This is a genomic window from Modestobacter sp. VKM Ac-2984 (assembly GCF_026967985.1).
Taxonomy (GTDB): domain Bacteria; phylum Actinomycetota; class Actinomycetes; order Mycobacteriales; family Geodermatophilaceae; genus Modestobacter.
This window is the reverse complement of record NZ_JAPVBJ010000003.1, coordinates 1-115,343: the sequence shown is the minus strand read 5'-3', so window position 1 is coordinate 115,343 and position 115,343 is coordinate 1. Positions and strand designations below refer to the sequence as shown.

The 115,343-nt window shown below is 74.3% G+C and carries 94 protein-coding genes and 1 riboswitch (1 of these 95 running past the window's edge); of the genes, 49 read left to right on the top strand and 45 right to left on the bottom strand.

Annotated features, from left to right (window positions below; translation table 11 throughout):
- Positions 1-998: the 3' portion of a zinc-dependent alcohol dehydrogenase gene (locus O2W16_RS07630; protein WP_269158214.1), read on the top strand. Its footprint begins 211 nt before the window's first position; only the last 998 of its 1,209 coding nucleotides appear in the window; its start codon lies beyond the left edge, outside the window; it ends in the stop codon at positions 996-998.
- An 87-nt stretch (positions 999-1,085) separates the two neighbouring features.
- Here O2W16_RS07630 and O2W16_RS07625 read toward each other — a convergent pair whose 3' ends face one another.
- The 5 genes from O2W16_RS07625 to O2W16_RS07605 all read right to left on the bottom strand — a co-directional run bounded on the left by O2W16_RS07625 (position 1,086) and on the right by O2W16_RS07605 (position 7,634).
- A complete protein-coding gene (locus O2W16_RS07625) occupies positions 1,086-2,222 on the bottom strand; it encodes a LysM peptidoglycan-binding domain-containing protein (protein ID WP_269158213.1) in 1,137 nt (378 codons plus the stop codon).
- 170 nt (positions 2,223-2,392) lie between these two features.
- The gene (locus tag O2W16_RS07620) at positions 2,393-3,940 is read right to left on the bottom strand and encodes an MFS transporter (protein WP_269158212.1); all 1,548 of its coding nucleotides are present in this window, start codon (positions 3,938-3,940) and stop codon (positions 2,393-2,395) included.
- A gap of 84 nt (positions 3,941-4,024) precedes the next feature.
- Positions 4,025-6,112: a xanthine dehydrogenase family protein molybdopterin-binding subunit gene (locus tag O2W16_RS07615; RefSeq protein ID WP_269158211.1), complete on the bottom strand. Its 2,088-nt coding sequence runs from the start codon at positions 6,110-6,112 to the stop codon at positions 4,025-4,027.
- Entirely contained in the window at positions 6,109-7,128 is a 1,020-nt protein-coding gene (locus tag O2W16_RS07610; RefSeq protein ID WP_269158210.1) for an FAD binding domain-containing protein, read from the bottom strand. The genes O2W16_RS07615 and O2W16_RS07610 overlap by 4 nt, the downstream gene beginning before the upstream one ends.
- Positions 7,125-7,634 carry a 2Fe-2S iron-sulfur cluster-binding protein gene (locus O2W16_RS07605; RefSeq protein WP_269158209.1) on the bottom strand — a complete coding sequence of 170 codons (510 nt, stop codon included), beginning with the start codon at positions 7,632-7,634 and terminating at the stop codon, positions 7,125-7,127. Before O2W16_RS07605 ends, O2W16_RS07610 begins: the two co-directional genes overlap by 4 nt.
- A gap of 255 nt (positions 7,635-7,889) precedes the next feature.
- Between O2W16_RS07605 and O2W16_RS07600 the strand changes: the two genes are divergently transcribed.
- The 10 genes from O2W16_RS07600 (at position 7,890) to O2W16_RS07555 (ending at position 23,565) form a co-directional block, all read left to right on the top strand.
- Positions 7,890-9,161, top strand: coding sequence for a cytochrome P450 (locus O2W16_RS07600; RefSeq protein ID WP_269158208.1), 1,272 nt, complete (start codon positions 7,890-7,892; stop codon positions 9,159-9,161).
- A 138-nt stretch (positions 9,162-9,299) separates the two neighbouring features.
- Positions 9,300-10,325 (top strand): 3-oxoacyl-ACP synthase III, encoded by a 1,026-nt coding sequence (locus O2W16_RS07595; RefSeq protein ID WP_269158207.1) that lies wholly within the window; start codon positions 9,300-9,302, stop codon positions 10,323-10,325.
- Positions 10,322-12,883, top strand: a complete 2,562-nt coding sequence (locus O2W16_RS07590; RefSeq protein WP_269158206.1) for an alpha/beta fold hydrolase — start codon at positions 10,322-10,324, stop codon at positions 12,881-12,883. The genes O2W16_RS07595 and O2W16_RS07590 overlap by 4 nt, the downstream gene beginning before the upstream one ends.
- On the top strand, positions 12,880-13,848 hold the full coding sequence (locus O2W16_RS07585) for an NAD-dependent epimerase/dehydratase family protein (protein ID WP_269158205.1): 969 nt from the start codon (positions 12,880-12,882) through the stop codon (positions 13,846-13,848). Before O2W16_RS07590 ends, O2W16_RS07585 begins: the two co-directional genes overlap by 4 nt.
- Before the next feature lie 7 nt (positions 13,849-13,855).
- Positions 13,856-15,733, top strand: coding sequence for a sigma factor-like helix-turn-helix DNA-binding protein (locus O2W16_RS07580; protein WP_269158204.1), 1,878 nt, complete (start codon positions 13,856-13,858; stop codon positions 15,731-15,733).
- 150 nt (positions 15,734-15,883) lie between these two features.
- Positions 15,884-18,517: a nitrite reductase large subunit NirB gene (gene nirB / locus O2W16_RS07575; protein ID WP_269158203.1), complete on the top strand. Its 2,634-nt coding sequence runs from the start codon at positions 15,884-15,886 to the stop codon at positions 18,515-18,517.
- The gene (gene nirD, locus O2W16_RS07570) at positions 18,514-18,894 is read left to right on the top strand and encodes a nitrite reductase small subunit NirD (protein WP_269158202.1); all 381 of its coding nucleotides are present in this window, start codon (positions 18,514-18,516) and stop codon (positions 18,892-18,894) included. Before nirB ends, nirD begins: the two co-directional genes overlap by 4 nt.
- 9 nt (positions 18,895-18,903) lie before the next feature.
- Complete coding sequence (locus O2W16_RS07565) at positions 18,904-19,707, top strand: IclR family transcriptional regulator (RefSeq protein WP_269158201.1); 804 nt, start codon at positions 18,904-18,906, stop codon at positions 19,705-19,707.
- A 73-nt stretch (positions 19,708-19,780) separates the two neighbouring features.
- Complete coding sequence (hutH, locus tag O2W16_RS07560; protein ID WP_269158200.1) at positions 19,781-21,331, top strand: histidine ammonia-lyase; 1,551 nt, start codon at positions 19,781-19,783, stop codon at positions 21,329-21,331.
- Between the two features lie 656 nt (positions 21,332-21,987).
- The gene (locus O2W16_RS07555) at positions 21,988-23,565 is read left to right on the top strand and encodes a glycosyltransferase (protein ID WP_269158199.1); all 1,578 of its coding nucleotides are present in this window, start codon (positions 21,988-21,990) and stop codon (positions 23,563-23,565) included.
- A 188-nt stretch (positions 23,566-23,753) separates the two neighbouring features.
- Here the strand turns inward: O2W16_RS07555 and O2W16_RS07550 are convergent, their stop codons facing one another.
- The 8 genes from O2W16_RS07550 to O2W16_RS07500 all read right to left on the bottom strand — a co-directional run bounded on the left by O2W16_RS07550 (position 23,754) and on the right by O2W16_RS07500 (position 32,317).
- A complete protein-coding gene (locus tag O2W16_RS07550) occupies positions 23,754-24,251 on the bottom strand; it encodes a hypothetical protein (RefSeq protein WP_269158198.1) in 498 nt (165 codons plus the stop codon).
- A 747-nt stretch (positions 24,252-24,998) separates the two neighbouring features.
- Positions 24,999-25,148, bottom strand: coding sequence for a hypothetical protein (locus O2W16_RS07545; protein ID WP_269158197.1), 150 nt, complete (start codon positions 25,146-25,148; stop codon positions 24,999-25,001).
- 445 nt (positions 25,149-25,593) lie between these two features.
- The gene (locus O2W16_RS07540; protein WP_269158196.1) at positions 25,594-27,288 is read right to left on the bottom strand and encodes a long-chain-fatty-acid--CoA ligase; all 1,695 of its coding nucleotides are present in this window, start codon (positions 27,286-27,288) and stop codon (positions 25,594-25,596) included.
- Positions 27,289-27,380: 92 nt separating this feature from the next.
- Positions 27,381-28,487: a cold-shock protein gene (locus O2W16_RS21660; RefSeq protein WP_442928902.1), complete on the bottom strand. Its 1,107-nt coding sequence runs from the start codon at positions 28,485-28,487 to the stop codon at positions 27,381-27,383.
- A 120-nt stretch (positions 28,488-28,607) separates the two neighbouring features.
- On the bottom strand, positions 28,608-29,411 hold the full coding sequence (locus O2W16_RS07515) for an alpha/beta hydrolase (protein ID WP_269158195.1): 804 nt from the start codon (positions 29,409-29,411) through the stop codon (positions 28,608-28,610).
- Positions 29,412-29,450: 39 nt separating this feature from the next.
- On the bottom strand, positions 29,451-30,206 hold the full coding sequence (locus O2W16_RS07510) for a nitrilase-related carbon-nitrogen hydrolase (protein WP_269158194.1): 756 nt from the start codon (positions 30,204-30,206) through the stop codon (positions 29,451-29,453).
- Complete coding sequence (locus O2W16_RS07505) at positions 30,203-31,432, bottom strand: pyridoxal phosphate-dependent aminotransferase (protein ID WP_269158193.1); 1,230 nt, start codon at positions 31,430-31,432, stop codon at positions 30,203-30,205. The genes O2W16_RS07510 and O2W16_RS07505 overlap by 4 nt, the downstream gene beginning before the upstream one ends.
- 18 nt (positions 31,433-31,450) lie before the next feature.
- Positions 31,451-32,317 carry an SDR family oxidoreductase gene (locus O2W16_RS07500; RefSeq protein WP_269158192.1) on the bottom strand — a complete coding sequence of 289 codons (867 nt, stop codon included), beginning with the start codon at positions 32,315-32,317 and terminating at the stop codon, positions 31,451-31,453.
- 128 nt (positions 32,318-32,445) lie between these two features.
- Between O2W16_RS07500 and O2W16_RS07495 the strand changes: the two genes are divergently transcribed.
- The 3 genes from O2W16_RS07495 to O2W16_RS07485 are packed head-to-tail and all read left to right on the top strand — an operon-like array spanning position 32,446 to position 35,728.
- Positions 32,446-33,045 (top strand): TetR family transcriptional regulator, encoded by a 600-nt coding sequence (locus tag O2W16_RS07495; RefSeq protein ID WP_269158191.1) that lies wholly within the window; start codon positions 32,446-32,448, stop codon positions 33,043-33,045.
- 40 nt (positions 33,046-33,085) lie between these two features.
- Positions 33,086-34,777, top strand: a complete 1,692-nt coding sequence (locus O2W16_RS07490; protein ID WP_269158190.1) for an MDR family MFS transporter — start codon at positions 33,086-33,088, stop codon at positions 34,775-34,777.
- Between the two features lie 3 nt (positions 34,778-34,780).
- Positions 34,781-35,728 (top strand): nucleoside hydrolase, encoded by a 948-nt coding sequence (locus O2W16_RS07485; RefSeq protein WP_269158189.1) that lies wholly within the window; start codon positions 34,781-34,783, stop codon positions 35,726-35,728.
- A gap of 4 nt (positions 35,729-35,732) precedes the next feature.
- On the opposite strand, the gene O2W16_RS07480 is transcribed toward O2W16_RS07485, so the two are convergent.
- The 5 genes from O2W16_RS07480 to O2W16_RS07460 all read right to left on the bottom strand — a co-directional run bounded on the left by O2W16_RS07480 (position 35,733) and on the right by O2W16_RS07460 (position 42,977).
- A complete protein-coding gene (locus O2W16_RS07480; RefSeq protein ID WP_269158188.1) occupies positions 35,733-36,749 on the bottom strand; it encodes a zinc-dependent alcohol dehydrogenase family protein in 1,017 nt (338 codons plus the stop codon).
- Between the two features lie 74 nt (positions 36,750-36,823).
- Positions 36,824-37,615 (bottom strand): SGNH/GDSL hydrolase family protein, encoded by a 792-nt coding sequence (locus O2W16_RS07475; RefSeq protein WP_269158187.1) that lies wholly within the window; start codon positions 37,613-37,615, stop codon positions 36,824-36,826.
- A complete protein-coding gene (locus O2W16_RS07470; protein WP_269158186.1) occupies positions 37,612-39,843 on the bottom strand; it encodes a glycoside hydrolase family 3 C-terminal domain-containing protein in 2,232 nt (743 codons plus the stop codon). The genes O2W16_RS07475 and O2W16_RS07470 overlap by 4 nt, the downstream gene beginning before the upstream one ends.
- Positions 39,844-39,905: 62 nt before the next feature.
- Positions 39,906-40,493 carry a DUF1349 domain-containing protein gene (locus O2W16_RS07465; RefSeq protein WP_269158185.1) on the bottom strand — a complete coding sequence of 196 codons (588 nt, stop codon included), beginning with the start codon at positions 40,491-40,493 and terminating at the stop codon, positions 39,906-39,908.
- A 75-nt stretch (positions 40,494-40,568) separates the two neighbouring features.
- Positions 40,569-42,977 (bottom strand): glycoside hydrolase family 2 TIM barrel-domain containing protein, encoded by a 2,409-nt coding sequence (locus O2W16_RS07460; RefSeq protein ID WP_269158184.1) that lies wholly within the window; start codon positions 42,975-42,977, stop codon positions 40,569-40,571.
- A gap of 231 nt (positions 42,978-43,208) precedes the next feature.
- Between O2W16_RS07460 and O2W16_RS07455 the strand changes: the two genes are divergently transcribed.
- On the top strand, positions 43,209-43,961 hold the full coding sequence (locus O2W16_RS07455) for an SDR family NAD(P)-dependent oxidoreductase (protein ID WP_269158183.1): 753 nt from the start codon (positions 43,209-43,211) through the stop codon (positions 43,959-43,961).
- Between the two features lie 7 nt (positions 43,962-43,968).
- Here the strand turns inward: O2W16_RS07455 and O2W16_RS07450 are convergent, their stop codons facing one another.
- The 8 genes from O2W16_RS07450 to O2W16_RS07415 form a co-directional block, all read right to left on the bottom strand.
- The gene (locus O2W16_RS07450; protein ID WP_269158182.1) at positions 43,969-44,814 is read right to left on the bottom strand and encodes a nucleoside hydrolase; all 846 of its coding nucleotides are present in this window, start codon (positions 44,812-44,814) and stop codon (positions 43,969-43,971) included.
- Between the two features lie 16 nt (positions 44,815-44,830).
- Positions 44,831-46,327 carry a glycoside hydrolase family 43 protein gene (locus O2W16_RS07445; protein WP_269158181.1) on the bottom strand — a complete coding sequence of 499 codons (1,497 nt, stop codon included), beginning with the start codon at positions 46,325-46,327 and terminating at the stop codon, positions 44,831-44,833.
- 11 nt (positions 46,328-46,338) lie between these two features.
- Positions 46,339-48,975, bottom strand: coding sequence for a glycoside hydrolase family 78 protein (locus O2W16_RS07440; protein WP_269158180.1), 2,637 nt, complete (start codon positions 48,973-48,975; stop codon positions 46,339-46,341).
- Complete coding sequence (locus O2W16_RS07435; protein ID WP_269158179.1) at positions 48,972-51,629, bottom strand: family 78 glycoside hydrolase catalytic domain; 2,658 nt, start codon at positions 51,627-51,629, stop codon at positions 48,972-48,974. The genes O2W16_RS07440 and O2W16_RS07435 overlap by 4 nt, the downstream gene beginning before the upstream one ends.
- Entirely contained in the window at positions 51,626-52,648 is a 1,023-nt protein-coding gene (locus tag O2W16_RS07430; RefSeq protein WP_269158178.1) for an oligopeptide/dipeptide ABC transporter ATP-binding protein, read from the bottom strand. The genes O2W16_RS07435 and O2W16_RS07430 overlap by 4 nt, the downstream gene beginning before the upstream one ends.
- Positions 52,645-54,651, bottom strand: coding sequence for a dipeptide/oligopeptide/nickel ABC transporter permease/ATP-binding protein (locus O2W16_RS07425; RefSeq protein ID WP_269158177.1), 2,007 nt, complete (start codon positions 54,649-54,651; stop codon positions 52,645-52,647). Before O2W16_RS07425 ends, O2W16_RS07430 begins: the two co-directional genes overlap by 4 nt.
- Positions 54,648-55,589 (bottom strand): ABC transporter permease, encoded by a 942-nt coding sequence (locus O2W16_RS07420; RefSeq protein ID WP_269158176.1) that lies wholly within the window; start codon positions 55,587-55,589, stop codon positions 54,648-54,650. The genes O2W16_RS07425 and O2W16_RS07420 overlap by 4 nt, the downstream gene beginning before the upstream one ends.
- A 100-nt stretch (positions 55,590-55,689) precedes the next feature.
- Positions 55,690-57,282, bottom strand: coding sequence for an ABC transporter substrate-binding protein (locus tag O2W16_RS07415; RefSeq protein WP_269158175.1), 1,593 nt, complete (start codon positions 57,280-57,282; stop codon positions 55,690-55,692).
- Between the two features lie 180 nt (positions 57,283-57,462).
- Here O2W16_RS07415 and O2W16_RS07410 point away from each other — a divergent pair, with 180 nt between their 5' ends.
- From O2W16_RS07410 to O2W16_RS07375, 8 genes are all read left to right on the top strand, one after another.
- Positions 57,463-58,269: an IclR family transcriptional regulator gene (locus O2W16_RS07410; protein WP_269158174.1), complete on the top strand. Its 807-nt coding sequence runs from the start codon at positions 57,463-57,465 to the stop codon at positions 58,267-58,269.
- A 140-nt stretch (positions 58,270-58,409) separates the two neighbouring features.
- On the top strand, positions 58,410-59,582 hold the full coding sequence (locus O2W16_RS07405; protein WP_269158173.1) for a glycoside hydrolase family 1 protein: 1,173 nt from the start codon (positions 58,410-58,412) through the stop codon (positions 59,580-59,582).
- A gap of 95 nt (positions 59,583-59,677) precedes the next feature.
- Positions 59,678-60,238: a quercetin 2,3-dioxygenase gene (locus O2W16_RS07400; RefSeq protein ID WP_269158172.1), complete on the top strand. Its 561-nt coding sequence runs from the start codon at positions 59,678-59,680 to the stop codon at positions 60,236-60,238.
- A gap of 78 nt (positions 60,239-60,316) precedes the next feature.
- The gene (locus tag O2W16_RS07395) at positions 60,317-61,240 is read left to right on the top strand and encodes an alpha/beta hydrolase (protein WP_269158171.1); all 924 of its coding nucleotides are present in this window, start codon (positions 60,317-60,319) and stop codon (positions 61,238-61,240) included.
- Positions 61,237-62,088 carry a fumarylacetoacetate hydrolase family protein gene (locus O2W16_RS07390; RefSeq protein ID WP_269158170.1) on the top strand — a complete coding sequence of 284 codons (852 nt, stop codon included), beginning with the start codon at positions 61,237-61,239 and terminating at the stop codon, positions 62,086-62,088. Before O2W16_RS07395 ends, O2W16_RS07390 begins: the two co-directional genes overlap by 4 nt.
- Positions 62,078-63,325 (top strand): DUF3500 domain-containing protein, encoded by a 1,248-nt coding sequence (locus tag O2W16_RS07385; RefSeq protein WP_269158169.1) that lies wholly within the window; start codon positions 62,078-62,080, stop codon positions 63,323-63,325. Before O2W16_RS07390 ends, O2W16_RS07385 begins: the two co-directional genes overlap by 11 nt.
- A gap of 154 nt (positions 63,326-63,479) precedes the next feature.
- Positions 63,480-65,108, top strand: coding sequence for an FAD-dependent monooxygenase (locus tag O2W16_RS07380; protein ID WP_269158168.1), 1,629 nt, complete (start codon positions 63,480-63,482; stop codon positions 65,106-65,108).
- 9 nt (positions 65,109-65,117) lie between these two features.
- A complete protein-coding gene (locus O2W16_RS07375; protein ID WP_269158167.1) occupies positions 65,118-66,200 on the top strand; it encodes a Gfo/Idh/MocA family protein in 1,083 nt (360 codons plus the stop codon).
- Here O2W16_RS07375 and O2W16_RS07370 read toward each other — a convergent pair.
- The gene (locus tag O2W16_RS07370) at positions 66,182-67,840 is read right to left on the bottom strand and encodes a putative bifunctional diguanylate cyclase/phosphodiesterase (protein ID WP_269158166.1); all 1,659 of its coding nucleotides are present in this window, start codon (positions 67,838-67,840) and stop codon (positions 66,182-66,184) included. The genes O2W16_RS07375 and O2W16_RS07370 overlap by 19 nt on opposite strands.
- Positions 67,841-67,981: 141 nt before the next feature.
- Here O2W16_RS07370 and O2W16_RS07365 point away from each other — a divergent pair, with 141 nt between their 5' ends.
- Positions 67,982-68,938 carry a carbohydrate kinase family protein gene (locus O2W16_RS07365; RefSeq protein ID WP_269158165.1) on the top strand — a complete coding sequence of 319 codons (957 nt, stop codon included), beginning with the start codon at positions 67,982-67,984 and terminating at the stop codon, positions 68,936-68,938.
- An 81-nt stretch (positions 68,939-69,019) separates the two neighbouring features.
- Here the strand turns inward: O2W16_RS07365 and O2W16_RS07360 are convergent, their stop codons facing one another.
- A complete protein-coding gene (locus O2W16_RS07360) occupies positions 69,020-71,767 on the bottom strand; it encodes an endo-1,4-beta-xylanase (RefSeq protein WP_269158164.1) in 2,748 nt (915 codons plus the stop codon).
- Between the two features lie 181 nt (positions 71,768-71,948).
- Here O2W16_RS07360 and O2W16_RS07355 point away from each other — a divergent pair, with 181 nt between their 5' ends.
- The 6 genes from O2W16_RS07355 (at position 71,949) to mgrA (ending at position 76,232) form a co-directional block, all read left to right on the top strand.
- Positions 71,949-72,278 carry a putative quinol monooxygenase gene (locus O2W16_RS07355; protein ID WP_269158163.1) on the top strand — a complete coding sequence of 110 codons (330 nt, stop codon included), beginning with the start codon at positions 71,949-71,951 and terminating at the stop codon, positions 72,276-72,278.
- A gap of 33 nt (positions 72,279-72,311) precedes the next feature.
- Positions 72,312-73,163, top strand: a complete 852-nt coding sequence (gene pdxY, locus O2W16_RS07350) for a pyridoxal kinase PdxY (protein WP_269158162.1) — start codon at positions 72,312-72,314, stop codon at positions 73,161-73,163.
- 2 nt (positions 73,164-73,165) lie between these two features.
- Entirely contained in the window at positions 73,166-73,642 is a 477-nt protein-coding gene (locus tag O2W16_RS07345; protein ID WP_269158161.1) for a heme-degrading domain-containing protein, read from the top strand.
- Positions 73,643-74,046: 404 nt separating this feature from the next.
- Positions 74,047-74,235, top strand: coding sequence for an RGCVC family protein (locus tag O2W16_RS07340; protein ID WP_269158160.1), 189 nt, complete (start codon positions 74,047-74,049; stop codon positions 74,233-74,235).
- Between the two features lie 34 nt (positions 74,236-74,269).
- Positions 74,270-75,166: a pentapeptide repeat-containing protein gene (locus O2W16_RS07335; RefSeq protein WP_269158159.1), complete on the top strand. Its 897-nt coding sequence runs from the start codon at positions 74,270-74,272 to the stop codon at positions 75,164-75,166.
- Between the two features lie 28 nt (positions 75,167-75,194).
- Positions 75,195-76,232: an L-glyceraldehyde 3-phosphate reductase gene (gene mgrA / locus O2W16_RS07330; RefSeq protein WP_269158158.1), complete on the top strand. Its 1,038-nt coding sequence runs from the start codon at positions 75,195-75,197 to the stop codon at positions 76,230-76,232.
- A 50-nt stretch (positions 76,233-76,282) separates the two neighbouring features.
- Here the strand turns inward: mgrA and O2W16_RS07325 are convergent, their stop codons facing one another.
- Positions 76,283-76,687, bottom strand: a complete 405-nt coding sequence (locus O2W16_RS07325; RefSeq protein ID WP_269158157.1) for a Fur family transcriptional regulator — start codon at positions 76,685-76,687, stop codon at positions 76,283-76,285.
- A 204-nt stretch (positions 76,688-76,891) separates the two neighbouring features.
- On the bottom strand, positions 76,892-77,239 hold the full coding sequence (locus tag O2W16_RS07320; RefSeq protein ID WP_269158156.1) for an ArsR/SmtB family transcription factor: 348 nt from the start codon (positions 77,237-77,239) through the stop codon (positions 76,892-76,894).
- A 63-nt stretch (positions 77,240-77,302) separates the two neighbouring features.
- Here O2W16_RS07320 and O2W16_RS07315 point away from each other — a divergent pair, with 63 nt between their 5' ends.
- A complete protein-coding gene (locus O2W16_RS07315) occupies positions 77,303-79,255 on the top strand; it encodes a heavy metal translocating P-type ATPase (protein WP_269158155.1) in 1,953 nt (650 codons plus the stop codon).
- A gap of 23 nt (positions 79,256-79,278) precedes the next feature.
- Here the strand turns inward: O2W16_RS07315 and O2W16_RS07310 are convergent, their stop codons facing one another.
- Positions 79,279-80,589, bottom strand: coding sequence for an MFS transporter (locus O2W16_RS07310; RefSeq protein ID WP_269158154.1), 1,311 nt, complete (start codon positions 80,587-80,589; stop codon positions 79,279-79,281).
- Positions 80,590-80,793: 204 nt separating this feature from the next.
- On the opposite strand from O2W16_RS07310, the gene O2W16_RS07305 reads away from it, so the two are divergent.
- From O2W16_RS07305 to O2W16_RS07275, 7 genes are all read left to right on the top strand, one after another.
- On the top strand, positions 80,794-81,606 hold the full coding sequence (locus tag O2W16_RS07305; protein WP_269158153.1) for an ATP-binding cassette domain-containing protein: 813 nt from the start codon (positions 80,794-80,796) through the stop codon (positions 81,604-81,606).
- Entirely contained in the window at positions 81,603-82,403 is an 801-nt protein-coding gene (locus O2W16_RS07300; RefSeq protein WP_269158152.1) for an ABC transporter ATP-binding protein, read from the top strand. Before O2W16_RS07305 ends, O2W16_RS07300 begins: the two co-directional genes overlap by 4 nt.
- Positions 82,404-82,432: 29 nt before the next feature.
- On the top strand, positions 82,433-83,941 hold the full coding sequence (locus O2W16_RS07295) for an ABC transporter substrate-binding protein (protein ID WP_269158151.1): 1,509 nt from the start codon (positions 82,433-82,435) through the stop codon (positions 83,939-83,941).
- Positions 83,942-83,944: 3 nt separating this feature from the next.
- A complete protein-coding gene (locus O2W16_RS07290; protein WP_269158150.1) occupies positions 83,945-85,726 on the top strand; it encodes an ABC transporter permease subunit in 1,782 nt (593 codons plus the stop codon).
- Between the two features lie 68 nt (positions 85,727-85,794).
- Positions 85,795-86,769: a metal ABC transporter substrate-binding protein gene (locus O2W16_RS07285; protein WP_269158149.1), complete on the top strand. Its 975-nt coding sequence runs from the start codon at positions 85,795-85,797 to the stop codon at positions 86,767-86,769.
- Positions 86,760-87,470 (top strand): metal ABC transporter ATP-binding protein, encoded by a 711-nt coding sequence (locus tag O2W16_RS07280; RefSeq protein WP_269158148.1) that lies wholly within the window; start codon positions 86,760-86,762, stop codon positions 87,468-87,470. The genes O2W16_RS07285 and O2W16_RS07280 overlap by 10 nt, the downstream gene beginning before the upstream one ends.
- Entirely contained in the window at positions 87,464-88,342 is an 879-nt protein-coding gene (locus O2W16_RS07275) for a metal ABC transporter permease (protein WP_269158147.1), read from the top strand. The genes O2W16_RS07280 and O2W16_RS07275 overlap by 7 nt, the downstream gene beginning before the upstream one ends.
- A gap of 42 nt (positions 88,343-88,384) precedes the next feature.
- Here the strand turns inward: O2W16_RS07275 and O2W16_RS07270 are convergent, their stop codons facing one another.
- Positions 88,385-89,809 (bottom strand): NADP-dependent succinic semialdehyde dehydrogenase, encoded by a 1,425-nt coding sequence (locus O2W16_RS07270; protein ID WP_269158146.1) that lies wholly within the window; start codon positions 89,807-89,809, stop codon positions 88,385-88,387.
- Positions 89,810-90,007: 198 nt separating this feature from the next.
- Between O2W16_RS07270 and O2W16_RS07265 the strand changes: the two genes are divergently transcribed.
- The gene (locus O2W16_RS07265; RefSeq protein ID WP_269158145.1) at positions 90,008-91,804 is read left to right on the top strand and encodes an alkaline phosphatase D family protein; all 1,797 of its coding nucleotides are present in this window, start codon (positions 90,008-90,010) and stop codon (positions 91,802-91,804) included.
- Between the two features lie 136 nt (positions 91,805-91,940).
- Positions 91,941-93,458, top strand: a complete 1,518-nt coding sequence (locus O2W16_RS07260; protein WP_269158144.1) for an acetyl-CoA hydrolase/transferase family protein — start codon at positions 91,941-91,943, stop codon at positions 93,456-93,458.
- 18 nt (positions 93,459-93,476) lie between these two features.
- Here the strand turns inward: O2W16_RS07260 and O2W16_RS07255 are convergent, their stop codons facing one another.
- The 4 genes from O2W16_RS07255 to O2W16_RS07240 all read right to left on the bottom strand — a co-directional run bounded on the left by O2W16_RS07255 (position 93,477) and on the right by O2W16_RS07240 (position 95,359).
- On the bottom strand, positions 93,477-93,827 hold the full coding sequence (locus tag O2W16_RS07255; protein ID WP_269158143.1) for a hypothetical protein: 351 nt from the start codon (positions 93,825-93,827) through the stop codon (positions 93,477-93,479).
- Positions 93,828-93,851: 24 nt separating this feature from the next.
- Positions 93,852-94,556, bottom strand: a complete 705-nt coding sequence (locus O2W16_RS07250) for a hypothetical protein (RefSeq protein ID WP_269158142.1) — start codon at positions 94,554-94,556, stop codon at positions 93,852-93,854.
- Positions 94,557-94,691: 135 nt separating this feature from the next.
- Positions 94,692-95,072, bottom strand: a complete 381-nt coding sequence (locus tag O2W16_RS07245; protein WP_269158141.1) for a TFIIB-type zinc ribbon-containing protein — start codon at positions 95,070-95,072, stop codon at positions 94,692-94,694.
- Between the two features lie 62 nt (positions 95,073-95,134).
- Positions 95,135-95,359 carry a hypothetical protein gene (locus tag O2W16_RS07240; RefSeq protein WP_269158140.1) on the bottom strand — a complete coding sequence of 75 codons (225 nt, stop codon included), beginning with the start codon at positions 95,357-95,359 and terminating at the stop codon, positions 95,135-95,137.
- Between the two features lie 105 nt (positions 95,360-95,464).
- Here O2W16_RS07240 and O2W16_RS07235 point away from each other — a divergent pair, with 105 nt between their 5' ends.
- Positions 95,465-96,556 carry a DUF3616 domain-containing protein gene (locus O2W16_RS07235; protein ID WP_269158139.1) on the top strand — a complete coding sequence of 364 codons (1,092 nt, stop codon included), beginning with the start codon at positions 95,465-95,467 and terminating at the stop codon, positions 96,554-96,556.
- 1 nt (position 96,557) lies between these two features.
- Here the strand turns inward: O2W16_RS07235 and O2W16_RS07230 are convergent, their stop codons facing one another.
- Entirely contained in the window at positions 96,558-97,409 is an 852-nt protein-coding gene (locus tag O2W16_RS07230) for a hypothetical protein (protein ID WP_269158138.1), read from the bottom strand.
- 138 nt (positions 97,410-97,547) lie between these two features.
- Between O2W16_RS07230 and O2W16_RS07225 the strand changes: the two genes are divergently transcribed.
- Complete coding sequence (locus tag O2W16_RS07225; protein WP_269158137.1) at positions 97,548-99,266, top strand: amidase; 1,719 nt, start codon at positions 97,548-97,550, stop codon at positions 99,264-99,266.
- Positions 99,267-99,374: 108 nt separating this feature from the next.
- Here O2W16_RS07225 and O2W16_RS07220 read toward each other — a convergent pair whose 3' ends face one another.
- Both O2W16_RS07220 and O2W16_RS07215 read right to left on the bottom strand, forming a co-directional pair.
- Positions 99,375-100,205, bottom strand: coding sequence for an HDOD domain-containing protein (locus O2W16_RS07220; protein WP_269158136.1), 831 nt, complete (start codon positions 100,203-100,205; stop codon positions 99,375-99,377).
- A complete protein-coding gene (locus O2W16_RS07215; protein WP_269158135.1) occupies positions 100,202-102,310 on the bottom strand; it encodes a putative bifunctional diguanylate cyclase/phosphodiesterase in 2,109 nt (702 codons plus the stop codon). The genes O2W16_RS07220 and O2W16_RS07215 overlap by 4 nt, the downstream gene beginning before the upstream one ends.
- A gap of 264 nt (positions 102,311-102,574) precedes the next feature.
- Between O2W16_RS07215 and O2W16_RS07210 the strand changes: the two genes are divergently transcribed.
- From O2W16_RS07210 to O2W16_RS07190, 5 genes are all read left to right on the top strand, one after another.
- Entirely contained in the window at positions 102,575-103,750 is a 1,176-nt protein-coding gene (locus O2W16_RS07210; RefSeq protein WP_269158134.1) for an acyl-CoA dehydrogenase family protein, read from the top strand.
- 7 nt (positions 103,751-103,757) lie between these two features.
- Positions 103,758-104,894: an acyl-CoA dehydrogenase family protein gene (locus O2W16_RS07205; RefSeq protein ID WP_269158133.1), complete on the top strand. Its 1,137-nt coding sequence runs from the start codon at positions 103,758-103,760 to the stop codon at positions 104,892-104,894.
- 147 nt (positions 104,895-105,041) lie between these two features.
- On the top strand, positions 105,042-106,187 hold the full coding sequence (locus tag O2W16_RS07200) for an LLM class flavin-dependent oxidoreductase (RefSeq protein ID WP_269158132.1): 1,146 nt from the start codon (positions 105,042-105,044) through the stop codon (positions 106,185-106,187).
- Positions 106,184-106,804, top strand: coding sequence for an FMN reductase (locus tag O2W16_RS07195; protein WP_269158131.1), 621 nt, complete (start codon positions 106,184-106,186; stop codon positions 106,802-106,804). The genes O2W16_RS07200 and O2W16_RS07195 overlap by 4 nt, the downstream gene beginning before the upstream one ends.
- Positions 106,805-106,906: 102 nt before the next feature.
- Complete coding sequence (locus O2W16_RS07190) at positions 106,907-107,758, top strand: alpha/beta fold hydrolase (protein WP_269158130.1); 852 nt, start codon at positions 106,907-106,909, stop codon at positions 107,756-107,758.
- 29 nt (positions 107,759-107,787) lie between these two features.
- Here the strand turns inward: O2W16_RS07190 and O2W16_RS07185 are convergent, their stop codons facing one another.
- The 6 genes from O2W16_RS07185 to O2W16_RS07160 form a co-directional block, all read right to left on the bottom strand.
- Positions 107,788-108,927 (bottom strand): serine hydrolase domain-containing protein, encoded by a 1,140-nt coding sequence (locus O2W16_RS07185; RefSeq protein WP_269158129.1) that lies wholly within the window; start codon positions 108,925-108,927, stop codon positions 107,788-107,790.
- Between the two features lie 109 nt (positions 108,928-109,036).
- Entirely contained in the window at positions 109,037-110,266 is a 1,230-nt protein-coding gene (gene mftD / locus O2W16_RS07180; protein WP_269158128.1) for a pre-mycofactocin synthase MftD, read from the bottom strand.
- 150 nt (positions 110,267-110,416) lie between these two features.
- The gene (locus tag O2W16_RS07175) at positions 110,417-111,016 is read right to left on the bottom strand and encodes a YceI family protein (protein ID WP_269158127.1); all 600 of its coding nucleotides are present in this window, start codon (positions 111,014-111,016) and stop codon (positions 110,417-110,419) included.
- Positions 111,017-111,174: 158 nt separating this feature from the next.
- The gene (locus tag O2W16_RS07170) at positions 111,175-112,083 is read right to left on the bottom strand and encodes a transglycosylase SLT domain-containing protein (protein WP_269158126.1); all 909 of its coding nucleotides are present in this window, start codon (positions 112,081-112,083) and stop codon (positions 111,175-111,177) included.
- Between the two features lie 16 nt (positions 112,084-112,099).
- Positions 112,100-112,248, bottom strand: a riboswitch (cyclic di-AMP (ydaO/yuaA leader).
- 175 nt (positions 112,249-112,423) lie between these two features.
- On the bottom strand, positions 112,424-113,071 hold the full coding sequence (locus tag O2W16_RS07165; protein ID WP_269158125.1) for a class I SAM-dependent methyltransferase: 648 nt from the start codon (positions 113,069-113,071) through the stop codon (positions 112,424-112,426).
- A 5-nt stretch (positions 113,072-113,076) separates the two neighbouring features.
- Complete coding sequence (locus O2W16_RS07160) at positions 113,077-113,631, bottom strand: universal stress protein (protein ID WP_269158124.1); 555 nt, start codon at positions 113,629-113,631, stop codon at positions 113,077-113,079.
- A gap of 276 nt (positions 113,632-113,907) precedes the next feature.
- Here O2W16_RS07160 and O2W16_RS07155 point away from each other — a divergent pair, with 276 nt between their 5' ends.
- Both O2W16_RS07155 and O2W16_RS07150 read left to right on the top strand, forming a co-directional pair.
- Positions 113,908-114,300, top strand: a complete 393-nt coding sequence (locus O2W16_RS07155; RefSeq protein WP_036335220.1) for a cupin domain-containing protein — start codon at positions 113,908-113,910, stop codon at positions 114,298-114,300.
- Positions 114,301-114,334: 34 nt separating this feature from the next.
- The gene (locus O2W16_RS07150) at positions 114,335-115,246 is read left to right on the top strand and encodes a Dyp-type peroxidase (RefSeq protein WP_269158123.1); all 912 of its coding nucleotides are present in this window, start codon (positions 114,335-114,337) and stop codon (positions 115,244-115,246) included.
- The last annotated feature ends 97 nt before the right edge of the window (positions 115,247-115,343 follow it).

Below are 115,343 nucleotides of genomic sequence, written 5' to 3'. Positions count from 1 at the left end.
CGGGTGTGCGGAACCTGCGCCCCGGTGACCGGGTGGTCATCCCCTCGACCGTCGGCTGCGGTCACTGCTCCTACTGCCGGGCCGGCTACTACGCCCAGTGCGACAACGCCAACCCCAACGGCGCCGCGGCCGGCACGTGCTTCTTCGGCGGTCCGCAGACCACCGGACCGGTCGACGGCCTGCAGGCCCAGTACGCCCGGATCCCCTACGCCAACGTCGGCCCGGTGTGGCTGCCCGAGGAGGTCAGCGACGACGCGGCGATCATGCTGTCGGACATCTACCCGACCGCCTGGTTCGGCGCCCGGCTCGCCGACGTGTCCCAGGGCGACACCGTGCTGGTGCTGGGCGCCGGGCCGGTGGGTCAGTTCGCCGTGACCAGCGCCTTCCAGCAGGGCGCCGGCCGGGTGCTCGTCGTCGACGGCGTCGCCAGCCGGCTCGACCAGGCCCGTGGCCGGGGCGCGGAGGCGATCGACTTCAACACCGAGGACCCGGTCGAGGTGGTCAAGGAGCTCACCGGCGGGATCGGGGTGGACCGGGTGATCGACGCCGTGGGCGTGGACGCCCAGCGGCCGAAGTCCGGCCCGGCCGCGGAGTCGGCCGACCAGCAGGCGCAGCAGTTCGACGCCGAGCGCAGCCAGGTCGCCCCGGACCAGAACCCGCACGGGCAGACCTACGTCGCCGGCGACGCGCCCAGCCAGTCGCTGCAGTGGGCCGTGGAGGCGGTGGCCAAGGCCGGCAGCATCGGCATCATCGGCGTCTACCCGCCGCAGCTGAACGCCTTCCCCATCGGCGCCGCGATGAACAAGAACCTGAGCGTCAAGATGGGCAACTGCAACCACCGGCGCTACATCCCGCACCTGCTGGACCTGGTGCGCACCGGCGCCATCGACCCGTCCACCGTGCTCACCCAGGTCCAGGACATGCCCACCGTCCTGCAGGCCTACGAGACCTTCGACCACCGCGAGAGCGGCTGGACCAAGGCGGTCATCGCCCCCTGAGCCGCCGGCGCCGTCGCCTGCCCTGCGAGGCAGGCGACGGCGCTCACCCAGGACGGCGCTGCCCTCCTCAGGACGGCGCTGCCCTCCTCAGGACGGCGAGGGCACGACGAGCACCTGACCGACCAGGATGAGGGTGCTGGTCAGCCCGTTCGCGGTCATCAGCTCGGCGACCGTCGTCCCCTGGTCCAGCGCGATCTGCCCGAGCGTGTCCCCCGGGACGACGGTGTGGGTCGCCGGCGCCACCACGGGTGCCGGCGCGGGCGCCACCACGGGTGCCACCACGGGTGCCGGCACCGGGACGGCGGTCGGCGGACCGGGCACGGCCAGCACCTGACCGACACCGATCACGGTGCTGGTCAGCCCGTTGGCGGCCATCAGCTCGGCCACCGTCGTCCCCTGGTCCAGCGCGATCTGCCCGAGCGTGTCCCCGGGCACCACCGTGTGGCTGCCGGTCACCGCCGGCGCCGGTGGCGGTGCCACCTGCTCGGAGACCGGGGTCGGCGTGCAGACGGTGGCGAGCGCCCCCGGTTCGGCCAGGCCCTCGACGACCTCCGCGCAGCTGCGGTGGTCGACCCGGGAGGCCACCCCCGTCCACCACGACGTCTGGCCCAGCGCACCGCTCCAGGACTGCGACAGGTGCACATGCCCGGTGTGCGGATCGGCCCCGGTGTAGAGCAGCCAGCCGGCGGCGGCGTTGTCGGCCGACCAGATCCGGCGGTCCCACACGACGTACATGACCCCGAGCCGCCGGGCCTGGTAGGCCGACTCCCCGCTCGGGCCGTCGGCGGTCAACCAGCCGAGGAAGCGGTCGGCGGCGTCGCGCTCCTCGGGGACGTCGGCCCGCAGCATCCAGTCCCAGGCACGCCCCTCCTTGTGCTCGCTGGTGCCGCCGATCGCGCAGTCGCGGCTGATGCCACCGTTGGTCCCGGCGGCGTAGGCGGCGAGGACCAGTGCGGCGAGGTCGGCGGTGCCGGGCTTGGCCGCCGGGTCGCAGACCGTCTGGCCGACGTAGGGCGCCGGCTGCTCGACGACCGGCGGTGCGGGAACGGGCGCGGCGGGCTCGCCGCCGTCCGCCTGCGCTGCCGGGACGAACACCCCGCAGACGCCGACCACGGCGAGCACGGTGGCGCGGCCGACCACGACGGGACGACGGGTGGCCGGACGGCGGCCGGCCGGGTGCCGACGCACCCACCGGGACGAGGAGGGCGCGACGACTCCGGGCAACGGGACTCCAAGGCAGGGGGACGGCGTCGGGCTCATCCCAGGGGGCGCCGCACATCACCGTCCATGCCACCGCCCGGCGGCGGACCCGGATCCGGCGCGGCGAGCACCGTGCGCGACCGCGGCCGCAGATCGGACGCCGCCCGATGTGACGTGGCACACCGAACAGCTGCTCAGCCCGTCCGGGCCGCGTGGTCGTGGCTGTGCCGGGGATCGAGGTCGGGCTCGGAACCCTCGTCGTCACGATCCCGGCCCTCGTCCTCGGCCTGACCCTCGGCCTCGGCCTCGGCGCGGTCGGCCCGGCGGTCGTGCCGCCAGTCGAACGCCCCGATGACCAGGGCCGCGAGCGACGTGACCACGGCCACGGACAGCGCGGCCGCGGCGGCCAGCGGGTACTGCTGGTCGGTGGCGCCGAGCACGAGGTAGAACAGCGCCGGCAGGGCCGCGGTGCCGATCGCACCGCCGAACCGCTGGAAGGTCTGCAGCGCACCACCGGCCGAGCCGGCCATCGCCACCGGCACGTTCCGCAGCGCGAGCGTGATGTTCGGCGAGATGACGAACCCGCCGCCGACGCCGGCCAGCAGCAGGGTCGGGACGATCGCCCAGCCGGTGAGCCCCGTCGGCACGGTGGCGATCACGATCGCCGTGGCGGCCAGGCCGAGCACCACGCCGCTGAGGCCGGCCACGGTCAGCGCCCGGCCGTACCGCTGGACCAGCCGGCCGGCGACCACCGCCGCGGTCGCCGAGCCGACCGCGAACGGCGTCACGGCCAGCCCGGACTGCAGCGGCGACCAGCCCAGCCCGGTCTGGAAGTACAGCGCGAAGGTCAGCCAGATGCCGCTGAAGCCGAGGAAGTACACCGTCCCCAGCGCCACCCCGGGCCCGTAGCCGCGGGTGGCGGTGACCAGCCGCGGGTCGAAGACCGGGTCCTTGCCGGCCCGGACGATGCGCTGCTCCCAGCCGACGAACGCGACGAGCAGCGCGATCCCGACCGGGAAGCACCACCACAGCCGCGACAGGCCGCCGGCCTCCGCCTGCACCAGCGGCAGCAGCAGCGCGAACGCCCCACCGCCGAGCAGCAGCATCCCCGGGACGTCGATCCGCCCGTGCTCCTCCCCCCGCGGGCGGCCCGGGATCAGCCGGACGGCCAGCACGAACGCCAGCACGCCGATCGGCACGTTGACGTAGAAGATCCACCGCCAGCCGCCCGGGCCGGACGCGAGCGCCAGGATCACCCCGCCCAGCACCGGCCCGACGGCGGTGGAGATCCCGACCGTCGCGCCGAAGAACCCGAACGCCCGCCCCCGCTCGGCGCCCCGGAAGAGCTGCTGGATCAGCGCGGAGTTCTGCGGGGCCAGGCAGCCGGCGGCGAAGCCCTGGGCGAGCCGGGCCGCGACGAGCAGTTCGATCGACGGCGCCGCACCCGCGGCCGCGCTGCACAGCACGAAGGCGACCAGGCCGATGAGGAACATCCGGCGGCGGCCGTAGGCGTCACCGAGCCGCCCGGCTGGCACCAGCGCCAGACCGAAGGCCAGCGCGTAGCCCGAGACCACCCACTGCACGGTCGCCGGCGTGGCACCCAGGTCCGACCGCAGGGACGGGAGGGCGACCGACACGATGCTGACGTCCAGCAGCGTCATGAAGCCGACGACGAGCGTCACCCAGAGGGCGTGCCACCGCCGCGGATCGGCGCCTTCGGGGGCATCGGGGTCGGTGGGCACGGGCTGAGCAGGCAGGACGTCCTCCCGGGACGGTGGGGTCGGCGGCCGCTGTCCTGCCGCAGCGTCGCCGACCCGCGGGATCGGTCACGGCAGGGCGGTCAGCAGCTTGTCCAGGGTGACCGGCAGGTGCCGGACGCGCACGCCGGTGGCGGCGTGGACGGCGTTGACCACCGCCGCCGCCGTGCCGACGATGCCGATCTCGCCGATCCCCTTGCTGCCCATGGCGTTGACGTAGGGGTCGTGCTCGTCGATCCAGTGCGCCTCGATCGCACCGACGTCGGCGTTGACCGTGATGTGGTACTCGGCCAGGTCGTGGTTGGCCACCTGCCCCACCGCCGGGTCCCAGGCGCTGTTCTCGTGCAGCGCCATCGACAGCCCCATGGTCATCCCGCCAATCAGCTGCGACCGCGCCGTCCGGGGGTTGATCACCCGGCCGACGCCGAAGACGCCGAGCAGCCGCGGCACCCGGATCTCCCCGGTGTCGGCGTTGACCCGGGCCTCGACGAACTGGGCGCCGAACGCGTACGGGGAGTGGGTGTCGTCCTGCCCGGCCTGGTCGACGTCCCCGCTGGCCTCGTCGCCGTCCCGCGGATCGGCGCCGAACTTCGTGCGGAACTCGCGGGCCGCGACGACGAGCGCGGACCCCCAGGTGTTGGTGCCCGAGGAGCCGCCGGCCACCGAGGCGACCGGGTAGCGGGTGTCGCCGATCCGGACGTCGACGTCGGCGACGTCGACGCCCAGGGCGTCGGCGGTGATCTGCGGCAGGATCGTCCAGGCCCCGGTGCCGAGGTCCGCGGCGCCGATCTCGGCGACGTACCGGCCGCCCTCGTAGCGCACGTTCGCGGTCGAGGTGGCCTGCCGCATGGTCGGGTAGACCGAGGAGGCGACGCCGGTGCCCACCAGCCAGTCGCCGTCCCGGTGCGCCCGAGGCCCGGACCAGCCGAACCGCTCGGCGCCCTCGCGCAGGCACCGCACCAGGTTGCGGCTGGACCACGGCTTCCCGGTCTCCGGGTCGACGTCGGGCTCGTTGCGGACGCGCAGCTCGATCGGGTCGATGCCGAGCTCCTCGGCGAGCTCGTCCATCGCGACCTCGGGGCCGAACATGCCGGGGCACTCCCCCGGCGCGCGCATCCACGAGGGGATCGGCACGTCGAGGGCGGCCAGCCGGTGGGTGGACCGCCGGCTCGGCGAGGCGTACATCATCCGGGTGGGCACGCCGGTCTGCTCGGCGAACTCCTTGACCTTCGAGGTCTGCTCGACCACGTCGATGGCGATCGCGGACAGCCGGCCCCGGTGGTCGGCGGCCAGCTGCATCCGCTGGATCGTCGGGGTGCGGTAGCCGGCCAGGGAGAACATCTGCTGGCGGGTGAGCGCGAGCTTCACCGGCCGGCCGGGCAGTGCCCGGGCGGCCAGCGCGGCCAGCATCACGTTCGCGTGCGGCAGCCCCTTGGAGCCGAACCCGCCACCGACGTAGGGGCAGACGACCCGCACCTGCTCCTGGTCGAGCCCGAACACCTGGCACACCGCGGCCCGGTCGGGGTGCACGCCCTGGGTGGAGTCCCACAGCGTCAGGAACCCGTCGCCGGCCGGCTCCCACAGCGCCGTCGTGGCGTGCGGCTCGAGCGGGTTGTTGTGGTACATCGCCGTGGAGTAGGTGCGCTCCAGCGTGACCTCGGCGGCGGCCATGGCCGCCGCGACGTCGCCCTCGGCGGTGTCGGTCTCGTGCCCGGCGTTCACCTGATCCGGCGCGTACAGGTCCGGCCGGTCGGCGGACAGCTCCGCGTCGTGCGGCTGCTGGTCGTAGCTCACCACGACGGCGTCGGCCGCCTGCCGAGCCAGCTCGGAGGTCTCCGCGACCACCACCCCGATCAGCTGGCCGCGGAAGCCGACGTCCGGCCCCTGCAGGACGGCGTACTCAGCGTCTTCCGTGGAGGCGAGCCGCTCGGCGTCGAACGGGGTGAGCACGGCCAGCACCCCGTCCAGCGCCTCGGCCGCGGCGGTGTCCATCGCGGTGACCCGGCCCCGGGCGATCGTGGCCTGCACCGGGTGGGCATAGGCAGGGTGCTCGACCGGCGTCTCGTAGGCGTAGGTGGCGGTGCCTCGGACCTTGAGCTCGCCGTCCCGGCGCACCAGGTCCTGGCCCATGGCGCGCGGCTCCAGCAGGTCGGTCATGACTGCTCCTCCGGGGGGAGGCCGCGCACGGTGGCGAGCACGGTGCGGGCGACGAGTGGGATCTTGAAGCCGTTGCCGCTGTCGATCCCCGGCTGCGGTTGGGCGGCCGCCAGTTCGGCGGCGATCGCGGCCCGGACGGCGTCCTCGGTCAGCTGCTGCCCGCGGAGCACCTCCTCGGCCCGGGTGGCCCGCCACGGCTTGTGCGCGACGCCGCCGAGGGCCAGCCGCAGGTCACCGTCCGGGGTGACGGCGGCGGCCACCGAGATCAGCGCGAAGGCGTAGGAGGCCCGGTCGCGGACCTTGCGGTAGGCCGAGCGGGTGCCGGCCGGCAGCGCGGGCAGGTCGATGGCGGTGATCAGGTCGCCGTGTTCCAGCACGGTGTCCCGGGACGGGTCGTCGCCGGGCAGCCGGTGCAGCTCGGTGAACGGGACCGTGCGTTCCCCCGCCGGGCCGAGCACCTGCACCTGCGCGTCGAGCGCGGCCAGCGCCACCGCCATGTCCGAGGGGTGGGTGGCGATGCAGGTCTCGGGCGCGGTCGGGTCCGGCAGCGCGGCCGGCGTCCCGAGGACGGCGTGGTAGCGGGTGTAGCCCCCGACCGCGCTGCACCCGCTGCCCGGCTCCCGCTTGTTGCACGGGGTGGTCACGTCCTGGAAGTACACGCAGCGGGTGCGCTGCAGTGGGTTGCCGCCGGTCGTCGCCATGTTGCGCAGCTGACCGGTCGCCCCGGCCAGCAGCGCCTGGGCCAGCACCGGCCACCGCTCCCGGACGCGCGGGTCGGCGGCGACCTGGCTGTTGGTCGAGGCCGCGCCCAGCCGCAGCCCTCCGTCCGGGAGGTCGGTCACCTCGCGGGAGGTCAGCGTGCGGACGTCGACCACCAGGTCGGGCCGGGCCACGCCGAGGCGCAGGTGGTCGACCAGGTTGGTGCCCCCGGCCAGGAAGACCGCGTTCGGCTCGGCGACGACGTCCCGCACGGCCTCGGCGACGTCGCCGGGCCGGGCGTAGGCGAACGGCTTCACCGGGCACCGCCGGCCTGCTGCACCGCGGGCGTGATGTTCACGTAGGCGGCACAGCGGCAGAGGTTGCCGCTCATCCGCTCGGCCACCTCGTCGTGGGTCATCTCCGGCCGGCCGGTGAGGTCCTCGGTGACGTGGCTGGGCCAGCCGCGCTCGAACTCCGCCAGCACCCCGACCGCCGAGCAGACCTGCCCGGGGGTGCAGTAGCCGCACTGGAACGCGTCGGAGTCCAGGAACGCCTGCTGCACGGGGTGCAGCTCCCCGGCCGGGGCCAGGCCGTCGGCCGTGGTGATCTCCGCCCCGTCGTGGGCCACCGCCAGGGCCAGGCAGGTCAGCGTGCGATCGCCGTCCAGCAGCACGGTGCAGGCCCCGCACTGGCCGTGGTCGCAGCCCTTCTTCGGGCTGGTGTTCCCCAGCCGCTCGCGCAACGCGTCCAGCAGGGAGGTGCGGGTGTCGACGGTGAGGCGGTGGGCCTCGCCGTCGACCCGCAGGGTGATCTCGGCGTCCATGGAGCCGCTGGTGCCCGGCCGTCCCGGCCCGGCAAACCCACCGGCCCGGCGCGCCGGGTGCAGTGGTCGCCCAGGTGAACGCTGCACCGACGGCGCGTGGCGGGCTTGATCACCAACTGCGTCCTGGAGTACGAAGACGACATCGACCACAAGCCAGCGGGAGGGGTCACCGGCCCCGCGCCCCGCACCTCAGCCCTGTCCAGGTACCCCGTCCCCGCCCCACGGCAGCCCGTCGGCGCGCGGGGTGGTGCCGGGGTGCGCGCCCGGGCCCGGGCCTGGACCGGCAAGCTGCTGGCGCGCCGCATCCAGAAGCGTGGCATCGACCTCTCCAGCCTGACCTTCATCCCCGAGCGGACCAAGGTGCCGCTCCAGCGGCACGGCATCGACCCCGTCCCCCGGCTGGCCCAGCTGCGGGAGGACGACCCGGTGCACCGGCTGAAGCTGCCGTTCGCCTTCTCCGTGTACCTGGTCACCGGCGCCGAGCACGTCCGGGCCGTGCTGGCCGACCGGGACAGCTGGAGCAACGACATCCGGCACCTGCTGCCGGGCGCCGGCTCGAGCAGCGCCGACGAGGTCGGCGGCCTCGGCTTCACCGACCCGCCGCTGCACACCCGGCTGCGCAAGATCATCACGCCGGAGTTCACGATGCGCCGGCTGGCCCGGCTCGAGCCGATGATCTCCACGATCGTGGCGCAGCGGCTCGACGCGCTGGCCGCTGCCGGGTCCCCGGCCGACCTGGCGAAGCTGGTCTCCTTCCCGGTGCCGTTCCAGACCATCTGCGCGCTGCTCGGCCTGGAGCTGGAGGACCGGGACGCCTTCGCCCGGCTCGGCGTCCAGCGCTTCGACGCCACCGCCGGCGCCGCCGCGGCCTTCGGCGCCGTCTCGGCACAGCGCGAGTTCCTCTTCGACGCCGTGGCCCGGCAGCGCGCGGAGCCCGGCCCCGGGCTGATCGGCCAGATCATCCGCGACGAGGGCGACCGGATCTCCGACGTCGACCTCGCCGGGCTGGCCGACGGCGTCTTCACCGGCGGCTACGAGACCACCGCCGGGATGATCTCGCTGAGCACGATGGTGCTGCTGCGGGACCCGGCGCACGCCGCGCTGGTGCGCGACGGCTCCCGCGCCGACGTCGACCGGGTGGTCGAGGAGCTGCTGCGCCACCTGTCGGTGGTGCAGATGGCGTTCCCCCGGTTCGCCAAGCACGACCTGGACCTGTTCGGCGTGCCGCTGAAGGCCGGGGACGTCGTGCTGGCCTCGCTCAGCGGCGCCAACCGCGACCCCCGGTCGGCCGGGGCCCAGCCGGAGGTCTTCGACCCCCGGCGGCAGCCGACCTCCGGCCACCTGGCCTTCGGCCACGGCATCCACCGGTGCATCGGCGCCGAGCTAGCCCGGATGGAGCTGCGGGTCGTGCTGCCGGCGTTGCTCCGCCGCTTCCCCGACCTGGCGCTGGCCGTGCCGCAGCAGGAGCTGTCGTTCCGAGAGCTGTCCTTCGTCTACGGTTTGGACGAGCTGCCCGTCCGGTTCTGAGCGCTCCCCGGGACGGGTGTGAGCTGTGCCGCGAGTGAACAGCGGACGGCATACCGATGTCCTCGTCGGGTAGTGCCCAACGGAACGCCGGCGACACACATGGAAGAGTCGGCCCTTCTCGAGGACTGGACCCCGCCCATGAGTGGAAACGCCACGCACCGTTTCAGCAACACCAGCATCCTGACCGTGCAGACGGCCGATGCGTCCCAGGTCGTCACCTCCGACGACATCGACGAGCGGCTCGCCGACACCTACAAGCGGGTCGGGCTGCGCCCCGGCCTGCTCGAACGGCTGGCCGGCATCCGCGAGCGCCGGTGGTGGGAGGACGGCGTCAGCTTCACCGACGGCGCCGCCATGGCCGGCGCCAAGGCGATCAGCGAGAGCGGCGTCGACCCGGCCGGCATCGGCCTGATGATCAACACCTCGGTCAGCCGCCGGCACCTGGAGCCCTCGACGGCCGTCGCCGTCCACCACGCGCTCGGGCTCCCCCGCTCGGCGCAGAACTTCGACGTCACCAACGCCTGCCTCGGCTTCGTCAACGGCATGGAGCTGGCCGCGGCGATGATCGACTCCGGCATGATCGAGCACGCCGTGATCGTCAACGGCGAGGACGCGCAGACCGTGCAGGACCGCACCATCGACCGGCTCAACCAGCCCGACACCACCGCCCGGGACGTGATCGCCCAGTTCGCGACGCTGACCTTGGGCTCGGGAGCCGTCGCCATGGTCCTCGGCCGGTCCGACCAGCACCCGGAGGGCCACCGGCTGGTCGGTTCGGTCAGCCGGGCCGGCACCGAGCACCACGACCTGTGCGTCGGTGACAACGACATGATGCGCACCGACCTCAAGGGCCTGCTGGAAGCCGGCCTGGACCTGTCGATGGACATGTGGCAGGAGGCCGCCGCCGACTTCGACTGGCAGCGCGGCATGGACCGCTACGTGATTCACCAGGTGTCCAAGGTGCACACCGCCGCCATGTGCGAGCGCTTCGGCATCGACGAGTCACGCGTGCCGAAGACCTTCCCGACCCGCGGCAACCTCGGGCCCGCCTCGGTGCCCTACACCCTGGCCAGCGCACAGCACGAACTGGTCGACGGCGACCGGGTGCTGCTGATGGGCATCGGCTCGGGGCTCAACGCCTCCTGCCTCGAGATCGCCTGGTGAGCGTGCCGACCGATCTCCCCGCCGGCCTCCCCGGTCTCGACCCGGCCTGGTCCCGCCGGCTCACCGTGGCCGACGGCACCGGCACCGAGCACGACTGGCACCTGCTGGACAACGGCGTGACCGACCCGGTGGGCACGTTGCTCTGCGTGCACGGCAACCCGACCTGGTCCTACCTCTGGCGCCGCCTGGTCGCCGCCGCGCCGCCCGGGTGGCGGGTGATGGCCCCCGACCACCTGGGCATGGGCTTCTCGGAGCGGCTCCCCGGGCCCCGGCCGCTGGCGCAGCGGGTCGCCGACCTCGGCGACCTGACCGCCGCGCTGGGGGTCACCGGCCCGGTGATCACCGTCGGGCACGACTGGGGCGGGGTCCTCTCGCTGGGCTGGGCGCTGGCGCACCAGGAGCAGCTGCGGGGCGTCGTCCTGGGCAACACCGCCGTCGCGATGCCCGAGGGCGACCTCGGCCCAGCGCTGATCCGGCTGGCGCACGCCCCCGGGGTCCGGTCGGTGGCCACGGTCGGCACGCCGCTGTTCGTCCGGGCGACGACGGCGCTGTCCTCCCCGCGGCTGCCGGCCGACGTCCGGGACGCCTTCGCCGCGCCCTACCGGACGGCCGCCCGCCGACGGTCGGTCGGGGACTTCGTCGCCGACATCCCGTTCTCCACCGGTCACTCCTCCCGGGCCGCGCAGGAGGCGATCGCCGAGGGCATCCGTTCCCTCGACGTCCCGGCGTTGCTGCTCTGGGGCCCCCGCGACCCGGTCTTCGGCGAGCGTTACCTGGCCGACCTGCGCGAGCGCCTTCCCCACGCCCAGCTGCACCGCTACGAGGGCGCCTCGCACCTGGTGCCCGAGGACGCCCCGCAGTACGCCGACGCGATCGCCCAGTGGGTCACCGACCTGTCCACCGGGCGGCCCCCCACCGACCGGCCGCGCGAGCCCGGTGCCCAGCAGCGCGGCCTCGGCTCGGCGCTGGCCGACCGGGCCGACGACCACTCCCCCGCGGTGGTCGAGGTCGGCGGTGCGACGGTCAGCTGGGCACAGCTGCACCGTCGGGTCGAGCACCTGGCCGCCGGGCTGTCTGCCGCCGGCATCCGCCCCGGCCAGCGGGTCGCGCTGCTGGTCGAGCCCTCGGTGGACCTCACCGCCGCGGTCTACGCCATATGGCGGGCCGGCGCGGTCATCGTCGTGGCCGACAAGGGCCTGGGCCTGCGTGGCATGCGCCGGGCGCTGCACAGTGCCCGGGTCGACGCGGTCGTCGGCGGCACCCCCGGGCTGGCGGCCGCCCGCGCGATGCGCCTGACCGCCACCCGCATCGCGGCCACCGCGCTGCCCGCGGCCGCGGCCCGCGCCCTGGCGGTCGCGCACACCCTGCCGGAGCTGGAGCGTGTGGGCAGCACTGCGCCCGCGCCGCCGGAGACCGACCTGGACACCGACTGCGCCGTCCTGTTCACCTCCGGTGCCACGGGGCCGGCCAAGGGCGTCGTCTACACCCGGCGCCAGGCGATGGCCCAGCTGGACCTGGTCGGTGCCACCTACGGGCTGTCCCCCGACGACCGGCTGGTCGCCGGGTTCGCCCCGTTCGCCCTCTTCGGCCCGGCCCTCGGCATCGGCTCCGCGGTGCCCGACGTCGACGTGACCGCACCCGGGTCACTGACCGCCGCCGCGCTCGCCGACGCCGCGGCCGCGATCGACGGGACGGTGGTGTTCGCCTCACCGGCCGCGCTGCGCCGGGTCGCCGCCACCGCCGACGAACTGACCGGGGCGCAGCGGACGGCGCTGGGCCGGGTGCGCCTGCTCATGTCGGCCGGGGCGCCGGTGCCGCTGCCGCTGCTCCGGGAGCTGCGGCAGGTGCTGCCCGCGGCCGCCGCGCACACCCCGTACGGGATGACCGAGGCGCTGCCGATCACCGACGTCTGCGCGACCGAGATCGAGGCCGCCGGGCCCGGGAACGGCGTCTGCGTCGGCCGGCCGCTGCCCGGAGTCGAGGTGCGGCTCAGTCCGCTCACCGCCACCGGGGCGGCCGACGGCGAGCTCACCGACACCGTCGGCACGACCGGCGAGATCGCCGTCCGCGCCGCCCACGTCAAGGACCGCTACGACGCGCTGTGGGCCACCGAGCGCGCCGCGTCCCGCGACCCGGGCTGGCACCGGACCGGCGACGTCGGGCACCTGGACGCCGAGGGCCGGCTGTGGATCGAGGGCCGGCTGCCGCACGCGGTCACCACCGCCGCCGGGGTGGTGACGCCGGTCGGCGTCGAGCAGCGGGTGGAGCTGCTGGAGACGGTGACCTCCGCTGCCGTGGTCGGCGTCGGGCCGGCCGGCGCCCAGGTGGCGGTGGTCGTCGTCGTCCCGGCTGACGGCGTGCGTCGCCGGGCCGGGTTCGAGCTCGCCGACCCCGCCCTGGCCGATGCGGTCCGCGCGGCGGCCGGCACCGAGGTCGCCGCCGTCCTGGTCACCGGCCGGCTGCCGGTCGACATCCGGCACCAGTCGAAGATCGACCGGCGGGAGGTGGCCCGGCAGGCGACCCGCACGCTCGCCGGTGCGCAGGCGCACACCCGATGAGGGTGCTCGTCACCGGCGCCAGCGGCATGCTCGGCCGGGCCACGGTGCAGGGCCTGCTGGACCGGGGCGAGGAGGTGACCGTGCTGCAGCGCCGGCCCGCCGGGCTGCCCTGCCGGGAGGTGCGCGGGGACGTCGCCGACCCGGCCGTGGTGGGCCGCGCGGTGGCCGGGCAGGACGCCGTGCTGCACCTGGCCGCCAAGGTCGACGTCACCGGCCGGTGGGCGGAGTACGCGCGGGCGAACGTCGAGGGCACCCGCACCGTGGTCGACGCCTGCCGGCGGGCGGGAGTGGGCCGGCTGGTGCACGTCTCCTCGCCGTCGGTGGCGCACGGCGGCTCGGCGCTGGTCGGGGTGGGCGCGCAACCGGCCGACCCGGCGCGGGCCCGCGGCAACTACTCCCGCTCCAAGGCCGTCGCCGAACAGATCGCACTGGCCGCGGACGACGCCGCCCTCGCCGTCCTGGTGGTGCGGCCGCACCTGGTCTGGGGCCCCGGGGACACCCAGCTGGTCGAGCGGATCGTCGAGCGGGCCCGGGCCGGTCGGCTGCCGGTGATCGGCTCGGGTGCCGCGCTGATCGACACCACCTACGTGGACAACGCCGCCGACGCGCTGCTCGCCGCGGTGGACGCCTGCGGGCCGGTGCACGGGGAGGCGCTGGTGGTCTCCAACGGCGAGCCCCGTCCGGTCGCCGAGGTCCTCGACCGGTTGTGCCGCGCCGCCGGGGTGCCCGGGCCGGCCCGCCGGGTGCCCTTCCGCGCGGCCTGGGCCGCCGGGGGTCTCGTCGAGGCGTTCTGGGCCGCGACGCAGCGCCGGGACACTCCCCCGCTGACCCGGTTCCTCGCCGAGCAGCTGGCGACCGCGCACTGGTTCGACCAGCGCCGCACCCGCGAGGCCCTGCGCTGGACGCCCCGGGTCTCGCTGGACGACGGCTTCGCCCGGCTGACCCGGGCCTACGCGGCGACCTGAGCCCGGGATGCGCGCGGTGCAGGGCGACGGAACAGGCGAGGACGCGGCCTTCGCGCAGTTCGTGGCCGAGCGTCGTCCGGGCCTGCTGCGCACCGCGCTGCTGCTGACCGGGGACCGGACCAGCGCCGAGGAGCTGGTGCAGCGGGCGCTGACCCGGACCCGGCGCGGCTGGCCCACGGGCGATCCGCTGACCACCGCCCGCCGCGCCCTGGTCACCGGCGCCACCGGCCGGGGCCTGCGCGGGGAACAGGTCATCGAGCAGCTGCCCGACCCGCTCGCCCCGGCGGTGGACGACGAGCTGGCCCGGGCGCTCCGCGACCTCCCCCCGCGCACCCGGGCCGCGACGGTGCTCCGCGTCGCCGAGGGCCTGGACGCAGCTGCGGTCGCCGCGCTGCTCGGCCGCCCGGTGGCGGAGGTCGAGGCGGCGGCCGCCGCAGGCGCCGCGCAGCTGCGGCCGGTCGCGCGTCCGGACCCCTTCCGGCGCGAGCAGCCGGCGACGGACGACCAGCGGCTGCGCGACGGGCTGGGCCGGCTGGCCGGAGCCCCGGGCCGGTGGCGGCTGGACGCCGCGCAGGCCGTCGCCGACGTCGGGCACCGCCGCACCGGGCTGCGGCGTCGGGTGCTCGCCGCGGCGGCGGTCGCTGCCCTGGTCCTCACCGGTGCGGTCGTCACGCAGACCCGGCCGGCTCCGGAGCCCCTCGCGACGGCGCCCCCGGCCGCCCCCACGGTCGACGCAGGGCCGTCGGTCCGTGCCGCCCCCGTGCTCACCGGACCGGCCCGCGGCTCCCTCGCCGACGACCCCGCGTTCCTCGCCGCCGTGCAGCAGGCCGACTGGGGTGGGCTGGTGGCGCCGCCGGCTGCTGACCGGACCGTCGTCTTCGCCGGGGACACCCCCTCCGGGCGCGCGGCGCTGGTCGTCGGAACGGTCGACGAGGACTTCCGCGGCACCTGGCTGATCGGGCCGGCCGGGGCCCCGGCGGAGGCGCTTGTGCCGCACCTGCCACCGGGGCTGGCCCGCAGCCGGCCGGTCACCCTGCTGCTGGGCGGGCCGGGCCCGGCGTCGCTGGTGGTGGTCGCCGGACGGGGCGACACGATCGAGGTCTCCGACCGGCTGATGGTCGGCCCCCGCGGCACCGTCGCCCGCAGCTACACGGCGGTGGACGCACCCGACGGCGTGGCCGTCGTCCCGGCCACCACGACCGAGGACGGCCCGGCGCTGAGCGTCCGGGTCACCCGGGAGGGGCGGCTGGTGCACCGGTCGGCCGTCGACTGGCCCGGGGACCGGCCGGGCCGCACCACCCCGCTCCCCGTGCTCGACGCGGTGCGCCCGGTCCTCCACGAGCCCGACGAGCGGGTGGTCGCCGCCGCGCTGGTCGGGCTGGCGGTGCCGCTGGGCGTCGAGCCGGCCGGGCTGCAGCCGGAGCTGCTGTGGTCGGGCACCCTGCCGCTGAGCCGGGGCCCGGGCACCGTCGCCGTCGTCGTCGGCCGCAGCCCCGGCGGTGCGCTGGTGGTCACCACCTGGGCCGGGGGCGGCGGCTGGGCCATCGCCTGCGGCACCGTCACCCCGGCCGGCACCACCCCGGTGGCGTCCCTGACGGTGGCCCGGACGTGCACGGTCGACCTGCCGGGGCTCGGGCAGTCCGGGGACGGCGACTGGCTGGTCGTCACCGCACCACCGGCCGCGACCGCCGTCGAGGTGCTCGGCGCCACCGGCCGGACGCTGGCCCGGCTGCCGCTGGCCGGGGGCGGCACGGTCGTCCCGCTCCCCAAGGGCGCCCGGGACGTGCGGACCCTGGACGCCGCAGGCCAGCCGTTGAGGCAGGTCCCGGTGGCGCCGATGGCCGGTGAGCCGTTCGGCGACTTCGGGTCCGGACCGCCGGGCTGAGCGGCTCACGCCGGCACCGGCGGCGGTGTGCGCTCGACCTTCCCGCTCCGTAACGCGTCGCGACGGCGACGGAAACACCGCGTACATAACTTCGCTCGGCAGTGGGCCGCCGTCCCGCCGCACCGCCGCCGTCGAAGGAGCACCCTGCGCATGAGCACCCCCGCACCTCGTCAGCTCGTCGTCGTCGGCGGCGGGATGGTCGCCCACCGGCTGGTCGAGGCGCTCGTCGACCGGGGCGGGGTGGCCGACGGGGGCTGGCAGGTGACCGTGCTGGCCGAGGAACCGCGCGCCCCCTACGACCGGGTCGCCCTGACCTCGTACTTCTCCGGCCGGGACCCGCAGGACCTGGCGCTCGGTGACCCGGCCCTCTGGGACACCCCGGGGGTGCAGCTGCGCCGCGGCGTGCAGGTGACCGAGGTCGACCGCGCGGCCCGGGTGGTGCGGACGGCGGGCGGCCGGGAGCACGGCTACGACGCGCTGGTGCTGGCCACCGGGTCCGCGCCGTTCGTCCCACCGGTCGAGGGCAAGGACCTCCCCGGCTGCTTCGTCTACCGCACGATCGACGACGTCGCCGCGCTCCGCCAGTACGTCACCGAGGTCGACACCCGGCGCAAGGACAGCACCCACCCTCGCCCGGTCACCGGCGCCGTCGTCGGCGGTGGGCTGCTCGGGCTGGAGGCCGCCGGCGCGCTGACCGCCCTGGGCGTGCAGACCCACGTCGTCGAGTTCGCCCCCCGGCTGATGCCGCTGCAGGTCGACGAGGGCGGTGGCGAGGCGCTGCAGCGGCTGGTCGGGGCGCTCGGCGTGCAGGTGCACGCCGGCACCGCGACGGCCAAGCTCACCGCCGGCCGCGACGGCCGGGTGGCCCGCATGCACGCCGCCGAGGGCTCCGCGGCGGGGCTGACCCACCTGGACGTCGACGTCGTCGTGTTCGCCGCGGGCGTCCGCCCGCGCGACGAGCTGGCCCGGGCCTGCGAGCTGCCGGTCGGCCCGCGCGGCGGCGTGGTGGTCGACCCGACCTGCCGCACCGAGGACCCGGCCGTGTGGGCGATCGGCGAGGTGGCCTGCCTGGACGGGCGCACCTGGGGCCTGGTCGCCCCCGGCTACACGATGGCCGAGATCGTCGCCGACCAGCTGCTGGGCGGCGCCGCCGAGTTCCCCGGCGCCGACCTGTCGACCAAGCTGAAGCTGCTCGGGGTGGACGTCGCCAGCTTCGGCGACGCGTTCGGCACGTCACCGGGTGCGCTGTCGGTCGTCTACGGCGACCCGGTGGCCGGGGTCTACAAGAAGCTGGTGCTCTCCGACGACGCCCGCACCCTGCTCGGCGGCATCCTGGTCGGGGACGCCAGCGCGTACGCCGGGCTGCGGCCGCTCGTCGGCCGGGAGCTGGGTGGTGACCCGGCCGCCTGGCTGCTGCCCGAGGGCGCGGAGGGCGGGCCGGCCTCGGCCGAGCTGCCCGACGACGCCGCCGTCTGCTCGTGCAACAACGTCACCGCCGGCTCCATCCGGGACGCCGTCCGCTGCGACGGCTGCACCGACCTGGGCGCGGTGAAGGCGTGCACCAAGGCGGGCACGAGCTGCGGCTCCTGCCTGCCGCTGGTGAAGAAGCTGGTGACCACCGAGCTGGCCGCCGCCGGGGTGAGCGTCAGCTCAGCACTGTGCGAGCACTTCGACGTCAGCCGGGCGCAACTGTTCGACGTCGTCCGGGTCACCGGGATCACCAGCTTCAGCGAGCTGGTCGACCGGCACGGCCGCGGCCGCGGCTGCGACATCTGCAAGCCGGTCGTCGCCTCCATCCTGGCCAGCCTGGACTCCGGCCACGTGCTGGACGGCGAGCGGGCGACGCTGCAGGACACCAACGACCACGTGATGGCCAACATCCAGAAGGACGGCACCTACTCGGTGGTGCCGCGGATCCCCGGCGGGGAGGTGACGCCGGAGGGGCTGATCGCGATCGGCGAGGTGGCCCGCGACTTCGGGCTGTACACCAAGATCACCGGCGGCCAGCGGATCGATCTCTTCGGCGCCCGGATGGAGCTGCTGCCGGCGATCTGGGAGCGGCTGGTGGCCGCCGGCTTCGAGTCCGGGCACGCGTACGGCAAGTCGCTGCGCACGGTGAAGTCCTGCGTGGGCTCGACCTGGTGCCGGTACGGCGTGCAGGACTCGGTCGCCCTGGCGATCGCGCTGGAACTGCGCTACCGCGGGCTGCGCTCACCGCACAAGATCAAGCTCGGGGTGTCCGGCTGCGCGCGGGAGTGCGCCGAGGCCCGCGGCAAGGACGTCGGGGTCATCGCCACCGACAACGGCTGGAACCTCTACGTCGGCGGCAACGGCGGCTTCACCCCCCGGCACGCGAAGCTGCTGGCCGAGGACCTGGACACCGAGACGCTGGTGCGCACCATCGACCGCTTCCTCGTCTACTACGTGCGCACCGCCGACCGGCTGCAGCGCACCGCGCCGTGGCTGGAGGAGATCGAGGGCGGGCTGGACCACGTGCGCGCCGTCGTCCTGGACGACAGCCTGGGCATCGCCGCCGACCTGGACGCGGCGATGGCCGACCACGTCGAGGGCTACACCGACGAGTGGCGCGCCACCCTGGAGGACCCGGAGAAGCTGCGCCGGTTCGCCTCCTTCGTCAACGCCCCCGACTCCCCCGACCCGTCGCTGTCCTACGTCGTGGAGCGGGGCCAGCCCCGGCCGAGCACCGCGGCGGAACGGACGGCCGGCGAGGCCGCCGGCGCCGTCCTGGTGGCCGGCCCCCGACTGGAGGTGTTCTCCCGATGACCGCGACCCTGCCGCCGGACACCACGGCGTCGACCGGTTGGACGACGGTCTGCCGCTACGACCAGCTGCAGCCCGAACGCGGGGTGGCCGCGCTGGTCGATGGCCAACAGATTGCGGTGTTCCGGCTCTTCGACGGCACGCTGCACGCCGTCGGGCACCGCGACCCGGTGAGCGGTGCGCACGTGATCGCCCGGGGCCTCGTCGGCACCCGCGGTGACGCGCCGACGGTGGCTTCCCCGATGTACAAGCAGGTGTTCGACCTGCGCACCGGCGTCTGCCTGGACGCCCCCGACGACCCGGCGCTGCGGCTGCCGGTCCACCCGGTGCGGCTGCGCGACGACTGGGTGGAGATCGGCGCGGGGGCCGTCGCGCCGTAGGCTCCCCCGGTGCCGGACCCGGTCCCGTCTCCTCAGACGCCCCCGCGGGGTGGGGTGCCGGCCGCCCGGCAGGCGCTGGCGCTGCTCCAGGCGCTGGCCCGCTCCCCCGGCGCCGTCCCGGCGGCTGCGCTCGCCCGCGACCTCGGGCTGCCGCGGTCGACGACGTACCACCTGCTCGCCGAGCTGATCGACGCCGGCTTCGTCGTCCACCTGCCCGAGGAACGCCGGTACGGGCTCGGGGTGAGCGCCTTCGAGATCGGCAGCGCCTACGCCCGCCAGGAGCCGCTGGCCCGGCTGGCCCGCCCGGTGCTGGCCCGGCTCGTCGACGCGGTCGGCCACTCGGCGCACCTGGCCGTGCTGCACGGCCGGGAGGTGCTCTACGTCGTCGAGCAGCGGGCCCCGAGCCGGCCGCCGCTGGTGACCGACGTGGGCGTGCGGCTGCCGGCCCAGCTGACCGCCAGCGGCCGGGCCCTGCTCGCCGGTCTGCCGCCGGCCCAGGTGCGGGCGCTGTTCCCCGACGCGACCGCGTTCGTCGACCGGCACGACCTGGGTCCCCGCCGGCTCTCGGAGCTGCGCCGGCTGCTGGGCGAGGTACGCCGGGCCGGGTACGCCGACGAGGACGGCGAGGTCACCCCGGGCTTCGCCTCGGTCGCCGCGGCGGTGCACGACCACGCCGGCCGGCCGGCGGCCGCGGTAGCGGTCACCTTCCCCACCGAGGACGTCGACGCCCCGGGGCGGACGGAGTTCGCGCAGCGGGTGGCCCGGGCGGCTGGTGAGCTGACCCGCCGGATCAACGGCCGGCGCCCCGACTGAAACGTCTGGTATCCCGGACAGCACTCGGGTCTCCGGCCTGGATTCCCCGCCGCTGGCCAGGTGACATGGGGCCATGAGCACAGCGGTGGACACCCAGCAGGTCGTGGTCGGCAGCGGGCCGGTCTCCTTCGACGACGTCGTCCGGGTGGCCCGGGACGGCTGCGGCGTGCGGCTGTCCGAGGAGGCGCTGGCCGGGATCGCCGCCACCCGAGCGGTCGTCGAGCGGCTGGCCGACGACGACCGCCCGCACTACGGCGTCTCCACCGGCTTCGGTGCGCTGGCCACCCGGCACATCCCGGTCGACCAGCGCGCCCAGCTGCAGCGCAGCCTGATCCGCTCGCACGCCACCGGCTCCGGCCCGGAGGTGGAGCGCGAGGTGGTGCGGGCGCTGATGCTGCTGCGGCTGTCGACGCTGACGACCGGGCGCACCGGCGTCCGGCCGGGGACCGCCCGCAGCTACGCCGCGATGCTGGACGCCGGGATCACCCCGACCGTGCACGAGTACGGCTCGCTGGGCTGCTCCGGTGATCTCGCGCCGCTGTCGTCGATCGCGCTGGCGCTGATGGGCGAGGGCACCGTCCGGGACGCCGCCGGGGAGCTGCGCCCCGCCGCCGATGCGCTGGCCGACGCCGGGCTCGCTCCGGTGCAGCTGGCGGAGAAGGAGGGCCTGGCGCTGGTCAACGGCACCGACGGGATGCTCGGCATGCTGGTGCTCGCGCTGGCCGACCTGCGCCGGCTGCTGAGCACCGCCGACGTCGCCGCGGCGATGAGCGTGGAGGCGCTGCTGGGCAGCGACGCGGTTTTCGCCGCCGACCTGCAGGGTCTGCGCCCGCACCCCGGGCAGGCGGACTCGGCGGCCAACCTGCGGGCACTGCTGGCCGACAGCGGGGTGATGGCGAGCCACCGCGGCCCGGAGTGCACCCGGGTGCAGGACGCCTACTCGCTGCGCTGCGCCCCGCAGGTGCACGGTGCCGCGCGGGACACCGCGGCACACGCCGCCACGGTCGCCGAGCGAGAGCTCGCCGCGGCGATCGACAACCCGGTGGTGACGGTCGACGGGCGGGTGGAGTCCAACGGCAACTTCCACGGCGCCCCGGTCGGCTACGTGCTCGACTTCCTGGCGATCGCGGTCGCCGACGTGGCCAGCATGAGCGAGCGCCGCACCGACCGGTTCCTGGACGCCTCCCGCAGCCACGGGCTCCCGCCGTTCCTCGCCCATGACGCGGGGGTCGACTCCGGCCACATGATCGCCCAGTACACCGCCGCCGGGATCGTCAGCGAGCTGAAGCGGCTCGCGGTGCCGGCCAGCGTCGACTCGATCCCCTCCTCGGCGATGCAGGAGGACCACGTCTCGATGGGCTGGCACGCCGCCCGCAAGCTCCGCCGGGCGCTGGACGGGCTGACCCGGGTGCTGGCGATCGAGGTGCTCACCGCCGCCCGAGCGCTGGACCTGCGTGCCCCGCTGCAGCCGGCCGCGGCCACCGGGGCGGTGCGGGACGCCGTCCGCGGCGCCGGGGTGCCCGGCCCCGGCCCGGACCGACACCTGGCCCCGGAGATCGAGGCCGCCGTCCAGCTGGTCGCCGACGGCGACGTGCTCACCGCCACCGGGCTGCCCCTGCGCTGAGCCGAACCTCATCGGTGAGGTGACGTGAGCAGACCTCGTGATGACTTGATGCCGCCCGGAGAATTCGGCCTGAAGGCAGCCTCAGGGACTGATCGGTGATCTAGCGGAGGGGGCGTTGTCCATCGTTCACGACTCACAGCATTCGCCCACGCCTGCTCAAGGGAAGCTGGAAACTACCGCCCTGAGCGCGACCTCGCAGGCCTTGGCCTCCATTCCGTCGCTTGATCACTTTCGCCGCCTGGGTCTTGCGGCCTACACCGCGGCGGTGCCGGCAACACCGATACGCGGGCCGGCCGCCGTCGGCATAACCAGACTCACCCTCTCGGTGCTGCATGCCCTCAAGCCAGCGATGACCAGCCGGCAACCGCCGCACCCGGTCACGCCCCTCGAGGACGCAGTGCTCCCCTTGTCCGGAGGCCTGCGAAGTCGAGCAGTAGGAGGCTGCCCCACAGTCCGCGACCACCGAGTACTTCCCTGTCCCATGAACAAGGGGTGCACGGCCCTGAGACACACGGCAGGCGACGGCATAGGTTGCTACCCAGGCTAAGAGCGGGGTGACTCGCGTTCAGCGATTCGCGGGAGCCCGATGTGACGCGGACACTGTCTCAAGCCATAGTCTCGAGTCGAGAGAGTGCGATTTAAAGGGGTGCCCACCGGTGACTGTAGCGCAGTACACCAGCCTTAGCCTGATAATTCTGGGCGCTCTGCTGAAGTCATGGAACCTTATCGCCTCCTTCAGGTGGGCCCGCCGGAGGGGCGCCGAATATGCCCAAGCCGCCGAGTCAAGTCAGCTAGAACAGAAGCAGGAGTATCGAGACCTTCTTCGACACAATTTCGACGGTGCTTTCGTCCCCTTTGGCGCTAAGAGCCTCCGCCTGTACAACTTCAAGAGATCTTACAAGTGGGCCGAGATACTGCTCGCCTCAACATTCAGAAGCTCGCCACTGTTTGTCGCCTGGTGCGCGGTGGTGATCCTCGCAGGACAGCTTTTTGGTCTTGATGAATATCCCTTGAAGCTGCTCGCGGCGGGCGTGGGCTTCTGGATGGTCCTTTACTCTATAGGGCTCCTCCTTGAAGCCATAATGTGGTCGCTCATGGCTGAGAATTATAGTGTCGCCTGGGGGCTACTAAAGGTGCGCGGCCCCGCGAGTACCGCTCGCCGGAGCCGAGCCGTCAACGACATATATCTACTGGGCTCCGTCGTGGTCTTGGCAGTCCTTAGCCTGTCCGTTGCGATTGCGGGCACAGAAAAAAACTTTCCGGGATTCAAGGGATTTTCAACACTTCCGTCACACGATCCCTGGACAGAGACACTGGCGAGGCTATCGACCGCGATGTACTACGTGATGGTGAACATCGCGACAGTGGGAGACGAAGACGTCGTGCCCACGGAACCCGCGGCGCGCTCCCTGGGGGCACTGACGATGGTGACGGTTGTCTTGGTGCTCGCATTCGTTGTCTCAGCAATCGCCAGCCGCTTCCGCAATGACACTGGCGACGTCGACTTGCCGGGTTCGACCATCGATGTCGTCCGTCGCCGACTCTGGGTTCTTATACCAGCGCGCGACGAAGCGCCGACCATCGCTGGAATCATTTTGGCTGTCCAGGAGTCGCGGTACGCCGAAAGATACGACACGCGCATTCTCGTGATCAACGATCGGAGCGTCGATGGCACTCCTTTTGTGGCGTCCGAGGCAGGGGCGCAGGTTATTAGCACGAGAGGCATGCACGGCCTTGGCGAGGCGTTCAAGCTTGGAGTGGAAACGGGATTAGCGAATGGCGCGGACATTTTTCTCGTCGTGGACGCAGATGGCCAATACTTGCCAAAGGAAGCCGCACGTCTCTTGGAGCTGGTCGAGGCTGGTGTCGGTCTCGCTATTGGAAGTAGGTTGACGTTGAGGCCGAAGTGGATGCCCTGGGCGCGCTATCTGACAAATCGAACCTTCAGTCGCCTAATTGCGGTGACACTAGGTCAACCGGAGACGGACACGCAGTCCGGCTTCCGAGCGTTCAGCAGTTGCGTCGCTCGCCAGTGCCCAACCACGAGCTCATTTACGTACACGCAAGAACAATACGTCCTGGCCGTTCGCGGAGGTTATCGTGTCGAGTCATGCGCGGTATCGTTCGAACCAAGAATGCACGGCTGCAGTAGACTCGTCCGATCCACCGGCGATTATGCGAGAAGGGTGCTACCAGTTACGATTCGTACGTGCATTAGGTCTGCTAAGCACTAGCTGTCATCAAACGCTAAACGGTGTTTCCGTCACCCAGTGACGGACAGCGCGGCGTGACAAGCGTGTGGCGCCCCGTAGTGGGCCGCCCAGGGGACAAAAGGCGGCCTTAGGGACTTGTCGTCACTAGCGTAACTGGGTCCACAGAAGTGATGGCACCCCCCAGATCAAGCCACTGCCGTTTGTCAGCCTTAGGGAGACTGGCTCGCCGCTCGCGGGCCAACTGTCTTCACGTTCCCCAGCCAATTAGGTATTGCGTCGAGAAGTGGCTCCACGAGTTTCCACGCACCGTTGTAGCGCTGCATGGCCGACTCGTCCCGCCATTCCGCCGTCAAGAGGGCGAGCTCATTAGAGACGTCCTGCAGCTCCTGCGCGAAGGACTTATCCATTTCCGCAATGAGTGCGGCGGCGAGCTCGAGTTTGGCTCTGACCCTAGCTATCAATTCTAGGTCGTGACGGCGAGAAGCATCGTCGGGAACTCCAATGAATGACGTCATGCACTCACGAAAGGCGTCAATCACATGAGCCCGCGCCTCTTCTCGCTTGGCAAGCCCGCGCGCGTGCCGATTGGTGAAGTAGACAGCGATTGCACTGGCGACACCGGCCAGAATGCCTCCTATGACACCGCCGGTGATCCCTTGGTTCACGTTGACCCACCCACCGAAGATGTCTCCCAGCCAGCGATCCACGGAAGCACCCTACTAGAAGCACGGCTTCCGTCGTCAGACGCCAGTGTTAGCCGCACTGGTGGCTTCCGGGTGGCCACTCCTCCCCCATTGGCTACTTGACCGCCACCTGGCCGTCGGACAACCAACTGAGCAGCGTGTAGAGGGCTGCCGCCGCCACAGTCATAGCCTCCACGGACTTCGTCAGCCAAAGGACCGGCAGCAGGAAAGCCACACTGGCGATAAAAGCGGCCACCTTCAGCCAATTGATGCCCGTTCCGCCGTCACCGTTTGGCCCTGGCGGCTGCTGCCCTAGGCTCCCGCGCATTCCCTGGTTGTCGATGGCTCGGCTTCCGCGGAGCCGGGACGTCCCTCGGTTCCCCGGGGGGCGTTGCAACGATTCCCCGGACGTCTTGCTCCGAGCAGATCGTGCAGTACGTACCGAAGTTGTGGACAACCCCTGCCAGGCCGCCCGTGCGGTCTGCTTGTGAATAGCTGTGTAATCAATCCCTGGGTCCGGATCACTCAAGTTGCTGCTCCCCGCTTAGCGGCGTGCACAGACTGAGCGCACGGGACGCGGCCAGTTGATGGAGTTGGTTGCCAACGAGCAGGTAACGGCGGTCGAAGCGTGGTCCGACGCAACTATCCCGTCTGGCGGCGCCAGGCGGTCTAAACGCCCTCGGGCCTAAAGACGTATTCGCCCTCGGGATGTGAAACGCGCCGCTGGAGGGTGTCCCCAAGTGAGCCGCTACGGGATACAAGTCTCTAGCGTCAGGCGCTGTCAGCAGGCATCAACCGCAGCGCCTCAGCCCGTGGGAACTCAGCGGGCTCATCGCCGTCGCCGTAGGCCTCCAGGCGGGTCGGCACGAACCTGTCTTCGTCTATCAGGACATGGACGACCAGGCCGGTGTTGTCGTCCACAGCTTCCGCGAAGATGTCTTGCCGCTCCAGTCCTCAGCGCCTCGGGAGTCCTCCAACTCGACCGTGGCGCACCCGCAGTCGCACTGACCCACGACCCGCACGTGTGGCACCGACGCCAACACTCGGTCGGCTCCCGGACGTCCGTCGCTGAGCAAGAAGCGCAGGGTCTCCTGTTCGCGCGATGACAGCGGTCTCGGCACGTGGGCCATCGTTCCAGAATGCTGTCCTCATTGACCTTGCGGAAGGAGGCATTCCCTGAATGTGCGCGACATCAGCGAAACGTCCAGTCGCGTAGGCATCCGCAGGCGGTGCTCCAGTCACCTGGCGGAAGGTGGCGCGAGTTCATCGTCCAGCGCGTTAGCCTCCCGGCCGTGCAACGAGGCGGCAATCCGAGGGGTCCGCCGGGCTGCGGTTCATCTCAATGAGATCGTGCGGGGGCCGGGGATCAGTCGGCGAGGAGCTGGTCGCGGACCTCGCGGCGGAGCACCTTGCCGATCTGCGAGCGGGGCAGGTCGTCGACCGCCACGATGCGCTGCGGCACCTTGTAGCCGGCCAGGGACGCGCGGATGGACTCCCGGACGGCGTCCAGGTCCAGGTCCCGCTCCAGGACCACTGCGGCGACGACCTCCTCGCCGTTCTTGCCGGGCAGGCCGACGACGGCGGCGTCGGTGATGCCGTCGACCGCCTTCAGCACGTCCTCGACCTCGGAGGGGTAGACGTTGAAGCCCCCGGTGATGATCAGTTCCTTGATCCGGTCGACGATCCGGACGAACCCGTCGTCGTCGACCTCGACCACGTCACCGGTGCGCAGCCAGCCACCGGGCAGCAGCACGGCATCGGTCTCCTCCGGCCGGTTCCAGTAGCCGGAGAACACCTGCGGGCCCTGCACCAGCAGCTCGCCGCGCTCCCCCGGCGCCCGGTCGACGGTCGGGTCCTCCGGGTCGACCACCCGCATCCGGGTCGACGGGAACGGCAGCCCGACGGTGCCGGTCCGGCGGGTCGGCCCCACCGGGTTGCCGATCACGATGGGCGAGGCCTCGGTCATCCCGTAGCCCTCCACGACCAGCCCGCCGGTCACCCGCTCCCACAGCTCGGCGGTCTCCAGCGGCAGCGGCATCGCCCCGGAGATCGCCACCCGGGTGCCGGACAGGTCCACGCCCCGCTCCTCGGCCGCGGCCGCCAGCCGCTGGTACATCGGCGGGACCCCGGGGAAGAACGTCGGCGGTCGCTTCTTGGCCGCGGCCAAGACCTGGTCGACGTCGAAGCGCGGGAACAGCACGAGGACCGCGCCCAGCCGCACGGCCGCGGCCAGGCAGAGCAGCACGCCGTAGGCGTGGAACATCGGGAGGACGCCGTAGAGGACCTCCTCCCCCGCCCGCAACTGCGGCACCCAGGCGAGGGACTGGGTGACGTTGGCGACCAGGTTCCGGTGGGTGAGCACCGCCGCCTTGGGGGCGCCGGTGGTGCCGCCGGTGTACTGCAGCAGCGCCATGTCCTCGTGCGCCGGGCCGGGGTGAGCGCCGTCCAGCGGGGTGGCGCCGGCCACCGCGGCGTCCCAGGACGTCGTCCCGGGGGCGGGCTTCGTCATCGCCGCCCGGGTGGCCCGGGCCTTGGGCACCGGCAGCCGCAGCGCCAGCCGCTTGACCAGCGGCAACGCCCGGCTGAGGTCGACCGCAAGGACCTCGCGCAGTTCTGGTGCGTCCAGGCCCTGGACGACGGGGGCGACCACGTTCCAGACGACCGCGACGGCGGCCCCGTGGTCGCGGAACTGAGAGCCGAGCTCCTCGGGGGTGTACAGCGGGTTGTGCTCGACGACGACCGCACCCAGCCGGAGGACGGCGTTGAACGCGACCACGTGCTGCGGACAGTTGGGCAGCACCAGGGCCACCCGGTCACCCGGTCGCACCCCCAGGTCGTGGAGCACGGTTGCCGCGCGCGCGACGGCGTCCCGGAGCTCGGCATAGCTGGTCGTCGCGCCGAAGAACTCCAGCGCCGGCCGGTCGGGGAACCGCTGCGCCGCCGCGGTCAGCAGGTCCGGCACGGTCTCCCGGGGGATGTCGACCTCGGCCGGCACGCCCTGGGCGTAGCTCCGGGTCCAGGCCGGTGCCTCCGGCGTCCCGCGGTCCGGCTCGGTGACCATGTGCTCCTCGTTCGCAACGGCGCACCCGGGGTCGGCGGAGGGCCGTCCGTCCCGCTGACCGCCGCGGGTGCCCGGCGGTCAGCGGGAGGGTGTCAGAGCGGCTGGACGGAGTCGGCCTGCATGCCGCGGTCGCCGGCGCTGGCGGTGTACTCGACCCGCTGGCCCTCGTCCAGGCTGCGGTAACCACCCTGGTCGGCGATGGCGGAGAAGTGGACGAAGATGTCGTCCCCGCCCTCGTCCGGCTCGATGAACCCGAAGCCCTTCTCGGCGTTGAAGAAGCGCACGGTCCCCTGGGCGCCGGCACCGCCGCCGCGGGGTGCCCGCGGAGCGCGCGCACCGCGGTCGTCGCGGCCGGGCCGGTCGTCCCGCCGGTCGTCACGCCGGTCGTCGTACCGTGCCGGCGGGCGCCCGCCGCCCAGCGGGCGGACCGAGTCGGCCTGCATGCCGCGCTGGCCGGGGCTGGCGGTGTACTCGACCCGCTGGCCCTCGTCCAGGCTGCGGTAGCCACCGTCGTCCTCGATGGCGGAGAAGTGGACGAAGATGTCGTCCCCGCCCTCGTCCGGCTCGATGAACCCGAAGCCCTTCTCTGCGTTGAAGAACCGCACCGTGCCCTCGGAGCCGCCGCGCCCGCCGCGCGGGGCGGGCGCGTCCCGGCGGCCGCGCTCCTCGCGCTGGGGCGCCCGGCCGCCGCCGAGCGGCTGGACCGAGTCGGCCTGCATCCCGCGCTGGCCGGGGCTGGCGGTGTACTCGACCCGCTGCCCCTCGTCCAGGCTGCGGTAACCACCCTGGTCGGCGATGGCGGAGAAGTGCACGAACACGTCGTCCCCGCCCTCGTCGGGCTCGATGAACCCAAAGCCCTTCTCGGCGTTGAACCAGCGGACCGTGCCCTCCGAGCCGCCGCCACCACTGCGGGGGGCCTGCGGCGCGCGCACCTGCCGGGGGTCGTCGCGGTGCCCGCGCTCCTCACGGGGGGGCCGGCCACCGCCACCGCCACCCAGGGGCTGGATGGAGTCCGCCTGCATGCCGCGATCGCCGGCGCTGGCGGTGTACTCGACCCGCTGACCCTCGTCCAGACTGCGGAAGCCGCCGTCGTCGGCGATCGCGGAGAAGTGCGCGAACACGTCCTGCCCACCATCGTCGGGCTCGATGAACCCGAAGCCCTTCTCGGCGTTGAACCACTTGACCGTGCCCTGCGACATCCTCTAGCTCCTGCACATCTCGACGTCCCACCTGGTACCTACCTGTACCAGGATCCTCCAGCGTGCCCGCTCTGACGACCCGGCATGCTCACCGGGGTGCACAACGGTCGATCTGGCCGGTCAACCGCCCGCCCGGACGAGCTGGTCGACGGCCTCCCGGGCGATCTCCGGGGGCACGGTGTGCCCGCCGTCGAACTCACGGTAGGTGACCTCGTAGCCGTCCTCCCGCAGCGCCGGGACGATCTGGCGGCTGGTCCGCTCCACCGGCAGCACCTCGTCGTCGACCCCGTGCGAGACGAAGACCGGAGGGCTGCCGGTGCGGGAAGCCGGGGGGACGAAGCCCGGCGAGAAGGCGATGACGTCGCTGAACAGATCGCCGTTGGCCAGCCCCAGGCCGAGTGCGTAGGAGGCACCGTCTGAGAACCCGGCGACCGCGATCCGCCCGGGATCGACCGGCAGCAGCCCGAACACCTCGCGCAGCGCGCGGTCGATCAGCTCGACGTCCGGGCCCCAGCCGGTGCCGAGCGCGTCCCACGTGGTCCCGCGGGAGGCCGGGGACAGCAGGAGCAGACCGTGCTCGTCGGCGAGGCCGCGGAGCAGGGCCAGCCCGCCCTCGGCGTCCCCACCCGCGCCGTGCAGGGTGACCAGGAGCGGTGCCGGCCCCTCCGCGGGCAGGGTCGGGGGCACGTACAGCAGGGCGTCCCGGTCGTCGGCCAGGCCCAGCGGGTGGGTGCCGGGGGCCGGCGGAGGCCCGGTCGGCGAGACGCTGTCCGGTCGCACGGTCAGCACGGCGGGGTCCGGCGCCCCCTCCCCGCCCTCCGGCGCGGCCCCACCGCCGCCTGGATCGGGCCCGCCGCAGGCCGCCAGCAGGGCGGCTCCGGTCAGCTGGCCGCAGGCGGCGAGGAACGCTCGACGGGTGGGCACGGCAGGCAGGTACCCCGGATCAGCCCGGGCACCACCGACTCAGCTCCTGCGGTCGGCGATGAACCGGAAGCGGTCGCGGGTGGCGGCGACCTCGGCGGCGTCGACGTCGGCCAGCACGATCGTCTCCACCCCGGAGGCGGTGGCCAGCAGCTCGCCCATCGGGGAGACGATCCGGCTGTCCCCGGCGTGCTCGGTCCCGTCGCCGGCCGCGCCGACCCGGTTGCAGCCGACCACGTAGGCCTGGTTCTCGATCGCCCGGGCCTGCAGCAGCGCCGACCAGTGGTGCCGGCGCGGGCTGGGCCAGTTCGCCGGCACCAGGTAGACGTCGGTGTCCGGCGCGGCCGCCCAGAACACGTCGGCGAAGCGCAGGTCGTAGCAGATGAACGGGGTGATCCGCAGGCCGCCGACCTGGACGGTGACCGGGCCGGTGCCGGACCGGAACCGGGTCCGCTCGTCGGCGAAGGGGTGCAGCTTGCGGTAGCGGTGGGTGGTGCCGTCCGGGCCGGCGAGCACGAACGAGTTGTGCGGCAGCTCCTCACCGGCCTCGATCTCCGGGCAGGTGCCGGCCACCCAGACGCCGTGCTCGGCGGCCTGCGCAGCGAGGAACTCCGACGACGGCCCACCCTCCGGCTCGCCGATCCCCGGGGTCATCGAGAAGCCGGTGGAGAACGTCTCGGTCAGCAGCACCAGCTCCGCCCCGGCGCCCACCGCGCGGGCCACCTGCGGGGCCAGCCGCGCGAAGTTCGCCGCCCGGTCCTCCCAGACGATGTCGTGCTGCACCGCCGCGATCCTCATGCGCGCATCTCCCCCACCCGCCCCACCGACGACCTCCCCAACCGCTGAGCCGCCTCGGCCAGCACCTCATCACGCTTGCAGAACGCGAACCGCACCAGGTGCCGGCCCAGCTCCGCGTGCTCCGGGGCGTAGAAGACCACGGTCGGGACGGCGACCACCCCGGCGCGCCCGGGCAGCGACCGGCAGAACGCGACGCCGTCCCCGTCGGGCTGCCACGGGCGGACGTCGACGGTGGCGAAGTAGGTGGCCTCCGGGCTCACCACCGGCAACCCGGCCTCGACCAGCCCGGCCACCAGCAGGTCGCGACGGCGCTGCAGGTCGGCGGCGACGCGGGTGAAGTACTCGTCGGGCAACCGCAGCCCGGCGGCGATCGCCGGCTGGAACGGGCCGCCGTTGACGAAGGTGAGGTACTGCTTCGCGGTGCGGGCCGCCGCCACCAGCGGTGCCGGGCCGCAGATCCAGCCGGTCTTCCAGCCGGTGGTGTTGAACGTCTTGCCGCCGCTGCTGACCACCAGGGTGCGCTCGGCCATGCCGGGCAGGGTGGCGATCGAGACGTGCTCGGCGCCGGCGAAGACCAGGTGCTCGTAGACCTCGTCGGTGAGCACGAGCAGGTCCGCGGCGCCGGCCACCTCGGCGAGCACCGCCAGCTCGGCGCGGGTGAACACCTTGCCGGTCGGGTTGTGCGGGGTGTTCAGCAGCAGCAGCCGCGCCCGCGGGGTGACCGCGGCGCGCAGCTCGGCCTCGTCGAAGGTCCACGGTCCGGTGGCGACCTCGCCGGCGACCGAGGGCGGCGGGCGGAGCGGCACCGGGCGGAGCACCCCGCCGGCCATCGCGACCGCCGCGGCGTAGCTGTCGTACATCGGCTCGAACAGCACCACCTCGTCGCCGGGCTCCAGCAGCCCGAGCAGTGCGGCGGTCAGCGCCTCGGTCGCCCCGGCGGTGACCAGCACCTCGTCGACCGGGTCGTAGGTCAGGCCCCGGAACCGCTGCTGGTGCTCGGCGATCGCGGCCCGCAGGTCGGGCTGACCGGGCCCCGGCGGGTACTGGTCGTGGGCCGTGCCGATCGCCGCCCGGGCTACGTCGAGCACCTCGGGCGGGCCCGGCTCGTCGGGGAAGCCCTGGCCGAGGTTGATCGCACCGGTGGCGACGGCCAGCGCGCTCATCTCGGCGAAGACCGTCGTCCCGAAGCCCTGCAGCCGGGAGGCGAGGTGCGGTGTCCGGGTCACCGACTCAGTCTGCCGTGCTCATCCTGCTGGGGCCGCCGCCCGCCGCAGCACCTCGGCCAGCGGGGTGGCCGGGCGGCCCAGCAGGTCGGGGACGTCACTGCTCACCGTGGCCATCTCCCCCGCCGCGATCGCCGTGTACGTGGAGACCCAGGCGTCCACCAGCCACTCGGGTGCCTCGAACTGCGCCCGGGAGGCGTGTGCCTCCGCCACGGTCTCCAGCTGGTAGCGCACCGGCCGGCCGGTCACGGCGGTGATCGTCTCGGCGATCTCGTCGAGGGTCAGCGCCGCCGGCCCGGTGAGGTCGTAGCTCGCCCCGGCGTGCGGAACCGGGTCCTGCAGCACGAGGGCGGCGACGGCGGCGATGTCGTCCAGCGCCACCACCGACGCCCGCCCGTCACCGGCAGGTCCGCGGATCACGCCGTCCTCGCCGACCATCTCCGGCATGTCCTCGGCGTAGAGCCCGTCCCGGAGGAACGTCGTGGCCAGCCCCAGGGACCGGGCGTGCTCCTCGGTGGCCCAGTGGTCGCGGGCCAGCAGGAACGTCGCATCCGGCGCGGCGCCGAGGAAGGAGAGGTAGACCAGGTGCCCGACCCCGGCGTCGGCCGCCGCGTCGAGGAAGCTGCGGTGCTGCTCGACCCGGTCGGCGGACTCGCTGCCGGAGACCATGAAGACCGTGCCGACGCCGTCCAGCGCCTCGCGGACGGCCGCCCGGTCGCCGTAGGGCGCGGTCGCGACGGTGCTGCGGGGCAGCTGGGGGGCGCGGGCCGGGTCGCGGACCAGCAGGCGCTGGCCCACCCCGGCGTCGGCGAGCAGCCGGGCGACCCGGCCGCCGAGCCGTCCGGTCGACCCGGTCACGGCCAGGGGCGGGAGCTGAGGATCGGTCACCGGCCGATCCTCGCCGATGACCGCCCGCTCTGCTGTCCTGCCTCTGCGGTCACGACCGGACACCGGTGACGCGCCGTGCAGCGTCCGCATGTTTGCAGTCCCTGCACTTTTCCTGTCATGCTCGCGCGGTGACCACGGGGCTGCGCGAGCGCAAGAAGCAGGCGACCCGTGCGGCGTTGCACGAGGCGGCGCTGCGGCTGGTCGCCGAGCACGGGCTGGACCGGGTGTCGGTCGACGACATCGCCGCGGCGGCCGAGGTCTCCCCCCGCACCTTCTTCAACTACTTCCCGTCCAAGGACGACGCGGTCATCGGCCTGGACCCGGAGCACCCGCTCCGCCTGGCCGAGGCCCTGTCCGCCCGGCCGACGACCGAGACGCCCGTCCAGGCGCTGCGCGCGGTGCACGCGGCCGAGGCCGCACGGATGGCCGCGGAGACCGAGCTGTGGCCGCTGCGGCTGCAGGTCGTCGACGCGCACCCCGCGCTGGCCGCCCGGCTCACCGCCTCCTTCGCCCGGAGCGAGCAGCTGCTGGCCGAGTGGCTCGCCGCCCGCACCGGCACCCGCGCCGAGCTCGACGTCCAGCCCACCCTGCTCGCCGCCGTCCAGGGCTCGGTGATGCGCAGCGCGCTGCACCGCTGGCGCGCCGGTGACTACACCGCATCGCTGCCCGCCCTCGTCGCCGAAGGCTGGGACCAGGTCGAGGCGGGCTTCCCCGTCCCGCACCGCTGACCCGACCGACCTCCCCCCGCACCACCCCCTGAGGAGACCCATGTCCAGCGCGCCCGCTGCCGCGCCGCCCATCGTCCTGACCCGCCGACGGATCAACACCATCTTCGGCGCCCTGCTGGCCGGCATGCTGATGGCGGCGCTGGACCAGACGATCATCTCCACCGCGATGCCGACGATCGTCGGTGAGCTCGGCGGCGTCTCGCACATGGCCTGGATGACCACCGCCTACCTGCTGGCCACCACCCTGGTCATGCCGGTCTACGGCAAGTTCGGCGACCTGTTCGGCCGGCGCACGCTGTTCCTGGTGGCCATCGGGCTGTTCACCGCCGCGAGCCTGGGGGCCGCGCTGGCGCCGGACTTCGGCTGGCTGGTGTTCTGGCGGGGCGTGCAGGGCCTCGGCGGCGGCGGGCTGATGATCCTGTCCCAGGCGATCATCGCCGACATCGTCCCGGCCCGGGAGCGGGCGAAGTACATGGGCCCGATCGGTGCGCTGTTCGGGCTCTCCGCCGTCGCCGGGCCGCTGGTCGGCGGGTTCTTCACCGACAGCGCGGCGCTGGGCTGGCGCTGGTGCTTCTGGGTCAACGTGCCGATCGGGCTGGCCGCCTTCGCCGTCGGCTGGTTCGCGCTCACCCTGCCGCGCAAGCGGAACACCACACCGCTGGACCTCGCCGGCATCCTCACCCTGTCGGCCGCCACCACGTCACTGGTGCTGGCCACCGACATCGGCGGCAGCGAGGGCTGGGGCTCCTGGCAGGTGCTGGCGCTGCTGGCCGTGCTCGCCTGCTCGGTGGCGGCGTTCGTGCTGGTGGAGCGGCGGGCGGTCGAGCCGATCGTCCCGTTGTCGCTGTTCGGCAACCCCACCTTCGTGGTGGCCACCGCGCTGGGGATGGCGGTGGGCCTGGGCATGTTCTCCGCGATCGCCTTCATGCCCACCTACCTGCAGATGAGCTCGGGCCTGTCGGCGGCCAACTCCGGGCTGCTGATGCTGCCGATGACCGCCGGGATCATCCTGACCATCCAGAGCTCGGCCGCGGTCATCATGCGCACCGGCCGCTACAAGGTGTTCACCGTCGCCGGGGTCGCGCTGATCCTCGCCGCGATGCTCTGGATGACCACGCTGGCCGGGGACACCGCGCTGTGGACCGTCGGCGCGATGTTCTTCCTGCTCGGCGCCGGTCTCGGACTGATCATGCAGAACGTCGTGCTGGCCGCGCAGAACGCCGTCCCGGCGGCGCAGATCGGCACCGCCACCTCGACGAACAACTACTTCCGCGAGGTGGGTGCGGTGCTGGGCGTCGCCGTCTTCGGCACGCTGTTCACCAGCCGGCTGGGCGACCGGCTCGGCGAGGCCCTGGCCGGCAACCCCGAGCAGGCTGCGCAGGCGGGGATCACCTCCCCGGACACCCTGGTGCCGACGGCGGTCGAGGCCGCGGGTGAGCCGCTGCGCACCGCGATCGTGGACGCCTACGCCGACGCCCTGGCGCCGGTGTTCTGGTACCTGGTGCCGATCCTGGTCCTCGCGCTGCTGCTGGCCCTGGCGCTGCGCGAGGTGCCGCTGTCCGAGGTCGCCGGGATGGTCGCCCGCGGCGAGGCGGTGTCGTCGGAGGAGGAGCTGGCCGCCCTGCGCACCGACCCCGGGACCGACGGGCCCGCCCTGGTGGTCGAGCAGGGCGGCAGCCAGGACGACGACGCGTCACGCCGCGCCCAGGGCGCTTCTCACGTGGAGGCCTGACCGATGAACCAGCCCCGCATCCGCGTCGTCGTCGACAACGACTTCAGCGGCGACCCCGACGGCCTCGTCCAGCTGGCGCACCACGCGCTCTCACCGTCGGTCGACCTGCGGCTGGTCATCGGTTCGCACCTGCGGCCCGGTGACCACTTCGATCCCTCGGACACCACCGCCGACAACGCCGCCGAGCTCGCCCGCGAGGTGCTCGCGCTGGCCGGCCGCCCCGACGTCCCCGTCCTCGCCGGGTCCAACGTCGGTCTGACCGACCGGGTGACGCCGATCCGGTCCGCTGCCGCCGAGGCGCTGGTCGCCGAGGCCATGCGCACCGACGTCGACAGCCCGCTGTACGTCTGCGCGGGTGCCGGACTCACCGAGGTCGCCAGTGCCTGGCTGATCGAGCCGCGGATCGCCGAGCGGCTCACGCTGGTCTGGATCGGCGGGCCCGAGCACCCCGGCCTGGCCGAGCCGCCAGCGGGCGCGATGCCGATCGAGTACAACCTGCTCATCGACGTGCTGGCCGGATCGGTCGTGTTCGGCGACTCCGCCATCCCGATCTGGCAGGTACCTCGCGACGCCTACCGGCAGACGCTCGCCACCTTCGCCGAGCTGCAGCTGCGGATGGCCGAGCACGGGCCGCTGGGTGCGCGGCTGTTCGCCGTGCTGGACGGCCTCCGTACGGAGGCCATCCAGCACGGGTTCGACCTCGGCGAGACCTACATCCTCGGCGACAGCCCACTGGTGCTGCTCACCGCGCTGCAGTCGGCGTTCGAGCCGGACCCCTCCTCGAGTCGACACGTCGTCCGGGACACACCGGGGATCTCTGCGGACGGGCAGTACACCGCCGTTCCCGGTGCGCGGCCGATGCGCGTCTACACCCACCTCGACTGCCGGCTGATGATCGAGGACCTGTACGCCAAGGTGCAGCTGCACGCCCGAGCCGAGGCGAGCTCCTGACCGGTCAGGGCGTCAGCAGCGCCTTGACCGCGCGCCGCTCGTCCATCGCGCGGTAGCCCTCGGCCGCCTGGTCCAGCGGCAGGGTCAGGTCGAACACCCGGCCCGGGTCGATCGCCCCGGACCAGACCCGGTCGATCAGGTCGGGCAGGAAGCGACGCACGGGGGCGGGCCCGCCGTGCAGCCGCACCATGGTGGAGAACAGCTGCCGCCCGGTGATCTCCACGCCGTGCGGGACGCCGACGAACCCGACGCCGCCACCGGGGCGGGTGGAGCGGATGGCCTGGTCCATCGACTCGGCGGTGCCCACGCACTCCAGGACGGCGTCGGCCCCCACCCCGCCGGTGAGGTCCCGGATCCGCGCGACGCCCTCGTCGCCGCGCTCGGTCACGATGTCGGTCGCGCCGAACCCGGTGGCCAACCGCTGCCGCGGTTCGTGCCGGCTCATGGCGATGATCCGCTCGGCCCCTAGCTGGGCGGCCGACAGCACGCCGAGCAGCCCGACGGCGCCGTCGCCCACCACCGCGACGGTCATCCCCGGCTGCACCCCGGCGGCGACGGCGGCGAACCAGCCGGTGGCCATGACGTCGGACAGGGTGAGCAGGCTGGGCAGCAGCTCCGCCGACGGCACCTCGGGCGTGGCGACGAGGGTGCCGTCGGCGTGCGGCACCCGCAGCAGCTCGGCCTGGGCGCCGGTGATGCCCACCCGGTTCACGCAGGCGCTCTGGTAGCCGGCCCGGCAGTGCGCGCAGGTTCCGTCCGAGGCGATGAACGGCACGATGACGAACTGGCCGGGCCGGATCGTGGTGACGTCGCTGCCGACCGCCTCGACGATCCCGCAGTACTCGTGCCCGATCGGCGTCGGCTCGGTCACCTCGTTGATGCCGCGGTAGGGCCACAGGTCCGAGCCGCACACGCAGGTGGCGGAGGCCCGGACGACGGCGTCGGTGGGCTCGACGACCCGCGGGTCGTCGAGCTGCTCGATGCGGACGTCGCCGGGGGCGTGCAGGACTGCTCCGCGCATGGGGGCGGTGTTCCTCTCGGGGGTTCGGGTGCGACCCGTCCTCCTTGCCCGCCGCCGCCGGGACGAACCGCCGGTCAGCGCGCGGGGTGGGCCGTCAGCTGCTCGACCAGCAGGTCTGCGACGGCGCGCATCCCGGCCGCGTTCGGGTGGTACGGGGCGACCCCGCCGCCCAGCAGGTCGCCGAACACCCAGCCGGTGACCCACGGCTCCCGCGAGCCGACGGCGTGGTCGCGGGAGGCCGCCGAGGCGGTCACCAGCTCCGCCCCGACCTCGCGCGCGGCCGCCGCGGTCGCCGCCTCCAGCCGCCGGCCGACGTCGGCGCACAACACGCGGTGCTCCTCGCTCATCGGGAAGCCGGCCGTCGCCTGCTCCGGCACCACGGTGAGGTAGTCGACCAGCACCACCCTCGCTCGGGGCGCCCGCCGGCGGACCTCCCCGACCAGCTGGGCCAGCCGGTCCGGCAGGACCGCCAGCGCCGCGTGCACCGCGGCCGGGTCGACCGGCGTGCTGAAGAACGCCCGGGCCGGCAGCGGCACGCCCGCCGGGTCGGCCCGGGACGAGCAGCGCAGCAGGGTGAGCAGGTAGTCGACGTCGTTCCCGCCGACGGTCACGGTCACCAGGTCGGCGTCCGGGCCGACCGCGTCGACCTGCGGCGGCACCGTCCCGCCGGCCAACAGCGCCTGCGGCCGGGTGAGGACGTCGTCGATCGTCGCCCCACCCGAGCTGACGTCGACCAGGTCGTACCCGAGCCGCTCGGCGGCCAGCTGCGCGTAGTTGCGGCCCGACCGGGCGCACTCGGGGACCAGGATCGGGTCGATGCCGGGGCCGGCGGCGAAGGAGCTGCCCAGGGCGACGTAGCGGGTCACCGGGCGGCCCGGGCCGCCGCCATGAGCCGCTCGAGCTCCGCGGCGGGGATCGCCCCACCGAAGTCCGCGGCGAAGCGCCGCATGGGCATCGAGCCGATCATCTGCAGCATCCCGGCGTGCATCTCCGCGGCGCCCTCGGGCATCGTCGCCAGGAAGCCCTCCAGCAGCTGCGGGCCGGCGACCGGGTGCTCGAACCACTCGGCGACCGACGACTGCAGGGTCAGCTCCCGCACGACGACGTCCCCGGCGAGGTCGATCGTGCGCTCGTCGACGACGTCGGTGGCGCTGCGACCGATCTGCACGGTGTGCTCCCCCGGCGCGACGACCCAGGCGTGCTCCCGGACGTCCCAGTAGGCGAACGCCCGGCGGTCCAGCTCGAGCGCCACCGTCGTCGACTCCCCCGCCGCCAGCGAGACCTTGGTGAAGGCGCGTAGCTCGCGGGCGGGCCGCCGCACCGGTCCGGCGGTGGTCGCGACGTAGACCTGCACGACGTGCCGGCCGGCCCGCGCGCCGGTGTTGGTCACCGTCAGGGTCACCGTGGCCGCGTCGTCGCCGACGGCCCAGACCTGCAGGTCGCTCGTGGTGAACGTCGTGTAGCTCAGCCCGTGGCCGAACGGGTACCGCACCGAGCGGTCGACGGTGACGAACTGGCGGTAGCCGACCATCACGCCCTCGGCGTAGCGGACGTGTCCCTGCTCCCCTGGGAAGTCGAGGAAGCTCGGGGTGTCCGCCAGCCGCAGCGGGATGGTCTCGGCCAGCCGGCCCGACGGGTCGGCGGCGCCGGTGAGCAGGTCGGCCAGCGCGCTGCCGCCGGCCTGGCCGAGCAGGAAGCCGGCGAGCACGGCGTCGACGTCGTCGTGCCAGCCCTCCAGGGAGACCACGCTGCCGGAGGAGAGGACGACGACCGTGCGGGCGCTGACCGCGGCCACCGCGCGGATCAGCTCGACCTGCGCCGCGGGCAGGTCGAGATGGGTGCGGTCGACGCCCTCGGTCTCGTCGGCCTCGGCCAGCCCGGCGAAGACCACGGTGACGCCGGCGTCCCGGGCCAGGCCGACGGCCTCCTCCCGCAGCGCGGTGGCGTCGCCGGCGCCGTCGAGGGCGTAGCCGGGCGCGAAGGCGAGGTCCGGGTGCACGGCCTGCAGCGCGGTGAGCGCGTCGTCGACCCGGGTGGCGTTGACGTGCGAGCTGCCGCCGCCCTGGAACCGCGGCGTGCGGGCGAACTCGCCGACCACGGCGACCCGCTGCCCGGCGGCCAGCGGCAGCGCGCCGCCGTCGTTCTTCAGCAGCACCGCGCAGCCGGTCGCGAGCTCGCGGGCCAGCGCGTGGTGGGCGTCGGCGTCGAACCCGTCGGTCGGCTCGCTGGCGTACCCGGCCAGTGCGGCGACCCGGCGGACGCTGCGGTCGACGACGGCCTCGTCCAGCCGCCCGTTGCGGACGGCGTCCACCACCAGGGCGTTGCCGGCGCCGTGGTCACCGGGCATCTGCAGGTCCAGGCCCGCCTCGAGTGCGGCGACCCGGTCGTCGACCGCACCCCAGTCGGAGACGACGGCCCCGGTGAAGCCCCACTCCTCGCGCAGCACCTCGGTGAGCAGCCAGTGGTGCTGCGAGGCGTAGACCCCGTTCACCTTGTTGTAGGCGCACATGACGGTGGCCGGCTGGGCCTCGGTGACCACCCGCTCGAAGGCCGGCAGGTAGATCTCGCGCAGCGTGCGCTCGTCGACGTCCGCGCTGACCTGCATGCGCTGGGTCTCCTGGTTGTTGGCCGCGAAGTGCTTCACCGACGCGCCTACGCCCGCCCCCTGCTGGCCGCGGACGTGCGCGGCGCCGAGCACCCCGGCCAGCAGCGGGTCCTCGGAGTAGTACTCGAAGTTGCGCCCGCACAGCGGCGACCGCTTGATGTTCACCCCCGGTCCGAGGACGACGGGGACGCCGATCGCGCGCGCCTCGACCCCGATCGCCGCCCCGATCCGCTCGGCGGTCTCCGGGTCCCAGCTGGACCCCACGGCGACGGCGGGCGGGAAGCAGGTGGCCGGCACGCTCTCCAGCAGGCCGATCTGGTCGAGGTCGCCCACCTGCCGGCGGACGCCGTGGGGACCGTCGGTGAGCACCACCGACGGCAGGCCGGCCGCCTCGACCGGCGGGGTGGACCAGAAGTCCTGGCCGGAGAGGAGGGCCGCCTTCTGCTCCAGCGGCAGCGCGGTCGGGTCGGACGGGGTGGTGGCAGTCACTCCCCGATCCTGCCGACCGCCGGCCGCCCGCGTCGCCGCACATGCCATCCAGCGGGAGGGGTTCAGTGCAGAGCGGCGTCCGCCGGCCCGGTCGTCCAGCGTCGGAAGCGGACGACGAGGCCGGCCCGGGTCGGGGCGCAGCAGTACGGCCCGGCCTGCACCTCGGCGTCCGGCGGGAACCAGGCGACCCGGACCAGCCGGAACGGCTCGTCGTCCACCCGCGCCCGGACGGTCACCGCGTCGCCGGCCCGGCTGGCCCGGACGGTGACCCGGCGGCCGGCCCAGTCCGGCACCGGGGCGACCGACCAGTCCGAGTGCCCGAGGGTGACGACGGCGCCGAGCTGCGGCGACCCGTCCGAGAACTCGACGCCGGCCTTCAGCCAGGTCTCCGCGCCGGCTCGCAGCATGAGCCCGGCCTGGTCGAACTGCTGGTCGAAGTCGACGTCGACGGTCACCTCGACCGCACCGTCCAGCGGGCCCAGCAACGCGTGGGCGTCGTCGTGGACGAAGCCGTAGGAGGTGTGCCGCCAGGCGTCGCTGCCCTCCGCGGCGGTGACCAGCAGGTCGGTGCCGTCCTCGGTGGCCGAGACCGGCGGCGTCGTCCACGTGCCCGCGCCCCACGGCTGGACCCGGCTGCCGTCGTCCGTCATGCCGGCACGGTAGCCGCGCGTCGAGGTGCGTCCCGTTGCGGTGTACCCCGTGGCGACACCGCAACGGGACGCACGTCAGCGGGCCTCGACCGACACGGTGACCGGGGCGCAGCCCTCGGCCGTCGCCGTCACGGTGATGGTCCCCGGGCCGGTCGGGCGGACGACGGCGAGCGCCCGGCCGTCGAAGGTCGTGTGCACGGCGTCGAGGTAGGACTCCGCCGTCGCCGGCGCCGCGCTGCCCAGCCCGACCAGCGTGCCCGCCCCCTCGACGGTCACCGTGACCTCGCGGTCCACCCCGAGTGCGACGGTCCCGGCGACGTCGGTGAGCGCGATCGCGACGAAGGCCAGGTCTGCGTCGTCGGCCCGCAGCACCGTGCGGTCGGCGGTGGCCACGAGCCCGACCGGTCCCGACGCCGGCCGCAGGACCGTGCGCCCGGTCTCTGCGCCGCCCGTGCGGGCCACGGCCACCAGGTCCTCCGGGGCCCACGGCACGGTGAACTCCGCCCGGAACCGGTGGGCCTCCCCCGCCGGGGCGGTGCCCAGCGACCGGTTGCCCAGCAGCAACTCCACCTCCTCGGCGTCGCTGTAGACCTCGACGGTCAGCGGGACGCCCTCGGCACCGGTGAAGGCCCAGTCGGCCACCGAGTCCGCCCACGCCCACGGCGTCGAGACCGTCGTCCGCCCCGACCGCTCGGGCCGGACGACGACGATCGCCGGTGCGGTGCGCAGCCCGAACACGGTCTCCCGGTAGTAGGACGCCGGCCGGCGGTGCCCGGTGATGTCGAGGTCGCCGCACCAGGCCAGCAGCCACGGGAAGGGCCCGTGGAAGCCGCCGGCGGCCGGGTCCTCGCTGTCGGCGACCCGGCCGACGCCGGCCTCGCCGAGGTAGTCCCAGCCGGTCCAGGTGAAGTCGCCGATGACGTGCGGGTGGTCCTGGACCAGTCGCCAGAGCCGGTCGCTCTTGGTGGCGAAGGTCTCCGAGCCCACGATCACCCGGCGCGGGAACAGCTCCCGGTCGATCGCGTACCGGGCCTCCATGTAGTTCATCCCGGCGACGTCGAGCACGTCGAAGGACTCCTCGGTGCGCCGGGCGACCAGCTCGGTGCCCGACAGGTGGTCCATGAACTCGCCCATGTCGGTGAGCATCGTGTTGATGCCCAGCTCGGCTGCCTGGGGCCCCCGGGCCTCCTCGATGACGGCCAGCATCGCGTTGACCCCGTTCGTGACGAACCGGGTGGGGTCCTCGGCACGGACGGCCTCGGCCAGCCGGCGCGACCACAGCGCGCCGCGCGGGTCGGACACCTCGGGGATCTCGTTGCCGATGGACCACAGCACGATGCTGGGGTGGTTGGCCCCACGCCGGACCATGGAGGCGACGTCGGACCGCCAGGTGTCGGCGAAGTGGCCGGCGTCGTCCTCGGTGGACTTGCCCTGGGTCCAGGTGTCGGTGAGCTCGTCCATCACCAGCACGCCCACCCGGTCGCAGGCGGCGAGCATCGCCCGGCTCATCGGGTTGTGCGAGCTGCGCAGTGCGTTGAACCCGGCCGCCGCCAGCAGCTCCACCCGACGTTCGTCGGCCCGGCCGATCGCGGCCGAGCCCAGCACGCCGTTGTCGCTGTGCACGCAGGCCCCACGCAGCAGCACCGTCTGGCCGTTGATCCGCAGTCCCCGCTCGGGGTCCAGGGACAGGGTCCGCAGGCCGGTGGTGACCGTCTCGGTGTCGGTCTCGACGTCGCCGTCGAGCAGCACCGCCTCGACGGTGTGCAGCCGCGGCGACGTCGGGCTCCACGGCGCCGGGTCGGCCACCAGCAGCCGCTGGCGGACGACGGCGGGCTCCCCCGGCAGCACGGTGACCGGCGAGACAGCCTCGGCCACCACGGCCCCGGCGTCGTCGACCAGCCGGACACGCACGGTCCGGCTGGCCAGTCCCCGCCCGGCGTGCACGACGGTCGAGGCGACCGAGACGACGGCGCGCGAGCCGTCGAGCTCCTCGGTGACCACCCGGACACCGTCGGCGGCCAGGTGCACCAGCGGGCCGCGCAGCAGGTGCACCGGACGGTGGATGCCAGCCCCGGCGTACCAGCGGGCGTCCCGGCCGGCCCGGCACAGCACGCGCACCTCGTCGGTCCCGTCGTACCGGAGGTGGTCGGCCAGCGGGACGACGGCCTCGGTCCAGCCCGACGACCAGGTGGCGGCGAGCTGACCGTTCACCAGCACCCGGGCCGAGCGGTACACGCCCTGGAAGTGCAGGGCGAGCACCTGGTCGTGGTCGTCGCCGGTCACCGGCAGCACCGCCCGGTACTCCACGGCGGTGGGCGGGAAGTAGCCCGCGGCGGGGCCGTGCTCGGCATCGCGCGGCTGGCCGAGGGTCGCGTCGTGCGGCAGCACGACGTCCCGCCACGGCTGGGCGGCGCCGTGCATCTCGGCGAAGGAGTTGGCGTGCGGCCGGAACTGCCAGCCGGCGGTGAACGGGGTGCGGCGCATGGCTGCCCTCTCGAGTGGGGAACGAGGTCAGCACGCGACGGATGGCGTCCTGGCTGGAGCGCCCCATGCTCACGCGCGGCCCGACATGGCCGGCCATCCGCCGTCTGCTGGATGGCCACCGGGACCCGCGCAGCCGCCATCCTCGGTGACCGCCGTCGCCCCCGAGGACCGCCTTCCCATTGACCGGCAGGCGATCTCCCGGCCCGGGTGGCGCAGCGGCAGGCTGCTGACGTGGACGGGCGACTGGCAGGGAAGACGGCGTTGGTGACCGGAGCCGCGGCGGGGATCGGGCGGGCGGTGGCCGACCGGTTCGCCGCCGAGGGGGCGCGCGTGGCCTACGCCGACCGCGACGCCGGCGGTGCCGAGGCGGCCGCCGCGGCGTCGGGTGGGCGCGCGGTGCCGATGGACGTCACCGACGAGGAGAGCGTCGCCGGTGGCTTCGGCGCACTCGCCGCGGACGGGTGGGTGCCCGACGTCGTCGTCGTCAACGCCGGGGTGCAGCTGTTCGGCCAGGACGCCGAGGTCGCCGACCTGGACCTCGACGTCTGGCGGCGCACCCATGAGGTCAACCTGACCGGGGCGTTCCTGACCGTGAAGCACGCCGTCCGCGGGATGCTGGGCGTCGGTGGCGGCTCGATCGTGTTCACCGGCAGCCCCACCGCCGTCCGCGGCGAGGGAGCGGAGTTCACCGCCTACGCCTCGTCCAAGGCCGGCATGCACGGGCTGGCCCGCACGGTCGCCGCCGCCTACGCCCGCCGGGGCATCCGGGTGAACACCGTCGTCCCGCCGTACACCGAGACCGGGCTGGTCAGCACCCTGACCGCCGACCCCGAGGCCCGGGCCGCGATCGTCGGCCGGATCCCGATGGGCCGCGCCGGCACGACCGGCGACCCGGAGGGCGTCCTGGTGTTCCTCGCCAGCGACGAGTCGGCGTTCGCCACCGGCGCCACCTTCGCCGTCGACGGCGGCATGACCACCCTCTGAGCCGTGCTCAGGCCTCCCGGCTCCGGCGCTCGTGCAGCCGCAGCCGGGCGAGCAGGTCGGCGACCAGCAGGCGGAGGTCGACGTCGGTGCACACCCGGCGTCCCGGCTGGTCCGGGGACTCCGTCCACGTGCAGGCCACGTCGTCGAGGGCGGTGACCAGGACCGGCGGGCTGTCGCCGAGCGGCCAGGTCTCCCCCTGCTCCACGAAGTCGGGGATCGGCAGCTCGACGTACTGCCGCCACAGCCAGGCACCCAGCCGCCCGGCGCCGCCCACGTCCTGCTCCAGCTCCGCCACCGAGTACGTGCAGCGCCGGTAGGTCTCCAGCGGGAACTGCGAGATCGCCAGGTCGTCGCGGGCCTGCACCTCGCGGGCGGCCTCGGCGTCGGTGTCCCGGTTGTACTCGAACGCGTCGGCGTCCAGCGCCCCACCGACCCAGATCAGGGTCAACCGGGCGGCGATGTCCGGGGCCTGCCGCAGCGCCTGGGCCACGTTCGTCAGCGGGCCCGCGCAGACCACGACGAGCGGCAGCGCGTCGTCCCGCCGCGCCTCGGCGACGATGGCGTCCGCGGCCGCCGACGAGGTGTCACCGCCGCCGATCGGCACGTCGCACCCGGCGGCCACCACCGGCCGCTGGGTGCCGACCAGCTCGACCAGCTCCCGCGCGCGCCGGGCGCCAGCGGCTGCCGTGCCCTCGGGCGGGCCGAACAGCGGGCTGAGGTGCGAGCTGGTCACCGCCACCACCCGGTTCGCGGCGCTGAGCAGGTGGTGGGCCAGGGCGACCAGACCGTCGGGGTCACCGGCCCAGTCGTTGTCGACGACGACGCGGCACCGCTCGGTGATGCGCAGGGACACGTGCTTCCTCCAGGGGTCAGGCGGTGGGGACGGCGGCCGGGTCGTCGGCACCGGCGTAGCGGAACGAGCGGACGACGACCGACCCGGAGGAGCACCAGACGCCGAGCATCCGGCCGGTCATCCCACCGGCCACCTCGGTGGAGACGTAGCGGCCGTCGATCCGACCGAGCTCGGTGAACCCGCCGTCGGCGTCCACGACCCCGGCGACCAGTTGGTCCGGGCCGAGCGCGGTCGAGGAGAAGTGGCCCTCGGACGGGACGGCCCGGACCTCCAGCGCGACGTCCCCGGCCGGGACGGCGACCTCACCCAGCAGCGACCGCAGCGGGCCGACCTGCGCGACCGCGCGCACCACGTCCCCGGCGACCTGGAGGTCGAGGCGGTGGCGGGGGTCCATCCGCACGGACAGGCCACCGACGCCGTCGCCGTCCGCCGCCACGACCGCACGGGCCCGGCAGTACAGGTGCTCCTGCCGGCGGCCGGCGAAGGCGGCGTCGTCCGAGGCCGGGTCGGCGGCCCCGGCGGTGAGCCGCCAGCCGCCCTCGCCCCGGGTGAGCACCTCGCCGGGGAACCGGCGCGGCGACACCCAGGAGACCGGCAGCCCGGCGCCGGCCAGCTCCTCGACCTCCGCCGGCCCGGCGGCCGGCGTCAGCCACTCCCCCAGCCGGGGCCAGCCGTCCTCCCACACCACCTCGGCGGCGAAGGTCTCCCGACCCAGGACGTGGAACTGCGGGCTCGCCCCGCGCGGCCGGACGCCGTGGAAGACGATCGCCCAGCTGCCGTCGGGCCGCTGCACCAGGTCGGCGTGCCCGGTGTTCTGCACCGGGTGTTCGACGCCCCGGTGGGTGAGCAGCGGGTTGTGCGGGCAGGCCTCCCACGGCCCGGACGGCGACGGGCCACGCGCGATGGTCACCGCGTGGCCGCGCTCGGTGCCGCCCTCGGCGATCAGCAGGTACCAGTACCCGCCGACCCGGTACAGATGCGGGCCCTCCGGGAACCGGCCTCCGGTGCCCTGCCACACGTGCCGCCGCTCGGTCAGCGCCCACCCGGTGACCGGGTCGACGGCCTGCTGCACGACCCCGGCCGGCCCGCCGGCGCCGAAGCCCGCGTAGGTGACCAGCAGCGTGCCGTCGGCGTCCCAGGCCAGGTCCGGGTCGATCCCGCGGACCTCGTCCATCCGGACCGGCTCCGACCACTCACCCAGCGGGTCCTCGGCGGTGACCAGCGTCTGCCAGCCACCGTCGGCCAGGTTGGTGGTGATCATCCAGAACCGGCCGTCGTGGTGGCGGATCGTGCAGGCGGTGATGCCGCCCGAGTCGGGAGCTGCCGAGACGTCCAGCTGCGACGGGCGGGCCAGCACGTGCCCGACCTGCTCCCAGGACACCAGGTCGGTCGAGCGGAACAGCGGCACGCCGGGGGCGTACTCGAAGCTCGAGTGCACCATCCAGTACGTGTCGTCGACCCGGCAGACGCTGGGGTCCGGGTGGAAGCCGGGGACGACGGGCGCCGGGGTCACGGGCGCTGACGTCACTGGTGGGCGTCCGGGTCGAAGAACAGCGCGGGCTTCTCCACCGGCGGCGGGACGGTGACCGTGCGGGTGAACCAGTGCCGCCCGGCGGCCACCTCGACCGGTGCGCTGCCGTCGGGCAGCGACACCTCGGCGGTCGTGTTCGGCGGGACGGTGAGCTCCAGGGTCAGCTCGGCGCCGTCGAGGGTCCAGGAGACCGCCGCCGTCCCGTACGGCGTCTCGTGGGTGGCGGCGGCGGAGGTGAGGCCGGGGCCGGGCCGCGGCGCCACCCGCAGCCGCCGGTAGCCGGGCCCCGCCGGGGCGAGGCCGGCGACGGTGCGGTGCAGCCAGTCGGCCACCGCCCCGAACGCGTAGTGGTTGAACGACGTCATGTCCCCGGGGTTGATCGACCCGTCGGGGAGCATCGAGTCCCAGCGCTCCCAGATCGTCGTCGCGCCCATCGTCACCGGGTACAGCCAGGACGGGCTTTGCCGCTGCAGCAGCAGCTCGTAGGCGGTGGCCAGCTCCCCGGCGTTCGTGAGCGCGTCGGTCACCAGCGGCGTGCCGAGGAAGCCGCTGGCGATGTGGAACCCGTCCTTCAGCACCTGCTCGGCCAGCAGCCGGCCGGCGTGCGCCCGCTGGTCGGCGGTGAGCAGGTCGAACTCCAGGGCCAGGGCGTACGCCGTCTGCGACGGGTAGGCGACCCGGCCGTTCGGGGAGACGTACTCGGCGCGGAACCGCTGCGCCGCCCGCTCGGCGAGATCGGCGAACCGGGTGCCGTCCCGGCCCAGCACCGCCGCGACCTGCGCGACCGTGCGCGCCGACCGGGCGAGGTAGGCGGTGGCGACGCACTGCCACGGGGTGCGCGCCGCGGCGGGGTTGTCCGGCGGCGCGGCGGAGTCCAGCCAGTCACCGAAGGAGAACCCGCCCTCGGGGAAGTCCAGGTCGGCCCCGGCCCGCGCGGCGAAGGCGTCGATCCAGGCGGTCATGGAGCCCCACTGGTCGGCGAGCAGACCGGCGTCCCCGGTGCGCTGGTACAGCACCCACGGGACGACGACGGCCGCGTCGCCCCAGCCCACCTCCGCCTGCTGCGGGAACGGCAGCAGCGGCAGGAACGGCACGTACATCGGGACGATGCCGTCGTGGTCCACCTGCTGCTCGACCGCGAGGTCGGCCAGCCAGGAGCGGAGCATGCCGGTGGTGTCGTAGAGGAAGGAGGCGGACGGCGCGAAGACCTGGAGGTCGCCGGTCCAGCCCAGCCGCTCGTCGCGCTGCGGGCAGTCGGTGGGGACGTCGAGGAAGTTGCCACGCATCCCCCAGACGACGTTCTCGTGCAGCCGGGTCACGTCCGGGTCGGAGCACTCGAAGGTGCCGGTGCGGCGCAGGTCGGTGTGCACGACGACGGCCTCGAGGTCATCGGCGGTCAGCTCACCCGGCCAGCCACTCACCTCGGCGTACCGGAAGCCGTGGAAGGTGAAGCGCGGCTCCCAGGTGCGGGGGCCCTGCCCGTCCAGCACGACGACGTCGGTGGCGTCGGCCCCGCGCAGCGGGCGGGTGCCCAGCTCGCCGTGCTCGAGCACCTCGGCGTGCCGGATGGTGACCTCGGTGCCGGCCGGTGCATCCGGCAGCGTCAGACGGAGGCGGCCGACCAGGTTCTGGCCGAAGTCGACCAGCGTCCTCCCCGACGGCGAGGTGCTGACCTCCCGCACCGGCAGGACCTCGGTGCGGCGCACCGGCGGCCCGGTCGGGGCGACGAGGGTGGCGACGTCCAGCGTCCCGGTCTCCACCGGCGTCCAACTGCCGTCGTCGAAGGCCGGCCGCGACCAGCCGGGGAGCTCCCGGCGGGCGTCGAGGGTCTCGCCGGCGTAGAGCCCGGCCCGGGTGAGCGGGCTGGGCGCCGACCGCCAGGAGCCGTCGCTGGTGACGACGGTGCGGCTGCCGTCGGGGTGCTCGACCTCGAGCTGGACGAGAGCGCCGGTCCGGTCGCCGTAGAAGGCCCGCTTCCCGGTGAAGCCCAGTGGGCCGGCGAACCAGCCCTGGGCCAGGTGCACGCCGAGTGCGTTGGCGCCCTCGGTCAGCAGCGCCGTGACGTCGTGGGTCTGGTAGCGCAGCCGGTGGTGGTAGCTGGTCCAGCCCGGCGCCAGCACGTGGTCGCCGACGACCGACCCGTTCAACTCGGCCTCGTAGACCCCCTGCGCGGTGGCGTACAGCCGGGCCCGGGCCACCGGCTGGTCGAGGGTGAACTCCCGGCGCAGCAGTGCGGCCGGCTCGTCGCCGGAGCCGGCCGGCAGCACCGGCTGGACCAGCGTCGCGGTCCAGTCGGCCGGCGCCAGCAGGCCGGCCTCGACGACGGTGTCCTCGCTCCACGCCGACGGCTCGCTCGCACCGGCGCCCCACACCCGCACGCGGATCGCGCGCCGTTCCCGGCTGGTCAGCTCGGGGGCACCCCAGGGCACCAGCACCGACTCGTCGGACTCCACCCGGCCCGACGACCAGACCGGGCCGTCTTCGGATGCGATCTCCAGCTCGTACGCGGCCTGCCGCCAGCCGTCGAGGTCGGTCCGGGACACCCAGGACAGCCGCGGCCGGGTGTCCCCGATGCCCAGCGGCTCGCGGTGGTGCTCGACGGTGACGGGCGTGACGGTCAGGTCGCTCATGCGGGCTGCTCCAAGGTGGTCGTGGACGTGTGCTCGCCGGGGCCGGCGGATGCCGTGGTGCCGTCGGGCAGGACGACGGTCGCCTCGGTGCCGGCGGGGACGGCGACGCGCAGGTGCAGCGCGCCGTCCGTGACGTGCCACGCCACCTCGATCCGGCCGTACGGCGACTCGTGCGCCGCCTCGGCGCTGGTCAGGCCGCCACCCGGGCGCGGCTGCACCCGGAACCGGCGGTAGGCGGGCTCGATCAGCTCGATGCCGGCGGTGTACCGGTGCAGGAAGGAGACGACCGCGCCCTTGCTGTAGTGGTTGAGCGACTCGTGCGGCACCCCGTCGGCGTCCACGCCGTCCCAGCGTTCCCAGACGGTGGTCGCGCCGCGGTCGACCATGGTCAGCCAGGACGGCTCGGTGTCGGAGAGCAGCAGCTCGTAGGCGACGTCGAGGTGCCCGGCGTCGGCGAGCACCGGCAGCAGGTACGGGGTGGCCAGGAACCCGGTGCCGAGGTGGGTGTCGGCCTTGCGGACCAGCTCGACCAGCCGCTCGGCGACGGCGGGCCGCAGCTCCTCAGGGACGAGGTCGAAGGCGAGCGCGCGCACGTGGTCGGCCTGGGTGTCGGGCACCAGCCGCCCCTCGGAGTCCAGGTACTCCGCCTGCCAGGCGGCGCGCACCTCGGCGGCCAGCCCGGCGTAGCGGTCGGCGTCCGCCGTCCGGCCGAGGACCGCCGCGATCCGGCTCAGCAAGCCGGCGCTGTGCGCGTAGTACGCCGTCGCCACCTCGCTCTTGTCAGCCGCGGCGAAGGCGCCGAAGTCTCCGATGTCCTCCCCCGGCACCAGCCACTCGCCCCAGTGGAAGCCGGTGTCCCAGAGGAACCGCTCGTGCGGCGCGGGGTCCGGCCGGCGCGCGACCCGGGCCGGGTGCCGGTGCTCGCGGGCCATCCGTTCCACCCGGTCCAGCCAGCCGACCATCATCGGCCACAGCTCGGCGAGCACCTGGTCGTCGCCGTAGGCGCGGTACAGCTCCCAGGGCACGATGACCGCGGCGTCGCCCCAGCCGGCCGAGCCGTTCATCGCCGCGACCGGGCCCTCCCGCCCCTCGCTGCGGGAGGACGGGCTGATGTTGGCGATCGTGCCGTCGGGCCACTGGTCGGCGGCGACGTCGCGCAGCCACTTGGTGGAGAACCCGGCGACGTCGTAGAGGAACGCAGCGGTGGGCACGTAGAGCTGCCAGTCCCCGGTCCAGCCGGCGCGCTCCCGGTGCGGGCAGTCGGTGGGGACGTCGCAGACGTTGCCGCGCAGGCTCCAGACGGCGGCCTCGTGGAAGCGATCAACCCGCTCGTCGCTGCAGGAGAACCAGCCGGTGCGGCGCAGGTCGGTGTGCACGACGACGCCGCGGACGTCGTCGGCGGTCAGCTCACCGGGGTGCCCCTCGATGCGCACGTACCGGAAGCCGTGCGTCGTCCGCCGCGGTTCGAAGACCTCGCCCGGCACCCCTGCGGACACCACCTGGTCGACCTGGCCGGCCGGCAGCGGCTCCGGCAGGAACGGCACGGCCGGTCGGAGGTGGTCGGTGGTGACGTCGCCGTCGGGGCCGAGCCACTCGCCGTGGGTCAGCGTGAGGGTGGTGTTCGCCGGGCCCAGGTCGGTGAGCCGCACCCAGCCGTTGACGTTCTGTCCCAGGTCGACGACGTGCGCCCCGCTCGGCAGCCGGGTGACCGACACCGGGGTGAGCTCCTCGACCCGGCGCACCGGCGGCGCCGGGGAGTCGACCAGGCCGGCGTAGCCGTGGTGGACGACGCCCACCGGCGCCCAGCCGGCGTCGTCGAAGCCCGGGACGTCCCAGCCCCGCGGCAGCCGGCGCAGGTCGACCCGCTCACCGGCGATCAGGTCGGCGGCCACCACGTGCCCGGCGGCGCTGCGCCAGCCGGGTCCGGTGCCGACGACGGTGACGCTGCCGTCGGCGTGCACCAGGTGCAGCTGGGCGAGCAGCGCGAGCCGGTCGCCCCACTGGTCGGCGGCGCGCAGGATGCCGATCTGGCCGCGGAACCAGCCGTCGGCCAGCACCACGGCCAGCGCGTTGCGGCCGGGCCGGACGGCGGCGGTGACGTCGATCGTCTGCACCTGCAGCCGGACGTCGTACTGGGTGAAGCCGGGGGTCAGCTCGGCGTCGCCGGCGCGCTGCCCGTTGAGGAACGCCTCGTACAGCCCCTGGGCGGTGGCGTGCAGCCGGGCGGCGACGACCGGCCGGTCGACGTCGAACTCGTACCGCAGCAGCGCGGCGGGCCGCTCCCCGGGCAGGCCACCGGGCATCTCCCCCGGCTCGACCCACGCGGCCTGCCAGTCCTCGGCCCACAGCAGGCCGGTCTCGAACCACGCCGGCTCCGACGCGGGGCTCTCGCCGAGGTCGGTGCGGACCGCCACCCGCCACTGCACCCGCTGGCACGACCCCAGCGGCGGACCGGCGTAGGGCACCAGCAGGCTCCGGTCGTGCTCCACCCAGCCGGTGTCCCAGCCGGTGTCGGTGGTGATCCGGGCGGCCAGCTGCTCGCGGGCACCGGCCGGCAGCTGCCAGGACAGCCGCGGCGTGCTGCTCCGGATGCCGAGTGCCTGGTCGAGGTGCTCGACCCGCAGGTGGTGGGGGGCAGGGGGGTCCTCCCTCACGGCCTGGGGACCCGCTCGGCGTGGTGGCAGGCGGTGAGCGAGCCGTCGAGCAGCCGGAGCGGCGGCCGCTGCTCCACACAGACGTCGGTGGAGAACGGGCAGCGCGGCACGAAGGGGCAGCCGGTGACCGACGGGGAGGCGGCGCCCGCGGTGCCGAAGCCGGCGGCCTCCCGGGCCGCACGACGCGCGGCCTGCTCGGCGGGGCGCGGCACCGGAGCCGCCGCGGTCAGCGCCAGGGTGTACGGGTGCCGGGGCTGTTGGGCCACCTGCTCGGCCGGGCCGGTCTCCATGACCTGGCCGCGGTAGAGGACGACGGTGCGCTGGGACAGGAAGCGCACCACGCCCAGGTCGTGGGCGATGAAGAGGAAGGACAGCCCGCGCTGGTCGCGGAGGTCGGCCAGCAGGTTGAGCACCTGCGCCTGGGTGGACAGGTCCAGGGCGGACACCGGCTCGTCCAGCACGACCACCTTGGGGTCGCAGACCAGCGCCCGGGCGATGGCGATGCGCTGCCGCTGGCCCCCGGAGAACTGCGCCGGGCGACGGTCCACGGCCTCGGCCGGGAGGCCCACGGACTCCAGCCCGGACCGGGCCCGGGCCAGCGCCTCGGCGCCGGTCACGCCCATCAGCCGCAGCGGCTCGACCAGGGTCTGGCCGATGGTGCGGGCGGGGTTCAGCGAGGAGTACGGGTCCTGGAAGACCACCCGCAGGTCCGCCACCTGGCGGCTGCGCTGCTTGAGCGACATGGCGGTGACGTCCTGCCCGGCCACCTCGACCGTGCCGGCGGTCGGTCGCTGCAGGCCCAGGACCGCCTTGCCGATCGTGGACTTGCCCGACCCGGACTCCCCGACCAGGCCGAGCGTCTCCCCGGGCGCGATGTCGAAGCTGACGCCGTCCACCGCCGGCGGGGTGCTGCGCGCCCGGCGACCCGAGCCGTAGCGGACGACCAGGTCGCGGACCCGGAGTGCGGGTGCCTGCTCGCCCGGGTGGACCTCGCGGGTGGGGTCGGCCAGCGCGGTCATCGGGACGCTCCTGCGGTCGGGGTGGTGGCGGGGGCCTGCGCCGCACCGACGTGGTCGGCGTCCCAGCTGACGTGGGCGTCGGCGAGCTCGTCGGCCCGGACGCAGAGCACCGAGCCGGTGGCGTGGGCAGGCCGGGCCGGGAACGGGGACCGGCACTGGTCCTGGGCGAACTGGCAGCGGGTGGCGAACCGGCAGCCGGCCGGCCATGAGCCGGGCGGGGGCACCGTCCCGGGGATCGACGCCAGCCGCACCGGCACCGCGACGCCGTCGGGCACGTGCGGGTTCGCCGCCAGCAGCGCCTGGGTGTACGGGTGCTCCGGCGCGTCGAGGACGGCGGCCGTGGTGCCGGACTCGACCACCGCGCCGGCGTACATCACGGCCACGTCGTCGCAGATGTCGGCGACGACCCCGAGGTCGTGGCTGACGACCACCACCGACAGCCCGGTGTCCTGGACCAGCGCCCGCAGCAGGGTGAGGATCTCCGCCTGCACGGTGACGTCCAGCGCGGTCGTCGGCTCGTCGGCGATCAGCAGGTCCGGCTCACCGGTGAGCGCCAGCGCGATGCACACGCGCTGGGCCATGCCGCCGGAGAGCTGGTGCGGGTAGCTCCCCAGCACCCGCTCGGCGTCGACGATGCCCACGTTGCGCAGCAGCTCCGCGGCGATCCGCCGCGCCTCGCCCCGGCCGACGCCGCGGAACCGGCGGATCGGCTGGGTGAGCTGGTAGGCGACGGAGAACATCGGGTCCAGCGCCACCATCGGCTCCTGGGAGATCAGCGCGATCTCCCGCCCCCGGACAGCGCTCAGCTCCTTCTCCGTGCGACCGACCAGGTCCTGACCACGCCAGTGGATCGCCCCGCCGCGCACCGACACACCGTCGGGCAGCAGACCGAGCAGCGACCGCGCGGTCATCGTCTTGCCGCACCCGGACTCACCGACCAGACCGAGCACCCGGCCCGGCCGCAGCGCGAACGAGACCCCGGTGACCAGGTCGGCGCCGTCGTCGACGGAGATGGTGAGGTCCCGGACCTCCAGGACGGCGGCCGGGTCGGCCGGGGCGAGCTCCGCCGCGCCGTCGAGCGGGGCGGTCCGCGCCGGCGACCGGCGCCGCCGGCGGGCCGGTGCGGCCTCCCCCGCGGCCTTGCCCGCGATCGCGTCGGCCAGCTCGTTGGCGGCGATCACGGTGAGCGCGAGGACCAGCCCGGTGGGCACCATCAGCCACGGCGCGTTGAACACGTAGGACGACGCGTCCTGGATCATGAACCCCCAGCTGGGGTCGGGCTCGGCCGGACCGAAGCCGAGGAAGGCCAGGCCCGCGACGATGAGCAGGCCGATCCCGTACAGCTGGGCCGCCTGCACGGCGATGACGGTGGCCATCGACGGCAGCACGTGGACCACGTTCACCCGCAGCGAGCCCAGACCGTTGACCCGGGCGGCGTCCACGAAGAGCCGGGTGCGGACCGACTGGGCCACGCCGAGCATCACCCGGTAGACCGCGGCGGAGATCAGCACGCCGAGGACGGCCATGATGATGAAGATCCGCACCCCGATCACGCCGATGACGGCCAGCAGCAGGATCGTCGAGGGCAGCGCGAGGAACACCTCGGTCACCCGGCTGATCACCCGCTCGACGCGGGGCCCGCGCTCGGCGGCGATCAGGGCCAGCGGCAGGCCGATCCCGAAGGCGACCAGGACGGTCACCGCGGAGGAGAGCAGCGGCTCGGTGCCGGCGGTGAAGATCCGGCTGAGCAGGTCCCGGCCGAGCGGGTCGGTGCCCAACCAGTGCTCGGCCGACGGCAGCGCCAGCCGGTTGGCGAGGTCCTGCTCGGCGACGCCGTAGGGGCGCCACCACGGTGCGGTCAGCGACGCCACGACCATGAACAGCAGCCAGCCGGCGGCCAGCAGCCCACCAGGCCGGCGGAGCACCTCGGGCACGCGCCGGCGGGCCGGCGGGCCGGGGTCCTCCGTGACGCCGTCGGCGGCGTCCAGCGGGAGCACGCTCACGATGCACGCACCTTCGGGTCCAGTGCCGCCACGAACAGGTCGAGCAGCAGGTTGATGAGCACGACGACGACGGTGGCCACCACCACGACGCCGACCAGGGCCGGGAAGTCGCTGGAGGCCGCGGCGGCCTGTCCGGCCTGCCCCAGCCCGGGCAGTGCGAAGAGGTTCTCGATGATCACCGAGCCGCCGAAGAGGGCGATGAACTGGATGCCGAGCACCGAGACGACGGGGAGGCTGGCGAACCGCAGGGCGTGCACGTAACGGATCCGCCACTCCGGCGTGCCCATCGCACGCAGCGTCCGCACGTGCTCCTGGGCCAGCGCCTGCCGCAGGCCGGCGTTCGCCGTCCGCGCGACGATCGCCGCCCCGCCGATGGTCAGCGCGAGCACCGGGATGAGCAGGCTGGTGAACCACCCGACCGGGTCCACGGTGAACGGCACGTACCCGGTGGCGGGCAGCCACCCCAGCTGGAGCGCCAGCACGTAGACCAACAGGATGCCGACCCAGAAGACCGGCAGGGACAGCGCCACCCCGCTGCCGGTGGTGATCAGGCGGGCCAGCCGGCCACCGCGGACGGCCGCGGTGACGCCCAGGACGACGCCGAGGACACCGGAGAGGAGGGTGGCGAACAGCGCGATCGACGCCGTCACCGGCACCCGGTCGGCGAGGTCGGCGGCGATCGAGCGACCGTCGATGAGCGAGGTGCCCAGGTCACCCCGCACCAGGTCACCGAGGTAGTCGAAGAACTGGGTGGGCAGCGGGCGGTTCCAGCCCAGCGCCTCGTTCTCCGCGACGATCCGCTCCGGGGTCGCGTTCGTGCCCAGCCGGACCGCGCCCGGGGAGGTGTCGGTGGCGTGCACCAGCAGGAAGCTGATCACCACCGCGGCGAGCACCGTGCCGATGGCCATGGCCATCCGCCGGGCGAGGAAAGCGAGCATCACGGGGTCCTTCGGCGTACGGGTGCACGGGCCAGGGAACGGTGCGAGAGGGGCCGGTGGCCGCGGGACGTCCCGCGGCCCCCGGCCGGTGCCGGGCGGCTCAGGCCGCCGGCTCGACCTCGGAGAGGACCAGGTAGTTGTTCGTCCCCGCGTAGGAGGGCTCGGCCACCTTCTCGGCGTTGTAGCCGGTGTAGGCGTAGTCCTCGTAGACCGGGATGTACCAGCCGTTCTCCGCGATGGCCCGGTTCAGCTCGCCGAGCGCCTGGTCCTTCGCCTCGCCGGTCGAGCCGAGGGCAGCGCCCAGCGCGCTCTGGATCTCCGGCTCCGTCGCACCCTGCATGTTCATGAAGCCGCCGTAGAGCACCCCGGCGACCCAGCCGGCCGGCTGACCACCGACGGCCATCGGCCCGAAGATCAGCGGGTCGGTGCGCACCGCAGCGAACACCTGGTCGGTCGAGGTGGCGGTCACGAAGTTCATCTCGATGCCGACCTCGGCCAGCTGCTGCTGGATGACCACCTGGTCCTCCGTCGGCTGGCCGAGCACCGTGATGTCGAAGGCGAACCCGTCGGGCAGACCGGCCTCGGCGAGCAGCTCGCGGGCACGCTCGGGGTCGTACCCGAACTCCTCGTTCAGCGCGGGGTCGAAGCCCTCGGCCTCGGCGGGGAACAGCTGCGCCGTCGGCTGCGCGCCGGGGTGCAGCTGCTCGACGATCGCCTCCCGGTCGATGGCGTGGCTGATCGCCTGCCGGACCCGCTCGTCGGCGAAGGCGGGGTTCGTGGCACCGGTCTTGTCGATGACCGGGAAGCCGACGATGGTGCCGCCGACCTTCGCCAGGCTCGACCGCTGCTCGACCATGTCGATCGTGGTCGGCTTGAGGATGGTGGCGACGTCGGCCTGACCGGAGACGACCGCGTTGGCCAGCGCCTGCGGGTCGGTGATCACGTTGAACACGACGCTGTCGTAGGCCCACTCGTCGGCGTTCCACGCCTGCTCGTTCTTGTCCAGCGTGTAGGTGCTGGCCCGCGTGGTCTCCCCCGCGTTGAGCGTGTAGGCGCCCGACCCGTCCGGGGTGGTCTCCAGCGAGGCGGGGTCGGCGAGACCGTCGGGCCCGACGATGACCCCGACGGTGTCGGTGAGGTTGTTCTCCGGGCTGGCCTGCGGCTGTGCCCAGGTGATGACGACGGTCTGCGGGTCGGGCGCGGCCACGTCGACGATCTCGCTGGCCCCGCCGGTCGCGAGCGCGCCGTAGGCCTCCAGGTCGGGGTCGTTGCGCCGGTCCAGGTTGGCCTTGACGATCTCCGCGGTCAGCTCCGAGCCGTCGGCGAACGTGACGCCGTCGCGCAGGGTCAGCGTCGTCTGGGTGTCGTCGGCGTTGTTGCTGAACTCGGTGACCAGGCTCGGCGCCACGGTGCCGTCCGGCTGGGTCACGAACAGCGAGTCGTACAGGGCGCTGAAGAAGGTGAACTGGCCCTGCGAGTACTCCAGCGGGTCGTAACCGGTCGGGGCGGCGTCCGCGTCGTAGGCGAAGGTCAGGGTGTCGCTCGGGCTCTGGCCGGCGGTGCCGCCGCCGTTGCTGCCGCCACCGCACGCGGCGAGCGAGGTGAGCGCACCGGCGGCCAGGACGGCGACACCGGTCCGCGTCAGGGAGGGGCGGGGGACGACCAGGGGGTCACGAGTCCGGAACAGCTTCATACCGGTCTGGCTCCTTCGCTTCATTACGGAGGGGTCATGTCGGCCGGGGACTCGGCCGCGCCGGGGAACCGGCTTGGCAGCAACAGTGCGGCGGGCCTCGCCGTGACGTCAGGCACAATGCCGGTCAATGGAAGACAACTGTGGCCTGCGCCTCACCGACGAGATCCCGGAGCCCCTTGCGTGACGGACGACGTCTCCCCCACCACACGGGTCCGCGGCCGGCGCCCTCCGCAGGGCGATCCCGTCGTCGACCGGGCGCTCGCCCTGCTCGGCGCCTTCGACAGCAACCACCCGTACCTGACCCTCAGCGAGCTCAGCCGGCGCACGGGCATCCCGGCCAGCTCGGCGCTGCGGCTGGCCGGCCGGCTGCTGGAGTGGGGCGCCCTCGAGCGCGGCGCCGACGGCCGCTTCTCCATCGGCATGCGACTGTGGGAGGTGGCGTCACTCACCCCCCGCAGCCACGAGCTGCGCCGGGTGGCCCTCCCCTTCATGGGCGACCTGGAGGAGGTGACCCGCCAGCACGTGCTCCTCGCCGTCCTGGAGGGCGAGGAGGCGGTGATGGTGGAGCGGCTCTCCTCCCACGGGGCCGTCGCCGCCCTCTACCGGCCCGGCGGGCGGATGCCCCTGCACTCCACCGGGGTCGGACTGGTGCTCCTCGCCTTCGCGGAGTCCGGGTTCCAGGAGCAGGTGCTCGGGCAGCCGCTGATGCACCTGCCGGAGAAGATCCCGGTGTCCCCCGCGGCGCTGCGCCGCACGCTGGCGGAGATCCGGCGGGACGGGCTGGCCACCTTCCGCCGGGGCGCCCCGGAGCCGATCGTCTCCGTCGCCGCCCCGGTGCACGACGCGCAGGGCGCGGTCGTCGCCGCGCTGTCGGTGCTGGTGCCCGCGGAGAACGCCGAGCCACGACTGCTCGGGCCGGCGGTGCGCACGGCCGCCCGGGGCATCTCCCGTGGGCTCGGCGCCTGGCGGGCACCCGGGACCCCCTGATCCGACTCCTCTGCCATTGACCGGCAGCGGCACTGATCACGGTGAGCGGCGTCACGCATGCTCGCGGGACGTCGATCGACGAGGAGCGCCGCGCCCTGCCCGTGGGGCACGGCCTCCCGACACCGCTGGAGGCCCACCGCATGACCCAGTTCCCGGACGGCTTCCTGTGGGGCACCGCCACCGCCGCGCACCAGGTCGAGGGCGGCAACGTCAACAACGACCACTGGGAGCTGGAGCACGCCCCGCACTCGCCCTTCGCCGAGTCCAGTGGCGACGCCTGCGACTCCTGGAACCGGTGGGAGGCCGACCTCGACCTGGTCGCCAGCGCCGGCTTGAACAGCTACCGGTTCAGCTTGGAGTGGAGTCGGATCGAGCCGGCCGAGGGCGAGGTCTCCCGCTCGGCCCTGGACCACTACCGGCGGATCGTCGACGGCTGCCGCGACCGCGGCCTGGCGCCGGTCGTCACGCTCGTCCACTTCACGATGCCGCGCTGGATGATGCACGACGGCGGCTGGACCGGGCCGAAGGCCGGTGACCGGATCGCCCGGTTCACCGAGCTGGCCCTGCCGGCGGTCGAGCACGCCGAGCACGTGCTCACCCTCAACGAGCCGAACCTGATGGCGGTCCAGCCGGTGATCGGTGCGATGGCCCGGCGCGGCGAGCCGATCCACGGCCTGCCGGTGCCCGACCAGGGCGTCGCCGAGGCGCTGATCGGGCTGCACGGCCGCAGCATGGAGGTGCTGCGGGGGGCCGGCGCTCCCCCGGCCGGCATGTCCCTGGTCGGCCTGGAGTACGTCGACGACGGCGGCGGCCAGGAGCACCTGCGGGCCGCACGCGCGGCGATGATGGACCAGTTCCTGCAGGCCGCGGCCGGCGACGACCTCGTGGGGCTGCAGATCTACACCGCCCAGCGGTTCGGCGCGGACGGGCTGATCGCCCCGCCGGCCGACCGGCAGACGCTGGCCCACGGCATGGAGCGCCGGCCGGAGGCCCTCGGCGCGGCGATCCGGTACGCGTCCTCGGTGCTGCCGGAGACCCCGCTGATGGTCACCGAGAACGGCATCGCCACCGCCGACGACGCCGACCGGATCGCCTTCACCACCGACGCGCTGCGCGGCCTGGCCGAGGCGATCGCCGCGGGCGCCGACGTCCGGGGCTACGTGCACTGGAGCCTGCTGGACAACTTCGAGTGGATGCTCGGCTTCGCACCCACCTTCGGCCTGGTCGCCGTCGACCGGCAGACCTTCGCGCGCACGCCGAAGCCGAGCCTGGCCTGGCTGGGCGAGGTCGCGAAGAACAACGGACTCACCTGATCCACCTGCCGTCCAATGGCACCTCGCTGGGCGCCGGTGACACCGGTCACCGAGGCTCGGCACCGTCAACGCCGACACCGACCCGGGAGCACCCCATGAGCTTCGAGTACCTGATCGACCCCGCGAAGGGCCCGCAGTGGCAGGGCGTCCTGCCCGGCAAGCCGCAGCCCTACGTGCTCCGCCGCGGCGAGGGGGAGCACGCCAAGCTGTTCGGCGACCTCTTCACCGTGCTGCTCTCCGGCGACGAGACCGACGGCCAGTTCGGCATCGTCACCGCGGACTCCCCCGCCGGCGACGTCATCCCGACCCACTCGCACAACGAGACCCACGAGACGTTCTACGTGCTCGAGGGCAAGGTCCGGCTGTTCTTCGAGGACGCCGAGGGCGGCAAGCAGTCGCAGCTGCTCACCCCGGGCGACTTCGGCTACGTGCCGGCCGGGTTCGCGCACGCGTACCAGATCGTCGAGCACGCCCGGATGATGGGCACGCTCTCCGGCGGCTTCGAGCGGTTCTTCCAGCACATGGGCACCCCGACCGACTCGACCAGCCCCGACCAGCCGCCGTTCATCCCGGACTTCCCGCGCATGCAGGCAGCCGCGCAGCAGCACAACATGCAGTTCAAGCCCGACTTCGAGTGGCCTGAGCCCACCGCCTGACCCGCGCCGACCACCGCCCCCTTCCGGCGCCGAGAGCCCACGCGCCCTCGGCGCCGGACGCGCGCCCTGAGGAGACCCGTGCCCACGCCCGCCCTCCCGCTCCCCCCGCCCGCCCACGAGGCGCCGCTGCCGCCCGCTCGCAGCGGCGCCGCCGGCGTCCGGGTTCTCTCCGGCGTGCCGTACGCGGCGCTGCCCGGCGCCCGGCCGCTGGAGCTGGACCTGTACCTGCCGGCCGGGGACGGACCGCATCCGGTCGCGTTGTTCCTGCACGGTGGCGGGTGGCGGCTGGGCAGCCGGCACACCGCCGGCCCGATGTACCGGGACGCCAACCCCCCGCCGTTCGAGCAGGTGGCCGCCGCCGGCATCGCGGTGGCCAGCCTCGACTACCGACTGTCGGGTGAAGCGCTGTGGCCGGCGCAGCTGCACGACGCGAAGGCCGCCGTCCGCTGGCTGCGCTCACGCGCCGGTGAGCTGGGCGTCGACGCCGACCGGATCGCCGCCTGGGGCGAGTCGGCCGGTGGGCACCTGGCCGAGCTGCTCGGTCTCACGACGGACGCCGCGCTGGAGGGCGAGGTCGGCGTCACCGGTCCGTCGTCCGCGGTCTCCACCGTGGTCGCCTGGTACGCCCCCAGCGACGTCGCGGTGGTGGCGACCGACATCGGCAACGACCCGGCGGACCCCGACAGCCGGGAGTCCCAGCTCCTCGGCGCCCCGGTCTCCGCGGTCGCCGACCGGGCCGCCGAGGCCAGCCCGATCACGCACGTCTCCCCCGCCGCGCCGCCGGTCCTGTTGCTGCACGGCCGGGCCGACCGGTTCGTCGCTACCGCACAGAGCCAGCGGCTGCACGACGCCTTGGCCGCCGCGGGGACGGACGTGGAGCTGCACACCTACGACGGCGCCGACCACATGTGGCTCGGCACGCCCGAGGTCGCCACCGACGCACTCGACCGCACGATCACCTTCCTGCGGCGCCACCTGATCGACGAAGGAGACCGAGCATGAGGATCGTCGGCATCCACCGGGACGGCAGCGGGGTGCAGGTGGCCACGCTGTCGGACGACGGCGCCTCGGTCACCGTCGTCGCCGGCCTGGACGACTTCTGGGCCGACGCCGCCGGGCACCTGTCCCGCGAGCCCCGCGGCGAGACGCTCGCCGCCGCCGACCTCGAGTTCGTGCCACCGGTGCTGCCCGGCGCCCGGGTCGTCTGCATCGGGCTGAACTACCTGAAGCACGTCGCCGAGGGCAGCTTCCGCGACCAGGAGGTCCCGCCGTACCCGACGCTCTTCGCCCGCTGGACCCAGTCGCTGACCGTCGACGGCGCGGAGGTCCCGGTGCCGGCCGATGAGGAGGGGCTGGACTGGGAGGGCGAGGTGATGGCCTGGGTCGGCAGCCCCCTGGTCGACGCCACGCCCGACGAGGCGCTGGCCGCCGTCGTCGGCTACTCGACGTTCAACGACCTGACCTCCCGGCGGGCGCAGAAGCTCACCAGCCAGTGGATCCTCGGCAAGAACGGCGACCGCTCAGGCCCGCTCGGGCCGCTCGTCCCTGCGGCCGAGGTCGGCGACCTGCGCAACGGGCTGCGGGTGCAGACCCGGGTCAACGGCGAGACCGTCCAGGACGGGCGCACCGACGAGATGGTCTACACCGTCGGCGACACCCTCTCCCTCATCTCCCGCACCTTCACCCTGCGGCCCGGCGACCTGCTCGCCACCGGCACCCCGTCCGGTGTCGGCTACGCCCGCACGCCACCGTGGCTGCTGCAGCCCGGGGACGTCGTGGAGGTCGAGGTCGACCGGCTCGGCGTGCTGACCAACACCGTCGTGGGCAGCGAGGCGCGCCGTGTCCGGTGACTTCCGGCAGTACCTGTTCCCGCCCGACCACCCCCGGCTCACCGACGTCCGCGGCCTGGACCCCCACGCCTACCGGGAGCACGCCCGGACCCCTGGCACCTTCACCGGCGGGCTGGTCGAGGGCTGGACGCCGCTGTACCTGCAGGAGTTCCGCGGGGTCACCGAGGACGGCACGCTGCGCGCGGGCCTGCACCCGTTCACCCCGGCCGAGCCGGGCGAGGAGGCGCCGGTCGCGGCCATGGTGACGGCGGCGCAGGACCTGCTCGCCGCGCTGGACGACGACGGCCGGGCGCGGGTCTCCTTCCCGGTGGACGCACCCGAGTGGCAGACCTGGGCCAACCCCGAGTTCATGCAGTTCGACACCGGCCTGCGGCTGGAGTTCCAGCCCTCGGAGGTGCGGGACAAGGCGCTGGCGCTGGTCCGCGCCTCGCTGTCCCCCGAGGGCTTCGAGCTCGCCCACACGATGATGCTGATCAACGGCTTCCTCGGCGAGGTCGTCGGCCTGGCGAACGTGCTCAACGAGTTCAGCTACAACATCGCCCTCTACGGCACCCCCGACCCGCGGGCGCCCTGGGGCTGGCAGCTGTTCGGTCACCACTGCGCCCTCAACTGCCTGGTCGTCGAGGGCCGGATGCTGCTGTCCCCGGTCTTCCTCGGCGCCGAGCCGAACGAGATCGACGCGGGCCCGCACGCCGGCACCGAGTCCTTCACCGAGCGGATCACCGCCGGCCTGGCCGTGATGGCCGCCCTGCCCGAAGAGCAGCGGCGGGCGGCGACCGTCTACGCGCAGATGGTCGACCCGGCCATGCCGCCGGGCCGGGTGCACCCCGGCGACGAGCGGCACCTGGCCGGCGCCTTCCAGGACAACCGGGTGATCCCGGTCGAGGGCGTCCCCGTCGCCGAGATGCCACCCGAGGCACAGCGGCTGGTGCTGGCGGTCGTCGAGCAGTTCGTCGGCCTGCTGCCCGAGGGCCCCCGCCGGGCCCGGATGCGCGAGGTGACCGAGCACCTGGCCGAGACCTGGTTCAGCTGGATCGGCGGCTGCGAGCCCGGCGACGTCTTCTACTACCGGGTGCAGTCGCCGGTGCTCATCGCCGAGCTCGACCACCACTGCGGCGTCTTCCTCGACTACCGGACGCCGCAGCCCTTCCACGTGCACACCGTGCTGCGCACCCCGCACGGCAACGACTACGGCCGGGCCTGGGTCCGGCAGTGGCAGGCCGCGCAGGGCTCCTGAGGACGGATCCGTCTCGCTGTGCCGGTCAATGGCATCGGGCTACGGCGGCGTGACCCCCGCCACGGATGCTGGACGGGCGCCGATCGGCCTCCGATGCCCGTCGCCCCTCCCCCTTCCCAGCCACTGGGCACCCCAGCCCAGGACAGGAGATCCCATGACCGCCGTGCCAGCCCACGTCCCGGTGTTGATCGCCGGCGGGGGGCCCAGTGGCCTGGCTGCCGCGCTGGAGCTCGGCCGGCGTGGCATCGAGGTGCTCGTCGTCGAACCGCGCAGCGCCCTCGACCCGCTCCGCCCGCGCGCCAAGACCACCAGCGTGCGGACGATGGAGCACCTGCGTCGCTGGGGCCTGGCCGACCGGCTGCGTGCGCTGGCGCCGCTGCCCGTCGAGCACGCGCAGGACGTCGTCTTCTGCACCGGACTGTTCGGGCACGAGATCACCCGCTTCCCCGAGGCGTTCGGGCTCACCACCGAGCGGCGGGACGACTTCGCCGAGCCCGGCCAGCAGGCCCCGCAGCCGCTGGTCGAGCAGCTGCTCCGGGACGCCGTCGCCGAGCTGCCGTCGGTCACCGTCGTCATCGGCTGGCGCGTCGTCGAGGTCACCGACGGCCCCGCCGGGGCAGCCGCGGTCCTGGAGGGCCCGGACGGCGGACGTCACCGGGTCACCGCCGACTGGCTGCTCGGCTGCGACGGCAGCAGCGGGGTCACCCGCCGGGCGATCGGCGCCCGGTACGCCGGCTCCTCCGGGAGCCTGCCGAACGTGAGCATCACCTTCCGCTCGCCGCAGCTGGAGCAGCGGGAGCTGTGCGCGCTCGGCGTCCACTACTGGGTCATCGGCGCGGAGTGCGGCGGGCTGATGGGGCGGCTGGACCTGCAGGGCACGTGGTGGGCGATCGTCCAGGGCGTCGACGCGGAGGCCCAGGACGTCGACCCGGTGCAGCTCGTGCAGACGCTGGCCGGCGCGGAGATCGACGTCGAGGTGCTCGCCACCGACCCCTGGTCGGCGCGGATGCTGCTGGTCGACCGGTACCGGGGCCAGCGGGTGTTCCTGGTCGGGGACGCCGCGCACCTGAACCCCCCGTGGGGCGGGCACGGCTTCAACACCTGCGTCGGCGACGCGGTCAACCTGGGCTGGAAGCTCGCCGCCGTGCTGCGCGGCTGGGCACCGGAGTGCCTGCTGGACAGCTACCAGGCCGAACGCCGGCCCGTGGCCGAGCGGACCATCGACGCGGCCGGGGCGCAGGAGGCCTTCCTCGCGCCGTCCTTCGCCACCGGCGACCTGGACGCCGAGACCGCCGAGGGCGCGGCCCTGCGCGCCACCCTCGCCCGGGGCCTGCAGGCCAAGGACCCCGAGTTCCACAGCCTCGGTCTGGTGCTCGGCTACGACTACCCCGACTCGGCGGTCGTCGTCCCCGACGGCCTCCCCGTGCCCGCACCCGAACTGGTCGCGTTCCGGCCGTCGGCCCACCCGGGGGCGCGGCTGCCGCACACCTGGCTCCCGGACGGGCGCTCGCTGTACGACCTGCTCGGCGAGGAGTTCACCCTGCTCCGGCTGGACCGCTCGGCGGCCACCGAGGCGCTCGCCGTGGCGGCCGCGCGGCGCAACGTCCCGTTCCGGGTGGTGGACCTCGCGCACCTCACCGGCCTCCGGGAGCGCTACGGGGCCGACCTGCTGCTGGTCCGCCCCGACCAGCACGTCGCCTGGCGCGGCTCGGAGCCGGGGGACGCCGAGGCGCTGCTCGCACGCGTCGTGGGCGCCGGGGAGCTGGCCGACCTCCTCCCCTAGCGTGACCGCATGACCTCTGCGCCTCCCACCTCGCCGTTCATCGCCCGGCCGGAGCTCCTCGACGCCGATCCGCTGGCCCCGACCGGGCGGCCGGTCCGGTGGGGCGTGGTGGCCACCGGCGCGATCGCCGCCACCGTCACCGCCGACCTGGCGCTGCTGCCCGACGCCGTCCTGCAGGCGGTCAGCTCCCGGCAGCCGGCGCGGGCCCAGGCCTTCGCCGAGCAGCTCGGCTTCGCGTCCTGGTACGCCGACGACGAGGCGCGGTCGGGGCTGGACGCCCTGCTCGCCGACCCGGCCGTCGAGGTCGTCTACGTCGCCACCCCGCACGCCCAGCACGCCGCCGTGGTCCGGGCGGCGCTGACCGCCGGCAAGTCCGTGCTCTGCGAGAAGCCGGTCACGGTCAACGCCCGGGAGGCCCAGGAGCTCGTCGACCTGGCCCGGGAGCGGGGGCTGTTCCTGATGGAGGCGGTCTGGACCCGGTTCCTGCCGGCGTACCAGCGCGCGCTGCAGATCGCCGGCTCCGGGGAGATCGGCACGGTGCACTGGGTCGCCGCGGAGGTCGGGTTCCCGGCACCGCTGGACCTCACCGCCCGGATCTGGGCGCTCGCGGACGGCGGTGGTGCGCTGCTCGACCTGGCCGTCTACCCGCTGCTGTGGGCCTGGGGCACCCTCGGGCTGCCCGACTCGGTGCGTGCCGCCGGCACCGTCACCCCCGAGGGCGTCGACGCGCAGAACGCGCTCACCCTCACCTACGCCTCCGGCGCGCAGGCGCAGCTGACGACGTCCCTGCTGGCCCGCTCGCCGCACAGCGCGCTGATCTCCGGCAGCGACGGCTGGGTCCGCACCGACGGCGGCCACTCGGTCTACCGGCCGACCCGGCTGGACGTGCAGGTGGGCGACGGCGCCGTCCGCACCGAGGAGTTCGGGCTGATCGGCTCGGGCTACGTGCACGAGCTGCGAGAGGTCACCCGCTGCCTCCAGCAGGGGCTGACCGAGAGCCCGGTGATGCCGCTGGAGCACTCGCTGGCCACGATGCGGCTGCTGGACGAGGTCCGCGAGCAGCTCGGGGTGGTCTACCCGAACGACCGCTGAGCGGGCACGACCGAGGCCACGTCGACGGCGGCCGGCGGTTCGAGCCCGGCGCACCGGCGCTCGATCTCGGCCGCCACCGCCGGGACGACGGCGGCCGGCACCGGCCTGGCCAGCCACCAGCCCTGGGCGAGGTCACAGCCCCAAGCGGCGAGCTGGTGCCACTGCTCGACGGTCTCGACGCCCTCGGCGACCACGCTCAGGCCGAGGGCGTGGCCGAGGTCGACCGTGCTGCGCACGATGGCCCGGGCGGCGGGCTCCGTGCCCAGGCCCGCCACGAAGCTGCGGTCGATCTTGAGCAGGTCCACCGGCAGCCGGGACAGGTGGGCCAGCGAGGCGTGCCCGGTGCCGAAGTCGTCGACCGACAGCCGGACGCCGAGCAGCCGCAGCTGGCCGAGCACGGTCATCGCGCGCTCGGGGTCCTCCATCGCCGCGGTCTCGGTGATCTCCAGCTCCAGGTCCTCGGGCGCCACCCGCTCGGCACACAGCGCCGCGCCCACCCGGGCCGGCAGCTGCGGGTCGTGCAGCAGCCGGGCGGAGAGGTTCACTGCCACGGTCAGCCGCCGGCCCGCCTCGCGCCAGCTGCGGGCGTCGGCCAGCGCCCGGCGGAGCACCAGGTCGGTGAGCGGGGCGATCAAGCCGGTCTGCTCGGCGAGCACGATGAACCGGTCGGGCAGCAGCAGGCCCAGCTCCGGGTGCGGCCAGCGGACCAGCGCCTCCACCCCGGCGACCCGGCCGTCGGCCAGGCAGACCTTCGGCTGGTGGTGCACCTCGAGCGTGCCCTCGCGGATGGCGCGGCGCAGGTCGCGGTGCAGGGCCAGCTGTCCCGGGTCGAACGTGTCCAGGTCCGGGGAGTAGACGACCAGCCCGGCCGACTGCCGCTTCGCGGTGCTGCGGGCCACGTCGGCCCGGCGGACCAGGTCGGCGCCCCCCGGTGCGAGCCCGCGGGCCAACCCGGCGCTCAGGTCGACCTCCAGCTCCAGCTCGCCCACCGTGAAGGGCCGACGGAGCGCCGCGACGACGTCGGTGGCCAGCGCCGTGGAGGCCTCGGGCACCAGCAGCGCGAACACGTCGCCGCCGGTCCGGGCGGCGACCCCGCCCGCGGGGAGCACCTGGCGGATCCGATCGGCCAGCGCGACCAGCAGCCCGCTGCCCACCTCGTGGCCGAGCGTGTCGTTGACGGCGGTGAACCGGTCGACGTCCAGCAGCAGCACGGCGACGTCGTCCGCGGTGGTGCCGGACCGCTCGAGTCGGTCGAGTGCGGTCAGGAAGGCGGTGAGGGTGGCCAGCCCGGTCAGCGGGTCCCGGTCGGCCTGGTCCCGCAGCAGCGCCTCCAGCCGGCGGTGCTCCGCGGCCTCGGTCTTCAACTGGCGCCCGCGGCGCGCGCCGAACCCCATCATCAGCAGGTGGGAGGCGGCGAGCAGGAAGACCACGTGGTCCAGCGGGGCGCCGGTCGACTGCGACCAGCCGGTGATCCGCTGCGGCAGGTCCCAGACGACACCGGCGGCCAGGCAGCCCAGCGTGAGCGCCACGACCACGCCGGCGTCGCGGAGCACCTCCCGACGCAGCTCGCCGGGCACCCCCTCGCTGGTCGGCGGCAGCGGGCCGGCGGCTGCCGACCCGGTCAGCCAGCTCTGCGCCATCACCCCTCCTCGCACCGCACGGACCGTCCGATCCCGGTGCATCGGCACGTCCGCCCCAGTTGCTGAGCGATGACCGCACAGACCACCCGATCAGGCGAGGACGCCCGGAGACCGTCCCGGGGCCGCCGCTACGGTGTGGCGGTGATCACCGTCTGCGGCGAGCTCGTCATCGACCTGATCCCCTCTGGGGACCCGACTCCGGGCGCACCGCCGCAGTACACCGCCTTCCCCGGCGGCAACGCGCTCAACGTCGCAGTGGCGGCCGCCCGGCTCGGCGCGACGACGCACCTGATGTCCCGGGTCGGCCCCGGCCCGTTCGGTGCGCTGCTGCGCGAGCACGCGGCCGGCAACGGCGTGGCCACCGACGCCATGCTGTCCGCTCCTGAACCGGTCAGCCTGGCCGTGGTCGAGCTGGCCGAGCAGGGGTCGGCGAACTACTCCTTCCACACCGTGGGCGCCGCCGACTGGCAGTGGACGGCGGCAGAGCTGGCGGCGGCCTGGCCGGCCGACACCCGGATCGTGCACGTCGGGTCGATCTCCAGCTGGACCCCACCGGGCTCCGCGGCGATCACCGACCTGGTGCGCCGGGTGCGCGCCGAGGGCACTGCACTGGTCAGCTTCGACCCCAACGTGCGCCCGACCCTCATCGCCGACCCCGACGCCGTGCGTGCCCAGGTGACCGAGCTGCGCCGGGTCGCCGACATCGTCAAGGTGAGCGCGGAGGACCTGGCGTGGCTCGAGCCCGGGGCCGACCTGGACGACGCCGCCGCCCGGTGGGCCGGCGAGGGACCCGCCCTGGTGGTCGTCACCGACGGCGGTGACACCCTGCGGGCGGCCCGCCCCGACGGCGCGGTGCTGCGGGTGCAGCCCCCGTCGGTGACCGTGGTCGACACCGTGGGCGCCGGCGACAGCCTGGCTGCCGGCCTGTTCGCCGGGCTGGTCCGCACCGGGGTGCTCAGCTCCGCCCAGCTGCGCGGCCTCCCCGCGGCGGAGCTGACCGCCCTGCTGGAGGACGCGGCGCTGGTCGCCGCCCTCGCCTGCACCCGCGCCGGGGCCGACCCGCCGTCCCTCGCCGAGCTGGCGGCCGCACGCGGCTGAGGCCGGGACGCACCTCAGCCGCACGCACGGAGCCCCCGTCCACCGGTCGGTGGGCGGGGGCTCTGTGCGGTCAGCCGATGGTCAGCGTCGGACGTCGATCGTGACCGTCGTCGTGCTGCTCACCGGGGCCCCGCGGCTGTCGGTCATCGACATCGTGCAGTCGAACGTCGCCTGCCCGACCTGCGAGGGGCGGGCCCGCAGGGTGAAGTTCCCGTTCTGGCCCGCCGGGTAGTCGCGGTTGCCGACCTGCCGGGCCGACCCGGGCGCCAGGTCCAGCGCCAGCTCCGGACCCGCGGTCTGGGTGCACGAGTACTCGAAGGAACTGCCCAGCAGGGTGCCCTGGCCCCGGTTGCCGAACTGGACCACCACCTGGACGGTCTGCTTGGCGTTCGCCCGCACGACCGGCCCGTTGTTGATCTGCTGGTACAGCTCCGTCTCCGTCGCCGGCGGGGTGACCACCACGTCGAAGGTGCTCGGGTTCGACGTGTTGCCCGCGCTGTCGGTGGCCGTGCAGCTCACCTCGGTGGTGCCGATCGGGAAGACCGACCCGGGCACCGGGGTGCAGTCGGCCGTCACGGTCCCGTCCCGGGTGTCCCCGGCCTCCGGCAGCGCGTACCGGACCGTGGCGCCGGCGGGGCTGGTGGAGTCGACGGCGACGTCGTCGGTGCCGGCGATCCGCGGCGGGAGGACGTCGGCCGGACGCGGTGCCAGCTGCGCCGGGTCGACGATGCCCCAGTAGGCGGGCAGGACCTGGAGGTCGTCGTCGAAGGGCAGCGGCGACTCCCACGGCCGGGCCGCCGGCCAGGTGCGCAGCCAGCTGCGGCCGGTGCTGATCCCCCAGAAGGTCACCGCCTCGATGGAGTCCGAGTGGCCCCGCAGCATGTCGAACAGGTCGCGGTAGTAGTAGCCCAGCTCGGTCTCGGCGGCGTCCTGGTCGGTCATCGCCGGCGAGTGCTGCGGCACGGTGCCGTTGCTGACGTCCGCGCCGTTGTTCTCCTTGGAGTTGCTGACGTCCAGCTCGGTGATCGCCTGCAGCAGCGGCGTCCCGGTGCGGGCGCTGAGCTCCTCCACGGCGGTCAGCGAGTCGTCCAGCCACTGCACCGGGCGGGCGAAGTCGACGTGCGCCTGGTGGCCCACCCCGTCGATCGGCACGCCCCGCTCGACCAGGCTCGACACCAGGTCGAGGTAGTCGGCCCGCTTGGTCGGCATCTCGGTGTTGTAGTCGTTGATGAACAGCGCGGTGTCCGGGAAGTACCGGTCGGCCAGCCGGAACGCCTCGTCGACGAAGCCCTCGCCGAGGACCTGGAACCAGCGGCTGTCCCGCATGTCGTGCGGGTTGGCGTTGTCACCGTCGGCGATGACCTCGTTGACGACGTCCATCGCCCAGATCGGGGAGTCCCCGTCGGGGTACCGGGCGTCGACGTGGTCGGCGATCGCCTTGATGTGCGCCTCCATCCGGGCGCGCAGCAGGGCCTGGTCGGCCGGGCTGTTCGTCAGCGGGCGGTCGCCGTCGAGGAAGAACCAGTCCGGGGTCTGGCTGTGCCAGACCAGCACGTGCCCGTAGACGTCGGTGCCGGTGGCGTCGGCGAAGTCGAGCAGCGCGTCGAGGTCACCGAAGGTGAAGGTGCCCTCGACCGGCTGGATCTCGGCCGGCTTGCCGTCGTTCTCCGGGGTGATCGCGTCGAAGTGCCGCTGCACCAGCTGCGCCGGCCGGCCCACGGTCTCCCGCTGGTCGATCGCCACGCCGACGTGCTCGAAGCCGTCCTCGCCCAGCACGCCGGCGAGACCGGGGACGTCCTGGAGCGGGGTCTCGGCGAAGCCGGTCAGGGCGAAGTCGTCGATCAGGAAGTCGACCCCCGCGTCACCCTCGACGTACACCTGCGCGGTGTCGATCGCCGCACCGAGCGTGTAGGTGCCGCGCAGCTGGGTCCACTCGTCGGCGGTGACGACGGCGGAGGCGCCGGAGACGCCCTCGTAGGCGGTGGTCGCGCCGGCCCGGTCCCGCTGGACGGAGACCTTGAGGGACGCCGGGGCCTGTCCCGGCGCCAGCTTCGCCCAGACCGACACCTGCACGGTCTCGCCGACGGCCAGCCCGTCGGTGACGTCCAGAGCGGGCCCCTGCCAGGCCTGCAGCCGGTTGGTCGCCAGCAGGCTCGTGGACCCGCTGTGCGCGTCGGCCGTGGTGGTGCTGACCAGGGCGTCCCCACGGGGACCCCAGCCGCCGGTGCCGCTCTCGAAGTCGGTGGCCAGGTCGACCCGGGTGCCGGGCTCGACCGGCGCGGCCGCCTCACCGGTGATCGTCACGTCGTCGACGAAGAACGCCTGGGTCGCGTCGGGGCTCTCCAGGTAGAGCTCCAGGCCGCTGTTGCTGGTGCCGAACTCGTAGGTGCCGCTGACCCTGGTCCAGGCGCTGTCGGAGACGGCGACCTGCCAGGCCACGGTGTCGTAGCTGGTCGAGCCGCCCGTGGGCGTCCGCGCCGCGCTCATGGTGACGAGGTCGGTCTCCGGCTCCGGGGTGGTGTCGGCGAGCCGCACCCACGCCTCGACCTCCCAGCTGCCGGCCGGCAGCAGCGCGGCGGCGTCCAGCGCCGGGCCGTGCCAGGTGTCGGTGCGCCCGGTGACCGCCAGGCTCTGCGCACCACTGCGCGCCTCGGCGGTGCTGGGTGCGACCTGCGCCGTCCCGCGGCCGGACCAGCCGCCGGTGTCCTGCTCGAAGTCGGCCGTGTGCACGGTCGCGGGGGCGGCACCGGCTGCCGGCGCCGCCACCACCCCTGCCGTGGCGACCATGCCGAGCATCGCTGCCCCGGCTCCCAGACGTCGTCGTCCCATGTGTCCCGTTCTCCTCGGGTCGGTGCGCGAGCAGCGCTGCTGCGTGACCTGACCAGTTCCGAGAACTTCCGGTACTGGTCCGAGAGAGTGAACCTCAGCACAACCGGGCCGGTCAACGACGTCCCATCGAGTGGGACGCGACCGGTGGATGCGGCAGGCGCGGGCGACCTACGCTGACCCGGTGATCCTCATCGTGGTGAAGTGGCCGGTCCGTCCGGAGTTCGACGAGCGCTGGCCCGAGCTCGTCCGGGAGTTCACCGAGGCGGTGCGGGCCGAGCCGGGCAACGTCTTCTTCGAGTGGTCCCGCAGCGTGGAGGAGCCGCACACCTGGGTGCTCGTGGAGGGGTTCCGCGACGCCGAGGCAGGTGCGGTGCACACCGCCTCCGACCACTTCCGGAAGGCCATCTCCGAGATGCCCGACTGGGTGTCGGCGACGCCGTCGATCATGTACGTCGACTCCCCCGACCTGGCCGGCTGGGGCCCGATGGGCGAGGTCCAGCCCCGCGGCTGACCCGCCCCGGATCGATGTGCGATGTTCTGCCGCATGGTGAACGTCCTGTCGATCCAGTCCCACGTCGCCTACGGCCACGCCGGCAACGCCTCGGCGGTGTTCCCGCTGCAGCGGCTGGGCGTGGAGGTCTGGCCGGTGCACACCGTCCAGTTCTCCAACCACACCGGCTACGGCGCCTGGACCGGCCGGGTGTTCGACGGGCAGGCCGTCGACGAGGTGGTGCAGGGCATCGAGGACCGCGGGGTGCTGGGCAGCTGCGACGCCGTCCTCTCGGGGTACCTGGGATCGGCCGACATCGGGCACGCCGTGCTCGGCTCGGTGGCCAAGGTGCGCAGCGCCAACCCGGCGGCGGTCTGGTGCTGCGACCCGGTGATCGGCGACGTCGGGCGCGGGGTGTTCGTCCGGCCGGGGATCCCGGAGTTCATGCGCGAGGTCGCCGTCCCGGCCGCCGACATCGTCACCCCCAACCACTACGAGCTGGACCTGCTCTCCCGGACCGAGACCCGGTCGCTGGAGTCGGTCAAGGACGCGGTGGCCGCCGTCCAGGCGCTCGGCCCGCGCGTGGTGCTGACGACCTCGCTGGTCGCCGAGGACACCCCGGACGACGCCGTGGACCTGCTGGCGTCGGAGGGCGGCCGGCACTTCCTGGTGCGCACGCCGCGCCTGGACCTGTCGGTGAACGGCGCCGGTGACGCCATCGCCGCGCTCTTCCTGGCGCACTGGCTGAGCACCCGGTCGGCCGGCGAGGCGCTGGCCCGGGCCGCGGCGTCGGTGTTCGGCCTGCTGCAGCGCACCGCCGACGCCGGCTCGCGCGAGATCCTGCTGGTCGCCGCCCAGGACGAGTACGTCACCCCCACCCGCACCTTCGACGTGACCGAGGTCTGACCATGAGCGACTTCCCCGCCCTGACCGAGCTCGCCGCCCAGGAGGAGGAGCTGCAGCTGCGCAGCTTCACCAACGACGACGCCTGGGCGCTGGGCTCCGCGCTGGTCGCCCGAGCCCGGGACGGCCGGCTGCCGGTGGCGATCGAGATCTCGCGGCACTCCCACCAGCTCTTCCACGCCGCGATGACCGGGGCCACCCCGGACAACGACACCTGGATCGCGCGCAAGGCCGCCACCGTGCACCGGTTCGGGCACAGCTCCCTCTACGTCGGCCAGCGCGCCCGCGAGGCCGGGACGACGTTCGAGGAGCAGTTCGGGCTGGACCCGCAGCAGTACGTGGCCCACGGCGGGGGCTTCCCGCTGCTGGTGCGCGGCGTCGGCCCGGTGGGCGTGGTGGTGGTGTCCGGGCTGCCGCAGGTGGAGGACCACGCGATGGTCGTCGCCGCGCTGCGCGAGCTGGTCGCCCAGCAGTCGGCCTGACCACCTGACGCCCGGTCCCCCGGCTGGGGGGACCGGGCGGGGGCTCACTTCTTGCCGTGCGTGAGCTTCTCCATGCCGGAGGTGGTGTCCGTGGACGCCTTCTTGGCAGCCCGCTTCTCCTTGATGCTCGAGCCGGACTTCTTCGATGCGTTCTTGTCGACCATGACCACTCCTCATCGCAGAACCGGTCGGCTCCAGGGGCCGGACGGTACGCCGCCCCACCCGGCCGAGGCAGTGCTCCCGTCCGGGTGCGTGCCGTGGCGCGGCCCGGCGGGCGCGCCCGGCCTCGCCACCGGCGTAGCGTCGGCCCCACGGTCACCTCGCCGGTCCCGGACAGCCGTCCGGGGCGGCGATCCCCTCCCGGGGCACCACCGCCGAGCCGTCGGCGGAGTCAGGCCCTCGCCATGACCGCACCCACGTACGCCCCCTCGCCCACCACCGCCCTCCCGGCCCCCGCCGACCGCACCGGCGACGAGCCCGGCTGCCCGGCCTGCGCCCACCCGATGGACGCCCACGACCCGATCGGGGCCCGGTTCTGCCTGGCCACCGCCGCGGGCACGCTGGACCGCGGCTGCGCCTGCCGCATCGGCTGACCCCGGCAGCCGCTCACGCTGCAGAGAGGGACCCGTGTCCGACCCGCGCACCACCCTGCCCCTGCTCGCGGAGGCACGGCGGGACCTGACCGCTGACTGCGGTCGCTGTACCGGGCTGTGCTGTGTCGCGCCGGCCTTCGCCGCCTCCGCCGACTTCGCGATCGACAAGCCGGCCGGCACCCCCTGCCCGAACCTGCAGCCGGACTCCCGCTGCGGCGTCCACGACCAGCTGCGCGACCGCGGGTTCCCCGGCTGCGTCGTCTTCGACTGCTTCGGGGCCGGCCAGCGGGTCACCCAGGACGTGTTCGGCGGCGCGGACTGGCGCACGGACGCGAGCACCAGGACGGCGGTGTTCGCCGTCTTCCCGGTGATGCGGCAGCTGACCGAGCTGCTGTGGCACCTGACCGAGGCGCGCACCCTGCTGTCGGCCGGGCCGCTGGCCGCCGAGGTCGCCGCGGCCCACGCCCGCACCGACGAGCTCACGAGGGCACCCGCCGACGAGCTGATCGACCTGGACGCAGGCGGGCTGCGGCGCGAGGTCGGCGAGCTGCTCGGCCGGGTCAGCGACGCCGCCCGGGCCGACGTGCCCGGCCGGGCCCGGGACCGCCGCGGCGCCGACCTGATGGGCGCCGCGCTGCGCGGCGCGGACCTGCACGGGGCCAGCCTGCGCGGCGCCTACCTGATCGGGGCGGACCTGCGCGGCGCCGACCTGCGCCACACCGACCTCCTCGGTGCCGACCTGCGGGCCGCCGACCTGCGCGGCGCCGACCTCACCGGTGCGCTCTTCCTGACCCAGCCGCAGCTCACCGCCGCCGTCGGGGACGCCGGCACGGCGCTGCCCGAGTCGCTGACCCGGCCCGCGCACTGGGCCACCTCCTCCGGGACGGCGGCAGGTGGGGGGCGCCGCGGCCGACGCCCCCGTCGTCGCTGAGCCGCTGCCCGCCCGGCACGATCTGCGCATGGCCTACCGCGCGGAGAGCACCCGCTACGACTCGATGACCTACCGGCGCACCGGCGCCAGCGGCCTGGACCTGCCGGCGGTGAGCCTCGGTCTCTGGCACAACTTCGGGGACGACGTCCCCTTCGACCGCCAGCGGGACATCCTGCGGCGCGCCTTCGACCTGGGGATCACCCACTTCGACCTGGCCAACAACTACGGACCGCCCTACGGGAGCGCGGAGACCAACTTCGGCCGGCACCTGGCCGACGACTTCCGCCCGTACCGGGACGAGCTGGTCCTCTCCACCAAGGCCGGCTACGACATGTGGCCGGGCCCGTACGGGCAGGGCGGCGGCTCCCGCAAGTACCTGCTGTCCAGCTTGGACCAGTCACTGCAACGAATGGGCGTGGAGTACGTCGACGTCTTCTACAGCCACCGACCCGACCCGACGACGCCGCTGGCGGAGACGATGGGGGCGCTGCACACGGCCGTGCAGTCGGGGAAGGCGCTCTACGCCGGCATCTCCTCCTACTCACCGGAGATGACGGCGCAGGCGGCGGAGATCCTGGCCGACCTGGGGACGCCGCTGCTGATCCACCAGCCCTCCTACTCGATGCTCAACCGCTGGATCGAGACCGAGGGGCTGCTGGACACCCTCACCGACGTGGGGGCCGGCTGCATCGCCTTCTCCCCGCTGGCCCAGGGGATGCTCACCGACAAGTACCTCGACGGCGTGCCGGAGGGCTCGCGGGCCGGCCAGGCCAAGTCGCTGGACCCCGGGATGATCACCCCGGAGTACGTCACGCACGTGCGGGCGCTGAACGAGCTGGCCCAGGCCCGCGGCCAGAGCCTCCCGCAGCTGGCGCTGGCCTGGGCGCTGCGTGACCCGCGGGTGACCTCCGTGCTGATCGGGGCGAGCAGCGTGCGGCAGCTGGAGCAGAACGTCGCCGCGCTGGAGCACCTGGAGTTCTCTGCCGAGGAGCTGACCGCGATCGACCAGCACGCCGTCGACGCCGGCATCGACCTGTGGCAGGCCGCCCGCGAGGGCGCCATGTGACGTCGCCGAGGCGTCGGACCGGTCGGGTCGCCCCGGCCCGGCCGGTCGGCCTAGGGGGTCTCGGTGGTTGCGCCGGCGCGGTGGCAGGCCGCGCAGGTGCCGAAGATCTCCAGCGTGTGCGTGACGTCGACGAAACCGTGCTCGCCGGCCACCCGGTCGGCCCACCGCTCGACGGCCGGGCCCTCGACCTCCTCGGTGCGACCGCAGGCGCGACACACCAGGTGGTGGTGGTGCCGGGTGCTGCACCGGCGGTAGATCGCCTCACCGGCGTCGGTGCGGATCGAGTCGAGCTCGCCGTCGTCGACCAGCGCCTGGACGGCCCGGTAGACCGTCGACAGCCCGATCGAGTCGCCGGCGGCGCGCATCCGGGCGTGCACCTCCTGCGCGCTGTGGAAGCCCTCCAGCTCCTCGAAGACGGCGTTGACGGCGGTGCGCTGGCGGGTGTTGCGGATCATCTGGTCGTCTCCTCGTCGAGGCGGCCCGCGTGGTCGCGCGGAAGAGCCCGGCGGTCTTCGCATGAGGATAGGAGCATGTGAGAACTGTTGTCGACTGCGGGGCCACCCGCCGGCTCGCACCCAGGGCTCGCCCGGCTGGTGCGGCACCGCGGCAGCCGGCCGGACGGCGACGGTCGGCCTCCCGTCGGCTGACCCGCCGTCGGGTCAGCGGGGCTCGGGCACCCGGTCGTCGACGGCCGGGTGCCCGGCGTGGGACAGGGCCTGGCGCAGCAGCGCGCCCACGTGCGGGTCGGCCAGCTGGTAGTAGACGAAGGTGCCCTCGCGCCGATTGGTGACCAGCCCGGCCAGTCGCAGCTTGGACAGGTGCTGGCTGACCGCGGTGGGCGAGGTGCCGGCCAGCTCGGCCAGGCAGGCGACCGACGTCTCGCCCTGCATCAGCGCCCACAGCACCTTGAGCCGGGTCGGGTCGCCCAGCATGCGCAGCGCGTCCGCAGCACGCCGGGCCGCGTCGCCGGACGGCATGGAGAAGCCGTCGATGCCGGTGTGCGCCACCCCTGCACCCTAGGTCACCCACGGACTTGCCTGTCTGCGCATCTGCGCAGATAGGGTGACGCGGTGACCCTCACGCAGGCCCCGCAGCAGGCCGTCCCCGCTCCTGCTCGGCGACCGCGGCTGCCCGGCTGGGGAGCGGTACCGGAGGTGCGCTGGGCCGCCGCCGCGTTGGCGTTCTTCCTCGCCGGGGGCCTGGTGCAGCTGCTGGACGGACCCCAGCTCGCGGCCTGGGCCCTGTACCTGTGCTGCTACGGCACCGGCGGGTGGGAGCCGGCCTGGGCCGGGATCACCGCCCTGCGCGAACGCACGCTGGACGTCGACCTGCTCATGGTGTTGGCCGCGATCGGCGCCCTGGCGCTGGGCCAGGTGTTCGACGGTGCCCTGCTCATCGTCATCTTCGCGACCTCCGGTGCACTGGAGACCGTCGCCACCCGGCGCACCGCCGACGCCGTCCGCGGCCTCACCGACCTGGCTCCCGAGCAGGCCACCCAGCTCGTCGACGGTGTCGAGCGCGAGGTGGCCGCCGCCGGGCTCACCACCGGTGACGTGGTGCTGGTCCGGCCCGGCGAGCGGGTGCCGGCCGACGGGACGGTGCTCGCCGGTGGCTCCGACGTCGATCAGGCCTCGATCACCGGCGAGCCGCTGCCGGTGGACAAGGCGCCCGGGGACGAGGTGTGGGCCGGCACGGCCAACGGCACCGGCGCGCTCACCGTCCGGGTCGACCGGCCGGCGGCCGACGCCGTCGTCGCCCGCATCGCCACCCTGGTCGAGGAGGCCAGCGCCACCAAGGCGCGCACCCAGCTGTTCATCGAGAAGGTCGAACAGCGCTACTCGGTGGGCGTGGTCGTCGCCACGCTCGCAGTGTTCGGGGTCCCCCAGCTGCTCGGGGAGCCGGTGCGGGAGGCGTTGCTGCGGGCGATGACCTTCATGATCGTCGCCTCCCCCTGCGCGATCGTGCTGTCGACGATGCCGCCGCTGCTCTCGGCCATCGCCACGGCCAGCCGGCACGGGGTGCTGGTCCGCTCCGCCGTGGTGCTCGAACGACTGGGGGCCACCTCGGTGGTCGCCCTGGACAAGACCGGCACGCTCACCGACGGCACGCCCGCGGTGGTCGCCGTCCGCCCGCTGCCGGGGCGCACCGGTGACGAGCTGCTGGGGCTGGCCGCCGCCGCCGAGGCCTCCAGCGAGCACCCGGTCGGTCGGGCCATCGTCGCTGCCGCCGCCGACCTCCCCCTGGCCCCGGCCACCGACTTCCGCGCGGCGGTCGGGTCCGGCGTGAGCGCCCGGGTCGGCGGCCGCCACGTCCGGGTGGCCGCCCCGGCCGCCGGCGACGACGCCGTGGCCGCCCTGGTCGCCGAGGAGCAGGCGGCCGGCCGCACCGCCGTCGTGGTCACCGTCGACGGCCACCCGGCCGGCGTGCTCGCCCTCGCCGACCGGGTGCGCCCCGAGGCCGCTGCCACCGTGGCCGCGTTGTGGCGCCAGACCGGGACGCCGCCGGTGCTGCTCACCGGCGACAACGCCGGTGCCGCCTGCGCGCTGGCCGACCAGGTCGGGCTGACCGACGTGCGTCCGGGCCTGCTGCCGCAGGACAAGGCCGCGGCGGTCACCGACCTGCGGCGGAGCGGCCTGCGGGTCACCGTGGTCGGCGACGGCGTGAACGACGCTCCGGCACTGGCCACCGCCGACGTCGGGGTGGCGATGGGCGGCATCGGGTCGGACCTGGCGTTGCGCAGCGCCGACGCGATCATCGTCCGGGACGACCTCGCGGCGCTGCCGACGGTGATCGCGCTGGCCCGCCGCGCCCGCCGGCTCGTGGTGCAGAACCTGGTCATCGCCGGCACCGTCATCGCCGTCCTGGTCGCCTGGGACCTGGTCGGCACGCTGCCGCTGCCGCTGGGCGTGGCCGGGCACGAGGGGTCGACGGTGCTGGTCGCGCTCAACGGCCTGCGGCTGCTGCGCTCATCGGCCTGGCGGGCCGCCGCCCGCGAGGCCGCCGGCGAGGGGGCGCCCGGCTGACCACCCCCGGCCCGCGCCGGCGGTCAGGGCCCGACCGGCTCCTCGGCCGGCACCGCCGGTGCGGGCCGGCCCTCCGGCGTCCGGGCGATCCGCCGGGTGAGCACCGCCAGGCCGACGGCGGAGGCCGCCGGCAGCACGGCGAGCACCAGCCACGGGACAGCGGCGGCCGGCCGCGGCTCCCCCGCCAGGTCGAGCAGCGCCCCCACCCCGGTGCTGCCGACCAGCACCGCGGCGCCGCCGGCGGAGGCCAGGAACCCGAAGTGGGCACCCAGTCGCCGTTCCCCGGCGAGCCGGGGCACCAGGTCCTGGGCGAGCGGGACGGCGACCATCTGGCCGGCGTAGAGCAGCAGCACCATGCCGGTCGCCGGCGCCAGCGCCCAGATGCCGGCCGGCGGCGCGAACGGGGCGCAGACCGCGACCAGCGCGAACGAGGCGCTCATCAGGGCGAAGCCGAACGGCAGCGCCCGGTGTGCGCCGGCCCGCCGGGCCCGGGCGGTGACCGGCAGCTGGAACACCAGCACCGAGACCGCGGCCAGCACGAACAGCCAGCCGAGCGCCCCCTGGCTGCCGGTCGCCCGGGAGAGCTCGACGGGGAGAGCCAGGTAGAGCTGGTTGTAGCTGAGCAGGTAGGTGCAGTAGCAGGCGGTGAAGACCAGGAAGGTGCGGTTGCGGAGCACGTGCCCCCACCCGGCGAGCACGCTCTCCTCCCCGCTGCCCTCGGTCCGCAGGTCGGCCGGCAGCCAGCGCAGGTGGGCGGCGAGGACGACGGCGAAGACCCCGGCGGCGACCCAGCAGGTGACGCTGAAGGGCACGGTGAGCAGCACCGCGCCCAGCGCCGGTCCGGTGACCGAGCCGAGCTTGCTGGCGATGGCGTCCAACCCGAACACCTCGGCCCGGGTGACCACACCGGCGGCCTCGAGCCGCTGGCCCTGGTCGGCCAGCGCGGACTCCACCGCCGGGGAGAACAACGCCGCGGCGAAGCCGACCAGCACCGTGCCCAGCAGCACGGCGGGCAGTGACGTGGCGACGGCCAGCACCCCGAACCCGGCGATCCGGACGAGGCAGCCGACGACCACGACCGACTTGACGCCGAACCGGTCGGCCAGCCCGCCACCGAGGAAGAACAGCCCCTGCTGGCTGAAGGTGCGCACGCCCAGCACCAGGCCGACCAGTCCACCGGCCAGCGCGAGGTCCTCGGTGAGGTGCACGGCCAGGAACGGCACCACCAGGTAGAAGCCGACGTTGAACGCCAGCTGGGACAGCAGCAGCAGCCGCGGCACGGCCGGCAGCCGGCGGAACAGCACGACCGGCGCCCAGGAGAGCCGCCCGCTCATGCCCGCCCACAGGACGTCCGGCCCGCGGTCCTGCGTCGTGCCACGGGTCCTCCGAGATCGGGACGTGCCAGCGGCACAGGGCGCCCGACGGTCCGGTCGGGCCACGAGATGAGTCCTTGCCCGGCAACCGTATTGCAAAGCGCTCGCAGCAAGGTGCACGACCCCCGGACGAGGCGCCACCGCCCGCCGGGTAAGTTACCGACAATGGTTATCAATCCTAGGAGACGGCGCACCCCCGCGCTCGTCGTCGACGGCCTCACGGTGACCCTCGGCGGCCGGGCCGTCGTCCGCGGCGTCGCACTGGAGCTCGCGGCCGCCGAGCGGGTGGCGCTGATCGGCGCCTCCGGGTCGGGGAAGTCGCTCACCGCCGCCGCGCTGCTGGGCACCCTGCCCGCCGGCGCCGAGGTCCGCGGCAGCGTGCGGGTGGCCGGGGTCGACGTCACCGGGCTGTCACCCGCCCGCCGGCCACCTGCCGCCCGGGTCGCCGCGGTGGGCCAGGACCCGGCGGCCGCCCTCAACCCGCTGGTGGCCGTGGGCGCGCAGCTGGCCCTTCCGCTGCGCAACCACCGCGGGCTCCGCGGCGCCGAGCTCGCCCGGCAGCGCGCCGAGCTGCTGTCGGCGGTCGGCCTGGACGACGCCGAGCGGGTGTTGCGCAGCTCCCCCGGCGAGCTGTCCGGCGGCCAGCGGCAGCGGGTCTGCATCGCCATGGCGCTCGCCTCCCGCGCCGGACTGCTGGTCGCCGACGAGCCGACGACCGCCCTCGACCTGGTCACCCAGGCCCAGGTCGTCGGCGTGCTGCGCGATGCCACCCGGGACACGGCGCTGCTGTTCATCACCCACGACCTCGCGGTCGCGGCCTCGCTGTGCGACCGCGCGGTCGTCCTGCACCAGGGGGCCGTGGTCGAGGACGCCCCGATCGCCCGCCTGCTCACCGACCCGTGCCACGAGCAGAGCGCCGCCCTGGTGCGCGCCGCTCGGGCCGGAGCCCTCCCGGCCCGGGTCGGTGCCGCCTCGTGAGCCGCCCGGTCGAGGGCCCGGTGCTCACCGCGGCAGGCGTCGAACGCGGCTACCCGCTGCCCCGGCGGCGGCCGTGGGGCCCGCGGGACGTCGTCGCCGCGCTGCGGGGTGTCGACCTCAGCGTCGGCGCCGGGGAACGGGTCGGGCTGGTCGGCACCTCCGGCTCCGGCAAGTCGACCCTGCTGCGCTGCCTGCTGGGGCTGGAGCGCCCCGACCGCGGCACGGTGACCGTCGCCGGTCGCGCCGTCCGGCCGGGGTCGACCGCGTCGCTGCGGTGGTACCGCCGGCTGGTCCAGTACGTGCCGCAGGACCCGGCGGGCTCGCTGAACCCCAGCTCGACCGTGCGCGAGCTGGTGTCGGTGCCGCTGCGGCACCTGCACGTGCCCGGCGACCACGCCGCGGCGGTGACGACGGCGCTGACCCGGGTGGGGCTGGACCCCGACCTGGCCGGGCGGCGGCCCGGGGAGCTCTCCGGCGGTCAGGCCCAGCGGGTCGCCCTGGCGCGGGCGCTGGCCCCGGGCCCGGTGCTGCTGCTGGCCGACGAACCGGTCAGCGGCCTGGACCTCCCGGTGCGCGACCAGGTGGTCGAGGTGCTGGCCGACCTCTCCGCCCGACAGGGCCTGGGGCTGCTCCTGATCTCCCACGACCTGGCCGTCGTCGCGCGGCTCTGCGACCGCACCGTCGTGCTCGCCGACGGGCTCGTCGTCGAGCAGGGGCCCACGGCCGACCTCCTGACCCACCCCGCACATCCCCGCACCCGGGACCTGCTCGCCGCCGTCCCCGGCCTCCCCGTCTGACCACGCTCCACCCACCAGAGAACGGAACGATGTCCCCCTCCCGCACCCCCCGCCTGCTCGTGCTCGGCGCCACCGTCGCCCTGCTCACCACCGGCTGCTTCAGCAGCTCACCCGACGACGGCGGCAGCGCCCCGGCCGGCGGAGGCCGGATCTCGCTGGCCATGCTGCAACCGCCCCGCTCGGGCCTGAACCCGCTGACCGACGACGCGTTCAAGCTGTCCCGCTGGAGCACCGCCGAGACCCTGGTGGTGCTGGACGCCGACGGCGACGCCCAGCCGTCGCTGGCCACCGAGTGGGCCCGGACCGACGACCTCACCTGGCGGTTCACCGTCCGCGAGGGCGTCGAGTTCCACGACGGCACGGAGCTGACCGCCGAGCAGGCCGCCGCCGCGCTGACCGCCGCGAACGAGGCCTCGCCCCGCCCGCGGATCCTGGACGGCGTCGAGCTGACCGCGCTCGCCGACGGCTCCGACGTCGTGGTCACCACCGGGGAGCCCGACCCGCTGGTCCCGCAGCGGCTGTCCAGCCCGCAGCTGGCCGTGCTCGCCGCGGCCGCCTACGGCGCGGACGGCCGGGTCGACCCGGTCGGCACCGGCACCGGCCCGTTCCAGCTGGTCGCCGTGGACGGCACCTCCGGCGCCACCCTCGACCGCTTCGACGGCTACTGGGGCGACCCCGCGGCCGCCGCCGGCATCGACGTCGCCTTCGTGCCCGACGGCACCGCCCGGGCCGCGGCCCTGCGCACCGGCACGGCGGACGTCGTCGAGGCGGTGCCGGTCTCCCAGGCCGGGCTGGTCGACGAGGAGCTGGTGCACGAGGTGCCCATGCCGCGCACCAACACGCTGTACCTGAACACGGCGTCCGGGCCGTTCGCCGACCCGGCGGTGCGGGCCGCCGCCCGCGCCGCGGTCGAGCGGGCCACCATCGTGGAGACCGTCTACGAGGGCCGCGCCGACATCGCCGAGGGCCTGCTCGGCCCGGCTGTCCCCTGGGCCGCCGACCTGCGCGCGGACCAGGCGGACACGCCGGCGCCCGCCGTGCCGGCCGGGACGGCGATCACCCTGGGCACCTTCACCGACCGGGCCGAGCTGCCCGAGGTCGCGGTGCTGCTCGAGCAGCAGCTGGAGGCGGTGGGCTTCACCGTGGAGCAGGACGTCCGGGAGTACGCCTTCATCGAGGCCGACGCCCTGGCCGGCGTGTTCGACGCCTTCATCCTGTCCCGCGCCACGGTGCTGGACTCCGGTGACCCGGTCGCCTACATGTACAGCGACTTCGCCTGCGAGGGCTCGTTCAACATCGCTCAGCTCTGCGACCCGGCGGTGGACGCCGCCCTCGAGGTGGCCGCAGCCGCCACCCCCGGCCCGGAGCGCCAGCGCGCGGTGATCGACGCCGAGCAGGCTGTCCTGGACACCGGCGCGGCGGTGCCGATGCTGCACGAGCGGGTCATCCAGGGCGAGGCCGCGGGTGTCTCCGGTGCCGTCCGCGACCCGCGGGAGCGCGCGCTGATCACCGCCGACACCACCGTCGGCGAGGACTGAGCGGTGCCACGGCGGGGGTGGGTGACCGCTGCCTCCCGGGCGGTCACCGTCCTCGGCGTGGTGGCGCTGATCGGGGTGCTGCCGTGGCTGTCCGGGCGCAGCCCGGAGCTGTCGATCCTCCGGGCACGCTCGGCCGAGCAGGATGCCACCCCGGAGGCCCTCGCGGCGATCCGGGCCGAGCTCGGCCTGGACGCCGGCCCGCTGGGACTGCTCGGGCAGTGGCTGTCCGGGCTGGTCAGCGGCGACCTGGGCACGTCCTGGATCTCCGGCGGGCCGGTGGGTCCGGGGCTGGTCCACGCCCTCGGCGTCTCGGTCACGCTGATGGGCGCTGCCCTGCTGGTCGCCCTGGTCACGGCGGCGCTGCTGTGCTGGCCGCCGCTGCACCGGGTCGCCCGGGGTGAGCGGGGCCGCACCGGCGGCGCGGTCGGGGCCGCGCTCACCGCGCTGCCGGAGTTCCTGCTGGCCTCGGTGCTGCTGCTGGTCGGCGCGGTGTGGCTGGGCTGGTTCGAGCCCTACGGCTGGACAGGCCCGTCCTCGGTGGTGCTGCCGGCGCTGGCGATGGGCCTGCCCGCGGGTGGGCTGATCGGCCGGCTGGTCGCCGACGGTCTCACCATCACCGGCACCGAGCGTTGGGTGTCCACCTGGCAGGTGGCCGGTGCGTCACCCGGGCAGCTGGGCCGGGCCCTGCTGCGCCGCACCCTGCCCGCGCTGACCACCCAGGTGGCCCTGGTGCTCGTCGGCCTCACCGGCGGGGCGGTGCCCGTCGAGCAGGTGTTCGCCGTCCCCGGACTGGGGCGGGCGGTGCTCGGCGCCGCGGAGGCCCAGGACCTGCCGACGCTGCAGGCGGGGATGCTGCTGCTCCTCGGGATCTCGGCGGTGTTCGGCGGGCTGGCCGCGCTGACCCGGGCGCTGCTGCTGGGCCGGGCGCTGCGCAGCGGGAGCGTGCCGGTGCCGGCCCGGGCCACCCCGTCCCGGCGACGCGACTGGCTGCTCCCGGGCGGGGCGGCCGCGCTCCTCGTGGTCGTGGTGGCCGCCGGGCTGGGCCGCGACCCGCTCACCTCCGCCCACCCGCGGCTGGCCGCCCCGAGTCTCGCGCTGCCCTTCGGCGCCGACGCCAGCGGGCGCGACCTGCTGGCCCGGGTGGCGCACGGCGCGGTGCAGACCGTCGGCACGGCGACGGTGGTCGTGCTGGTCACCCTGGCGGTCGGGGTCCTGGTCGGACTGCTGCCGCGCGCCTCGGTCGGGCCGGTGGAGGTCGCCAACGCCGCACCCCCGGTCATCGTCGGCGTGCTGGTCGCCGCCGCCCTGGGCACCTCGCAGGCCGGCGCGGCGCTGGCCGTGGCCCTGGTGGCCTGGGCGCCGATCGCCGCCTACGTGGCGGCCGCGTCGGAGGAGGTCCGGCGCCAGCGGCACGTCACCGTGCTACCGGTGCTCGGGGTGGGGCCGGCGGCGGTCACCTGGCGGTACGTCGTGCCGGCCGTGCTGCCCGCCGCCGCCCGCAACGCCGTGCTGCGGCTGCCGGGCGTCGCGCTGGCCCTGGCCGCGGTGGGCTTCCTGGGGTTGGGTGCCGCGCCGCCGGCGCCGGAGTGGGGGCTGCTGCTGGCCGAGGGGATGCCCTACGTCGAGCGGGCGCCCTGGGTGGTGCTCGCCCCGACCGGGGCGCTGGTCACCGCCGCCGTGCTCGCCGTCTCGCTGTCCGGACTGAGCCGCCGGCCGCGACGGCCGGCCGCAGTCCCGACCGGGACGACGGCCCCGGCACCGGAGCAGCCCGCCGCAGCCGGCTGACCGCAGGCCTCGTCTCCAGCGCTCCGAGAAGCTTTGACAACGATTGTCATTACACGGATGATCGGGTCATGCAGTCACCGTCCCGACGACGACCCGCCCGCACGCTCCCCGCGCTCTCCCTCGCCTGCGCGGGGGCGGTAGCGCTGACCGGTTGCTCCGGCCCGGCCGACGCCGACGCGGCGGTTGCCGACGACGACGGGCTGACGGTCGTGGCGGCGTTCTACCCCCTCGCCTGGCTCAGCGAGCAGGTGGCCGGCGACCTGGCCGACGTCACCTCGCTCACCCCGGACGGCGCCGAGCCGCACGAGCACGAGCTCACCCCCCGCGACGTCGCCGCGACGAGCGAGGCCGACGTCGTGGTCTTCCTGCCGACGCTGCAGCCCGCCGTGGACGCCGCCGTCGAGCAGCAGGCCGCCGAGCGCGCGTTCGACGCCGGCGAGCCGGCCGACCTGTCGCTCACCTACGAGGCCCACGAGCACGACGGCGGACACGCCGACGAGGGTGAGCACCCCGACGAGCCGGCGACCGACCCGCACTTCTGGCACGACCCGATGCGGATGGCCGCCGTCGGCGACGCGCTGGCCGAGCACCTGGCCACGGTGGACGAGGCCGACGCCGAGCAGTACACCGCCAACGCGGCGGAGCTGCGGGCCGAGCTCGAGGAGCTGGACGGGGACTTCCGCGCCGGCCTGGCCGACTGCGCCAGCCGGGAGCTGGTGACCAGCCACTCCGCCTTCGGCTACCTCGCCGACGCCTACGACCTCGAGCAGTTCGGCATCAGCGGGCTGGCGCCGGACGAGGAGCCGTCCACCGATGCGCTGACCGAGGCCACCGGGTTCGTCCGCGAGCACGACGTGCGCACCATCTACTTCGAGACGCTGGTCAGCCCCGCCGTCGCCGAGACCGTGGCCCGGGAGACCGGCGCCCGGACCCAGCAGCTGGACCCCATCGAGGGGCTGACCGACCAGTCGGCGGACGGGGACTACCTGGCGCTCATGCGGGCGAACCTGGCCGGCCTGCGGGCGGGGCAGCAGTGCTCCTGAGCACCCGTCCCCGCCGCGCGCCGGCCGTCGTCCCGGTCGGCTGCGACAGTGCGCTCACGGTGCGCGGCGGCGGTTTCGGCCACGGCCGGGACGCCGTCCTCACCGGCGTCGACCTGACCGTCCGCCCCGGGGAGGTGGTCGCGGTCCGCGGGCCCAACGGGGCCGGCAAGTCGACGCTGGTCCGTGGCGTGCTGGGGCTGTGCGCGGTACAGGCCGGCGAGGTGCGGTTCTTCGACGTCCCGCGGGCGCGGTTCCGCGACTGGCACCGGGTCGGCTACGTGCCCCAGCGGCACACCGTGGCCGGCGGCGTCCCGGTGACCGTGCGGGAACTGGTCTCCTCCGGCCGGCTGAGCCGGCTGCGGCCCTGGCAGCGGTTCGGCGAGGCCGACCGGTGCGCCGTCGACTGCGCCCTGGAGGGCGCCGGGCTGGCCGGCTTCGACCGCCGGCTGGTCGCGGAGCTGTCCGGTGGCCAGCAGCGCCGCGCGCTGCTGGCCCGCGCGCTGGCCGGCGACCCGGAGCTGCTCCTGCTGGACGAGCCCACCGCCGGCGTCGACGCGGCCAGTCAGCGGGTGCTCGCCGGCACCCTGGCCGGCCTGGCCGAGATCGGCGCGGCCGTGGTGGTGGTCGTGCACGAGCTGGGCCCGTTGGCCGAGGTGGTGACCAGGACGGTGACACTGCCGGGCGCGGGCGCCCCGTGCTGAGCTACGAGTTCATGCGGCTGGCCCTGGCGGCCGCCGTGCTCGTCGGCCTCACCGCGCCGACCGTGGGCGTCCACCTGGTGCAGCGCCGGCTGTCGCTGATCGGCGACGGGCTGGGGCACGTCGCGCTGCTCGGGGTCGCGGTCGGCCTGGCCACCCGGTCGGCGCCGGTGCTCACCGCGCTGCTGGCCACCGTCGCCGGCGCGGTCGTCGTCGAGGTGCTGCGGGCCCGCCGGTCGACCGGTACCGACGTCGCGCTGGCGATCATGTTCTACGGCGGCCTGGCCGGTGGGGTCGTGGTCGTCACCCGTGCCCCGGCCGGCACCCCGATCACGCTGGACGGCTACCTGTTCGGCGCGCTGACCACCACGACCCGCGGCGACCTGGTCGTCTTCGCCGGGATGGCCGCCGTCGTCCTCGGCGTCACCCTCGGGCTCGGCCGGTCGCTGTTCACCGTCGCGCTCGACGAGGAACACGCCCTCGCCAGCGGACTGCCCGTCCTGCGACTGAACCTGCTGCTCGCGGTGGTCACCGCGGTCACGGTGACGCTGTCCATGCGGGTGCTCGGCCTGCTGCTGATCAGCGGGCTGATGGTGCTGCCCGCCGGCTGCGCCCAGCTGGTGGCCCGCAGCTTCCGGAGCAGCCTGGCGATCGCCGCGCTGATCGGGGTGACCGTGTCGGTCAGCGGCACCGCCGTCTCCTTCTACGCCGACACCCCGTCGGGCGGCACCATCGTGCTGATGGCGGTCGCCGCCTACGCCGTCCTCAGCATGGCCAGCCTGGCCCGCCGCGGCAGCCCCCGGCACGGACCGGACGCCGTCCCCACCCCGGTGCAGCCCGTGAGCCGGCCCGGCGAGGTCCCCTCCCCTCGCTGACCGGAGGGGCAGGGACGGCGACCGTCCCTGCCCCTCCACGGGTCACTCGTTCGCCGAACCGGCGCTGTCACCCGGCCGCTGCTCGCTGCTGGGGGCACCGATCCAGACGGTCTTGCCGTTCATGAACGCGCGCATGCCCAGCTCGGTGAGCTCGCGGCCGTAGCCGCTCTGCTTCACCCCGCCGAAGGGAAGCTCCGGGTAGCTGGTCGTCATGCCGTTGACGAACGCCATGCCCGACTCGATGTCCCGGACGAACTGCGCCCGCTCCCCTTCGTCCTCGCTCCACAGGTTGGACCCGAGCCCGTAGGGGTGGCTGTTGGCGATCTCGATCGCCTCGTCCAGGCTGTCGACGGTGAACAGCGCGGCCACCGGCCCGAAGACCTCCTCGGCGTACAGGTCCATCTCCGGGGTCACCCCGGTCAGCAGCGTCGGCTCGTAGAACCAGCCCGGCCGGTCCAGCCGCGTGCCCCCGACGACGACGGTGGCGCCCTTGCTGCGGGCGTCCTCCACGTAGTCGTGCACGTCCTGCAGACCGGACTCCGTGGCCAGCGGGCCGACGTCGGTGTCGGCGTCCATCGGGTCGCCGACGGTCAGCGCGGCGATCTTCTCCGCGAAGACCCGGGTGAACTCCTCGGCGACGTCGCGGTGCACGAAGAACCGCTTGGCCGAGATGCAGCTCTGCCCGTTGTTCTGGTTGCGGCTGGTGACCGCCACCCCCGCCGCGGCCTCGAGGTCGGCCGAGGGCATCACGATGAACGGGTCGGACCCGCCCAGCTCCAGCACCGTGGGCTTGAGCGCGTCACCGGCGATCGAGGCGACCGACTGGCCGGCCGGCGCGCTGCCGGTGAGGGTCGCGGCGACCACCCGGTCGTCGCGCAGCACCTGCTCGATCGTGCCCGAGCCGATCAGCAGGGTCTGGAAGACGTCGTCCGGGAAGCCGGCCTTGCGGAACAGCTCCTCCAGGTACAGCGCGGTCTGCGGCACGTTGCTGGCGTGCTTGAGCAGGCCGACGTTGCCGGCCATCAGTGCCGGGGCGGCGAACCGCATGGCCTGCCAGAGCGGGAAGTTCCACGGCATGACCGCCAGCACCACGCCCAGCGGCTGCCAGGCGACGTAGGCCTGCTGGGCGCCGACCGCCTCGGCGTCCTTCGGCTCCGGCTCCAGCAGCGCCGGGCCGTGCTCGGCGTACCAGCGCAGCGCCTTCGCGCACTTGCCGACCTCGGCCTTCGCCGAGGACAGCGTCTTGCCCATCTCGGTGGTCATCAGCTCTGCGACGCCGTCGGTGTCGGCGTCCAGCACGTCGGCCGCGGCCCGCAGCCAGCGCACCCGGTCCTCGACCGAGGTGCGCCGGTAGCTGCGGTAGGCGGCGGCTGCGCGACCGATCTTCTCCTCGAGCGCGTCGTCGGACAGCGGCTCGTAGGTCTTCAGCGTCTCCCCGGTGGTGGGGTTGATCGTGGCGATCGCCATGGGGGTCTCCCGTCGTCGTGCGGGTCGCGGGTCGGTGCCGGACGGCGGCGCCCGTCCTGGGCGCTCGGGCGGTCCGACACGGCTCGCCTGCCCCGTGCACGTGCCCGCCCCCTCCGGAGGGGAAACGGCCGAGCGGGAGACGCCGGCCGTTCACGCAGGCACCGCCAACTCGTCGCCCGGTGCAACCACAGTGCCCGCATGTCCCTCGAAGCACCCCTGTCCCGCCGCACCGTCCTGAAGGGCGGCGCGGTCACCGCCGCCGCCCTGACCTTCGGTGGGCTCACCAGCGAGGCCGCCCGCGCGGCCGTGGCCGAGACCGCCCGCTCCGGCGTCTTCGGCTTCGGCGTCGCCAGCGGCGACCCCACGGCCACCGAGCTGCTCCTCTGGACCCGGGTGACGCCCACCCCCGAGTCCCTCCCCGGCAGCCGCCGCGGGCCCGCCGTCCCGGTCCGCTGGGAGGTCGCCGCCGACGAGGCGTTCACCCGCGTCGTGCGCAGCGGCAACGTCGTCGCCGACGTCAGCCGCGACCACACCGTCAAGGTCGTGGTGAACCGGCTGACCCCCTACACGCGCTACTTCTACCGGTTCAGCTGCGCCGGCCAGACCTCCCCGGTCGGCCGCACCCAGACCGCACCGGACGAGCCCGGCCAGACCCACGCGCTGCGGATGGCGTTCGCCTCCTGCAGCAACTGGACCGGCGGGTACTTCACCGCCTACCGCGGGATCGCCGCCCGGGACGACCTGGACTTCGTGCTGCACCTGGGCGACTACCTCTACGAGTACGGCAACGCCCCGCGGGTGGCGGGCGTGGCCGGCTCCGGCGACCGGTACGGGCCCAACGCGCTGATCGGCATCCGGGACCACGAGCCGGTCCACGAGATGGTGACGCTGGAGGACTACCGGATCCGGCACGCGCTCTACAAGACCGACCCGGACCTGCAGCGGGCGCACCAGCAGCACCCGTGGATCGTCATCTTCGACGACCACGAGATCACCAACGACGCCTACGACTTCGGCGCGGAGAACCACGAGCGGGACGACGACCCGGCCGCCCCCTACACCGAGCCGGGCAAGCCCGACGGCATCAAGCCCGAGGGCGACTTCCTGTTCCGCCGGGCCAAGGCGTTCCAGGCATACCTGGAGTGGATGCCGATCCGCGAGCCCGCGATGTGGCAGCCGCACGCCAGCAAGGGCCGGCAGTTCTTCCGCCGCTTCAGCTTCGGCGACCTGGCCGAGCTGTCGGTCATCGACACCCGGCAGAACCGCAGCGAGCAGGTCCCGGGCACGGTCGACGGCGCGCTCAACCCGGCCCTGACCGACCCGCGGCGGCACCTGCCCGAGCCGCCGCAGCTGGACTGGCTGACGAAGGGCATCCGCACCGGGCGCACCGACTGGCACCTGGTCGGCAACCAGACGGTCTTCGCGCGGGTGTTCGCCGTCCCCCGGCCCGGCACGGTGCCCGGCTCGGTGTTCAACGCCGACCAGTGGGACGGCTACCAGGCAGACCAGCGCGCGGTGCTGGAGGCGATGGCCGCGGCCCAGCACGCCGACCCGGTGGTGCTGACCGGCGACATCCACTCCTCCTGGGCCAACGACCTCCCGACCGACTTCGGCGGCTACCCCGGTGACGGCAACTCGGTCGGTGTGGAGTTCGTCTGCCCGTCGGTGACCAGCAACGGGTTCAAGGAGGCCGTCGGCTCCGCGGCCGCCGCGACCGCGACCACCGCCGCGTTCCAGGCCGCCAACCCCTGGGTGCGCTACCTGGAGGGCATCGGCCACGGCTTCGCCGTCCTGGACGTGACCCCGCAGCGGGTGCAGGCGGACTTCTGGTTCATCCGCAGCAACGGCGACAAGGGCCTGGCCGTCGACCCGCGGCTGGACCCGCAGGCGACGGTCGGCTACGAGACCTCGTTCGCCACGGTGAAGGGCTCGCGCAAGGTCAGCGGGCCGACGGCCGAGCTGGGGGCCCGCTCGGACACCCCCCGGACGGCCTGACCTCGGCACGGACGGCTGCGGGGCCGGCGGGCCCGGCCCCGCAGCCGGGTCCTCCGGCCTCCCCGGGCAGGACCATCGTCCCGCCCGTAGCGTCCGGGTGGGCCGGAGCGGCCCGCCACGACGAGGTCGGAGGACGATGGACACCGGTCGGATCCGCAACGCAGCACTGGCGCGCAAGGTGGTGCCGGCCGACGAGGCGGCCGCGCTGATCCGGCCCGGCGACACGCTCGGGATGAGCGGGTTCACCGGCGCCGGGCACCCGAAGGCGGTCCCGGGGCTGCTGGCCCAGCGGATCACCGCCGCGCATGCCGCCGGAGAGCCGTTCCGGGTCGACCTGTGGACCGGTGCCTCCACCGCACCCGAGCTGGACGGCGCGCTCGCCGCCGCCGACGGCATCGGGTTGCGGCTGCCGTACCAGTCCGACCCGGTCGCCCGGCAGAAGATCAACGCCGGGGAGATCGACTACGTCGACGTCCACCTGTCGCACGTCGCCCAGCTGGCCTGGGAGGGGTTCCTCGGGCCGCTGGACGTCGCCGTCGTGGAGGTCAGCGGGATCACCGAGGACGGGCAGCTGATCCCCTCCTCCTCGGTCGGCAACAACAAGACCTGGCTGGACCTCGCCGAGAAGGTGGTGCTGGAGGTCAACAGCTGGCAGCCGGCCGGGCTGGACGGCATGCACGACGTCTACTACGGGACGGCGCTGCCCCCGAACCGCCGGCCGGTGCAGCTGACCCGGCCCGGCGACCGGATCGGGGTGCCGCACCTGCGGGTCGACCCGGACAAGGTCGTCGCCGTCGTCGAGACCCACTCCCCGGACCGGAACACCCCGTTCAGCGAGCCGGACGACACCGCCCGGGCCATCGCCGGGCACCTGATCGAGTACCTCGAGCACCAGGTCACGGTGGGTCGGCTGCCGGCCGAGCTGCTACCGCTGCAGTCCGGGGTCGGGAACGTGGCCAACGCCGTCCTGTCCGGGCTGCAGGAGTCGCGGTTCGAGCAGCTGACCGCCTACACCGAGGTGATCCAGGACGGCATGCTGGACCTGCTGCGCTCGGGCACGCTCGCCTCCACCTCGGCGACGGCGTTCTCGCTGAGCCCTACCGCGATCGCGGACTTCAACGCTCACGTGGCGGAGTTCCGGGACCGGATCGTGCTGCGGCCGCAGGAGATCAGCAACCACCCGGAGATCGTCCGCCGGCTGGGGGTGCTGGCGATGAACGGGATGATCGAGGCCGACCTGTACGGCAACGTGAACTCCACGCACCTGATGGGCAGCCGCATCCAGAACGGGATCGGCGGCTCGGGCGACTTCGCCCGCAACGCCTACGTCTCCTTCTTCCTCACCCCGTCGACGGCCAAGGACGGCGCGATCTCCTCGATCGTGCCGATGGTGTCCCACGTCGACCACACCGAGCACGACGTGTCGGTGGTCGTCACCGAGCACGGGCTCGCCGACCTGCGCGGCCTGCCGCCGCGCAAGCGGGCGCAGCTGGTGATCGACAAGTGTGCGCACCCGGACTACCGGCCACTGCTGACCGACTACTACGAGCGGGCCGAGCGCGGCGCGTACGGCCGGCACACCCCGCACCTGCTGGCGGAGGCGCTGAGCTGGCACACCCGCTACCTGGAGACCGGCAGCATGCTGCCCGGCTGACCCCTCAGCCGCGCCGGGTCAGGAACGCTTGGCGTCCAGGCGCTGCAGCAGGTCGTCGGCGGCCGCCTCGATCTCCGGGTGGTCGTTCTGGCTGGCCCGCTGCTTGGCGTGGATCAGCGCGGCCCGGTTGACCGTGGCGAAGTCGCCGTAGGGGAACCGGTAGCGGCCCTTGGTGCCCTCGCCCTTGTCCGGGTCGACCGCCAGGTGCCACTGCGCGTAGCCCTCCTGGCCCTCGTCGTCCCGCTCCTCGTTCTCCTCGTCGGTCGACGGCGCGGCGTCGGACCACTCGGTCTGGTCGTCGTACTCCCCGGCGTCGATCAGCTCCCGGGCGTGGGCGACCCCGGCCTCGTTCACGTCATAGTCAGGCATGCCGATCCCCCTACCCCGCGCGGGTCAGCCGGGGAACACGTCCTGCTGGGACCACAGCAGCTCGCCGCCGTCGTCCTCGGTGTCGTCCTCCGGGTCGGCCCCGGGGGCGAGCTCCCGACCGATGACCAGCACCGACCGGCCCGTCGTCCGCAGCCCCGGCGTCTCCCCCACGGCGTCCCAGCCACCGGCGTCGGCCAGCTGGGACAGCGCCCGGCCCAGGTCCGTCACATCGGCGACCGCCGCGGCGGCGTCGCCGTCAGGCTGCGAACGCAGGTACGCCCGGCGGCCCGCGGCCAGCACCGCGGCCTCGTCGGTGACCCGCAGGTCGTGCCGCTGCAGGACCGAGACGTCGGTCGTCCCGGAGGCGGTGGTCCCGCCGTCCGCCCCGTCGCCGTCCGCCCCGTCGCCGTCCGCTGCGTCGCCGTCCGCTGCGTCGCCGACCTGCGGTTCGTCGTCCTCCCCGTCGTCCTCCCCGTCGTCCTCGGCGTAGCCGTGCAGGACGCCGAACGGGAAGTCGTTGCCGGTGAGGTCGAACTGCGCGTCGGCGTAGGCCAGCACCGCCGGGAGCAACCGGTCGCTGGCAGCGAACACCTCGGGCATGCCGGCGTCCCCGGTCACCGCGGTCACCGCCTCGGCGTGCGCGGTCACCGCCGCGGCCAGCTCGGCCGCGGCGGTCCGCAGCCGCTCGGCCCCCGCAGGGGTGAACGGGGTGAGGTCGTCGTCAGCCACCCCGCGACCGTACGGCCCGGCCGCGCACCGAGACCGGGCTGGTGGCTGCCTCATGCCCGGCCAGGCCGCCACCAGCCCGATCTCGACGCCGTCAGTGGGGGCGGCGGACGGGTCGTGGGTGGCGCAGGCCCCGTGTCAGCCGAAGAGCTCGCTGATCAGCGACTTCTTCTTGCGCGGCTTGCCGTACGAACTGTGCCCCGAGCCGGAGCTGCTGGCGCGCACCTGGCCCAGCACCTCGCTGACCACGGCGCCCAGCGAGGCCGGCTGGGAGCTGGACGGGGACGGCTGCGGGTGCTGCGCCGGCGCGTGCGAGAACGGCTGCTGGGCCGAGGGCCGGGACGCGGGCGGGGCGGCCGCGGCCGGGCCGTCGTGCCAGGCGTTCTCCGCGTCGACCAGGCGCTCCAGCTCACCGCGGTCGAGGAAGATGCCCCGGCAGTCGGTGCACTGGTCGACGTGGACGCCGTTGCGCTCGTACGTGCGCATCGTCCCCTGACACTTCGGGCAGACCAGGTCCATGGCCCGCCAACGGGGCCCGCGGTCCAGTAGTTCCCCGACCGGCCCAGCGTTCCCCGACCGGCTCAGCGCCGCTTGTCCCGCTTGGCGGCGGGTGGCCGGCCCGCCTCCTCGCAGCGCTCCCGGGACCGGGTCTCCGAGAGGTAGTGCTGCACCGTCGCGAAGCTCGCCCGGGAGCCGCGGGCGGCGACGTCGTGGCGGGCCTCCCACTCGGCGATCACCTTCTCCGCCGGGGTCATGGTGAGCGGGTCGGGGTGCGGCCGGCGGGCGTGGTCGGCAGAGCTGCTCATGGCACTGTCCTTCCGAGAGGATGCGTGCCCTCCCATGGTCACCCCGGGCGGCGGCCGTGAGAAGGCCTCGGTGCGCGCCGTCGCCACCGTGCCAAGGTGGCGGGTGTGAGCATCGAGCGCACCGTCCGGCTGTCCTTCACCGCTGGGGCCCGGGAGTCGGGCACCCACACGAACCTCTCCGCCGTCCGCAGCGACGGCCCGGTGCTCTGGGTCGCCGGCGACGAGACCGCGACGATCGAGCGACTCGTCGCCGACGACCCCCGCGAGCCGCAGCACTACGCCGACCAGACCAGCTGCCGGCTCGCCGACCTCGTCGAGCTCCCGGGCGAGGACGCCGACGAGGAGGCCGACATCGAGGGGATCGCCCGGGCCGGCGACTTCCTCTGGGCCGTCGGGTCGCACAGCCTGCGGCGCAAGCGGATCAAGGCCAAGCACGACGGGGAGAAGGCGCTGCGCCGGCTGGCCCGGGTGACCGGGCAGGCCAACCGGCAGGTGCTCGTGCGGATCCCGGTCGCCGACGTCGACGGCCTGCCCACGCCGGTGCGGGAGACCACCGTGGCGGGCCGGACGGAGCGGGCCGCCGTCTTCGGGGCGCACGGCCCGGACCTGCGCGACCTGCTCGCCGACGACGAGCACCTGGCCCCGTTCCTGGCGATCCCTGGCAAGGACAACGGCCTGGACGTCGAGGGCATCGCGGTGGCCGGGGAGCGGGTGTACCTGGGTCTGCGTGGCCCGGTGCTGCGCGGCTGGGCGATGGTGCTCGAGCTCCGCCCCACGGTCGACCCGGACGACCCCGGCCGGCTGCAGCTCGAACCGTTCGCCGACGGCCGCCGGTACCGCAAGCACGTGCTCGACCTCGCCGGGCTCGGAGTGCGCGACCTGTGCCCGCACGGCGGCGACCTGCTCGTGCTCGCCGGCCCGACGATGGACCTGGACGGGCCGGTGCACGTCTTCCGCTGGCACGGCGCCCTGACCGCGGACACCCCGCAGGTGGTGCGGGACGACCTGCTCAGCTGCGAGGTCGACCTGCCGTTCGGCGTCGGGGTCGACCACGCCGAGGGCATCGGCCTGCTGGAGGACGACGCGGCCGGCCCGCAGCTGCTGGTCGTCTACGACAGCCCGGCGCCCGGCCGGCTGCACGAGCACGGGGTGACCGCCGACGTCGTGCGGCTGCCCCCGCCCACCTCCGCCGGCTGACTCAGCCCCCGTGCCCGAGGGCGGCGATCGTCGCCCGCACCTCAGCGGCGGTGCCCGGCGCCACCGGCAGGTGCGGCAGCAGCGCCGGCACCTCCTCGGGCAGCAGCCCCTCGCCCAGCAGCACGTCGAGCAGGCGGTCGGCGGCGGGCACCGGCACGGGCACCGGCAGCCCGGCGGAGCTGATCGCCGCCTCGGCCAGGAAGAGCGCACCCGCCAGCTCGTCCGCCGCCGGCCCGGCCTCCGGGACGGCGGCCGGCGCCGCCGCCCGGGTGACCGCCTCGGCGGCGCGGACCAGCGACAGCGGCAGCCCCTCCGCCTCCACCTCGACCAGCGGCACCGTGCCCAGCGCCGCCAGCACCAGGTGCTCGGCCTCGATCCGCAGCGGCGCCTCCCACTCCCCCACCCGGACGACCTCGACCAGGTCGCCGCCGTCCTCGCCGAGCTCGTCGAGGAGCTCGGCCCAGTCGGCGGGGCGGGTCTCCCGGGCGCGCTCGGCCGCGGCGACGCAGGTGGCGAGCACGAACGGCTCGACGACCTCCCGGTCGAAGTGCTCGGCGTAAAGGGTGCCGTCGGCGGTGACCGCGTTCAACGCGTCCTGGAAGCTGCCGGGGCGGGCGTCCCCCAGCTCGAGGCGACCGTCCTCCTCCCCGCTGAGCGGCTGGCCGGTCACCGCCCGGGCGCCGAGGGTCAGCCCGGTGGCCGTCACGCGGCCGCGGACCCGCAGGTGGTGGTCGTGGTCGGAGAGGCCGACCGACCACGCGCAGGCCTCCGCGATCAGCGCACCGCCGCGCTCGCGGAGCACCTCCCGGCTGAGCAGGGCCATCAGGTCCGGACCGAAGTCGCTGTCGAACACCCCTCCACCATGCCCTCCCCCGGCCGTTCGGGGGGACCCGGACGGCCTGTGACCCGGCGACCGCTGCGTTGACCGGGCGGAGGCGCGCGGACCGGCCTAGCTTCTACCTACCCCAGCCCGGCTGCCTCGGAGGAGCCCATGCGCGTCCCCGTCCTTCCCCTGCGTCGGAGGGCCGCGGTCACCGCTGCGTTCGCCGCCGTCCTGCTCGTCCCGGCCAGCGCCGTCGCCGCCCCGGCGGACCCGGGCCAGGCCGGCCCCGGCGCCGCCGACGCGGCCGGCTCCGGCACCCTGCCGATCCGCGGCCTGGACCTCGACGCGCTGACCATCCCCGAGCTGCAGGCGCGGATGGACGTCGGCGACCTCACCGCCGTCCAGCTCACCGGGGCGTACCTGGCGCGGATCGCCGCCGTCAACGACGACCTCGGCGCCGTGCTCAGCGTCAACCCCGACGCCCTGCGCGACGCCGCGGACAGCGACCGGACGCGGCAGCGGAACCAGACGCGCGGGCCGCTCGAGGGCATCCCGGTGCTGCTGAAGGACAACGTGGACACCGAGCAGCTGCCGACCACGGCGGGCTCCCGGGCGATGCTGGACAGCCGCCCGGACGACGCCGAGATCACCCGGCGGCTCCGCGACGCCGGCGCGATCGTGCTGGGCAAGGCCAACCTCTCCGAGTGGGCCAACCTGCGCGGCAGCGCCTCCTCCAGCGGCTGGAGCGGCGTCGGCGGCCAGACCGCCAACCCCTACGTGCTCGACCGCAACCCGTGCGGCTCGTCCTCGGGCTCCGCGGTCGGCGTCGCCGCCTCGCTGGCCCAGGTGGCGATCGGCACCGAGACCGACGGCTCGATCGTCTGCCCGGCCGGGGCGAACGGCGTGATCGGCCTCAAGCCGACCCTCGGCCTGGTCAGCCGCACCGGCATCGTCCCGATCTCCGCCGAGCAGGACACCGCCGGCCCGATGGCCCGGCACGCCGTCGACGCGGCGCTCACGCTGGAGGTGCTCGCCGGCTCCGACGACGCCGACGCCGCCACCGCGGAGATCCCCGCCGACCTGGACCTCGACTTCGCCGACCTGGACCTCGACGCGCTGGAGGGTGCCCGGATCGGCGTCTGGACGCTCACCCCCGAACAGTCGGCGGCCGTCGACGACCGGACCGAGGAGGTGTTCGCCGCGGCGGTGAAGCAGCTGGAGGCCGCCGGTGCGACCACCGTGCCGGTGCAGCTGCCCTACCAGGAGGAGATCGGTGCTGGTGAGCTGCCGGCCCTGCTGGCGGAGTTCAAGCGGGACCTGAACGCCTACCTGGCGGCCACGCCCGGTGACCACCCGGCCGACCTGGCCGGCATCATCGAGTTCAACGAGCAGGACCCGGTGGAGCTGGCCTACTTCGGCCAGGAGCTCCTCGAGCAGGCGCAGGCGGCCACCGTGCCGGCCGAGGACCCGGCGATCCAGGAGACCCGCGACCGGATCCGGACGCTGGCCCGCGCGTCGATCGACGAGGTGCTCGCCCAGGGGGCCGGCCCGGAGGACGACCTGGCCGCGATCGTCGGGCTGACCAACACCCCGGCCTGGCAGACCCGGTACGAGTACCTGGACGGCCAGGCCGACGCGTTCGTCTACAGCACCTCCGGCCCGGCCGCGGTGTCCGGCTACCCGAACGTCACGGTCCCGGCGGGCTTCGCCGGCCCGCGGGACTCGCTGCCGGTGGGCGTCTCGTTCTTCGGGGCCCGCTGGGACGACGCCCGGGTGCTGGACATCGCCGCGGACTTCGAGGACCAGTCCGCGGCGCGCGAGGCGCCGGGCTACCTGCCCACGGTGGGCGCGGACCCGCAGCCGGACAACCCCGAGCCCGCCACCTGACGAAGGACCCCCTCCTCCCCACCACTCGCAAGCTCGCGGCGGGCTTCAGGCCCCCTCTCAGGGGCCCGCGCTGAGCTTGCGAAGCGTGGGGGGAGAGGGGGTCCTTCGTCAGCCGAGCAGCGCGGCGCGCAGCTCCTCGGCGTCGGTGCGGACCTGGGCGAGCAGCGGGGCGACGTCGCGTTCCCGCAGCTGGCCGCAGCTGACCCGCTCGATCGGGGTCTCCTCGTGCTCGCCGTCGGTGAGCCGGCCGGCGACCTCGAGGGCGGAGCGGAGCAGGGCGCCCTGGAAGGAGGTGTCGTCGTCCACCTGCTGGAGCGGCAGCAGCATGCCCGCCGGGAAGCCCCACTGCTCCAGCGCCACCGACGTCAGCCGGAGCGCGGAGATGCCGTACCGCTGCACCTCCGCCGTCCGGCGGGAGACCGCGGACCGGTGGGCGGTCCACAGCTCGGCGTAGCCCTCCGCGTCGTTGTGGTGCAGCAGTGCGACGCCCATCTGGGCCAGCAGCCCGAGGCAGAGCGCGTCCTGCGGGCGCTCGGCGAACCGCGGCGCGAGGGTGGACGCGGCCAGCGCCAGGGTGGTGCTGACCTCCCAGAAGTCCTCGGGCAGCTGCGACTCGTCGTCCAGGTCGGTCAGGGCGACCGTCGCCATCGTGCGCACCGTGCCGAAGCCGACGACGGTGACCGCGAACTGCAGCGACGTCACCCGCCCGCGCATCCCGTAGAAGGCGGAGTTGGCGAGCTTCATCACCCGGCCGGCCAGCGCGACGTCGGCGCCGAGCAGCCGGGACAGCTCCTTGGCGCTGCTGCGGTCGGAGTTCGTCTCGGCGACGACCTGGGCGGCTACCGGCCGCTGGGCGGCCATGCTGTCGATGCTGCCCAGCACCCGCTCCAGGTCGAAGACCGGGGCGACGGTCAGGGACGGTGCCGCGGACGGGGTCACGTCAGCTCCAGGTCGGGGTGTCGGGCGGGTCCGGTGGCGGCGGTCTGTGCATCGGCGGACCAGGCGGCGGCGAACCAGGTGGCGGCGTCGGCGCCGGACAACGGCGCGGCGAGGCTGAAGCCCTGCAGGTGGGTGGCGCCCAGCCGGGCCAGCTCGTCGGCCTGCTGCTGGGTCTCCACGCCCTCGGCCACGGTGTCCAGGCCGAGGCTGCGGGCCAGCGCGATGACCGCGGTGGTGATCTCGGGGTGCCCGTCGGCCAGCTCGGCCACGAAGGACCGGTCGACCTTGAGGCAGTCGACCGGCAGGTGCCGCAGGTAGGCCAGCGAGGAGTAGCCGGTGCCGAAGTCGTCGATGGAGACCTGCACCCCGAGCTCGCGCAGCTGCAGGAGGACGGCGCGGGCCGCGGCGGGGTCGGTCATCAGGGCGGACTCGGTGATCTCGATGGAGAGCCGGGACGGCTGCAGCCCGTGGCGCAGCAGCGCCGACCGCACGTGGCCGTGCAGGTTGGCGTCCAGCTCGAGGGCCGAGACGTTGACGTTGGCCCGTCGGGGGGCCCTCACCCCCAGCCGACCGTCCCACTCGGCCAGCTGCCGGCAGGTCTCGTCGAGCACCAGCAGGCCGAGCGCCGAGACCAGGCCGCTCTCCTCGGCCAGCGGGACGAACGTGCTGGGCGGTATCGCGCCGCGCTCGGGGTGCTGCCACCGGGCCAGCGACTCCACCGCCACCGCGGTCCGCTCGGTGGTGCTGAAGATCGGCTGGTACATCAGCGTGATCTCCCGGTGGTCGATCGCCTCGCGCAGGTCGGCGCCCAGCCGCAGCTTGTCCCGGGCCTGGGCCCGCGCCTCGGAGTCGAGCACGGTGATCCGGCCCTTGCCGGCTGCCTTCGCCTGGTACATGGCGATGTCGCAGTCGCGGATCAGCTCCTCCGCGACGGTGTGCTCGGCGGTCTGCACGGTGACGCCGACGCTGGCCCGGGGGTGCAGCTCGACGCCGGCGAGGGTGAGCGGCCGGTGCAGCGCCTCCCCGATCCGCTCGGCGAGGGCCACCGCGTCGTCCTCGGACACCTGCTGGCAGACGACGACGAACTCGTCGCCACCGAACCGGGCCACCAGGTCACCCGGTCGCACGGTCGCACGCAGCCGGTCGGCCACCTCGACCAGCAGGGCGTCGCCCGCGGTGTGCCCGAGGGAGTCGTTGACCACCTTGAAGTTGTCCAGGTCCAGGAAGATGCACGCCAGGCCACCGGCGCCGGGCCGGAAGCGCGCGGCCACGTGCTCGGCCAGCCGGGTGCGGTTGGGCAGCCCGGTCAGCGGGTCGTGGTTGGCCTGGTGCGCCAACCGCGCCTCGAAGGCCAGCCGGTCGGTGATGTCCTCGATGGTGCCGATGAACCCCGCGCCCGCGCCCGGGGTGAAGACGTGCGCGAAGCGGATCACGGTGCTGCGCTCGCTGCCGTCCTGGCGGACCAGCCGCGCCTGCGCCGTCCGGTCGCCGCCCTCGAGCACCGCGACGGCCTGGCCGATCACCGTCTCGAGGTCGTCGGGGTGCACGGCGTCCAGCCAGCCGGTGCCCAGCAGCTGCTCGGCCTGCATGCCGACCAGCGCGCAGAACGCGTCGTTCACGTGCGCCAGGCGCATGCCCTGCTCGGAGAGGAGCGTGGGCACCGGCGAGCGCTCGGTGAGGGTGGCGAAGCGGCGTTCGGAGGCGTCGGCGGTCGCCCGCAGCGCCCGCTCGGTCTCGTTGGCCGTGGAGGTCACCCGGACGGTCCAGCGCCGCCCGGCCGGTGGCGGCACCGGGACGGCGGAGACCACGCAGTCCAGCAGCGCACCGCTGGCGCACCGGACCGGCAGCGTCATGTGCACCGTCCGCTCGCGGCGGAGCAGCAGCTTGAGCTCCCCACCACCGAGCGAGGGCAGCAGCTGCTCGACGGCCACCGCGCGCAGGTCCTCGGGCCCGTAGCCGAGCAGGGTCGCGGCCCGTTCGTTGCTCCAGCCCACCCGCAGCACCGCGCCCACCTGCTCCACGACCAGCACCGCCGCGGCGTCGCTGACGGTCACCCCGTGGAAGACGGCGGCGACGACCTCGGGGGACGCGTGGGGCTCGCTCACCGTTCGGCTGCGTGCCGACATGTCGCCCCTCCTCCCGCCGTCCAGCCGCACGCCTCGGCGCAGCCTGTCCACAGCGTCGTCCTGCCGGGGTCGGCGCTCCAGCCGATCGGGCCGACTTCCCTCCTTCGGGCGGGGTGCCTCCCCGGCGACCACGGCGGGTGACCCGGACGCCGCCGCCGACCCCGAGTTACTGCCGGGTAGCGGATGTGGGATCTTCGACACCCCACGTCGAGACGGCAGGGTTGCCGTCAGGAATGAGGTCCCATGCGCTTGCACCTGTCGCCGGAGGACCGGGCCTTCCGGGACGAGATGCGCACCTTCTTCACCACCCAGGTGTCGCAGTCGATCCGGGACGCGGTCGCTGCCCACCGGGAGCTGACCAAGGAGCAGTTCATCGAGGCCCAGCGCGCGCTCAACGCCGCCGGTCTCGCCGTGCCGCACTGGCCGGTGGAGTGGGGCGGTCGGGACTGGACGCCGCTGCAGCGCCACATCTGGCGCGAGGAGATGCAGCTGGCCGGGGTCCCCGAGCCGCTCGCCTTCAACACCAGCATGATCGGTCCGGTCATCGCGACCTTCGGCTCGCAGGAGCAGAAGGAGCGCTTCCTGCCCGCCACCGCCAACCTCGACATCTGGTGGTGCCAGGGCTTCTCCGAGCCCGACGCCGGCTCGGACCTCGCGTCGCTGCGGACGACCGCGGTGCGCGACGGCGACGACTGGGTGGTCAACGGCCAGAAGACCTGGACCACGCTCGGCCAGCACGCCGACTGGATCTTCTGCCTGGTCCGCACCGACCCCACCGCCGAGAAGCGGCAGCGCGGCATCTCGCTGCTGCTGTTCCCGATGGACACCCCCGGGGTGACCCTGCGGCCGATCGAGCTGCTCGACGGCGGCTTCGAGGTCAACGAGGTCTTCTTCGAGGACGTCCGGGTCCCGGCGGAGAACCTGGTGGGCGAGGAGAACCACGGCTGGGACTACGCCAAGTTCCTGCTCGGCAACGAGCGGGTCGGCATCGCCCGCATCGGCTCGACCAAGCGGATGCTGATCGAGGCCAAGGAGCACGCCCGCGGGATCACGGTCAACGGCGCACCGCTGTCGGAGGACCCGTACATGACCGCCCGGATCGCCGAGCTGGAGAACGAGCTGCTGGCCCTGGAGCTCACTGCCCTGCGGGTGGTGGCCAACTCCGCCGGCGGCCGCCCGCACCCGGCGTCCTCGGTGCTCAAGCTGCGTGGCTCGGAGCTCCAGCAGGCGGCCACCGAGCTGCTGGTGGACATCGCCGGTCCGCTGTCGGTGGCCTCGTTCCCCGACGAGGACTCCGACGTGCCGGGGTGGGCGCAGGTGGCCACCCCGTCGTACCTGAACTACCGCAAGGTCTCCATCTACGGGGGCTCGAACGAAGTGCAGCGCACCATCATCGCCGGCTCGATCCTGGGGTTGTGATCTGACCATGGAGTTCAGCTACGACGACGAGCAGAACGGCCTCCGGGAGGCAGTGAGCGCACTGCTGTCCCGGGCCTACGGGGACAGCGAGCAGCGCCGGCGCGTGGTCGGCACCGACCCCGGCTTCGACGAGAAGACCTGGGGCCAGCTGGCCGAGATGGGCCTGCTCGGGCTCCCCTTCGCCGAGTCCGACGGGGGCATGGGCGCAGGTCCGGTGGAGGTGTCCATCGTGGCCGAGGAGATCGGCCGGGTGCTGGCACCCGAGCCGTTCGTGGAGGCCGTCGTCCTCGCCGGTGGGCTGGTGGCCGACCTCGGCACCGACGCCCAGCGCGCCGAGGTGCTCGGCGCGCTGGCCGAGGGCACGCTGCTCCCGGCCTTCGCGCACACCGAGATCGGCTCCCGCTGGCAGGCGTCCGCCCAGTCGGTCACCGCGACCGAGGACGGCGGCTCCTGGCGGCTGACCGGGGTCAAGGAGCCGGTGCCGAACGGCGCCCGCGCCGACCTGCTGGTGGTCAGCGCGCTCGTGGGCGGGGCCACCCGGCTGTTCCTGGTGCCGGGCGACGCCGAGGGGCTGACCCGCACCGGGTACCGCAACCACGACGGCACCCGCTCGGCGAAGGTCTCCTTCGCCGGCACCCCGGCCCAGCCGCTGGGCGAGGGCACCGGCGACCAGGCACCGGCCATCGAGAAGGCGCAGGCCCGCGCCCGGGTCGCCTACGGGCACGAGGCGCTGGGGGCGATGGAGACGGCACTGACCACGACGGCGGAGTACCTCAAGGCCCGCAAGCAGTTCGGGGTGCCGCTGAACAAGTTCCAGGCGCTGACCTTCCGGGCGGCGGACATGTACGTCTCCCTGGAGCTGGCCCGCAGCACCGTCATGTGGGCGACGCTGGTCGTCGACGCCGACGGTGACGTGGTCGCCGCCGCCGACCGGGCCCGGCTGCAGACGAGCCGGGCATCGCGGCACATCGGCAAGGAGGCGATCCAGCTGCACGGCGGGATCGGTGTCACCGCCGAGTACAAGGTGGGCCACTACACCAGCCGGCTCACCGCGATCGACCACCTCCTCGGTGACGGCGACTGGGCGCTGGCCCGGCTGGCCGGCACGGTCGACGACCACGAGACGGTCGACGCGCTCGCCTGAGCGAGGAACCACGACAGCGCCCTTCGGCCCACCCGGCCGGGGGGCGCTGCCGCGTTCGGAGCGGGGAATGCGCTCGGGTGCCGTACCGTTCCACGAGCCAGTAGTTGCGCTCTCAACCAGTGCGGCTCAGACGAGAGGGAGCACGAGATGCAGTTCGGGATCTTCACCGTCGGCGACGTCACCCCCGACCCGACCACCGGCCGGGCCCCCACCGAGGCCGAGCGGGTGAAGTCGCTCATCACGATCGCGCTCAAGGCCGAGGAGGTGGGGCTCGACGTCTTCGCCCAGGGCCAGCACCACAACCCGCCGTTCGTGGTCTCCTCCCCCACCACCACGCTGGGCTACATCGCGGCCAAGACCGAGAAGCTGGTCCTCTCGACGTCCACGACGCTGATCACCACCACCGACCCGGTGAAGATCGCCGAGGACTTCGCGACCCTGCAGCACGTCGCCGACGGCCGCGTCGACCTGATGATGGGCCGGGGCAACACCGGCCCGGTGTACCCCTGGTTCGGCAAGGACATCCGGGACGGCATCCCGTTGGCCGTGGAGAACTACCAGCTGCTGCGTCGGCTGTGGCGGGAGGACGTCGTGAACTGGGAGGGCCAGTTCCGCACCCCGCTGCAGGGCTTCACCTCCACCCCGCGCCCGCTGGATGGCGTCCCGCCGTTCGTCTGGCACGGCTCGATCCGCAGCCCGCAGATCGCCGAGCAGGCGGCGTACTACGGCGACGGGTTCTTCCACAACCACATCTTCTGGCCGCCGGAGCACACCGAGCGGATGGTCGAGTTCTACCGCCGCCGGTTCGAGCACTACGGCCACGGCAGCGCCGACCAGGCGATCGTCGGGCTGGGTGGCCAGGTGTTCATGCGGAAGAACTCCCAGGACGCCGTCCGGGAGTTCCGCCCCTACTTCGACCACGCCCCGGTCTACGGCGGTGGCCCGTCGCTGGAGGAGTTCACCTCGCAGACCCCGCTGACGGTGGGGTCCCCGGAGCAGGTGATCGAGCGGACCCTCGGCTTCCGCGACTACGTCGGTGACTACCAGCGGCAGCTGTTCCTCATCGACCACGCCGGGCTGCCGCTGAAGACGGTGCTCGAGCAGCTGGACATCCTCGGCGAGGAGGTCGTGCCGGTGCTGCGCCGGGAGTTCGCCGCGCTCAAGCCCGCGCACGTGCCGGACGCGCCGACCCACGCCAGCCTGGTGGCTGCCGCCGGCGGCGGTCACGCCAGCACCGTGCACGCCGCCGACGACGTCACCGGCCGCACCGTGGAGACGGTGGCGCGGGCATGACCACTCGGACGATCGCCGTCGTCAGCGCCGGGCTGAGCGACCCCAGCTCGACCCGGCTGCTGGCCGACCGGCTCGCCGCCGCCACCGTCGAGGCCCTGCGGGCCCGCGGGGAGGACGCCACCGTCGAGGTGGTCGAGCTCCGCGGCCATGCCCGGGACCTCGCCGACAACCTGACCAGCGGGTTCGCCAACGAGCCCCTGCAGGCAGCGATTGACACGGTCGTCGGCGCCGACGGGCTGATCGCGGTCACCCCGGTGTTCTCCGCCTCCTACAGCGGCCTGTTCAAGACGTTCTTCGACGTGCTGGACAAGGAGTCGCTGACCGGGAAGCCCGTGCTGCTGGGCGCCACCGCCGGGACGCCGCGCCACTCACTCGTCGTGGAGCACGCGATGCGCCCGCTGTTGGCCTACCTGCGGGCGGTCGTGGCGCCCACCGGCGTCTTCGCCGCCACGGAGGACTGGGCCGGCGGCGGCGTCGACCGGTCCTTGGCGGGCCGTATCGACCGGGCAGCCGGCGAGCTCGCCGGTCTGGTCACCGGTCGTCCCGCGGCCACCCGCCCGGCCGACCCCTTCGCCGACCCGACCACCTCGTTCGAGGAGCTGCTGAAGGGCCGCTGAGGTCCACCGCAGCTCGACATCGGGTTGGGAGCTGCCTCCACCCCCCGGAGGGAGCCCCCAGCCCGTTCTCGTCGAGCTGAGGCCGTCGGGCAGGATCCGGGGATGACCCCGCCGACGTGGTTCACCCAGGCCCTCGCCCATCAGCCGGAACACCGGGACGTCGTCGTCGCCGGGTCCCGGGTGCACTACCGGGCCTGGGGGCCGGCCGGGGCGCCGGGCGTGGTCCTGGTGCACGGCGGTGCCGCCCACTCCGGCTGGTGGGACCACGTCGCCCCCCTGCTCACCGGACGCCGGGTGGTGGCCCTGGACCTGACCGGGCACGGTGACAGCGATCGCCGCGAGGACTACGACCCGCTGCTGTGGGCGCGGGAGGTGGTGGCCGTCGCCGCCGACGCGGGCCTCGACCGGCCGGTCGTCGTGGGCCACAGCATGGGCGGCTGGGTGGCGGTCACCGTGGGCGTCGAGCACCCGGGTGACATCGGTTCGGTCGTCGTCGTGGACTCCCCGCTCAACGACCAGCCCCCGGACGAGCGGCGGCTGCGGGAGCGCCGACGGCCGCACCGGGTGTACGCGGACCCGGACGAGGCCAGGGCCCGCTTCCGCACGCTGCCGCCGCAAGAGGTCCTGCTCCCCTTCGTCCGCGAGCACGTGGCCGCCGGATCGCTGCGCGCGGTCGAGGACGGCTGGACGTGGAAGTTCGACCCGGACTTCTTCGGCACCCGGCTGCGGCTGCGCGACCTGCTGCCGGGGGTCGCCGTCCCGCTGACCTTCCTGCGCTGCGAGCACGGGTTGGTCAGCCCGGAGATGGCCACCGAGATGGTCGGGCTGACCCGGGCCGGGATGCCCGTGGTCGACCTGCCCGACAGCGGCCACCACCCGATGCTGGACCAGCCGCTGGCCCTGGTCACCGCGCTGCGCACGGTGCTGGCTCTGGGCGGTGACCGACCCCGCTGAGGCGCCGGGCGAGCTGCCGCAAGAGTGGGTCAGAGGCAGCGGTACAGCGCCCGCCAGAACCCGTCCATGCCGTCCTCCGGCCCGGCCATGCCACGCGCGGTGAGCAGCACCGCGACGAGGTCCCGGTCCGGATCGGCGTAGGCGGTCGTGCCCGTCCCGCCGTCCCAGCCGAACCGGCCCGGCTGCGCCCACGGCTCTCCCGGCTCCACCTGCACGCCGACCTGCAGCCCCCAGGAGCGGCCGGCGCCGAGGAAGTCGACGGCCTCCAGCCGCTGCGCCGTGGTCAGCGCTCCGGTGGTCATGGCGGCCACCGACCGGGGGCTCAGCAGTGGCCCGCCCCCGTCGGCCAGCGCGCCGAAGACGGCCAGCACGTCCGGTGCGCTGGAGACCAGCCCGGCCGCCAGCCCCTCGAAGACCGGCGGGCCGGACGAACGCCCGTCGGCCGGGTCGAGGAGCTCGAACCCGCCACCCGCCGGCAGGTACGCCGGGCCGAGCCGCACGGGGTCGGTCGCCCAGAAGCCGGTGTCGGCCAGACCCAGCGGACCGGTGACCCGGGCGCGCAGCAGGTCGTGCAGCGGGCAGCCGGCGACCCGGCTCAGCAGCACCGAGAGCACCTCGGTGCTGAGGTGGTACAGCCAGCTGGTCCCGGGTTGCGCGGCCAGCGGCAGCTCGCCCAGCCGGGCCAGGTACTCCGCCGGCGTCAGCTCCGGCGGCAGCGGACCCGGTCCGAGGCCGGCCCGGTACAGGACCTGGTCCAGCGGCGAGCCGTCCCACAGCCCACCGAAGCCGGGCGTGCTGGTGAGCAGGTGGCGGACGGTGATCGGTCGGTCCGCCGGCACCGTGTCCGCGAGTGCGCCGCCCCGGCCGACCAGCACCCGCGGTTCGGCCAGCTCCGGGAGCCATCGCCCGACCGGGTCGTCGAGGTCCAGCAACCCGTCCTCGACCAGCGACAGCGTCAGCACCCCGGCGACCGGCTTGGAGAGCGACGCCAGCCGGAACAGCGAGTCCGGACGCACGCGGGCGACACCTCCGAGCTCGAGGGAGCCGCCGGTGTGCACCTCGACCTCCCCGCGGTACCGGACCGCGGCGGCGTAGCCGGGCAGCCGGCCGCTCTGCACCTGGGCCTGCAGGGCTGACCAGACGGTGACGAACCGGGACGGGTGCGGCATGGGGGCTCCTGCGTCCGAGGGACGGCGCACCCAGCGTCCGGAGGACGGTGCGCTCAGCAGGGAGGACGGCGGGGGCCGGTGGAAGTCATCGCACCGGCCGCCCGGCCCCTCAGGCGGTGGTGCCCTTGCCGGAGGACCGCTGCGCCGCCGGTGCATCGGCGCCGTCCTCGCCGAGGTGCCGCTCGAAGTGCGGTGGGACGACGAGGTCGGCCGGGCTGAGCTGGTCGACCGAGCGGTGGCCCAGGCCGACCAGCGCAGACCCGAGGCCGTCGCGGAGCAGGTCGAGGACGTTGCCGACCCCGGCTTCGCCGTTGGCGGCCAGGCCCCACAGGTAGGCCCGGCCGATCATGACCGCCCGGGCGCCCAGGGCGAGGGCCTTGGCGACGTCGCCGCCGCGGCGGATGCCGCCGTCCATCAGGACCTCGACCTGGTCACCGACCGCCGCGACGACCGCGGGCAGCGCCCGGATCGCGGCCGGGGTGCCGTCGAGGTTGTTGCCCCCGTGGTTGGACACCGAGATCGCGGTGACCCCGGCGTCCACGGCGCGCTTGGCGTCATCGATCCGCATCACGCCCTTGAGCATGAACGGCCCGTCCCACTGCGAGCGCAGCCAGGCGACGTCCTCCCAGGAGGGCATCGGGGAGGCGCTCCACTGCCCGTAGGCCCCGAAGAACGTCGGGGGCTCATCTCCGGGCTTGGCCACCATGTTCGGCACCGTGAGGTCGGGGAGCTTGCGGGTGCGGGCGAAGTCGAGCAGCCACCGCGGCCGGGCCAGCACCTGGGGCGCGTACTTCCGAGCAGCCTCGAAGTCGATCTTCTCCGGGATGAACGGGCTGCCCCAGTCCCGGCCGTAGGCGAAGGACCAGTCCAGCGTGGCGATCATGCCGACCGCACCGGCGTCCTTCGCCCGCTGCATCCGGCCCAGCATCTCCTCCCGGGAGCCGACCCAGTACATCTGGAAGAAGGTCTGCGGGTTGGCCGCCACGACCTCCTCGATCGGCTTGCTGGCGAAGGAGGACAACCCCATCGCCACACCGCGGGAGGCCGCGGCACGGGCCACCGCGACCTCACCGTCGGGGTCGACCGCCTGCACCCCGGTGGGGCTGATCATCACCGGCATGGAGACCTGCTGGCCCATGATCGTGGTGGCCAGCTGCCGCTCGTTGCTCAACCCCGCCGTGTGTGGGGCGAACCCCAGCTCGGCGAACGCGGCCGTGTTGTCGTCCACGGTCAGCCCACGCTCCGAGCCGGCCACCAGGGCGCCGTACACCCCCTTGGGCAGGCGCTTCTTCGCTCGACGCTGCGCTTCTGCCACCGACTCGAACCACGCGTTCGCCACCTGCGGACCTCCTGCTGCTCGCCTCGTCCCGACCGACGCCGTCGACGGCCCGGGGCGCCGTCGCAGGGACTGGCCGATCCGGCGTCGCCCAGCGTGGCACTGAGTGCCACCCTAGCGGCAGGGCGTGTCCTGGGACACAGCCCGACCCGGTCAGGCGTCCTTGATCGCCGAGACGTCGAACTCCACCTGGATCCGGTCGCTGACCAGCACGCCACCGGTGTCCAGCATCGCGTTCCAGGTCAGGTCCCACTCGCTGCGCTTGATCGCCAGCGCGCCCTCGAAGCCCACCCGCATGTTGCCGAACGGGTCCAGCGCCGAGCCGGTGAGCGTGAAGTCGATCCACACCGGCCGGGTGACCGCCTTGATCGTGAGGTCACCGGTGACGCGGTACACGTCCCGGTCGACCTGCTCGACGGCGGTGGAGACGAACACCATCTCGGGGTGCTGCTCGACGTCCAGGAAGTCGGCCGAGCGCAGGTGCGCGTCACGGTCCGGCGTCCCGGTGTCGATGCTGGCGGTGGCGATCCGCAGGCGGACGCTGCTGGCCGCCGGCGTGGCGGTGTCCAGGTGGGCGGTGCCGGAGAAGTCGGTGAAGGCGCCCCGCACGGTGGTCACCATGGCGTGCCGGGCCCGGACGCCGATCCGGGTGTGCGTGACGTCGACGGTGTAGTCGCCCGTCACATCGGCCAGGGCGCTGGTGGCGGCGTCGAAGTCCGTCGCGGCGCCCTCGGGTGCGCGGTGCTTGCCCACGGGTCAGCGCTCCTCTTCTCGGTGGTCGAACCCCTCGATCCTCCCCGATGGTCCCCCGCCGGTGCACAGGAGGGCCACCTGCCCGGCACGGGAGCACGGCATCGGACGCAGCGGGGCCCGGGTCCGACCGGACCCGGGCCCCGCTGTGCACCGGTGGATCAGTACCAGCCGGTGGCCTGCGAGTGCGACCACGCCGCACACGGCGAGCCGTAGCGGTTGTCGATGTAGATCAGCCCCGCGTCGATCTGCCGGTAGCCGTCCGACGTCTTGGCGATCCCGGTGCTCTTCCAGGTGGAGTCCAGGAACTGCGGGATGCCGTACGCGGTGCTGTTCGGGTTCTGCGCGTTCGGGTTCCAGCCGCTCTCCTTGCCCCACAGGCTCTCCAGGCAGGAGAACTGCGCCTGGTCCCCGCCGAGCTTGCCCAGGGCGTAGTCCTGGAACGAACCCGAACCGGACGAGGCGGCCGGAGCCGGCGCTGCCGGCGCCCTCGGAGAGCTGGCGGGGGCGGGGGCGGTGGCCGCCCGGGCGGCGGCCCGCTCGGCGGCTGCGGCCTCCTCCGCGGCCTGCGCCTCGGCGGCGGCCTGGGCCTCGGCGGCGATCCGCGCCTCTTCCGCAGCCTGCGCCTCGGCGACGGCCTGGGCCGCCGCGGCTGCCTGGGCGTCGAGCACGGCCTGGTCGGCGGCCGCCTGTGCCTGGGCGGCGGCGGCCTGGGCGGCCTCGCGCTGGCTGCGGTTGGCGGCCAGCTGACCGAGCCGGTCGGCCAGCGGGCCGTCGACGAGGGCGGTCCCGGTCTGCTGCGAGCTCAGGTCGAGCTGGGCGGCGACGCTGGCCGGCTCGACGGCGGCCTCGGCCCGAGCGCCGGGCTCGCCGGCGACGAGGACGTTGACCAGGATCGCCCCGGCGGCGGCGACGCCCAGGTACAGCGTGGGCCGGCGGAGGCCACCGGGGGGCTGACGACGGGACCGCAGGGCGACCGGCGCGTCATCGCCGCCGGCCGAGGGCACGAGGAGCACCTCGGTGGCGGGCAGCTGCTCGTCCGACGAGGACGCGGTGGTGCGACGGGACATGAAGAGAGGGGCTCCGTGGGTCTTCCGCGGCCGCCTACCGAGTCAGCTGACGGGTTCGGGCGGGAAGTCGCCCTACCCAGCCGGGCGGGTGCCCGGGCGGGATTCACCCCGGTACTGCGGTGGGTCCCCGGTTCGCTGCGTGCAGCGATTCGGCGGCATCCGGTGCGGGCTCCCCGGGTGGGGACGAGACGTCCGACCGGACCTGGCCAACGTAGAGGCCGTCACCTGGGCGTGACAATGCTCAGAGCTGGATTTCGTCGCCATGTGCCACGTCTCCCATCCACTGGCGAGGCGGGGTGGCACCGATGTGACAAGAGGTGCCAGTGAGACGGCCCTGGGATCAGGGGAGCCGCCAGACCGTCGTCCGGCGCACCTCTCCCCCGGCGGCGTCGGGCACGTCGTACTCCGCCTGGGCCACCAGCCCCTCCTTCGGGACGTAGGCCCGCCCGGGGTCGCCCAGCAGCACCGTGGCCCCCCGCAGCCAGGCCGCGCCGAGGAAGGGCAGCACCCGGGCGGTCATCTCCCGGTCGTAGCAGACGTCGCCGGCCAGGACGACGTCGATCTCCGGGAGCTCCTGGTCCAGCACGTCCCCGACGACCTCGATCCCGCCGACCCCGTTCACCTCGGCGTTCAGCCCGATCGCGGTGTGCGAGTACGGGTCGACGTCGCTGGCGAGCACGCTGCTCGCCCCGGCCCGCAGCGCGGCGACGGCCACCAGGCCGCTGCCGGCCCCCAGGTCCAGCACCCGCCGGCCGGCGACGAGCTCCGGGTGGTCGAGCACGTGCCGGGCCAGCGCCTGCCCACCGGGCCAGGCCGCGGCCCAGAAGGGCGGGTCCTCGCCGGCGCCGCCGCCCTCGGTCTCCATCGCCTCCCAGAGCGCGACGACGTCGTCGGCGACGTGCAGCTGCACCTCGGGGACGAGCGAGGGGCGGTCCAGCCGGGTGTGCGCCCGCAGGAACGCCGGTGGCACGGGGTGCTGGACCGCCACGCCGGTCAGGCCTTGTGCTCGCTGCGCACGACGGTGACCGGGCACGGGGCGTGCCGGGTGACCTGGTCGCTCACCGAGCCGAGCAGCAGCCCGGCGAAGCCGCCCCGCCCGCGGGCCCCGACCACCAGGAGGTCGGCGTTCTGCGCGGCCTCGATGAGCGACCGCACCGGCGCGGCGTGCACCACGTGGCAGGTGACCTGACCGGCCCGCTCGGCGCCCAGCACGGCCCGGACGTCGGCCTCCAGGTCGGCCTGCACCGCCTGCTCGTACTCACCGATCGGCGGGACGTAGCCGAGCTCCCAGCTGGGCGGCTGGGGGGCGGTGGCGATCCGCCAGCCGCGGACGACGTGCAGCGGCCAGGAGGCGCGCTCGGCCAGCGTCGCCGCCCACTGCAGGGCCTCCTGCGCGCAGTCCGAGCCGTCGTGACCGACGACGACGCCACCCTCGACGGCGGCACGGGTCGACACCTCGCCCTCGACCCCGGCCAGCTCGGTGGCCGCCTCGTCCCGCTCGGCAGCGAGTGCTGCGTTCCCCGACCGGTCTGCTGGCTGCTGCGTCAACGCCGTCCTCCTGTGTTCGTGTGCGAGTTCGCTGCCGGTACCCGGCACCGGACAGCCTCTCCTACCGGGCCGGGGAAGGGCAGAGCCGGAAGACCTCTTCCCCTCGTGTGGCCCGGTGCGACCGTGCGCGGAACGGCCCGAGCAGGGCTCCGCCCCCGGCCAGCGTGCTCCCCGGGGCACGGGGGTTCGGATCGCGGCGGAGGCCGCTCTGCTCTTCACTGATCATGAGCCGGCACACGCCGGCAGGAGCGACTGGATCGAGGAGGACCGGCAGCCATGGAGCACTTCACCATCGCCACCGTCGCCGAGGAGAGCGCCGACTTCCGTCGGGTGCTGTGGACCGGCGAGCACACCCAGCTGGTGATCATGACGATCCCGCCGGGTGGGGAGATCGGCGAGGAGGTGCACGAGGAGATCGACCAGATCCTCACCTTCGTCAGCGGCACCGGCCAGGCCGTCGTCGGCGGGCAGAAGAAGAACGTCGCCCAGGGTGACCTCGTCGTCGTCCCCGCCGGCAAGAAGCACAACTTCCTCAACACCGGGGTGAACCCGCTGGTGCTCTACACGGTCTACGGCCCGCCGGAGCACGCCGACAAGGCGGTGCACAAGACCAAGGAGGAGGCCGACGCGCTCGAGGAGGCCGGCAAGGACGAGCCGCCGACCAGCTGAGGCCCGGCCGTGCCGGTCGGGCAGGGTGGACGGCGTGACGACGCAGCCGGGCATCTTCGCCCTCGGCACCCCTGAGCACTGCTACCTGGAGCTCGACCTCGAGCCCGGCTGCTCCGCAGAGGACCTGGTCCGCGGCGTGGCCGGGCTCACCGGTCCGCTCTCCTCCACCGGTGGGGTGAACCTGGTGGTCGGCTTCCGGCCGGAGCTGTGGGCCGCCGTCGCCCCGGACGACGCCCCGGCGGACGCCGCGAGCTGGACCGAGGACCTCGTCGGCGCCGGCCGCTACCGGATGCCGGCGACCCAGCACGACGCCTGGATCTGGGTCGCCGGGGGGCATCGCACCGCGGTCTTCGACAACGCGCGCGCCGTGCTGGCTGCGCTGACCGGCGTCGCCCGGGTGGCCGCCGAGGTCACCGGCTGGCTGTACCGGCACGACCGGGACCTGACCGGGTTCATCGACGGCACCGAGAACCCCTCGCTGCTGACCGCCGCCGAGGTCGCGGCGGTACCGGCCGGCGAGCCGGGCGCGGGGGCGAGCATCGTGCTGTACCAGCTCTGGCGGCACGACAGCGGGGCGTGGGAGTCCCTGGGCGAGCACGGCCAGGAGATGATGATCGGCCGGACCAAGCCCGACAGCGTCGAGCTCCCCGACGACGTGATGCTGCCGAGCGCGCACGTCGCCCGCACGACCGTCGAGGTGGACGGCGAGGAGAAGCAGATCTTCCGGCGCAACGTCGCCTACGGCGGGGTCACCGACCACGGGACGGCGTTCGTCGGGTTCGCCCGCGACCAGTGGCGGCTCACCGAGATGCTCCGCCGGATGGCCGGGGCGACCGACGGGATCCGGGACGGGCTGACTGGCTTCCTGACCCCGCTGAGCGGGGCGTACTACACGTGCCCGTCGATCGACGCCCTCGCCCGGTTCGCGCCTCCCGACGAGGACTGACTGTGAGCATGGCGGGGCCGGCTCGTAGCTGGTGAGCTGGCGCCGGCAGCGGTAGGTGTGACTCCAGGTCTGACTGGCTTCGTGCCTTTGAGCCGAC

Coding starts and splice junctions, on each gene's coding strand:
- O2W16_RS07615 (WP_269158211.1), bottom strand. CDS start 6,112: ATGACCGACCTGCTGGAGCCGCGCGCCATGGGCCAGGACCTGGTGCGC.
- O2W16_RS07605 (WP_269158209.1), bottom strand. CDS start 7,634: ATGGACGCCGAGATCACCCTGCGGGTCGACGGCGAGGCCCACCGCCTC.
- O2W16_RS07595 (WP_269158207.1), top strand. CDS start 9,300: ATGAGTGGAAACGCCACGCACCGTTTCAGCAACACCAGCATCCTGACC.
- O2W16_RS07585 (WP_269158205.1), top strand. CDS start 12,880: ATGAGGGTGCTCGTCACCGGCGCCAGCGGCATGCTCGGCCGGGCCACG.
- O2W16_RS07580 (WP_269158204.1), top strand. CDS start 13,856: ATGCGCGCGGTGCAGGGCGACGGAACAGGCGAGGACGCGGCCTTCGCG.
- nirB (WP_269158203.1), top strand. CDS start 15,884: ATGAGCACCCCCGCACCTCGTCAGCTCGTCGTCGTCGGCGGCGGGATG.
- nirD (WP_269158202.1), top strand. CDS start 18,514: ATGACCGCGACCCTGCCGCCGGACACCACGGCGTCGACCGGTTGGACG.
- hutH (WP_269158200.1), top strand. CDS start 19,781: ATGAGCACAGCGGTGGACACCCAGCAGGTCGTGGTCGGCAGCGGGCCG.
- O2W16_RS07540 (WP_269158196.1), bottom strand. CDS start 27,288: ATGGTCACCGAGCCGGACCGCGGGACGCCGGAGGCACCGGCCTGGACC.
- O2W16_RS21660 (WP_442928902.1), bottom strand. CDS start 28,487: ATGTCGCAGGGCACGGTCAAGTGGTTCAACGCCGAGAAGGGCTTCGGG.
- O2W16_RS07510 (WP_269158194.1), bottom strand. CDS start 30,206: ATGAGGATCGCGGCGGTGCAGCACGACATCGTCTGGGAGGACCGGGCG.
- O2W16_RS07490 (WP_269158190.1), top strand. CDS start 33,086: ATGTCCAGCGCGCCCGCTGCCGCGCCGCCCATCGTCCTGACCCGCCGA.
- O2W16_RS07485 (WP_269158189.1), top strand. CDS start 34,781: ATGAACCAGCCCCGCATCCGCGTCGTCGTCGACAACGACTTCAGCGGC.
- O2W16_RS07480 (WP_269158188.1), bottom strand. CDS start 36,749: ATGCGCGGAGCAGTCCTGCACGCCCCCGGCGACGTCCGCATCGAGCAG.
- O2W16_RS07465 (WP_269158185.1), bottom strand. CDS start 40,493: ATGACGGACGACGGCAGCCGGGTCCAGCCGTGGGGCGCGGGCACGTGG.
- O2W16_RS07460 (WP_269158184.1), bottom strand. CDS start 42,977: ATGCGCCGCACCCCGTTCACCGCCGGCTGGCAGTTCCGGCCGCACGCC.
- O2W16_RS07440 (WP_269158180.1), bottom strand. CDS start 48,975: ATGAGCGACCTGACCGTCACGCCCGTCACCGTCGAGCACCACCGCGAG.
- O2W16_RS07430 (WP_269158178.1), bottom strand. CDS start 52,648: ATGACCGCGCTGGCCGACCCCACCCGCGAGGTCCACCCGGGCGAGCAG.
- O2W16_RS07420 (WP_269158176.1), bottom strand. CDS start 55,589: ATGCTCGCTTTCCTCGCCCGGCGGATGGCCATGGCCATCGGCACGGTG.
- O2W16_RS07415 (WP_269158175.1), bottom strand. CDS start 57,282: ATGAAGCTGTTCCGGACTCGTGACCCCCTGGTCGTCCCCCGCCCCTCC.
- O2W16_RS07405 (WP_269158173.1), top strand. CDS start 58,410: ATGACCCAGTTCCCGGACGGCTTCCTGTGGGGCACCGCCACCGCCGCG.
- O2W16_RS07400 (WP_269158172.1), top strand. CDS start 59,678: ATGAGCTTCGAGTACCTGATCGACCCCGCGAAGGGCCCGCAGTGGCAG.
- O2W16_RS07390 (WP_269158170.1), top strand. CDS start 61,237: ATGAGGATCGTCGGCATCCACCGGGACGGCAGCGGGGTGCAGGTGGCC.
- O2W16_RS07380 (WP_269158168.1), top strand. CDS start 63,480: ATGACCGCCGTGCCAGCCCACGTCCCGGTGTTGATCGCCGGCGGGGGG.
- O2W16_RS07375 (WP_269158167.1), top strand. CDS start 65,118: ATGACCTCTGCGCCTCCCACCTCGCCGTTCATCGCCCGGCCGGAGCTC.
- O2W16_RS07370 (WP_269158166.1), bottom strand. CDS start 67,840: ATGGCGCAGAGCTGGCTGACCGGGTCGGCAGCCGCCGGCCCGCTGCCG.
- O2W16_RS07360 (WP_269158164.1), bottom strand. CDS start 71,767: ATGGGACGACGACGTCTGGGAGCCGGGGCAGCGATGCTCGGCATGGTC.
- pdxY (WP_269158162.1), top strand. CDS start 72,312: ATGGTGAACGTCCTGTCGATCCAGTCCCACGTCGCCTACGGCCACGCC.
- O2W16_RS07345 (WP_269158161.1), top strand. CDS start 73,166: ATGAGCGACTTCCCCGCCCTGACCGAGCTCGCCGCCCAGGAGGAGGAG.
- O2W16_RS07340 (WP_269158160.1), top strand. CDS start 74,047: ATGACCGCACCCACGTACGCCCCCTCGCCCACCACCGCCCTCCCGGCC.
- mgrA (WP_269158158.1), top strand. CDS start 75,195: ATGGCCTACCGCGCGGAGAGCACCCGCTACGACTCGATGACCTACCGG.
- O2W16_RS07325 (WP_269158157.1), bottom strand. CDS start 76,687: ATGATCCGCAACACCCGCCAGCGCACCGCCGTCAACGCCGTCTTCGAG.
- O2W16_RS07310 (WP_269158154.1), bottom strand. CDS start 80,589: ATGAGCGGGCGGCTCTCCTGGGCGCCGGTCGTGCTGTTCCGCCGGCTG.
- O2W16_RS07305 (WP_269158153.1), top strand. CDS start 80,794: ATGGTTATCAATCCTAGGAGACGGCGCACCCCCGCGCTCGTCGTCGAC.
- O2W16_RS07295 (WP_269158151.1), top strand. CDS start 82,433: ATGTCCCCCTCCCGCACCCCCCGCCTGCTCGTGCTCGGCGCCACCGTC.
- O2W16_RS07285 (WP_269158149.1), top strand. CDS start 85,795: ATGCAGTCACCGTCCCGACGACGACCCGCCCGCACGCTCCCCGCGCTC.
- O2W16_RS07270 (WP_269158146.1), bottom strand. CDS start 89,809: ATGGCGATCGCCACGATCAACCCCACCACCGGGGAGACGCTGAAGACC.
- O2W16_RS07265 (WP_269158145.1), top strand. CDS start 90,008: ATGTCCCTCGAAGCACCCCTGTCCCGCCGCACCGTCCTGAAGGGCGGC.
- O2W16_RS07260 (WP_269158144.1), top strand. CDS start 91,941: ATGGACACCGGTCGGATCCGCAACGCAGCACTGGCGCGCAAGGTGGTG.
- O2W16_RS07255 (WP_269158143.1), bottom strand. CDS start 93,827: ATGCCTGACTATGACGTGAACGAGGCCGGGGTCGCCCACGCCCGGGAG.
- O2W16_RS07245 (WP_269158141.1), bottom strand. CDS start 95,072: ATGGACCTGGTCTGCCCGAAGTGTCAGGGGACGATGCGCACGTACGAG.
- O2W16_RS07240 (WP_269158140.1), bottom strand. CDS start 95,359: ATGAGCAGCTCTGCCGACCACGCCCGCCGGCCGCACCCCGACCCGCTC.
- O2W16_RS07225 (WP_269158137.1), top strand. CDS start 97,548: ATGCGCGTCCCCGTCCTTCCCCTGCGTCGGAGGGCCGCGGTCACCGCT.
- O2W16_RS07210 (WP_269158134.1), top strand. CDS start 102,575: ATGCGCTTGCACCTGTCGCCGGAGGACCGGGCCTTCCGGGACGAGATG.
- O2W16_RS07205 (WP_269158133.1), top strand. CDS start 103,758: ATGGAGTTCAGCTACGACGACGAGCAGAACGGCCTCCGGGAGGCAGTG.
- O2W16_RS07200 (WP_269158132.1), top strand. CDS start 105,042: ATGCAGTTCGGGATCTTCACCGTCGGCGACGTCACCCCCGACCCGACC.
- O2W16_RS07195 (WP_269158131.1), top strand. CDS start 106,184: ATGACCACTCGGACGATCGCCGTCGTCAGCGCCGGGCTGAGCGACCCC.
- O2W16_RS07190 (WP_269158130.1), top strand. CDS start 106,907: ATGACCCCGCCGACGTGGTTCACCCAGGCCCTCGCCCATCAGCCGGAA.
- O2W16_RS07185 (WP_269158129.1), bottom strand. CDS start 108,927: ATGCCGCACCCGTCCCGGTTCGTCACCGTCTGGTCAGCCCTGCAGGCC.
- O2W16_RS07170 (WP_269158126.1), bottom strand. CDS start 112,083: ATGTCCCGTCGCACCACCGCGTCCTCGTCGGACGAGCAGCTGCCCGCC.
- O2W16_RS07155 (WP_036335220.1), top strand. CDS start 113,908: ATGGAGCACTTCACCATCGCCACCGTCGCCGAGGAGAGCGCCGACTTC.